Annotated in this window: 108 protein-coding genes, 1 tRNA gene and 1 pseudogene (1 of these 110 running past the window's edge); 53 read left to right on the top strand and 57 right to left on the bottom strand. The window is 70.4% G+C overall.

Going from position 1 to position 110773, the window contains the following annotated elements:
* The 4 genes from ACYQPG_RS16960 to ACYQPG_RS16945 all read right to left on the bottom strand — a co-directional run.
* On the bottom strand, positions 1 to 123 hold the 5' end (the start) of the coding sequence (locus tag ACYQPG_RS16960) for a hypothetical protein (protein ID WP_461231286.1). 141 nt of this gene lie to the left of the window's left edge; the window shows 123 of its 264 coding nt (coding positions 1–123); the start codon lies at positions 121 to 123; its stop codon lies off the left edge, out of view.
* Between the two features lie 185 nt (positions 124 to 308).
* Positions 309 to 1061 (bottom strand): hypothetical protein, encoded by a 753-nt coding sequence (locus ACYQPG_RS16955; protein ID WP_461231285.1) that lies wholly within the window; start codon positions 1059 to 1061, stop codon positions 309 to 311.
* A 481-nt stretch (positions 1062 to 1542) separates the two neighbouring features.
* Positions 1543 to 2277: a hypothetical protein gene (locus ACYQPG_RS16950; protein ID WP_461231284.1), complete on the bottom strand. Its 735-nt coding sequence runs from the start codon at positions 2275 to 2277 to the stop codon at positions 1543 to 1545.
* Positions 2278 to 2910: 633 nt separating this feature from the next.
* Positions 2911 to 3951: a hypothetical protein gene (locus tag ACYQPG_RS16945; RefSeq protein WP_461231283.1), complete on the bottom strand. Its 1041-nt coding sequence runs from the start codon at positions 3949 to 3951 to the stop codon at positions 2911 to 2913.
* Between the two features lie 776 nt (positions 3952 to 4727).
* Between ACYQPG_RS16945 and ACYQPG_RS16940 the strand changes: the two genes are divergently transcribed.
* The 3 genes from ACYQPG_RS16940 to ACYQPG_RS16930 all read left to right on the top strand — a co-directional run bounded on the left by ACYQPG_RS16940 (position 4728) and on the right by ACYQPG_RS16930 (position 6708).
* Positions 4728 to 5708, top strand: a complete 981-nt coding sequence (locus ACYQPG_RS16940) for an amidohydrolase family protein (RefSeq protein ID WP_147907824.1) — start codon at positions 4728 to 4730, stop codon at positions 5706 to 5708.
* A gap of 86 nt (positions 5709 to 5794) precedes the next feature.
* Positions 5795 to 6343, top strand: a complete 549-nt coding sequence (locus ACYQPG_RS16935) for a hypothetical protein (RefSeq protein WP_246692295.1) — start codon at positions 5795 to 5797, stop codon at positions 6341 to 6343.
* Positions 6344 to 6474: 131 nt separating this feature from the next.
* Positions 6475 to 6708, top strand: a complete 234-nt coding sequence (locus ACYQPG_RS16930; RefSeq protein WP_147939524.1) for a hypothetical protein — start codon at positions 6475 to 6477, stop codon at positions 6706 to 6708.
* Positions 6709 to 6717: 9 nt separating this feature from the next.
* Here the strand turns inward: ACYQPG_RS16930 and ACYQPG_RS16925 are convergent, their stop codons facing one another.
* Positions 6718 to 7191: a hypothetical protein gene (locus tag ACYQPG_RS16925; RefSeq protein ID WP_461231282.1), complete on the bottom strand. Its 474-nt coding sequence runs from the start codon at positions 7189 to 7191 to the stop codon at positions 6718 to 6720.
* Between the two features lie 223 nt (positions 7192 to 7414).
* On the opposite strand from ACYQPG_RS16925, the gene ACYQPG_RS16920 reads away from it, so the two are divergent.
* The 3 genes from ACYQPG_RS16920 (at position 7415) to ACYQPG_RS16910 (ending at position 9766) form a co-directional block, all read left to right on the top strand.
* A complete protein-coding gene (locus ACYQPG_RS16920; protein ID WP_147939526.1) occupies positions 7415 to 7651 on the top strand; it encodes a DUF4170 domain-containing protein in 237 nt (78 codons plus the stop codon).
* Between the two features lie 174 nt (positions 7652 to 7825).
* Positions 7826 to 8770, top strand: coding sequence for a ribose-phosphate pyrophosphokinase (locus ACYQPG_RS16915; RefSeq protein ID WP_147907828.1), 945 nt, complete (start codon positions 7826 to 7828; stop codon positions 8768 to 8770).
* Between the two features lie 111 nt (positions 8771 to 8881).
* On the top strand, positions 8882 to 9766 hold the full coding sequence (locus tag ACYQPG_RS16910; protein WP_419828415.1) for a hypothetical protein: 885 nt from the start codon (positions 8882 to 8884) through the stop codon (positions 9764 to 9766).
* A 19-nt stretch (positions 9767 to 9785) separates the two neighbouring features.
* Here ACYQPG_RS16910 and ACYQPG_RS16905 read toward each other — a convergent pair whose 3' ends face one another.
* Positions 9786 to 10061 carry a YiaA/YiaB family inner membrane protein gene (locus ACYQPG_RS16905; protein ID WP_007563059.1) on the bottom strand — a complete coding sequence of 92 codons (276 nt, stop codon included), beginning with the start codon at positions 10059 to 10061 and terminating at the stop codon, positions 9786 to 9788.
* 78 nt (positions 10062 to 10139) lie between these two features.
* Positions 10140 to 10814 (bottom strand): PspA/IM30 family protein, encoded by a 675-nt coding sequence (locus ACYQPG_RS16900; RefSeq protein ID WP_419828414.1) that lies wholly within the window; start codon positions 10812 to 10814, stop codon positions 10140 to 10142.
* A gap of 104 nt (positions 10815 to 10918) precedes the next feature.
* Between ACYQPG_RS16900 and ACYQPG_RS16895 the strand changes: the two genes are divergently transcribed.
* Positions 10919 to 11545, top strand: a complete 627-nt coding sequence (locus tag ACYQPG_RS16895; RefSeq protein ID WP_461231281.1) for a TetR/AcrR family transcriptional regulator — start codon at positions 10919 to 10921, stop codon at positions 11543 to 11545.
* A gap of 103 nt (positions 11546 to 11648) precedes the next feature.
* On the opposite strand, the gene ACYQPG_RS16890 is transcribed toward ACYQPG_RS16895, so the two are convergent.
* Positions 11649 to 12107 (bottom strand): methyl-accepting chemotaxis protein, encoded by a 459-nt coding sequence (locus tag ACYQPG_RS16890; RefSeq protein WP_419828412.1) that lies wholly within the window; start codon positions 12105 to 12107, stop codon positions 11649 to 11651.
* A gap of 268 nt (positions 12108 to 12375) precedes the next feature.
* Between ACYQPG_RS16890 and ACYQPG_RS16885 the strand changes: the two genes are divergently transcribed.
* Both ACYQPG_RS16885 and ACYQPG_RS16880 read left to right on the top strand, forming a co-directional pair.
* The gene (locus tag ACYQPG_RS16885; RefSeq protein ID WP_147939528.1) at positions 12376 to 13431 is read left to right on the top strand and encodes an ABC transporter substrate-binding protein; all 1056 of its coding nucleotides are present in this window, start codon (positions 12376 to 12378) and stop codon (positions 13429 to 13431) included.
* A gap of 444 nt (positions 13432 to 13875) precedes the next feature.
* Positions 13876 to 14577, top strand: coding sequence for a DUF1013 domain-containing protein (locus ACYQPG_RS16880; protein WP_147907832.1), 702 nt, complete (start codon positions 13876 to 13878; stop codon positions 14575 to 14577).
* A gap of 111 nt (positions 14578 to 14688) precedes the next feature.
* Here ACYQPG_RS16880 and ACYQPG_RS16875 read toward each other — a convergent pair whose 3' ends face one another.
* From ACYQPG_RS16875 to ACYQPG_RS16865, 3 genes are all read right to left on the bottom strand, one after another.
* Entirely contained in the window at positions 14689 to 16038 is a 1350-nt protein-coding gene (locus tag ACYQPG_RS16875; RefSeq protein WP_147907833.1) for an MFS transporter, read from the bottom strand.
* Between the two features lie 170 nt (positions 16039 to 16208).
* Positions 16209 to 17234, bottom strand: a complete 1026-nt coding sequence (locus ACYQPG_RS16870) for a histone deacetylase family protein (RefSeq protein ID WP_147907834.1) — start codon at positions 17232 to 17234, stop codon at positions 16209 to 16211.
* A gap of 179 nt (positions 17235 to 17413) precedes the next feature.
* Positions 17414 to 18592: an HD domain-containing phosphohydrolase gene (locus ACYQPG_RS16865; protein ID WP_246692723.1), complete on the bottom strand. Its 1179-nt coding sequence runs from the start codon at positions 18590 to 18592 to the stop codon at positions 17414 to 17416.
* Between the two features lie 573 nt (positions 18593 to 19165).
* Here ACYQPG_RS16865 and ACYQPG_RS16860 point away from each other — a divergent pair.
* The 4 genes from ACYQPG_RS16860 to ACYQPG_RS16845 all read left to right on the top strand — a co-directional run bounded on the left by ACYQPG_RS16860 (position 19166) and on the right by ACYQPG_RS16845 (position 23891).
* Positions 19166 to 20050: a LysR family transcriptional regulator gene (locus ACYQPG_RS16860; RefSeq protein WP_147907836.1), complete on the top strand. Its 885-nt coding sequence runs from the start codon at positions 19166 to 19168 to the stop codon at positions 20048 to 20050.
* Positions 20051 to 20184: 134 nt separating this feature from the next.
* The gene (locus ACYQPG_RS16855) at positions 20185 to 20529 is read left to right on the top strand and encodes a hypothetical protein (protein WP_419828411.1); all 345 of its coding nucleotides are present in this window, start codon (positions 20185 to 20187) and stop codon (positions 20527 to 20529) included.
* Positions 20530 to 20853: 324 nt separating this feature from the next.
* Positions 20854 to 22056, top strand: a complete 1203-nt coding sequence (locus ACYQPG_RS16850) for an FAD-dependent oxidoreductase (RefSeq protein ID WP_461231280.1) — start codon at positions 20854 to 20856, stop codon at positions 22054 to 22056.
* Between the two features lie 146 nt (positions 22057 to 22202).
* On the top strand, positions 22203 to 23891 hold the full coding sequence (locus ACYQPG_RS16845) for a thiamine pyrophosphate-binding protein (protein ID WP_147939532.1): 1689 nt from the start codon (positions 22203 to 22205) through the stop codon (positions 23889 to 23891).
* Between the two features lie 379 nt (positions 23892 to 24270).
* Here the strand turns inward: ACYQPG_RS16845 and ACYQPG_RS16840 are convergent, their stop codons facing one another.
* On the bottom strand, positions 24271 to 25653 hold the full coding sequence (locus ACYQPG_RS16840; protein WP_419828409.1) for an Nramp family divalent metal transporter: 1383 nt from the start codon (positions 25651 to 25653) through the stop codon (positions 24271 to 24273).
* 171 nt (positions 25654 to 25824) lie between these two features.
* On the opposite strand from ACYQPG_RS16840, the gene mntR reads away from it, so the two are divergent.
* Together mntR and ACYQPG_RS16830 are read left to right on the top strand one after the other, a co-directional pair.
* Complete coding sequence (gene mntR, locus ACYQPG_RS16835) at positions 25825 to 26304, top strand: manganese-binding transcriptional regulator MntR (protein WP_147907841.1); 480 nt, start codon at positions 25825 to 25827, stop codon at positions 26302 to 26304.
* A gap of 46 nt (positions 26305 to 26350) precedes the next feature.
* On the top strand, positions 26351 to 26860 hold the full coding sequence (locus tag ACYQPG_RS16830; RefSeq protein WP_419828408.1) for a hypothetical protein: 510 nt from the start codon (positions 26351 to 26353) through the stop codon (positions 26858 to 26860).
* Positions 26861 to 26940: 80 nt separating this feature from the next.
* Here ACYQPG_RS16830 and ACYQPG_RS16825 read toward each other — a convergent pair whose 3' ends face one another.
* On the bottom strand, positions 26941 to 28125 hold the full coding sequence (locus ACYQPG_RS16825; protein ID WP_461231279.1) for a zinc-binding metallopeptidase family protein: 1185 nt from the start codon (positions 28123 to 28125) through the stop codon (positions 26941 to 26943).
* Positions 28126 to 28350: 225 nt separating this feature from the next.
* Between ACYQPG_RS16825 and ACYQPG_RS16820 the strand changes: the two genes are divergently transcribed.
* From ACYQPG_RS16820 to ACYQPG_RS16810, 3 genes are read left to right on the top strand one after another with little or no spacing between them, the layout of a single operon-like run.
* Positions 28351 to 31644: a transglutaminase family protein gene (locus tag ACYQPG_RS16820; RefSeq protein WP_419828407.1), complete on the top strand. Its 3294-nt coding sequence runs from the start codon at positions 28351 to 28353 to the stop codon at positions 31642 to 31644.
* Positions 31645 to 31657: 13 nt separating this feature from the next.
* A complete protein-coding gene (locus tag ACYQPG_RS16815) occupies positions 31658 to 34207 on the top strand; it encodes a circularly permuted type 2 ATP-grasp protein (RefSeq protein WP_419828406.1) in 2550 nt (849 codons plus the stop codon).
* 55 nt (positions 34208 to 34262) lie between these two features.
* Positions 34263 to 35177 (top strand): transglutaminase family protein, encoded by a 915-nt coding sequence (locus ACYQPG_RS16810; RefSeq protein WP_147939534.1) that lies wholly within the window; start codon positions 34263 to 34265, stop codon positions 35175 to 35177.
* A 92-nt stretch (positions 35178 to 35269) separates the two neighbouring features.
* Here the strand turns inward: ACYQPG_RS16810 and ACYQPG_RS16805 are convergent, their stop codons facing one another.
* From ACYQPG_RS16805 to ACYQPG_RS16790, 4 genes are all read right to left on the bottom strand, one after another.
* Positions 35270 to 35881, bottom strand: coding sequence for a pyridoxamine 5'-phosphate oxidase family protein (locus ACYQPG_RS16805; RefSeq protein ID WP_419828548.1), 612 nt, complete (start codon positions 35879 to 35881; stop codon positions 35270 to 35272).
* A gap of 5 nt (positions 35882 to 35886) precedes the next feature.
* On the bottom strand, positions 35887 to 37590 hold the full coding sequence (locus tag ACYQPG_RS16800) for a lysine--tRNA ligase (protein ID WP_147907846.1): 1704 nt from the start codon (positions 37588 to 37590) through the stop codon (positions 35887 to 35889).
* Between the two features lie 388 nt (positions 37591 to 37978).
* Positions 37979 to 38197 (bottom strand): hypothetical protein, encoded by a 219-nt coding sequence (locus ACYQPG_RS16795; RefSeq protein ID WP_147907847.1) that lies wholly within the window; start codon positions 38195 to 38197, stop codon positions 37979 to 37981.
* A 67-nt stretch (positions 38198 to 38264) separates the two neighbouring features.
* Entirely contained in the window at positions 38265 to 39125 is an 861-nt protein-coding gene (locus tag ACYQPG_RS16790; protein ID WP_419828405.1) for a transporter substrate-binding domain-containing protein, read from the bottom strand.
* Positions 39126 to 39262: 137 nt separating this feature from the next.
* Between ACYQPG_RS16790 and ACYQPG_RS16785 the strand changes: the two genes are divergently transcribed.
* Positions 39263 to 41125 (top strand): glycosyltransferase family 2 protein, encoded by a 1863-nt coding sequence (locus tag ACYQPG_RS16785; RefSeq protein ID WP_419828404.1) that lies wholly within the window; start codon positions 39263 to 39265, stop codon positions 41123 to 41125.
* 124 nt (positions 41126 to 41249) lie between these two features.
* Positions 41250 to 41459: a cold-shock protein gene (locus ACYQPG_RS16780; protein ID WP_007563113.1), complete on the top strand. Its 210-nt coding sequence runs from the start codon at positions 41250 to 41252 to the stop codon at positions 41457 to 41459.
* Between the two features lie 162 nt (positions 41460 to 41621).
* On the opposite strand, the gene ACYQPG_RS16775 is transcribed toward ACYQPG_RS16780, so the two are convergent.
* Entirely contained in the window at positions 41622 to 42209 is a 588-nt protein-coding gene (locus ACYQPG_RS16775; protein WP_246692721.1) for a hypothetical protein, read from the bottom strand.
* A gap of 132 nt (positions 42210 to 42341) precedes the next feature.
* Here ACYQPG_RS16775 and ACYQPG_RS16770 point away from each other — a divergent pair, with 132 nt between their 5' ends.
* A complete protein-coding gene (locus tag ACYQPG_RS16770; protein ID WP_419828403.1) occupies positions 42342 to 42530 on the top strand; it encodes a hypothetical protein in 189 nt (62 codons plus the stop codon).
* 32 nt (positions 42531 to 42562) lie between these two features.
* Here the strand turns inward: ACYQPG_RS16770 and ACYQPG_RS16765 are convergent, their stop codons facing one another.
* On the bottom strand, positions 42563 to 42949 hold the full coding sequence (locus ACYQPG_RS16765) for a TIGR02300 family protein (RefSeq protein ID WP_147907853.1): 387 nt from the start codon (positions 42947 to 42949) through the stop codon (positions 42563 to 42565).
* 265 nt (positions 42950 to 43214) lie between these two features.
* Here ACYQPG_RS16765 and ACYQPG_RS16760 point away from each other — a divergent pair, with 265 nt between their 5' ends.
* The 3 genes from ACYQPG_RS16760 (at position 43215) to ACYQPG_RS16750 (ending at position 44091) form a co-directional block, all read left to right on the top strand.
* Positions 43215 to 43418 (top strand): hypothetical protein, encoded by a 204-nt coding sequence (locus ACYQPG_RS16760; protein WP_058192874.1) that lies wholly within the window; start codon positions 43215 to 43217, stop codon positions 43416 to 43418.
* Positions 43419 to 43612: 194 nt separating this feature from the next.
* Positions 43613 to 43849 carry a hypothetical protein gene (locus ACYQPG_RS16755; RefSeq protein ID WP_147907854.1) on the top strand — a complete coding sequence of 79 codons (237 nt, stop codon included), beginning with the start codon at positions 43613 to 43615 and terminating at the stop codon, positions 43847 to 43849.
* On the top strand, positions 43846 to 44091 hold the full coding sequence (locus tag ACYQPG_RS16750) for a hypothetical protein (RefSeq protein ID WP_419828402.1): 246 nt from the start codon (positions 43846 to 43848) through the stop codon (positions 44089 to 44091). The genes ACYQPG_RS16755 and ACYQPG_RS16750 overlap by 4 nt, the downstream gene beginning before the upstream one ends.
* Positions 44092 to 44134: 43 nt before the next feature.
* On the opposite strand, the gene ACYQPG_RS16745 is transcribed toward ACYQPG_RS16750, so the two are convergent.
* The 5 genes from ACYQPG_RS16745 to ACYQPG_RS16725 form a co-directional block, all read right to left on the bottom strand.
* The gene (locus ACYQPG_RS16745; protein WP_419828401.1) at positions 44135 to 45526 is read right to left on the bottom strand and encodes an L-serine ammonia-lyase; all 1392 of its coding nucleotides are present in this window, start codon (positions 45524 to 45526) and stop codon (positions 44135 to 44137) included.
* Positions 45527 to 45854: 328 nt separating this feature from the next.
* Complete coding sequence (locus tag ACYQPG_RS16740; RefSeq protein ID WP_147939538.1) at positions 45855 to 46064, bottom strand: hypothetical protein; 210 nt, start codon at positions 46062 to 46064, stop codon at positions 45855 to 45857.
* Between the two features lie 136 nt (positions 46065 to 46200).
* On the bottom strand, positions 46201 to 46470 hold the full coding sequence (locus ACYQPG_RS16735; protein ID WP_419828400.1) for a GCG_CRPN prefix-to-repeats domain-containing protein: 270 nt from the start codon (positions 46468 to 46470) through the stop codon (positions 46201 to 46203).
* Positions 46471 to 46609: 139 nt separating this feature from the next.
* Positions 46610 to 46819 carry a hypothetical protein gene (locus ACYQPG_RS16730; RefSeq protein WP_147939539.1) on the bottom strand — a complete coding sequence of 70 codons (210 nt, stop codon included), beginning with the start codon at positions 46817 to 46819 and terminating at the stop codon, positions 46610 to 46612.
* Complete coding sequence (locus tag ACYQPG_RS16725; RefSeq protein ID WP_419828399.1) at positions 46812 to 46997, bottom strand: hypothetical protein; 186 nt, start codon at positions 46995 to 46997, stop codon at positions 46812 to 46814. The genes ACYQPG_RS16730 and ACYQPG_RS16725 overlap by 8 nt, the downstream gene beginning before the upstream one ends.
* Positions 46998 to 47179: 182 nt before the next feature.
* Between ACYQPG_RS16725 and ACYQPG_RS16720 the strand changes: the two genes are divergently transcribed.
* Positions 47180 to 47686, top strand: a complete 507-nt coding sequence (locus tag ACYQPG_RS16720; RefSeq protein ID WP_147939541.1) for a hypothetical protein — start codon at positions 47180 to 47182, stop codon at positions 47684 to 47686.
* 114 nt (positions 47687 to 47800) lie between these two features.
* Here the strand turns inward: ACYQPG_RS16720 and ACYQPG_RS16715 are convergent, their stop codons facing one another.
* Positions 47801 to 48637: an outer membrane protein gene (locus tag ACYQPG_RS16715; RefSeq protein ID WP_419828398.1), complete on the bottom strand. Its 837-nt coding sequence runs from the start codon at positions 48635 to 48637 to the stop codon at positions 47801 to 47803.
* Positions 48638 to 49213: 576 nt separating this feature from the next.
* Between ACYQPG_RS16715 and ACYQPG_RS16710 the strand changes: the two genes are divergently transcribed.
* A complete protein-coding gene (locus ACYQPG_RS16710; protein ID WP_147910777.1) occupies positions 49214 to 49696 on the top strand; it encodes a DUF2721 domain-containing protein in 483 nt (160 codons plus the stop codon).
* Positions 49697 to 49789: 93 nt separating this feature from the next.
* Positions 49790 to 49990, top strand: a complete 201-nt coding sequence (locus ACYQPG_RS16705) for a hypothetical protein (RefSeq protein WP_147910776.1) — start codon at positions 49790 to 49792, stop codon at positions 49988 to 49990.
* A gap of 51 nt (positions 49991 to 50041) precedes the next feature.
* On the opposite strand, the gene ACYQPG_RS16700 is transcribed toward ACYQPG_RS16705, so the two are convergent.
* The 3 genes from ACYQPG_RS16700 to ACYQPG_RS16690 all read right to left on the bottom strand — a co-directional run bounded on the left by ACYQPG_RS16700 (position 50042) and on the right by ACYQPG_RS16690 (position 50964).
* Positions 50042 to 50242, bottom strand: coding sequence for a hypothetical protein (locus ACYQPG_RS16700; protein ID WP_147856358.1), 201 nt, complete (start codon positions 50240 to 50242; stop codon positions 50042 to 50044).
* 97 nt (positions 50243 to 50339) lie between these two features.
* Entirely contained in the window at positions 50340 to 50660 is a 321-nt protein-coding gene (locus ACYQPG_RS16695) for an energy transducer TonB (protein WP_187278435.1), read from the bottom strand.
* Positions 50661 to 50721: 61 nt separating this feature from the next.
* Positions 50722 to 50964 carry a hypothetical protein gene (locus ACYQPG_RS16690; RefSeq protein ID WP_147856356.1) on the bottom strand — a complete coding sequence of 81 codons (243 nt, stop codon included), beginning with the start codon at positions 50962 to 50964 and terminating at the stop codon, positions 50722 to 50724.
* A gap of 201 nt (positions 50965 to 51165) precedes the next feature.
* On the opposite strand from ACYQPG_RS16690, the gene ACYQPG_RS16685 reads away from it, so the two are divergent.
* The 6 genes and pseudogenes from ACYQPG_RS16685 to ACYQPG_RS16660 form a co-directional block, all read left to right on the top strand.
* Positions 51166 to 51999 carry an outer membrane protein gene (locus ACYQPG_RS16685; RefSeq protein ID WP_147910775.1) on the top strand — a complete coding sequence of 278 codons (834 nt, stop codon included), beginning with the start codon at positions 51166 to 51168 and terminating at the stop codon, positions 51997 to 51999.
* A 398-nt stretch (positions 52000 to 52397) separates the two neighbouring features.
* On the top strand, positions 52398 to 52577 hold the full coding sequence (locus tag ACYQPG_RS16680; protein WP_147910778.1) for a hypothetical protein: 180 nt from the start codon (positions 52398 to 52400) through the stop codon (positions 52575 to 52577).
* 437 nt (positions 52578 to 53014) lie between these two features.
* On the top strand, positions 53015 to 54058 hold the full coding sequence (locus ACYQPG_RS16675; RefSeq protein WP_147910774.1) for an AraC-like ligand-binding domain-containing protein: 1044 nt from the start codon (positions 53015 to 53017) through the stop codon (positions 54056 to 54058).
* 100 nt (positions 54059 to 54158) lie between these two features.
* Entirely contained in the window at positions 54159 to 54518 is a 360-nt protein-coding gene (locus tag ACYQPG_RS16670; RefSeq protein WP_461231277.1) for a hypothetical protein, read from the top strand.
* Between the two features lie 149 nt (positions 54519 to 54667).
* Positions 54668 to 56008 carry an efflux RND transporter periplasmic adaptor subunit gene (locus ACYQPG_RS16665; RefSeq protein WP_246692288.1) on the top strand — a complete coding sequence of 447 codons (1341 nt, stop codon included), beginning with the start codon at positions 54668 to 54670 and terminating at the stop codon, positions 56006 to 56008.
* Positions 56009 to 56018: 10 nt separating this feature from the next.
* Positions 56019 to 59237, top strand: a pseudogene (locus tag ACYQPG_RS16660) (efflux RND transporter permease subunit); the annotation flags it as partial.
* Here the strand turns inward: ACYQPG_RS16660 and ACYQPG_RS16655 are convergent.
* The 7 genes from ACYQPG_RS16655 to ACYQPG_RS16625 all read right to left on the bottom strand — a co-directional run bounded on the left by ACYQPG_RS16655 (position 59180) and on the right by ACYQPG_RS16625 (position 66575).
* Positions 59180 to 62425 carry an efflux RND transporter permease subunit gene (locus ACYQPG_RS16655; RefSeq protein WP_419828396.1) on the bottom strand — a complete coding sequence of 1082 codons (3246 nt, stop codon included), beginning with the start codon at positions 62423 to 62425 and terminating at the stop codon, positions 59180 to 59182. The pseudogene ACYQPG_RS16660 and the gene ACYQPG_RS16655 sit on opposite strands and share 58 nt — an antisense overlap.
* Complete coding sequence (locus ACYQPG_RS16650) at positions 62422 to 63846, bottom strand: efflux RND transporter periplasmic adaptor subunit (protein WP_419828395.1); 1425 nt, start codon at positions 63844 to 63846, stop codon at positions 62422 to 62424. The genes ACYQPG_RS16655 and ACYQPG_RS16650 overlap by 4 nt, the downstream gene beginning before the upstream one ends.
* Positions 63843 to 64262 (bottom strand): FixH family protein, encoded by a 420-nt coding sequence (locus tag ACYQPG_RS16645; protein ID WP_147941454.1) that lies wholly within the window; start codon positions 64260 to 64262, stop codon positions 63843 to 63845. Before ACYQPG_RS16645 ends, ACYQPG_RS16650 begins: the two co-directional genes overlap by 4 nt.
* Before the next feature lie 77 nt (positions 64263 to 64339).
* On the bottom strand, positions 64340 to 65038 hold the full coding sequence (locus tag ACYQPG_RS16640) for a hypothetical protein (RefSeq protein WP_461231276.1): 699 nt from the start codon (positions 65036 to 65038) through the stop codon (positions 64340 to 64342).
* Between the two features lie 47 nt (positions 65039 to 65085).
* Positions 65086 to 65520: a thiol-disulfide oxidoreductase DCC family protein gene (locus ACYQPG_RS16635; RefSeq protein ID WP_147909414.1), complete on the bottom strand. Its 435-nt coding sequence runs from the start codon at positions 65518 to 65520 to the stop codon at positions 65086 to 65088.
* A gap of 262 nt (positions 65521 to 65782) precedes the next feature.
* Positions 65783 to 65858: transfer RNA gene (locus ACYQPG_RS16630), tRNA-Ile, on the bottom strand.
* A gap of 39 nt (positions 65859 to 65897) precedes the next feature.
* The gene (locus tag ACYQPG_RS16625) at positions 65898 to 66575 is read right to left on the bottom strand and encodes a DNA-3-methyladenine glycosylase family protein (RefSeq protein WP_419828393.1); all 678 of its coding nucleotides are present in this window, start codon (positions 66573 to 66575) and stop codon (positions 65898 to 65900) included.
* A gap of 278 nt (positions 66576 to 66853) precedes the next feature.
* On the opposite strand from ACYQPG_RS16625, the gene ACYQPG_RS16620 reads away from it, so the two are divergent.
* The 3 genes from ACYQPG_RS16620 (at position 66854) to ACYQPG_RS16610 (ending at position 68149) form a co-directional block, all read left to right on the top strand.
* The gene (locus tag ACYQPG_RS16620; protein WP_419828392.1) at positions 66854 to 67411 is read left to right on the top strand and encodes a metallophosphoesterase; all 558 of its coding nucleotides are present in this window, start codon (positions 66854 to 66856) and stop codon (positions 67409 to 67411) included.
* Between the two features lie 98 nt (positions 67412 to 67509).
* Entirely contained in the window at positions 67510 to 67797 is a 288-nt protein-coding gene (locus tag ACYQPG_RS16615) for a hypothetical protein (protein ID WP_147941831.1), read from the top strand.
* A gap of 124 nt (positions 67798 to 67921) precedes the next feature.
* Positions 67922 to 68149 carry a hypothetical protein gene (locus ACYQPG_RS16610; RefSeq protein ID WP_147909418.1) on the top strand — a complete coding sequence of 76 codons (228 nt, stop codon included), beginning with the start codon at positions 67922 to 67924 and terminating at the stop codon, positions 68147 to 68149.
* A gap of 204 nt (positions 68150 to 68353) precedes the next feature.
* Here the strand turns inward: ACYQPG_RS16610 and ACYQPG_RS16605 are convergent, their stop codons facing one another.
* Entirely contained in the window at positions 68354 to 69115 is a 762-nt protein-coding gene (locus ACYQPG_RS16605) for a sigma-70 family RNA polymerase sigma factor (RefSeq protein WP_147909419.1), read from the bottom strand.
* A gap of 266 nt (positions 69116 to 69381) precedes the next feature.
* Here ACYQPG_RS16605 and ACYQPG_RS16600 point away from each other — a divergent pair, with 266 nt between their 5' ends.
* From ACYQPG_RS16600 to ACYQPG_RS16570, 7 genes are all read left to right on the top strand, one after another.
* A complete protein-coding gene (locus ACYQPG_RS16600) occupies positions 69382 to 70569 on the top strand; it encodes a YihY/virulence factor BrkB family protein (RefSeq protein WP_461231275.1) in 1188 nt (395 codons plus the stop codon).
* 311 nt (positions 70570 to 70880) lie between these two features.
* The gene (locus tag ACYQPG_RS16595) at positions 70881 to 71591 is read left to right on the top strand and encodes a Crp/Fnr family transcriptional regulator (RefSeq protein ID WP_147909421.1); all 711 of its coding nucleotides are present in this window, start codon (positions 70881 to 70883) and stop codon (positions 71589 to 71591) included.
* Between the two features lie 148 nt (positions 71592 to 71739).
* Positions 71740 to 72330 (top strand): acyltransferase, encoded by a 591-nt coding sequence (locus ACYQPG_RS16590; RefSeq protein WP_281408705.1) that lies wholly within the window; start codon positions 71740 to 71742, stop codon positions 72328 to 72330.
* A gap of 243 nt (positions 72331 to 72573) precedes the next feature.
* Complete coding sequence (gene larC, locus ACYQPG_RS16585; protein WP_419828391.1) at positions 72574 to 73881, top strand: nickel pincer cofactor biosynthesis protein LarC; 1308 nt, start codon at positions 72574 to 72576, stop codon at positions 73879 to 73881.
* Positions 73878 to 74693 (top strand): ATP-dependent sacrificial sulfur transferase LarE, encoded by an 816-nt coding sequence (larE, locus tag ACYQPG_RS16580; protein WP_419828390.1) that lies wholly within the window; start codon positions 73878 to 73880, stop codon positions 74691 to 74693. The genes larC and larE overlap by 4 nt, the downstream gene beginning before the upstream one ends.
* The gene (larB, locus tag ACYQPG_RS16575) at positions 74690 to 75370 is read left to right on the top strand and encodes a nickel pincer cofactor biosynthesis protein LarB (RefSeq protein WP_147909424.1); all 681 of its coding nucleotides are present in this window, start codon (positions 74690 to 74692) and stop codon (positions 75368 to 75370) included. The genes larE and larB overlap by 4 nt, the downstream gene beginning before the upstream one ends.
* A 55-nt stretch (positions 75371 to 75425) precedes the next feature.
* On the top strand, positions 75426 to 76550 hold the full coding sequence (locus tag ACYQPG_RS16570) for an aldo/keto reductase (protein WP_147941013.1): 1125 nt from the start codon (positions 75426 to 75428) through the stop codon (positions 76548 to 76550).
* Between the two features lie 31 nt (positions 76551 to 76581).
* Here the strand turns inward: ACYQPG_RS16570 and ACYQPG_RS16565 are convergent, their stop codons facing one another.
* Positions 76582 to 78855, bottom strand: a complete 2274-nt coding sequence (locus ACYQPG_RS16565) for a xanthine dehydrogenase family protein molybdopterin-binding subunit (RefSeq protein ID WP_419828389.1) — start codon at positions 78853 to 78855, stop codon at positions 76582 to 76584.
* 144 nt (positions 78856 to 78999) lie between these two features.
* The gene (locus ACYQPG_RS16560; protein ID WP_147909427.1) at positions 79000 to 79569 is read right to left on the bottom strand and encodes a PepSY domain-containing protein; all 570 of its coding nucleotides are present in this window, start codon (positions 79567 to 79569) and stop codon (positions 79000 to 79002) included.
* Between the two features lie 219 nt (positions 79570 to 79788).
* Here ACYQPG_RS16560 and ACYQPG_RS16555 point away from each other — a divergent pair, with 219 nt between their 5' ends.
* On the top strand, positions 79789 to 81027 hold the full coding sequence (locus ACYQPG_RS16555) for a pyridoxal-phosphate-dependent aminotransferase family protein (RefSeq protein WP_210248961.1): 1239 nt from the start codon (positions 79789 to 79791) through the stop codon (positions 81025 to 81027).
* 107 nt (positions 81028 to 81134) lie between these two features.
* On the top strand, positions 81135 to 81383 hold the full coding sequence (locus tag ACYQPG_RS16550) for a hypothetical protein (RefSeq protein ID WP_147856313.1): 249 nt from the start codon (positions 81135 to 81137) through the stop codon (positions 81381 to 81383).
* Positions 81384 to 81442: 59 nt separating this feature from the next.
* Here the strand turns inward: ACYQPG_RS16550 and ACYQPG_RS16545 are convergent, their stop codons facing one another.
* A complete protein-coding gene (locus tag ACYQPG_RS16545) occupies positions 81443 to 82207 on the bottom strand; it encodes a 3-hydroxyacyl-CoA dehydrogenase (protein WP_419828388.1) in 765 nt (254 codons plus the stop codon).
* A gap of 318 nt (positions 82208 to 82525) precedes the next feature.
* Here ACYQPG_RS16545 and ACYQPG_RS16540 point away from each other — a divergent pair, with 318 nt between their 5' ends.
* Positions 82526 to 83389 carry an SGNH/GDSL hydrolase family protein gene (locus ACYQPG_RS16540; RefSeq protein ID WP_461231274.1) on the top strand — a complete coding sequence of 288 codons (864 nt, stop codon included), beginning with the start codon at positions 82526 to 82528 and terminating at the stop codon, positions 83387 to 83389.
* A gap of 39 nt (positions 83390 to 83428) precedes the next feature.
* Here ACYQPG_RS16540 and ACYQPG_RS16535 read toward each other — a convergent pair whose 3' ends face one another.
* Entirely contained in the window at positions 83429 to 84340 is a 912-nt protein-coding gene (locus ACYQPG_RS16535) for a LysR family transcriptional regulator (protein WP_419828387.1), read from the bottom strand.
* 88 nt (positions 84341 to 84428) lie between these two features.
* Here ACYQPG_RS16535 and ACYQPG_RS16530 point away from each other — a divergent pair, with 88 nt between their 5' ends.
* Together ACYQPG_RS16530 and ACYQPG_RS16525 are read left to right on the top strand one after the other, a co-directional pair.
* On the top strand, positions 84429 to 85403 hold the full coding sequence (locus tag ACYQPG_RS16530; RefSeq protein WP_419828386.1) for a quinone oxidoreductase family protein: 975 nt from the start codon (positions 84429 to 84431) through the stop codon (positions 85401 to 85403).
* 197 nt (positions 85404 to 85600) lie between these two features.
* Entirely contained in the window at positions 85601 to 85996 is a 396-nt protein-coding gene (locus ACYQPG_RS16525; RefSeq protein ID WP_419828385.1) for a DUF3307 domain-containing protein, read from the top strand.
* A 99-nt stretch (positions 85997 to 86095) separates the two neighbouring features.
* Here ACYQPG_RS16525 and ACYQPG_RS16520 read toward each other — a convergent pair whose 3' ends face one another.
* Positions 86096 to 88348 carry a cyclic nucleotide-binding domain-containing protein gene (locus tag ACYQPG_RS16520; RefSeq protein ID WP_419828384.1) on the bottom strand — a complete coding sequence of 751 codons (2253 nt, stop codon included), beginning with the start codon at positions 88346 to 88348 and terminating at the stop codon, positions 86096 to 86098.
* A gap of 332 nt (positions 88349 to 88680) precedes the next feature.
* Between ACYQPG_RS16520 and ACYQPG_RS16515 the strand changes: the two genes are divergently transcribed.
* Positions 88681 to 90075 (top strand): hypothetical protein, encoded by a 1395-nt coding sequence (locus tag ACYQPG_RS16515; protein WP_419828383.1) that lies wholly within the window; start codon positions 88681 to 88683, stop codon positions 90073 to 90075.
* A gap of 85 nt (positions 90076 to 90160) precedes the next feature.
* On the opposite strand, the gene ACYQPG_RS16510 is transcribed toward ACYQPG_RS16515, so the two are convergent.
* From ACYQPG_RS16510 to ACYQPG_RS16450, 13 genes are all read right to left on the bottom strand, one after another.
* On the bottom strand, positions 90161 to 90292 hold the full coding sequence (locus ACYQPG_RS16510) for a hypothetical protein (RefSeq protein ID WP_419828382.1): 132 nt from the start codon (positions 90290 to 90292) through the stop codon (positions 90161 to 90163).
* 397 nt (positions 90293 to 90689) lie between these two features.
* A complete protein-coding gene (locus ACYQPG_RS16505; protein ID WP_419828381.1) occupies positions 90690 to 90959 on the bottom strand; it encodes a hypothetical protein in 270 nt (89 codons plus the stop codon).
* Positions 90960 to 91313: 354 nt separating this feature from the next.
* On the bottom strand, positions 91314 to 92489 hold the full coding sequence (gene ssuD / locus ACYQPG_RS16500; protein ID WP_147910688.1) for an FMNH2-dependent alkanesulfonate monooxygenase: 1176 nt from the start codon (positions 92487 to 92489) through the stop codon (positions 91314 to 91316).
* A 116-nt stretch (positions 92490 to 92605) separates the two neighbouring features.
* Complete coding sequence (locus tag ACYQPG_RS16495) at positions 92606 to 93463, bottom strand: ATP-binding cassette domain-containing protein (protein WP_419828380.1); 858 nt, start codon at positions 93461 to 93463, stop codon at positions 92606 to 92608.
* Entirely contained in the window at positions 93463 to 94245 is a 783-nt protein-coding gene (gene ssuC, locus ACYQPG_RS16490) for an aliphatic sulfonate ABC transporter permease SsuC (RefSeq protein ID WP_147910693.1), read from the bottom strand. The genes ACYQPG_RS16495 and ssuC overlap by 1 nt, the downstream gene beginning before the upstream one ends.
* The gene (locus ACYQPG_RS16485) at positions 94245 to 95246 is read right to left on the bottom strand and encodes a sulfonate ABC transporter substrate-binding protein (protein WP_419828379.1); all 1002 of its coding nucleotides are present in this window, start codon (positions 95244 to 95246) and stop codon (positions 94245 to 94247) included. The genes ssuC and ACYQPG_RS16485 overlap by 1 nt, the downstream gene beginning before the upstream one ends.
* A 6-nt stretch (positions 95247 to 95252) precedes the next feature.
* Positions 95253 to 96203, bottom strand: coding sequence for an aliphatic sulfonate ABC transporter substrate-binding protein (locus tag ACYQPG_RS16480; RefSeq protein ID WP_147910691.1), 951 nt, complete (start codon positions 96201 to 96203; stop codon positions 95253 to 95255).
* 8 nt (positions 96204 to 96211) lie between these two features.
* On the bottom strand, positions 96212 to 96790 hold the full coding sequence (gene msuE / locus ACYQPG_RS16475; protein ID WP_419828378.1) for an FMN reductase: 579 nt from the start codon (positions 96788 to 96790) through the stop codon (positions 96212 to 96214).
* 558 nt (positions 96791 to 97348) lie between these two features.
* Positions 97349 to 97549 carry a hypothetical protein gene (locus tag ACYQPG_RS16470; RefSeq protein WP_007557999.1) on the bottom strand — a complete coding sequence of 67 codons (201 nt, stop codon included), beginning with the start codon at positions 97547 to 97549 and terminating at the stop codon, positions 97349 to 97351.
* Positions 97550 to 97810: 261 nt separating this feature from the next.
* Positions 97811 to 99334 carry a carbohydrate porin gene (locus tag ACYQPG_RS16465; protein ID WP_147938711.1) on the bottom strand — a complete coding sequence of 508 codons (1524 nt, stop codon included), beginning with the start codon at positions 99332 to 99334 and terminating at the stop codon, positions 97811 to 97813.
* A 72-nt stretch (positions 99335 to 99406) separates the two neighbouring features.
* Entirely contained in the window at positions 99407 to 100342 is a 936-nt protein-coding gene (locus ACYQPG_RS16460; RefSeq protein WP_419828376.1) for a Gfo/Idh/MocA family protein, read from the bottom strand.
* Between the two features lies 1 nt (position 100343).
* A complete protein-coding gene (gene araD1, locus ACYQPG_RS16455) occupies positions 100344 to 101324 on the bottom strand; it encodes an AraD1 family protein (RefSeq protein ID WP_419828375.1) in 981 nt (326 codons plus the stop codon).
* 59 nt (positions 101325 to 101383) lie between these two features.
* Positions 101384 to 102973 carry an aldehyde dehydrogenase (NADP(+)) gene (locus tag ACYQPG_RS16450; protein ID WP_419828374.1) on the bottom strand — a complete coding sequence of 530 codons (1590 nt, stop codon included), beginning with the start codon at positions 102971 to 102973 and terminating at the stop codon, positions 101384 to 101386.
* A 164-nt stretch (positions 102974 to 103137) separates the two neighbouring features.
* On the opposite strand from ACYQPG_RS16450, the gene ACYQPG_RS16445 reads away from it, so the two are divergent.
* Positions 103138 to 103878 (top strand): FadR/GntR family transcriptional regulator, encoded by a 741-nt coding sequence (locus ACYQPG_RS16445; RefSeq protein WP_147907274.1) that lies wholly within the window; start codon positions 103138 to 103140, stop codon positions 103876 to 103878.
* A gap of 39 nt (positions 103879 to 103917) precedes the next feature.
* Here ACYQPG_RS16445 and ACYQPG_RS16440 read toward each other — a convergent pair whose 3' ends face one another.
* Together ACYQPG_RS16440 and ACYQPG_RS16435 are read right to left on the bottom strand one after the other, a co-directional pair.
* Positions 103918 to 105717 carry an IlvD/Edd family dehydratase gene (locus ACYQPG_RS16440; protein WP_461231273.1) on the bottom strand — a complete coding sequence of 600 codons (1800 nt, stop codon included), beginning with the start codon at positions 105715 to 105717 and terminating at the stop codon, positions 103918 to 103920.
* On the bottom strand, positions 105714 to 106868 hold the full coding sequence (locus ACYQPG_RS16435; RefSeq protein WP_419828373.1) for an aldose epimerase family protein: 1155 nt from the start codon (positions 106866 to 106868) through the stop codon (positions 105714 to 105716). The genes ACYQPG_RS16440 and ACYQPG_RS16435 overlap by 4 nt, the downstream gene beginning before the upstream one ends.
* 158 nt (positions 106869 to 107026) lie before the next feature.
* On the opposite strand from ACYQPG_RS16435, the gene ACYQPG_RS16430 reads away from it, so the two are divergent.
* Both ACYQPG_RS16430 and ACYQPG_RS16425 read left to right on the top strand, forming a co-directional pair.
* On the top strand, positions 107027 to 108343 hold the full coding sequence (locus tag ACYQPG_RS16430) for a sugar MFS transporter (RefSeq protein WP_419828372.1): 1317 nt from the start codon (positions 107027 to 107029) through the stop codon (positions 108341 to 108343).
* Between the two features lie 75 nt (positions 108344 to 108418).
* On the top strand, positions 108419 to 109282 hold the full coding sequence (locus ACYQPG_RS16425) for an SMP-30/gluconolactonase/LRE family protein (RefSeq protein ID WP_419828371.1): 864 nt from the start codon (positions 108419 to 108421) through the stop codon (positions 109280 to 109282).
* 179 nt (positions 109283 to 109461) lie between these two features.
* Here ACYQPG_RS16425 and ACYQPG_RS16420 read toward each other — a convergent pair whose 3' ends face one another.
* Complete coding sequence (locus tag ACYQPG_RS16420; RefSeq protein ID WP_306440292.1) at positions 109462 to 109689, bottom strand: DUF6894 family protein; 228 nt, start codon at positions 109687 to 109689, stop codon at positions 109462 to 109464.
* A 765-nt stretch (positions 109690 to 110454) separates the two neighbouring features.
* On the opposite strand from ACYQPG_RS16420, the gene ACYQPG_RS16415 reads away from it, so the two are divergent.
* Positions 110455 to 110679 carry a hypothetical protein gene (locus tag ACYQPG_RS16415; protein WP_147907269.1) on the top strand — a complete coding sequence of 75 codons (225 nt, stop codon included), beginning with the start codon at positions 110455 to 110457 and terminating at the stop codon, positions 110677 to 110679.
* Positions 110680 to 110773 lie beyond the last annotated feature (94 nt).

The following is a 110773-nucleotide window of genomic DNA, read 5'->3' as shown; positions in this document are numbered from 1 at the left end:
CGGACCGGTGCGGAGCCAATCCTTCTTGATTCGCCAGGCCCGGGTGTCGAACCCGGTCGGCCCCCGGGTATGTGAGCCAACCCGCAAAAAGGCCGTGCGGTTGATATTCTGCGGACCCTGCATCGCGGGAACAGAGGACGATTGACGCTCAGGGCGTCAATTACTGTGGGAAGGCCACCCGCCACTTCGTGAGCCAACTCCGACGGATTGATGCTTCAGCGGAGTGCGCAAACCCACTGCTACGCCGCAGCGGTCAGCGCCGGCCCATGGATGCCCCCTCCTCCGACGCCGCTTGCTCAGCCTCGAAATCAGCGCTGCCGCTTCTCCCAGGCCCGAAACGGCTTCAAAGCCTCATGCCGGATCGACCTTACAAGTTCGGTGCCCTCAAGGTTTCCAAACAGCAGCTGGTCGAGCAAGCGATCTTCAAAGGCGTAGCACAGGCGGGCGCGTTCACCAGTACGCAGGGGACGTTTCGATTGGCGGTACACCGGGCCAAGCACCTCGCCGGTTTCAGGATCGATCCGCTCGCCCCGCGAATAGACTCGGTACTCTTTCTGTGGACCCTTCAGCACATAGTACAGCTTGCCGCCGAGCGATGTTGGCGTGAGCTGCTTCACGTGGATGCAATTGCGATCTGGGATGAGAGCCGAGCGACTGCGCCGAATCTGCTTGACGGCATCGTTGATCGCCTTGCGGCTCGCCCCCCACGTCAGAACGTGTGCGTGCCAGGAAACGAAGTCGCCAATCTGTGGACCATCACAGCCGAAGTTCCGGTAGAGCGCCGCCTCGATCATACCAACGAAGGGGATGCCTCTCAGGGCTTGGCGGGTCAGCCCCTTCACCCGGCGACAATCGAAATCCTTCGCTTCAGCAAGGGCGACGGTGTGGTCAGCGATGGCGAGAGTGACGAGAGACACAGGACCAGCCTGAACGCCTACATGGGCGAGAACGCAAGGCACAACGGTATCCGCAAAGGCGATGCGCGACCAAGCATTGTTGGCGTAGAGCTCACGCTTCCGTCGTAGGTCTAATTCGCGCGTGATCGCACTGGGCAGGCGCACGTAACCCTTCTGGGGGCATTCGAGGTAGTTCTTCAGGAGTTTGGCTTGAACGGTATGAGCCTCAATGAAAGTAGCCCGATCGCGAATGGCAGGCAGAGTTTCAGCGCGGGTGGGTCGGCGAGGGGGTCGTTTTGGTGAAATCGTTGTCTGAGGCTTCAAAAGCGCTGTTGAGGGTAGTTGTTGGCTAGCTGCTGGCATGATGAAGCCTATCGATGGTGTGATGTGTACTTAAAGGATTAACGCAATCGCGTGGAGAAATTTGCAGCGACGGCCTGAAGAACAGGTTCGCGGTATCCGGCCGCCTGATGATCTGGTGATCTGAGGACGCGTGCTACTGCGTTCAGCTCGCCATGATCGACGCTCGCGAGCGTCAATCACGCTTGAGCGCCAAGGATCGATTCGGAGTGATCAGATGTTTCATAGCTCGCGGTGCGGGCGTGGCGGTCAGGGCCGCCACGCCTATTTTTTCCCGACCGGCCGATTAGTCTTCGGCTAGCCTTCTCGTCGCCTTTACGGCATGACCGGGTAAAACCTCCTTGATGCAGAGGTCGACGTAGTCCCCATCGAAAGCTCTCCGCCTAAGTCGGACCCACACATCTTCCTCCACCTCCACAGCCATTACGGCGGCAAAATCTTCGTCGTTTGTAGCTTGAGAGTTCAAGGATCGCTCGGACTTTGGCCACTTTGGCTTCTTACGGTTCGACGTTTGTTTCTCGTCTTGCACAGTTTGATTGGCAACTTCATCGCGCTTCAGCATATCGTCATCGGTCGAGGGTCCAGCCTGATCTTGGGAGTTGTCGTTATTTTCGGTCTCGATATCGGAGCTTGATGCTGTAGCCTCGTTTGTTTCGGCAGAGCGTGAGTGCTTCGCTACTGAGTACTTGTAGGCTTTCGTGAAACTGCCGTGACCAGCGATAAAGTCTTTGAACTCCCAGGGTTCAATTTTTTCGAGTAGGCAAGAGTCGACAACCCGACCGATCTTATAAGCCTCTCTTTTTCTTCTCCGGATCGTTGCTTTGCAAACATACTGACTGACCGTATTTGCAATATCGTTTAGGTCCAGCCGCCTTCCCGGATTGTTTGCCAAATTCTTGAAGAACGCTCGCTGACAGAACGTTTGATAGGCTGAATTGTCGCTGGTGTATTGCAGTGCGATACCAAGGATTTCTTCAGCGACGTCGATTTTATTCGTTTCATGGCTTTTCTCGCTAGCCAAGAATCGCTTCCGGGCCTTTTTGGCACGAGACAAGGGCGGCCGATTTGATCCTAGCTTTAACCCCTCATTCTTCTTGGGGAGGGGTGGCTGCTTTGCTGACTTTTTCATAGGTTCACCCATCTTTATATAATCGATCCAAATTTCGTCTCAGGAGTAGGAATTTTGTCTGCCTGCGCGGTGATGAGCTTGGTAGTGGCGCAAACGGTTGCCGCAGCTGCTATGGCCACAACTATAGTCGTTGCTACTGATATTCTTGATTGCCGTGCGGTAGAGGACGGCTCTGCAGCGCCGTTACCGGAGAACTCAGTTTCGCGTGAGCTGAGATGCGACTAGGGCGCGAAGATCTTCCACGCGCCAAACTGTTGTGCGCGGCCCGAGCTTGATCGGCACTGGAAACCGCCCTGCCGCTACACCGGCCCACCAAGTGGACTTGCCGATTGGAAGTGGGCCCCTGGGGGCCAGTATGTCCACTAGTCTCAAGAAGCCAGTGGCAGGAAATCCATCCGGCAGCAGATCTGATCGAGTTTTAGCAAGTGCTGTCACATCTAGTGCTCCTGTTGTCCGAGCGACTGAGGGGCTCGGTACGAGGAGAAAGGTAGGTGCTGCCACGCAGGTGCCTGGGGAGGTTACTTCTCAGATATCTTCTAACTCGCTGTCGTTAAAAGAGTTTTGTAGCTTCGTGTAGCCCTTCAAAATGCCGTTTGTCTCAATAGGGAGTGGAGGGGGGGATACTGGCACCGGTTCAAGGCCGGGCGGAAAATCCGGGAACGAGATCGCTGAGAGTGCACGAGGGTCAAGCTTGACGCGCAGAAGCTCAACTACGCTAAGGCACTTGCCTAGATGTATCCGAAGTCTCAACGGATCGCTCAGCAACTCGTCGATTTCTTCGTGAAAAACTGGACTCGAAGGGTCGATAAAGAATTCAACGCCCTGATGGTATCTCTCTACATAATAAAAAGGTGAAGCCGCGCCGTACGCGTGCCATTTTTTTCTAAAACTGGAAGGTGCATTGCGTGAATTATACCTAAATATCCTATTCTGTGAGGCAAAATGAGCTTTGCTTAGACTGGCATTCAGTCTCGGGTTATTTTCATTTGGTTGGTAAGAAAGGAAAAACCAGGCAATGTCAGCGGCTAAGTCCATGTCATTGTACGGATGCTCAGCGTTGTTATGAAGCTCAAAAATCGGCAATTCGAATGCTGAAACGCTACAGATCTTACTTAAAATATCGAGCCTGAGATGTTTTAGGACAAATTGAGAGCATTCATCTGGGAGCTCGCTTATTTTGTTGACCCTATAAGCTAAAATAAAGTATGTAACAACGCATACCATCATTGCATAATCGAAATTCTGCTGCACGGTTGGCCATCTGTGCCAAATCAGTATAGTGAAGGCTGCCTCGAGCTGTTCGAATTGATTGTGAGACTCGGTATTAGAAAGAACCGGAATAGATAAATTAATTTTTCGGCGCACGCTATCTTTGGCGCCTTGAATTTTCGATATGTCTAGGTGACTCCTCCAACGGTATATAGAAGATAATGGTGCTTTAATTTTATTGCTGGCCTCAATTGCCGACATTCCTAACGCTAGCGCTTGATTAAATTCGAATACCGCTTGATTTCGAGTTTCTGTCGATTTTCTTTCCAATTTACTATGGCGTTTTTTGGGGGACATTTGGACATGCGCCTTCGTATGGCTGGTGATTAGCCCACCGCCTCAGTCGTCAAGCGTCATTCTAGGTTCTGTCGTCGTATGAATCATCTAGCGTTATGTGCACTTTGTTCTTCCAATTTGAGGAGGGATGATGCTGAGCGACGCGTAATGGGTCGGTATGGAGCCGAGGTTTGAGGTTTGCCGGTCAAAGGCGAAGACGCCGCCGCAGGATCTGCCGCGCGCGCTCTCGGAGATCTTGTGGTGGCAATCAGAACAGCGCCAAGTGGTGCGCGAGCGCGCAAGAGCTGGGGCCGCGGTGATGGGCGACGCAGATCTTCATTCAGTGGTCGCGCGGCAAGGTAGCCGAAAGTTCGGCATCATCGTGAGTTTAGCACAGCGATCAGCATCGTCCGATACCATCCTCTACCGTCCGTTGGCAGCCACTTCCTCGTCATGGGTCGAAATGTGGGTAGTTAGTAAAGCGAGTTTGCTAAGGTATTGCGGTGAAAATGTTAATCCACTCGCTTAGGCGGACATCCGCTTCCGCCAAATCCGCTTCCGCGAAACTCCGCCGCCCACCGGCGCGCGGATCGGCAATCGTCCGCTGCGATCGCGGCCAGGGCCGCCGTCACCGTGGCTGCGCTCGACACTGCGCCCAAGCGCCTGCGCTCCCGTCCCTGTCGGCGGTCGTCGTGGGCTCTTTGACACCGGACCGGCTTGCGCGACTCGCGCCAGGGTGGTCCGATCCGGATGAGGCGCTCGCAGAAGTTCGCCCAAAAATCCGGAGGAGACCCGCCATGCTGTCACGCCGGCAAACGCTCGCCCTCGCCCTCGCCAACGGCCTCGCCCTGACCGACACGGCGGCCCGGGCCGCGGGACAGGCCACCGCGCCGACCGCCAGGAGCCCGGTCTCGTTCGAGGTCCCACCGGGGGCCTGCGACTGCCACGTCCACGTCATCCCCGATCCGGCCAGGTTCCCGTTCTGGGCGGGGCGCGGCTACACCCCGCCGGTCGATCCGCCCGAGAGCCTGCTCGCGCTCCAGCACGCGCTCAAGCTCGACCGGGTCGTGATCGTGACGCCCAGCGTCTACGGCACCGACAACGCCGCCACCCTCGACGGTCTGCGCCTGCTCGGCCCGAAGCGCGCCCGCGGCGTTGCGGTGATCGGGCCCGGGACCACCCCAGCCGAGCTCGACGCGCTGGCCCAAGCCGGCATCCGCGGGATCCGGGTCAACCTGGAGCAGGCCGGCGTGTTCGATCCGGCGGCCTCGGCCAAGGCTCTGGAGAGCGCCGTCCAGCAGATCGGGCAGCGGCCCTGGCACCTCCAGGTCTATGCCCGCCTGTCGGTGATCGGCCCGCTGAAGCCGCAGCTGGCCGCCCTGCCGGTGCCGGTGGTGTTCGACCACTTCGCCGGCGCGCAGGCGGCCCTCGGCCCCGACCAGCCGGGCTTCGGCGACGTGCTCGACCTCGTGCGCGGTGGAAAGGCCTGGGTGAAGCTGTCGGGCGCCTACCGCGCCTCGACCCGGGCGCCCGACTATCCCGACGTGGCCCCGCTGGCCCGGGCCCTCGTGGCGGCGAACCCGGAGCGGCTGGTCTGGGGCAGCGACTGGCCGCATCCGGACAGCACGCCCAAGCCCGGCCGCAAGCCCACGGACCTCGCGCCCGCGCAGGACATCGATGACGGGCGCCTGCTCGACCTGCTCGCCACCTGGGTGCCCGAGCGCGCCACCCGTGACAGGATCCTTGTCGAGAATCCAAAGCGGTTATACGACTTCTGAGCGAAATGCGCGGGGGCGGATGCGCCCGGACCGAGAACCCGGTCCCGGAATCGCCCAGCCGGCCGTGCGCCCTGGAGGAGACTGCGATGCAGGGCCTGGAGCATCGTCCCGAACGCTGGCTGCCGGCGTTCGGAACACGTCCCCGCGGACGCGGGGACCGTTGGTTCGGGCCGGGATCCGCCGTCCGGGATACGGCCGGAGAACGGGTCGGCCGACCGGCTGCGGCCGACCAAATCCTCGATTTCGCCTCCGGCCGCGCGCGGGGCCTGCTCGGCCTGCTGACGGCCCTGGCCGTCCTGGGCGCCGCCGCCATCGCGGCGCGGGGGCCCGGCACGGCCGTCGATCCCGATCTCGTGCGGGTGCTCCGCTTCATGGCATTGATGAAGGGTGGCTTCGCGCTGGCGGCCTTCGTGGGCTGCTTCTGGCGCCTCGCCCGGCCCGCCGGCCCATGGCGCACGCCGATCTACGTCGTCGGGCCGCCGCTCATGGCGGCGGGCGCGATCGGGCTCTGGTCGGTCCAGGGCCTCCCGCTCGCGGCGGGCCTGCATCTCGGGCTGCTCGCGGTGCTGGCCGCCGCCCTGACCGATCCCGCGTTCCTGCCCGACCTGTCGCGCCTCGGCCCGGGCCGCCGATGAGGCGCCGGTCCCCCAACCCGAATCGCCCCGTCCGGCTCGAAAACGGAACGGCGGATCCGCCGGCCCGTTTCCCCGGGGGCCCGCCCGACGCGCCGGGTTCTCCCGCGCTGGTCCGCACCGTCCCGCATGCCATGATCGACAAGGTCCTTCCGCTCCTCCCGCCGGGCGCCCAGGCGGCCCTGCGCAGGCTCGCCGCCCGGTGGCCGTCGCGCGCGGCCGACGTGCCCGCGATCCGGCTCGACCACGATCCGAGGCCCGGCCCGATGAAGCCGCTGCACCCGCCGGCCGCCATCAACGACAACCCTCTCCAGACTGTCCACGAGGCCGTCGAGCGGGACCTTCGCGCGAGCGGTCATCTGCGCTGAGGCGGCCGGTCAGCGCCCCGCCGGGCTCGCCGGAGCGGGGCGACCGGCCGCCCCCGCCTCCATCCAGTGGCAGGCCGTGGTCCCCGGCACGCCGGCGCACTCGTAGTTCCGCCCACCCAGGGACACCCGGTCGGCCAGGCCGGTGATGTCGGCGCGCGACATCAGGGTGCAGCCGAGATGGTCCGCCTTGGGGTCGGCCAGCACGGCCGCCGCCGCGGGGGCGCCGTCGTGCATCAGCATCCGGTAGTTCGCCAGGGACGGGCAGCCGATCAGATGTCCGCCCGCTGGCCCGGCATTCTTCCTGTCCGAGGCGGCCTTGTCGTGCCCAGTCCGATCTTGGCTCGCCCGATCTTGGCCAGTCCGATCTTGGCCAGTCCGATCCTGGCCCGCGCGAGCCGGCGCCTTGGCCGCCGGCTGTCCCAGCGCCGGCACGGCGCAGAGCCCGAGCGCGAGGGCGGCGACGCGGAGTAGCATGCGTGTCATGCCTCGCCCCTAGCATGGACGCGGGCCGGTTTCGTACCTGCCGCGTCGCCGCGCCCGGGTTCCGTCAGCAGCTCCCAGTGGAGGCCGGGTCGGGAACCGGCGATGGTGCCGTCCCGGGGCACGCCAGCTCCCGGTTGTGTGATGGGGCGGGGACGGACATTCGGGCTTGACCGGGCGGCTGCCATCTGCGAGCGCCGCGGGCGGGACATCGAGAGGAGAGGTCATGGCGACGGCGATCGATAACGATCAGAAGCTCCATCTGGTCTTCGGTGGTGAGTTGCAGGACCTCGACGGCGTCCGGTTCCGGGACATCAAGGGCCTCGACATCGTCGGCATCTTCCCGGACTACGCCACCGCGCAGGCCGCCTGGCGGGCCAAGGCACAGGCTACCGTCGACAGCGCGCAGACGCGCTACTTCGTAGTCCACCTGCACCGGCTGCTGGAGCCGCCGGTCGCCTGAGCCGGACTCCGGCACCGGCCGGTCCGGGCGCCCGCCTGTGCGGCGCGCCCGTGAAGGCATTGTGACACCTTCGGCCCGCTGCTAAGAGCCTCGCCCGTCATCAGATCCATCCGGCCCGGTGCGGGCCGGTTTTCGGAGCGCGGCGCGAAGCGCGGCCGCGATTGGGCGGACGTCATGAAATCCTCGATCAAGATCATCGCCGGCAACGCGAGCCGGCCCTTGGCCGAGGCGATCGCCGCCTATCTCGAATTGCCGCTGGCCAAGTGCATGGTCCGGCGCTTCGCCGACATGGAGATCTTCGTCGAGCTCCAGGAGAACGTGCGCGGCGAGGACGTGTTCATCGTCCAGTCGACCTCGTTCCCGGCCAACGACCACCTGATGGAGCTGCTGATCATGATCGACGCCGCGCGTCGGTCATCGGCCCGGCGCATCACGGCGGTGATCCCGTATTTCGGCTACGCCCGGCAGGACCGGCGCACCTCGGGCCGGACCCCGATCTCGGCCAAGCTGGTGGCGAACCTGATCACCGAGGCCGGGGCCGACCGCGTCCTGACCCTCGACCTGCACGCCGGCCAGATCCAAGGCTTCTTCGACATCCCCACCGACAACCTGTTCGCCGCCCCCGTGATGGTGCGCGACATCAAGGAGCGGCTGCCGAGCGCCGACCGCATGGTGGTCTCGCCGGATGTCGGCGGCGTCGTGCGCGCCCGGGCCATCGCCAAGCGGATCGACTGCCCGCTGGCCATCGTCGACAAGCGCCGGGAGCGCCCGGGCGAATCCGAGGTGATGAACATCATCGGCGAGGTCGAGGGCCGCTCCTGCATCCTGGTCGACGACATCGTCGATTCCGGCGGCACCCTGGTCAACGCCGCCGAGGCCCTGCTCAACGCCGGCGCCAAGGACGTGTCGGCCTACATCACGCACGGCGTGCTCTCCGGCGGCGCGGTCTCGCGCATCGCCGCCTCGCGGATGAAGGAGCTGGTGATCACCGATTCGATCCAGCCGACGCAGGCCGTGAAGCTCGCCCGCAACATCCGGGTGGCGACCATCGCGCCGCTGCTCGGCGAGGCGATCGGCCGGACCGCCACCGAGGCCAGCGTTTCGAGCCTGTTCGACTGACCGCGCGGGTTCTCCGCGGAGACGCGCGGCATTTCTTCGACGCGCCGCACAGCCGGCGCAGCATTCGTCGCAGTTCCGGCGCGGGATTTCGGCGCTACCTCCCGGCTGCGGATGCATCGCGATCCGGGAGGGCGGGCCCTGGGCCGGACGACACTCATCGGCATCCACGGGCTCGCCAACAAGCCGCCCCGGGATGAGAAGGCCGCGTGGTGGCGCGCGGCGATCCTGGAAGGCCTCGCCCGCAATCGCGGCGCCGCGCCGCCCGAGGTGCCGTTCGCCTTCGTGTACTGGGCGGACCTGCGCTACCCGCAGCCCCTGGCCGGCGACCGCAACCGCGAGCCCTACGATGCCGAACCCGGCACTGGCCCGTTCCCGTCCCCGGACCCCGAGCAGGCCGAGCCGACGCTCACCGACCGGATCTATCGCGGCCTCTCGTACCTGGAGGAGGCCACCGGGTTCACCCCGGTCGACGACCTGATCCTGGAATACCGCCTCGACGACCTCTGGGGCTATCACGCGGACGCGGCGTTCCGGGCCGCAGCCCGCGCGCGCCTGCACGAGGCCCTGACCGAGGCGGTCGACCGCGACGTGCTGATCGCCGCGCACTCGATGGGTGGGTTGATCGCCTACGACGTGCTCCGGGCCGCCGAGCGGGACGGGACTCCCCTGCCCCGCTGCACCCTGGTCACCCTCGGCTCGCCCCTGGGGCTCGCCGAGCTGAAGCTGAAGCTCGCGGACGAACACGGCGACCTGCGCGTGCCGGAGGCGGTCACTGCCTGGACCAACCTGATGGACCGCCAGGACATCGCCACGGTGGGCGACGACCTCGCCGAGACCTACCCGCCCAACGCCGCCGGAGTGCGGGTGCGGGACGTGCCGGTGATCAACGCCTACCGCAGGCCGGACGGCACCGAGAACCGGCACAAATCCTACGGCTACCTGCGGACCCCGGAATTCTCGGACGCCGTGGCGGCGTTCCTGGCCGCCTCGGCCTGAGACAGGGCGGTGACCGCCGTCACAGCCGGCCCGGCACCGCCTCGCGCAGCACCCGCTCGGCGGCGGCGTCCTCGATCTTGTTGATCAGCCGGCTCGCCTCGTGCTCGTCGCGCAGGGTCTTGGCGAGGGTGAAGGTCGTGCCGGTGAGGAAGAGCGCCGCCATGGCGAGGTAGCCCTTGATCCAGATATCGGCGGGCAGGAAGAAGATCCCGATCGCCAGCATGGCGGCGGCGGCGGTGAAGCTCACCAGCGTGAAGGTCTTCCAGGCGGCGGTGTGGGGCATCTGCGGCATCATCGGTCGTGCTCCTGTGGCTCGGGTGGTTGCTCGGGTGGTTCTTCGGGTGGTTCTTCGGGTGGCGAACGGAACGACGGGTCAGGCCTGGGCCTGGAGGCGGTCGAGCACCGTCCGCGGGTCGGTGCGGGGACGGCCGTAGCCGGCGGCGTCGAGGGCGGCCTCGATCCCGGACGCCGCCTCGGCCTCCAGGCCCGCCAGGGCCTCGGCGGCATCCGCTTCGGCGGCCTGGGCCTCGCGCAGGCGCTCCAGCGTCCGCTCGGCCTCACCGAGGGCGCCCGCCGACAAGGCCGTGACCCGGCGCCCCTGGATCCCCGCCCGCCGCAGCGCCTCGGTGGTCCGGGCGGTCTGAAGGCCGCGGTCGAGGTCCCGAAGCCGGTCGCCGCCCTGCCCGACCAGGCGCTTCAGCCGCTCGATCTCGGCGCCGAAGCGGGCGGCGGCGGCTTGCCGGTCGGAGCGCTCGTCCACCAGGGCGGCGATGTGGATTGCCGCCTCGCTGCCGAGATCCGCGCGTCCGTCGGCGAGCGCCCGGCGCGCTCCGTCCGACAGGGTCTCGATCCGGGCGTCGATCGCGTCCAGCGCGCGGGCCTCGGCGGCGTGGTAGGCCATGGCGACGGCGAGTTCGCGCCGGGCCGTCGCCACGGCTCCGGCCGCCTCCCGGATCTGCTGGCGCAGGATCGTCACCGCGTTTGCGTCGTGGATCGCCTGGGCGTTGTCGGCGATCACGCCGCGCATCAGGAGGGAGAGGGTCCTCATCACGGTTCACCTCGGGGAGCGGCGCACCGGACCCGGTCCGGAATTTGTTGAACGCCGTTCATGAAAGACATAAGCACAGCCCGACGGGCCCGGCAAGGCATTAAATGAACGACGTTCAGAGAAAACTGAGGGGCCGCCCGCGCAAGGGGCAGACCGACCGCCAGGCGGATCGTCAGGCGCTGATCGTGGCCGCGGTGGCGATCCTGGACGCGGGCGGACCGGGGGCACTCACCGCCCGTGCGGTCGCCGAGCGGGCCGGCACCGCGGTCGGCTCGGTCTACACGCAGTTCGACAGCCTGGAGCTGCTGCGGCTGGAGGCCAACGCCATCACGATGCGGCGCCTGCGGGACGCCCTGGCGGCGGCGCTTTCCGCCTGCCCGTCCCGGGAGACCGAAGCCCGGCTGCTGTGCCTGGCCGACGCCTACCTGGCGTTCGCGGCCGAGCACCATCCCGCCTGGGTGGCGATCTTCGAGCGGCGCACGGTGGCGGCGCCCGCCTCGGTCCAGGCCGACATCGCGGCCCTGTTCGGGGTCCTGGAGGGGGTGCTGCGCGATGGCGGCCAGCTCGCCGAGGTCGCGATTCCGGTGATGGCCCGGGCGCTCTGGTCGAGCGTCCACGGCATGACCTACCTGGCCGATCTCGGCGGCCTCGGGCCCCTCGGGGCGGCGGATGTCCGCCCGATGATCGACGCCCTGGTGCGGGCCGCGGTGCGGGGTTTTCCGTCCGCCTGAACCCGTCCGCGGTCAGGGTCTGGCTGGAACGGTCGGGTCTCCGCCCCGATACCCCGCGAAAGGCCGAGTCCTTCGGGAGCCCGATCGTCCGGTCTCCTGGCGCTCACCACCCCGCGCACAATCTCCTGGATCGCGGCGTTCTGCTCTTCCATGGCGGCCGCGACCCCGACCGCGATGCTGCGCATCTCCTCGATGGTCTGGCCGACCTCGCCGACCGCCGCCACGGCCTGACGGGTCTCGCCCTGGATCCGGGCGATCTGGGTCGCGATCTCGTCGGTGGCCCGGGCGGTCTGCCCGGCCAGCGCCTGCCCTCCGAGGCCACCACCGCGAAGCCGCGCCCGGCCTCGCCGGTGCGGGCCGCCTCGATGGTGGCATCGAGCGCCAGCAGGTTGGTTTGGCTGGCGATCGACGCGATCAGCCCGACCACGTCGCCGATCCGCTCGGTGCCGTCCGCGAGCGCCCGCGCGGTCGCCTCCCCCTGGCGGGTGGTCTCGGCCGCGCGTCCGACGACCTCCGAGGTGCGGTGCACCTGCCCGGCGATCTCCTGGACCGAGGCCGACATCTCCTCGGTGGCCGCCGCCGCGAGCCCCGGCTCAGGTCGCCCCTTGGGCCTCGAGGGCCCGGGTCAGGCGGTCGAGCGCTGCGGCGCGGCGGGCGGTCCCTTCGGCCCCCTCCGGAACGAAAATTTCACGCGGAGAGACGGTGCGACGTTACCATTACCGCGCCGTGAAGACCGCGCCGGGCCTTGCGCTTATCGGCATGAGGCTGTCCACTCGGCGCCAATAAAGCCCGGATCCGGACATGAAGCCGGCGGGACAGGGAGGACACACATGGTGCGTGCGTTGCGGGCGAGGACGATTCCGGGACTCTGCCGTCACCTCTTCCGGGGCGGCCACGTCGCCCTGCTGCTGGCCGGGCTGGCGCTCGCCGCCCCGCTCGCCGTCCCGGCCCAGGCCGACGACGCCAAGGTCCGGATCAGCCGGCAGCCCGGCTTCGTCTACCTGCCGGCGGTGCTGGCCGAGCGGCACAAGCTGATCGAGAAGCAGGCCAAGGCGGCCGGGCTCGGGGACGTCACGGTCGAGTGGGTGAACCTGACCAGCGGCGCAGCCGGCAACGACGCGCTGCTGTCGGGCAACATCGACATCGTCGACAGCGGCTCCACCAACATGCTGCTGCTGAACGACCGCACCCGCGGCGACGTGAAGGGGCTGTGCGGCGTCGGCAGCACGCCGATGCTGCTGCTCACCCGCAACCCGGACGTGAAGACGGTCGGCGACTTCTCCGGCAAGGACAAGATCGCCCTGCCCTCCGTGAAGGTCTCGTCCCAGGCGGTGCTGCTCCAGATCGCCGCCAAGAAGGCTTTCGGCCCCGATGGGGCGACCAAGCTCGATCCGCTCACCGTCCAGCTTGGCCATCCCGACGCGGTGGCGGCGCTGGCCAGCCCCCAGAACGAGGTCAACAGCCACTTCTCGCTGCCGCCGTTCCAGCAGCGCGAGCTCCAGGACCCGGCGATCCACGCGGTGCTCAACTCCTACGAGCTGGTCGGCGAGCCGGTGAGCAACGCGATCTTCTACGCCCGGACCGGCTGGTTCACCCGCAACCCCAAGCTCGCCGCCGCCATCGTGGCCGCCATCGACGAGGCGAATGCCGAGATCGCCAAGGACCCGCTCCAGGCCGCCAAGGACTACGTCGCCGCCACCAACGACAAGACGCCCCCCGAGACGCTGGTGGCGATCATGAAGGAGCCCGGCACCACCTTCTCCACCACCCCGTACGGGATCATGCTCCAGGCCCGGCACTTCTACGCGATGAAGACCATCAAGGCCGAGCCCAAGGATTGGAAGGACACGTTCTTCCCGATCGTGCACGGGCTGCCGGGGAAGTAGGGCGTCGGCCCGGACATTGTTGCCCGCTCCGGGCCGCGTTACGTTCGGGAGCGGGATTGGCGGCTACCGCCGATCCCTGGCATTCACCTGCTTGAGGTGTAGCCAAGCCCAGAGAGGAATGGCGAGGCGGAGCCGGAAGCTCCACCGCCATTCGCTTTTCTGGACCATGCCAGTACGATGACCATTCTCTGCACTCCCGGCCGCATCGGGCCGCGTGCGGCGTTCGCCGCTGGGTCGGTCAGGCTCACATCCGGTTTGTCGCCGGGGCTCGGGCTTCGGTTAATCGGCGCCCGGCGTCCCGAACTCGCGATTGCGCCCTTCCCCGGGCGGCCCTATAGTCGCTCATCCCCATTCGACAGCGTGAGACGGGACTTCCGGATCTGCATCCGGAGCCCGCGGCCCGGTGCCCGGCCCCCGTCCCGCCAGGCCGGAGCACGAGAGTACATGTCCCAGGGTCCGCTGATGCCGAAGGCGACCGCCGTCTGGCTGGTCGAGAACACCTCCCTGGCCTTCGAGCAGATCGCCGACTTCTGCAAGCTGCACCCGCTCGAGGTGAAGGGCATCGCCGACGGCGAGGTCGCGGCCGGCATCAAGGGGCTCGACCCGGTCTCCACCGGCCAGCTCACCCGCGACGAGATCGAGAAGGCCCAGAAGGCGCCTCACTACAAGCTCAAGCCGGCCGTCTCCAAGGTGAAGCTGCCGGAGGTGAAGCGCACCACCAAGGGCCCCCGCTACACCCCGCTGTCCCGCCGCCAGGACCGGCCCAACGCCATCCTGTGGCTGCTGCGCAACCACCCCGAGCTGAAGGATTCGCAGGTCATCCGCCTGGTCGGCACCACCAAGTCGACGATCCAGCAGATCCGCGAGCGCACCCACTGGAATTCCGGCTCGCTCCAGCCAATGGACCCGGTGACCCTGGGCCTGACCACCCAGATCAACCTCGACTTCGAGGTCCAGCGCGCGGCGGCCGACCGCCCGGCCGCGCTCGCGGCTGATTCCGGCGCCTCGCTGCTGCCCACCGAGGTCTCGACGGCCCCCGAAGCCGAGGACGCCGGCGAGCATGGCGGCCGCGAGGAGCGGATCGACGCCGATTCGGTCTTCGCCAAGCTCAAGGGCCGGCATCAGGGCGAGGACGACGAGGCGTAGGATCGGCGATCCGCGCCCCGCGCCCGCTGTGGGCGAGGGGCGCATCCGCGATGGGCGTCTCGGCAGGTGTGCCGACGTCCCTCCCCTTCTCCGGCGGGCAGGCCGAGGCCGTCAATCCGGGAGCGGCTTCCCGGTCGTCTCCGGCATGAACCACGGCACGATCAGCCCGATCGCGTAGACGCTCGACATGGTCAGGGCCGCGGCGGCCACGCCGCCCGACAGGGTGACGATCTGCCCGGCGATGATCGGGAAGATCCAGGCGATCAGTCGCGCACCGTTGAACACGGCGCTGGCTGCCGTCGCCCGCACTGCCGGGGTGAACAGTTCCACCAGGTAGATCGCCATCCACGAGAAGGCGAAGCCCAGGGTGAAGAACCCGTTCAGGAACGCGAGCCCCATGAAGGGCACCAGCCCGCCCGTCCAGAGATAGCAGGCGAGCGAGGTGACGATGCAGCCGGCATACGTGATCAGGAGGAAGGTGCGCCGCCCGACCGCATCCGCCACGAAGCCGGAGAGCAGGTAGGCGGTGATCGCCCCGACATTGTAGATGATGCCCATGCGCGGGCCCCACACGTTGGCGGGTTCGCCTGCGACCTTGGCCAGCCCCTCCGTGTAGGCCGGCAGCCAGGACGAGACCGCCCACCAGCCCACCGTCGTGGCGAACGACATCAGGGTGGCGAGCAGGACCCGCCGGCGGCTCTCGCGTTCCCGGAAGATCTCCGTCAGGGAGAACGGACGCCGTCCCCTGCGCTGCGTGCTCGCGGCGTCCTCGGCGGTGGCGGCCCAGCGCTGCTCACGAAGGGCCTGCATCCACTGCTCGGACTCCTCCAGGGCGCGCCGGAGGTACAGGCAGACGAAAGCCGGAAGCGCCCCCAGCGCGAACATGATCCGCCACGATTCCGGGCCGAGCGGTTCGAAGGCGGCGAGCAGCGCCCAGACGATCGCGGCGAGCACCGCACCGCCGCCGAAGCCCGATTGCAGGAAGCCGCAGCCCTTCGGCCGGGCCCGGTTCGGCCAAGTCTCGGCGACCAGGGCGATGCCGGTGGACCATTCGGAGCCGATGGCGAGACCGGTGATGAACCGCAGGATCGCGAGCTGAGCGAAGCTCCCGGCAAACGCCGTCAGCCCCGTGAACAGGGCGTATCCGAGGATGGACAGCATCATCATGCGCTTGCGGCCGATGTAGTCGGCCGCGATTCCGCCCATCAGCCCGCCGAGCCCCCAGCCCAGGAGGGTAATCCCGATCGCCGCCCCCACGTAGAAGGCCGGCGCCTGGGCCTGCTCGGGGGTGAGGAGCGATCCGAGGGCCGGGCGGAGCGCGTAGACCAGGGCGACCGCCTCGTAGCCGTCGAAGATCCAGCCGAGATAGCTGCCCCAGAGAATGCGCCAGTGCCGCCGGGTCAGGCCGGCGTGCCAGGGTGCGTTGGCCCCATCGGGTAGCCGGACATCGCCCCCACGCATCGCTCGCGCCCTCCCGGTGGGACCGCAACCGACGCGGCCCCCTCCCCGGCAGGTATACAGGTCGTCGCCGCCGCGTCGGCGCGTGCAGAGGCTTGGGTGACGCTATTCGTGTCGTGCTGCGCCATATTCGCACCACGCCGTGCAGTCTCCGGGCCGCGCCGAGGCCCGGCTCAGCGGGCCGCGTCGAAGGCGCCCAGGAAGGTCGTCAGGTTCTCCGGCAGGGCCGCGCAGAGGTAGCCGCCCTCCTGGACGATCGCGGTGGGTAGCCCGGCGCGTGCGATTCGCTGCGCCGCCGCGGCGAAGCCCGCTCCGGTCACCGTGAGGACGCCGATCGGGTCGTCCGCCGCGGCGTCGAGGCCCAGTGCCACCACGAGGCCCCGCGGCCGGAACGCCGCGATCGCCGCGAGCCCGGCCTCCACGGCGGCGAGCCAGGGCGCGTCGCCAGAGCCCGGCGGCAGCGGCAGGTTGCGGTTGAGGCCGGCGCCGGGCCCCGCCCCGGCCTCGTCGGCATATCCGGCAAAGAATGGGAAGTAGTCCGACGGGTCGGCGTGGACCGAAACGGTAAGCACGTCCCCGCGGGCATAAAAAATCCCCTGCGTGCCGTTGCCGTGGTGCACGTCGATGTCGAGGATCGCCACGGGGCCGCCCCCGGCCGCCCGCATCCGCTCCGCCGCGATCGCGCTGTTGTTGAGGAAGCAGAAGCCGCCGGCCGAATCCGCGTAGGCATGGTGGCCGGGCGGCCGGCACAGCGCGTAGGCGTGGCCGACCGCAAGGGCCGCGTCGGCGGCCGCGACGGCGCATTGCGCCGCGCCGTAGACCGCCGCCCAGGTTCCGGCCCGGATCGGCGTCGAGGTGTCGGCGGTGTAGAGCCCGGCGAGCCCGAGCAGGCCGGCGGGCGTCCGGTGCATCTGCGGGCGCGCGAAGCTGCCCGTGAGGATTTCGTCGGCCACCCCCGGGATCTCCGACCGGCGTGCCCAGGCCTCGGCCAGGAACGCGAGGTAGCCGGGATCGTGCACCGCCCGGATCGGGTCGAGGCCGTGATCGGCGGGCTCCGCGAGGGCGTGGCCGCCGTCCCGGGCCGCTTCGTGCAGGATCGCGTAGCGCGAGGCCTGCTCGGGATGCGGGATCGGCGTGCCCCGCCGCAAATACTGGTCGGGATCGTGCCGGGCGGAGGCGGCGGTGTGGAAGACGCGCATGGGGGCAGGTTAGGCGCAGCTTTGCGCCGCGTCACCCCGGCTCGGTCCGCGGTGCCGGCGGTGTCGCGCCCGGTGGGCCCGATGCACCAGGGCTCTGCGCACCAGGGCTCTGCCTTGGTCCCGCGAAAGGTCTCGCCCGTTCGAAGCCGGGATTTCCGGGGATCAGGACGTATGCGGCCTCATCCGTGGCGCCTGTAGGCGGGCTCGTCGGCGTCGGGGCTGTCGACGAGCCGGCCCGCCAGGACGGGCGTCTCGGCCGCGATCTCGCGGAGCAGGGTCGGCACCCGGGCCCAGGGCTCGGTGACGGCGTGGGCGTCCCGCCGGCCGGTGGCCCGCTCCTGACCGCCGGCCACGAGGACGTCCGGCCAGCGCGCGCAGAACGCCTTTACGCAGGCCGGGTCGAAATGGCGGCCGCTGTCGGCCCGGATGCAGGCCAGCGCCGCCTCGAACGGCATCGCCTCCTTGTAGGGGCGCTGCGTGGTCAGGGCGTCGAACACGTCCGCCACGGCGACGATCCGGGCCGCCAGGGGGATCGCGTCGCCCGCGAGCCCCTTCGGGTAGCCGCTGCCGTCCCACTTCTCGTGATGCGCCTCGGCGATCTCGGCGGCCAGCCGGATCAGCTCGGAGGAACTGCCGCCCAGGATGCGCTGGCCGATGGTCGCGTGCGTCTTGATCAGGGCGAACTCGTCCGGATCGAGCCGGCCGGGCTTCAGCAGGATGCCGTCCGGGATGGCGACCTTGCCGACATCGTGCAGCGGCGCGGCGAGGTACAGGTTGCGGCAGGCTTCCGCCGGCAGGCCGAGCGCCTCGGCCACGATCTGGCTGTAGCGGGCGACCCGCCAGGTGTGGTCGCCGGTGTCGTTGTCGCGATACTCCACGGCCAGCGACAGGCGGAAGATGATCTCCTCCTCGCGCTCGCGCATGTGCCGCAGGGCGGCCTCGACCTCGCCGTCGAGCCAGGCGGCCTGCTCGGCCAGCCGCCGCACCGCCTTGGCGAGGCGGATCAGGTTGCGCAGCCGCACGGTCTGCTCGACGCCACGCATGGACTTGTCGAGGAAGTCGGTCGCCCCGGCCTCGAGCGCGGCGAGCCGCACCGCGTCGGAGATGTCGCTGGTCACCATCGCGATCGGCACCTGCGCGTAGTGCGGGATGGTGCGCATGCGCTGGATGAACGCGATCCCGTCCATGGCCGGCATGTGGTAGTCGACCAGCACGATGTCGAAGGCGCGCATCTGCGCCTCCACGAGGGCGGCGGCCGGGTCGGCGTAGTCGGTCACGCTGACGTCTGGCTTGGCCTCCAGCATCTGGCGCAGGCGCAGGCGCATGGTTGCGCTGTCGTCAACCAGGAGCGCGTCCATCATGGCGTCTCGCCTCGCTCGGCGGTCCGGATGCAGGACGGGCGGGGCGTCGGCGCCGCGATCACGGCAGCCCGCGGGCGCCGGGAGCCGCGGGTCTCCGACGTCGGATCCGGAGGGCTGGAAGCGGTCATGATCCGATCCGGTGACGATCGCGGGTGACGGTGCCGTCCGCGATCGGGGAAGTCTCGGCGGTGATGCGATACATTTGGAATAGTGCACGTTAAAGGGGAGTAAATGATTTCGCCCTCGTGCTCTTGGATTATAACTTGATATGCGTCAGAAAATATCAGATTGAGGTTGGATTGACGCAGTATTTTATGGATCGAGAACATAATATTTCAGAATTAGTAGTGCGATTGCAAATGATATCGACCGATAAAAATGTCGATCCGGTGCCTGTGTTGATTCTGCGGTGTCCGATCCCCCGTTGCGCCGCTCCGGTTGCCGACGCGGCTTCGGGCGACGCGGCCTCCGGCGGTCGCTGACACGCGTGCCGGGCGACGCTACCGTCCCGCGCCGTCGCTGCGGGACCAAGGCGCCCGGTGGTGCCGCTGCTGAGAGGGGTCTTCGGCGATGATGCGGTTCGATCTCACCGATCTCGGCCTGTTCCGGCACGTGGTCGAGGCCGGCTCGATCACCCACGGGGCGGCGCGGGCGAACCTCGCCCTGGCGGCCGCCTCGACGCGGATCCGGATCATGGAGGATTCGCTGGGCGCCGCGCTCCTCACCCGAGGACGGCAGGGCGTCAGCCCGACCCCGGCGGGGCGCACGCTCCTGGCCCATGCAAGGGAGATCCTGGCCGGCGTCGAGCGCCTGCGCGAGGAGATGGCGGTGTTCTCCGGCGGCGCGGCCGGGCAGATCCGGGTGCTCGCCAACACCAACGCGCTGACCGAGTTCCTGCCCGACGCGCTCTCGGCCTTCCTGGCCGGCCATCCCGGGATCGGCGTCGAGATCGACGAGCGCACCTCCGAGGAGATCGTCGGGCTGGTGGCCGAGGGCGCGGCCGATCTCGGCATCCTGTCCGGCACGGTCGATACCGGCTCGCTCCAGACCTTCCCGTTCCGGGAGGACCGGTTCGTGCTGGTGGCGGCCCGGGACCATCCCCTGGCGGCGCGGGCCGACATCCCCTTCGTGGAGGTGCTCGGCCACGACCTGGTCGGCCTCGACCGGCGCAGCGCCATCAGCCGGTTCCTGGTCGCCCAGGCAGTGCGGGAGGGGCGGCCGATGCGTCTGCGGGTGCAGTTGCGCGGCTTCGATGCCGTCTGCCGTCTGGTCCAGGCCCGGGTCGGGCTCGCGGTGCTCCCCGAGAGCGCCGCCGCCCGGGCGGCTCAGGGCCTCGCCATCGCGGTGGTGCCGCTCTCCGATCCGTGGGCCCGCCGCGACCTGACCCTGTGCCTGCGCGACCTCGACGGCCTGCCGCCGTTCATGCGCGCCTTCGTGGCGCAGCTGCGGGGCTGAAGCGTCGTCCCGAGTCCATCGATCCTGATGTGATCGGCGAAATCGCGGTAGGTTGCGCGCCCGGTCTTCGAAGGCCGATTCTCCGATGTCCCGCACATCGGAGCGGTGCCGGGATCAGCGCAGCAGGAGGTACCGTGAACCGTTTGCTCTCCCGGGGCGGCATCGCCCTCCTTCTCGCCATGGGACTTCCGGGTGCGGTGGAACAGGCGCACGCCGCATCGTCCGCGATGAACAGGGTCGCGTTCGCGTGTCCCGCGGGGCGGACGCTCACGGTCGAGTTCGACACCGCCGACCTGAACGCGCCGGCCGTCGTTCACCCGCCCGCCGGCCCGTCGGTCACCTTGCCGGTCGAGCCGCACGCGGATGGGATCCAGTACGGAGACGCGAGCCATGAGCTGCGCGGCAAGGGGCGCACCGTCACCTGGACGGAGGCGGGCAAGCCCCCTCTCACCTGCACGGAAGTCCGCTCCGGCAAGTAGCGCCCGGCAAGGAACACCCGGCAAGTAGCACCTTGCAAGTAGCACCCGGCAAGGAACGCTCAGCAAGGAACGCTCAGCAAGTCAAAACCCAACCGGAGCGGGCGCCGCTATCGAGCCGAGGAAGATCCGGGCCCGGCGGTAGATCCGCTAAGATGCAGCAATTCAATCAGAAGATGAGCATGCCGCCGGAGCCTGCGCGGCAGCGTAAACGTATGTTTCCGGGGTCGCGAAAAATTACGTACGTGCTTTACAGGGTTCCCGATCGCTATCATTCATGCGTTTTGGCGCGTTCAGGTTCTGGCGCGGCCGCAGGACGACTTTCAGATGACAGCAATGGGCAGCGCGGTGGAAACCTGCGACGTGGCCGTGGTGGGGGCCGGGCTGGCCGGGAGTTGCCTCGCCGGGGCGCTCGCCCGCGCCGGGACCCGGGTCACGCTGATCGACGCTCAGGCCGAGCGCGGTGAGGCACGCCGCGACTTCCGGGCGGAGAAATTCGGGGCCGACCAGATGGCGCTGTTCGAGGGCCTCGGCTTCGGCCGGGCGCTCGCCGCCTGCACGACGGCGACCGAGGAGGTCGCGGTGGTGCGCTACGGCCGCCTCGCCTACCGGGAGGCCTCCCGCGAATGGGGCGCGCATTATCCGGTGCTGGTCGGGGCCGCCCGGGCCGCCCTGCCGGAGGGGCTGCTGACCCCCGGCCGGGTCGCCGATTTCGACCTCGGGCCGGATCGCCAGATGCTCTCCCTGAGCGACGGCCGCCGGATCGAGGCGCGCCTGGTCGTGCTCGCCACCGGGCTCGGGCAGGCGCTGCTGGCCAAGGCCGGCATCACCAAGCGGGCGCTGAGCCCGCGTCACTCGCTGGCGGTCGGCTTCGACATGGCGGCGCCCCGGGCTGCCTTCCCGTTCCCGGCCATGACCTACTTCTCCGAGGGGTTCGGCGGCCGCGACGCCTACCTGACCCTGTTCCCGATCGGGGACGTGATGCGGGCCAACCTGTTCTGCTACCGCGATCCCGGCGAGCCGTGGGTCGCGGTCCTGCGCCGGGACCCGGAGGCGGTCCTGCGGGCGATGATGCCCCGCCTCGCGCGGCACTGCCCGGACCTGTCGGTGTCCGGCCCCCTCGAAGTCCGGCCGATCGACCTCGCCCGGGCCGACGGGGTGGAGCGCGCCGGGCTGGTGCTGATCGGCGACGCCTTCCAGACCGCCTGCCCGATCCCGGGTACCGGGATCGGCAAGCTGCTGACCGATGCCGACCAGCTCGCGCGGGTCCACGTGCCGGCCTGGCTCGCCACCCCCGGCATGGGCCGGGACAAGATCGCCGGCTTCTACGCCGACCCGGTCAAGCAGGCCTGCGACGCCCGCAGCCTGCGCGCCAGCGTCTACGCCCGCGGCCTCGCCGTGGAGACGGGCGCGCTCTGGCGGGCCCGGCGCCTGCGCAACCGCGTCGCCCGCACGGCGATTCGCCTGGTCAAGGATGGGCCGCGGGCCGCCGCGGCCTTGGCACCCGGGTTGCTGCCGATGGGGCTGTAACGTTCGGCGTCGTCGGGGCACCACCCTGACAACCCGCCGAAGGGCTCGCCCTTTGGAAACCAGATCCCGCGCCGCAGGTCTTCGTCGCGGCGCGGCCATGGGGTAGCGTCGCGCTGATTCCGCCGGGGGGCGGAGGAGGTTTGCGCATGCCGATCGAGACCGTGGACGCCGCCGGGAGCCGGAGGGGCGCCGACCTGCTGCTGGATGTGCTGCGCTCGGAGGGCGTGCGCTACATCTTCGGCAATCCCGGCACCACCGAATTGCCGCTGATCGACGCGCTCACCGAGGCGCAGGACATCGGCTATATCCTGGCCCTGCAGGAGGCGACCGCGGTGGCGATGGCCGACGGCTACGCGCAGGGCGCGCGCCGACCCGCCTTCCTCAACTTGCACACCGCCGGCGGCCTCGGCCACGGCATGGGTGCGCTGTGGAACGCCCAGGTCAGCGGCACGCCGCTCGTGGTGACGGCCGGGCAGCAGGACCTGCGCCACGCCCTGTCCGACCCGCTGCTGATGGGCGACCTCGTCGCCATCGCCGACCCGGTGGTGAAGTGGGCGCGCGAGGTCACGAGCCCGGACCAGATCCCGGTGCTCCTGCGCCGGGCCTTCCACGATTGCGGCGCCGCCCCGTCCGGTCCGGTCTTCCTGTCCCTGCCGATGGACGTCATGGAGGCGATGACCACGACCCCGGCGGGCGAGACCTCGACCATCGACCAGCGGGCGGTGGCGGGCTCCCTCGATCGCCTGGCCGAGAAACTTGCCGCCATCGCGCCCGGCCGCCTGGCGCTGATCGCCGGCGACGAGATCGACGCCTCGGACGCCTCCGCCCAGATGGTGGCGCTCGCCGACCTGCTGGCCGCGCCGGTCTACGGCTCGTCCTGGCCGGCCCATATCCCGTTCCCCACCGCCCACCCGCTCTGGGCCGGCAACCTGCCGACCCGGGCCGACGCCATCGCCGACCTCCTCGGGCGCTACGACGCGGTCTTCGCGCTCGGCGGCAAGTCGCTGATCACCATCCTGTACTCGGAGGTCTCGGCGGTGCCGCCGGGGACGCAGGTGTTCCAGCTCTCCGCGGATGTCCGCGACCTCGGGCGCACCTACGCCACCAGCCTGTCCACGGTGGGCGACATCCAGGCCTCCCTGAACGCGCTGCTGCCGCTGCTGGCGCCGCGCGTGGCCGACCGGACCGGCGCCTTCGCGGAGTTGCGCGCGGCGGCGACGACGGCCCGGGCCGAGCGCCGGGCGCAACTCGCCGCCTCGGCGGACGCCGCCTTCGACGATCCGGTGATCGCCCCCCTGGTCGCCGCCCGCGAGGTGGCCCGGGCCGTGGGGGCGCAGACCACGATCATCGACGAGGCGCCCGCGACCCTGACCCACCTGCGCACGTTCCTGAACAGCAACTCCGTCCACCAATACGCCGCGATGCGCGGCGGCGTGCTCGGCTGGGGCATGCCGGCCGCGGTCGGTTTTTCCCTCGGCATCGACCGCGCCCCCGTGGTCTGCGTCGTGGGCGACGGGGCGGCCATGTACTCGCCCCAGGCACTCTGGACGGCCGCGCACGAAAAGCTGCCGGTCACCTTCGTGGTGATCAACAACGCCGAGTACAACATCCTGAAAAACTTCATGAAGGGGCAGGCGCACTACGCCTCGGTGCGCGCCAACCGCTTCATCGCCATGGATCTCACCGACCCGCGCGTCGACTACCTGGCGCTGGCCACCTCCATGGGGGTGCCGTCGCGGCGGGTGACCCGGGCCGCCGACATCGCCCCGGCGATCGAGGCCGGGATCCGGTCAGGGGGCGCCAACCTCGTGGAGGTGGTGGTCCGGGCGAGCTGACCGGGGGCGCCCGGGGGCATCGACCCCGAACACGGGCGGAGTCCGAGGGCCCGGCAGCCGATTGACGGCGCTTGCCGGGCCTCCAATGACTGTCTGGACCGACATGCGAGGTCCGGCATGCGCATGCCGGCCTTCGCCGGCCCCATCCTGCCGATCGATACCGCGATCGCGCGGCGCCCAACTTCACGTCCCCGATCCCAGGCGCGAGCACGATGCTCGGATCGCGGCGACCGACCTCGCTCACGACCTGATGATCGTCACCCGCAACAGCGCCGATTTCGCCGCGACCGGCGTGACGCTGCTCAACCCATGGCGTTAGGGCAGGCCCCTCCAACGGGATGGGCAAGTCTTGAGGGCAGGGCAAGGGGCCCGGTGGGCTCTACTCCAGCCCCGGGATCGGCACCCCGAAGGCGGCGGCCAGCAGCACCATGTTGAGGCCGAGCACCAGGGCCGCCCCGGCCATGGCGGCGGCCTGGGTCAGGGGGCCGTTGGCGAAGGCGCCCATCACGCTGCGGCGGCGGGTGAACACCACCAGAGCCACCATCGGCACCGGCAGGGCGAGCGACAGCACCACCTGGGACAGCACCAGGGCCCGGGTCGGGTCGACGCCGATCGCCACCACGACGAAGGCCGGAAGCATGGTCACCAGCCGCCGGACGATGAGCGGGATGTGCCAGCCGGTGAAGCCCTGCATCACCATCTGGCCGGCGAGCGTGCCCACCACCGAGGAGGAGATCCCGGAGGCCAGCAACGACACCAGGAAGGCAGCCCCGGCCGCCGGCCCGAGCAGGGGGGTCAGGGTGCGGTAGGCCTGGTCGATCTCGGCGACCTCGCTGTGGCCGGCATGGAAGGCGGCGGCCGCCATGATCACCATCGCCATGTTGACGAGGCCCGCCAGCAGCAGCGCCACCACCACCTCGCGGTTCGAGAAGCGCACGAGCAGGCGCCGGTCGGCGTCGTTGCGGGGGCTGCCCCGCCCCTGGGTCAGGCCCGAATGCAGGAACAGGGCGTGCGGCATCACGGTGGCGCCGATGATCCCGACCGCGATGGTCAGCGCCTGCGCGTCGGGGATCCGCGGGGTGACGAGACCCTTGGCGGCGTCGGCCCAGTCCACCGGGGCGATAGCGAGCTCGACCGCGTAGCAGAGGCCGATCGTGCCGACCATCACGCCGATCGCGATCTCCAGCGGCCTAAAACCCTCCTGCTCCAGCAGCAGGATCGCGTAGGTGACGATCGCGGTGACCGCCATGCCGGCCATCAGCGGCATGCCGGTGAGCAGCGACAGCCCGATCGCGCCGCCCAGGAACTCGGCGAGGTCGGTGGCCATGGCGGCGACCTCGCTGATGCCCCACAGGCCGAGCCGCACCGGCAACGGCGTCGCGTCGCGGCAATGCTCCGCGAGGTTCTTGCCCGTGACGATCCCGAGCTTGGCCGAGAGCGCCTGGAACAGCATCGCGGTGATGTTGGCGAGCAGCACCACCCAGAGCAGGCCGTAGCCGTAGCGGGCGCCGGCCTGGATGTTGGTCGCGAAGTTGCCGGGGTCCATGTAGGCGATCGACGCCGTCACGGCGGGGCCCACGAACAGCAGGAACCGGCCGCGGCCGCCCGGCCGCCCGTCGAGCGTGTCGCGGATCGCCTGCTCCGTGCGCCGGCTCATCCTGCCGAGCGCAGGGCCCGCCGGTGCCGGAGGTACCGTTCCTGTCGGCGTACGTCCCTCGGGCATCTGGCCCCCCGGGATCGTCGCCGCATCCGGCGTTGCCATGCCTCACCCTTCTCTCAAAAATATAGCTTGGGCTATATTCAAGGGATCGGCCGCGTGTTTCAAGGGGGCATTTAAGACAGGCCCGCAACCGCGTCGCGGGACTCCCCTCCCCGGGGCGGATTTTGCTAACAAGGGTCGGGCGGCGCCGGGGGGCGGCGAGAGGGAGAGCCGATGCAGGAACCGTCCGAGCCGCGTGCCTCCGAAACCCAGGGCCTGCCCGAGACCGCGCTGGTCGATCCCGAGCGGCACGTGGAGAGCTTCCGCCAGGCCCGCGAGGCCCGGCGCTCCGAACTCGTCGAGGATTACGTCGAACTGATCGACGACCTGATCGGTGACGGCGGCGAGGCGCGCCAGGTCGACATCGCCGCCCGCCTCGGCGTGGCCCAGCCGACCGTCGCCAAGATGCTCAAGCGGCTGTGCGAGGACGGCTTCGTCCAGCAGCGGCCCTATCGCGGCGTGTTCCTCACCGAGGCTGGCCGCCGGCTGGCCGCCCAGGCGCGCGAGCGCCACCGCATCGTCGAGCGCTTCCTGTGCACCCTCGGGGTCAGCCCCGAGACCGCCCGGCGGGATGCCGAGGGGATCGAGCACCACGTCAGCGCCGAGACCCTGGCGGCGTTCCGCGCCTTCGTGGAGGGGCGGGAGGAGATCTGATCGGCGACCGGGCGCATAGCGTGCGATGCGGGACGGCGTATCGTGTGTGTCGCTGCCGCCGGCCGGCGAACTCGGCCGCGTCCTGCGGGCGGTCTCGGGCGATGACGACGTGCCGGTGCCGGGCGGGCACGACAGGCACGTCGCGGCCGTCTATGCCGACGGCGAGGCCTTCGAGGTCGAGTTCACGGAGCCGTTCGACATGCCGGCGACGGTCGAGGCCGGCGGCGTGTGCCCGGTCGAGCGGGTGGTCGGTCGAGCGGGTGGTCGGGTGACCGATCCGGACGGTTGGCCGTCCCGCTTCCTCGCCGCCCTGGTCAAGGTCACCGCAGACCTGCTCAATCCGAGCCACCGGGACGGGGCCGCGAAGTGTCGCTTCCTCGCCGCATGCGGATTCACGCCGGGTGATCCGGACGCCCTGATCGATGCGCCGTTCGATCACGGCCGACGTCCGGATGTGCGCGGATTCCTATCGGGCCATCGAGCCGTCTTTCGAGGGCCCTCTCGCCGCCCGTCCCGGCGCGGATCCACAGGTCAGAACCGCCTGGCAGGTCGATGAGGCCGATTCGTCCCGGACGTGCCGGCTCATGACCCTGAAGCCGATTCCGCGCCCACGGCCCTGACAGGCCGCCGAACGCATCACACGGTCGGCGCCGCCACCTTCTGGCGCAACCCCAGGATCACCGCCCGCAGCATCTCGGCCCCGGCCTCGCCGGGATCCGGCAGGGTGCCGGAGCGGGAGGCGTAGATCCGCTCGTGCACGAAGGCGAGCTTGGCGATCACCGTGGGGGTCAGCTTGAACGGGTAGAGCGCCGGCTGGCCCATGCTGTGGGACAGGGAGTTGATCGCGTAGGTCAGCGGCAGCCACGCCTCGATCAGCCGGTCGAGGTCGTGGGTGTCGTAGGGGTCGAAATCGATCACCGTGGGTGCCGTCGTGGCGTTGCGCAGGCGCGGGCGCACGTGCAGCTCGAAGGTCGAGGCGGTCTCCACCGTGTCGACGATGTGCAGGTAATGCGCGAAGGTCTCGGCGAAATCCTCCCACGGATGGGCGGTGGCGTAGGCCGAGACGTAGGAATCCTCCCACTCGGTCGGGGCGCCGTGGGCGTAGTGGTCCTGCAGGGCCCGGACGTAGTTCAGGTTCTCGTCTCCGAACAACCCCCGGAAGGCGCCCATGGTCGGCCCGTTCATGACCAGCAGGTACCAGAAGTAATGCCCGATCTCGTGCCGGAAATGGCCGAGCAGGGTGCGGTAATGCTCCCCGAACAGGATCCGGCGCCGCTCGCGCTCGACGTCGTCGGCCTCGGCGATGTTCATGGTGATCAGGCCGTTGATGTGGCCCGTGAGCACCGGCGGCCCGTACGAGAAGCTCTCCGACGGATCGACCAGGAAATCGAAGGCCAGCCCGTCGGTGTACTGGGCCCGGGTCGCCAGCGGCAGTTCGAGGCGCAGCAGCGAGTAGAACAGCCGGCGCTTGGCCGCCTCGATCTGGCGCCAGCGGGCGAGGTTCCAGGATTGCGACAGGTCCGGCACCACTCGGTTGTGCCGGCAGGCGGTGCAGAAGATCTCGGATTCGTCCTCCGGCACCAGCCAGTTGCAGGCCCCCGACGAGGCGTTGCTGCAGTAGCGGTAGCGCCGTCCGGAACCCGCATAGGCGTGGAAGGTCTGGGCGCCGCCCATGGCCGGATGGGCGGAGAGGCCCATGGGCTCCAGGGCCGAGACCTCGTGCGCCGCGCAGACATAGCCCAGCCGGCGCGCGCAGCTCTCGCAGGCGGTCGCCTCGAAGGTGACCGGCTGGTCGCAGGCCTGGCACTGGAAGAGCTTCATCGCGTGGTCCCGGGCCGGCAACCGGCCCACTTTTCGATCAAATGAGCGCGACCGGCAAAGTTCCGGCCAAGGTCGGCGGCGCTCCGCGGACGCAGAGGGCACCGCACGAAAATTGCTTGTGACCCCGTCCTTGGCACATAACCGCGCGGTGGGCTCGGCGATCGACCCGCCGCGGCGCCCGGTGCCGGCTACGAGACCGCATTCGATCCTTCAGACGGAGCCATCGTGTCGATCAAAGCCGCCCTGCACCACGTCACGCATTACCGCTACGACCGGCCGATCAGCCTCGGTCCCCAGGTGGTGCGCCTGCGCCCGGCTCCGCACGCGCGCACCAAGGTGCCGGCCTACGCGCTGACGGTGACGCCCGCCAACCACTTCCTGAACTGGCAGCAGGATCCGAGCGGCAACTGGCTCGCCCGCCTGGTCTTCCCGGAGAAGACCGACGAGCTGAAGATCGAGGTCGACCTCACCGCCGAGATGGCGGTGATCAACCCGTTCGACTTCTTCGTGGAGGATTACGCGCAGGCTCGGACCTTCGCGTACGAGCCGGACCTGTCGGAGGAGCTGGCGCCCTACCTGATGCCCGTGGACGCGGACGGGCCTGAGATCGAGGCGCTGCTCGCGCGGCTCCCCGAGGAGCCCAGCACGGTGCTGTTCCTGGTGGCGCTCAACGGCCTGATCGCCCGCGAGATCGCCTACGGCGTGCGCCTGGAGCCGGGCGTGCAGACGCCGGCCGAGACGCTGCGGCTCAAGAGCGGTTCATGCCGCGATTCGGCCTGGCTGCTCGTGCAGGTGCTGCGCCGGATCGGGCTCGCGGCGCGCTTCGTCTCCGGCTACCTGATCCAGCTCGTGCCCGACACCACCGCGGTCGACGGTCCCGCCGGCGCGTCGGCGGACTTCACCGACCTGCACGCCTGGGCCGAGGTCTACCTGCCGGGCGCCGGCTGGATCGGCATGGACGCGACCTCCGGGCTGCTCACCGGCGAGGGCCACATCCCGCTCGCCGCGACCCCGCATTACCGCTCGGCGGCGCCGATCTCGGGTGCGGCCGAGCCGGCCAAGACCGAGTTCGGCTTCGAGATGCGGATCACCCGGGTCGCCGAGACGCCGCGGATCACCAAGCCGTATTCCGAGGCGGTCTGGTCGGCCATGGACGCGCTGGGTGAGCGGGTCGACGCCGACCTCGTGGCCCAGGACGTCCGCCTGACCATGGGCGGCGAGCCGACCTTCGTGTCGGTGGACGATTTCGAGGCGCCGGAATGGAACATCGCCGCGGTCGGCCCGACCAAGCGGCGGATGGCCGACACGCTGATCCGGCGCCTGCGCGACCGATTCGGCCCGGGCGGGCTGCTGCATTACGGCCAGGGCAAGTGGTACCCGGGCGAGAGCCTGCCGCGCTGGGCCTTCGCGCTCTACTGGCGCAAGGACGGCAACCCGATCTGGACCGACCCGGCCCTGATCGCCCCCGAGGTGGGCGAAGGGGCGGAAGGCCAAGATTCACACGGTACCGCCACCATCGCGCAGGCCAAGGCGCTGGCCGACGCGCTGGCCCGCCGGCTCGGGCTGTCCGACTACGTGTTCCCGACCTTCGAGGACGGCGAGCTCTGGGAGAAGAAGGCGGCGGACCTGCCGGTCAACGTCACGCCGGCCGCCGCCAAGTCCGGCTCCGTGGAGTTCGACGCCCGGATCCGGCGCGTCTACGCCCGCGGCCTCGGGGAGCCGGCGGGCTACGTCCTGCCGCTCGCGAGCCTGCCCACCGGCAAGGACGGCGATTCCGACCGGGTCTGGATCTCGGAGAAGTGGGTGTTCCGCCGGGGCCAGGCCTTCCTGGTGCCGGGTGATTCGCCCCTCGGCTTCCGCCTGCCCCTGTCGTCCCTGCCCTACGTGCCGCCCGAGCACTATCCCTACTACCAGCCGCAGGACCCGCTGGAGCCCCGCGGGCCGCTCCCCGACGATCCCAAGGCCGCGACGGTGGTCAACGGGGCCGGCATCACCGGCGTCGCGGTCCGCACCGCGCTGGCGATCGAGCCCCGGGACGGAATCGTGCGCGTGTTCATGCCGCCGACCCAGCGGGCCGACGAGTATCTCGAGCTCGCCGCCCACCTCGAGGCGGCTGCCGCCGAGCTGGCGCTGCCGATCCATGTCGAGGGCTACGAGCCGCCCCACGATGCGCGCATCGGCCTGATCAAGGTCACCCCCGATCCCGGCGTGATCGAGGTCAACGTCCACCCGGCCGCGTCCTGGCGCGAGGCGGTGGCGATCACCACCGACCTCTACGCCGAAGCCCGGCAGACCCGGCTCGGCGCGGAGAAATTCATGGTCGACGGGCGCCACACCGGCACCGGCGGCGGCAACCACGTGGTCATGGGCGGCGTCACGCCGGACGATTCGCCGTTCCTGCGCCGGCCCGACCTGCTCAAGAGCCTGGTGCTCTACTGGCAGCGCCACCCGGCGCTCTCGTACCTGTTCTCCGGCCTCTACATCGGCCCGACCAGCCAGGCCCCGCGCATGGACGAGGCCCGCCATGACGGGCTCTACGAGCTGGAGATCGCGCTGGCCCAGATCCCGGCCGCCGACGCGCCCAACATCCCGCGCTGGCTGGTCGACCGGGTGTTCCGCAACATCCTGGTGGACGTCACCGGCAACACCCACCGGGCCGAGATCTGCATCGACAAGCTGTACTCGCCGGACGGTCCGACCGGGCGTCTCGGCCTGCTGGAGTTCCGGGCCTTCGAGATGCCGCCGGACGCCCGCATGAGCCTCGCGCAGCAATTGCTGCTGCGGGCCCTGGTGGCGTGGCTGTGGCGCGAGCCGCAGACCGGGGGTTGTGTCCGCTGGGGCACGAACCTCCACGATCGCTTCATGCTGCCGCATTTCCTCTGGGCCGACTTCCTCGGGGTGCTGGAGGATCTGCGGGCGGCGGGCTACGCTTTCGACCCGGTCGCGTTCGAGGCGCAGGCCCAGTTCCGCTTCCCCGTCTTCGGCGTGGTGGAGCAGGGCGGGGTCCGAATGGAACTGCGCCAGGCGCTGGAGCCCTGGCACGTGATGGGCGAGGAAGGGACCAGCGGGGGCACCGTGCGCTTCGTCGACAGCTCGGTCGAGCGGCTTCAGGTCAAGGTCGAGGGGTTCGTGCCCGAGCGGCACGTCATCGCCTGCAACGGGCGCCGGCTGCCCATGACCGGCACCGGCCGTGGCGGCGAGGCCGTGGCGGGCCTGCGCTTCAAGGCGTGGCAGCCGGCCTCCTCGCTGCACCCCACGATCCCGGCCCACTCGCCGCTGACCTTCGACATCCTCGACGTCTGGAGCGGACGTTCGCTCGGCGGCTGCCGCTACCACGTCGCCCACCCGGGCGGACGGAACTACGAGACCCACCCGGTCAACGCCTACGAGGCGGAGGGGCGCCGCCTCGCCCGCTTCGAGCCCCTCGGTCACACGCCGGGCCGGGTCGAGATGCCCCGCGCGGAGACGAGCGCCGAGTTCCCGCTGACCCTCGACCTGCGCATGCCGGCCCCGACATGACCGGAGCCCGGTGATGGAGGCGGCGCTCGCGGCCGGCGCCGCCCGGACCGAGGCGGGCGAGAACGTGCGCGAGAGCCCGCGGGAGCGCGTCGCGCGCTGGACCGCGGGTTATCGGCCCGTCTCCGGCCGTCCCGACGAGTTCCTGGGCGGCGACGGCGCCCCCCGGGGGGCGTGGCCGCGCCTGCTCGACCATCTCGGGGCGCTCACCGAGCCGGAGATCCTGGCCCGCTTCGTCTCGGCGGAGCGGCACATCCGGGATGCCGGCATCTCGTTCCGGATCTCCGGCGACCAGCGCGAGCATCCCTGGCCGCTCGACTGCCTGCCCCTGGTGGTCGAGGCCGCCGAGTGGCGCGACCTCAGCGCCGGGATCGTCCAGCGCGCGGAGCTGATGGAGGCGATCCTTGCCGATTGCTACGGCGAGGGCCGCCTGGTCGCCGACGGGCTGCTGCCCGCCGCGATCGTGGCCGGGACGCCCGAATTCCTCCACCCCCTTCACGGGGTCGCACCCCCGGGGGGGCACTACCTGAAGCTCTACGCCGCCGATATCGGCCGGGGACCGGACGGGCGCTGGCAGGTCCTGGCCGACCGGACGCAGGCCCCCTCGGGCCTCGGCTGGGCGCTGGAGAACCGCATGGTCCTGGCCCGGACCTTCCCGGACTTCTTCCAGGACCTCCACGTCGAGCGCCTGCCGGCCTTCTTCCAGGCCTTCCGCGAGGGGCTGGCGCTCGGGGCCGAGCGCTCCGACCCGCGCATCTGCCTGCTGACCTCGGGGCCCTACAGCAGCACCTATGTCGAGCAGGCGGCGTTGGCCCGGTATCTCGGCCTGATGCTGGTCGAGGGCGACGACCTCGTCATGCGCGACGGCGCCCTGCACGTGCGCACCGTCTCGGGCCTGAAGCGGGCCGACGCCCTGTGGCGGCGGATCGATGCCGACTATCTCGATCCCCTCGAACTGAACCCGGCCTCGCGCCTGGGCGTGCCCGGAGTGATCGAGGCCCTGCGCAACGGCTCCCTGGTGATGGCCAACATGCCGGGCTCCGGGCTGGTCGAATCCGCGGCGCTCGCCCCGTATCTCGACGGCATCGCCCGCCGGCTGCTGGGCGCGCCGCTGCGGCTCGGGCATCCCCGGGCCTGGTGGTGCGGCGACCTCGAAGGCCTGGCCCACGCCCAGGCCAACCTCGACAGCCTGACCCTGCGCCCGGCCGCCACGCCCCAGCGCGGGGCCGGCCGCGACGCGATCCTGGCGCCCCAGGCCCTGGCGGCCGAGCGGGCCCGGGTGGTGGCGGCCCTGCGCGACCGGCCGTTCGACTACGTCGCCCAGGAGGCCGCGCCGCTCTCGACCATGCCGGGCTGGGAGCGTGGCGACAACGGCCTCTACCTGGTGCCCCGCCCCTTCGTGGTGCGCGTCTTCGCGGCCCGGACCCCCGCGGGCTGGCAGGTCATGCCGGGCGGCTTCTGCCGGGTCTCGGAGCGCGAGGACGTCGACCCGATCGAGATGCGGCTGGGCATCCGCTCGGCCGACCTGTGGGTGCTGTCCGAGAGCCCGGTCGAGGCGCCGCTGATCGGCTCCCACGCGGCCCCGCGGGTGCGCCGGGTCGGCGGCCACCTGCCGTCGCGTGCCGCCGACGGCCTGTTCTGGTTCGGCCGCTACCTCGAGCGCGCCGAAGCGGTGATCCGGCTGGTCCTGGCGCACCTGCGCAGCGTCGGCGACGCCGTCGGGGCCGACATCTCCGGGGCCCTCGACACGCCGGCCGCCCTGGCCCTGCGGGCGCTGCTCTACGAATGGGGCGCCACCGGCGCCACCGACCTGCCCACGGCCCGGCTCGCCCAGGAGGCGCTGACCGGGCGCGAGCGCTCCGGCTCGGCCCGCGCCCACATCGTCTCGGCCCGGCGCAACGCTGCCGCGCTCCGCGCCCGCCTCTCCGGCGAGGCCTGGCGGGTGCTGGCCGACCTGATCGAGATCGTGTCGCTGGACACCGAGCGGGCCTTCACCGAGTCGCAGCTCGCCGGGCGGGCCGAGCGGGCGCTGAGCCAGCTCGCCGCCCTGTCCGGGCTCACCCACGAGAACATGAGCCGGGCGGAGGGCTGGCACTTCGTCGAGCTCGGCCGGCGCGTCGAGCGGGCGGTCAACACCTGCACCTTCGCGCTGTCCTTCGCCAACGACGAGGCGACCCCGGGCTGCCTCGGGGTGATGCTGTCGCTCAGCGACTCGCAGATCAGCTACGGCCGGCGCTACATGCAGGGTGCGGCCCTCGACCCGGTCCGCGATATGGTGTTGCTCGACCCCTACAACCCGCGTTCCATCGCCTTCCAGGCCGAGGCGATCTCCCGGCACCTCGACGACCTGCCGGCACTGTCGGCCGACGGCATCCCGGAGCCGCATCGCCGCATCGCCTCCCGGATCCTGGCGGAACTGCGCAGCGGCGAGGCCGCCGATTTCGACGCCGTGCGCCTGACAGCCCTGGAGACCGACCTCGAACGCCTCGCCGACGGCATCGCGGTGCGCTACTTTCCGGCCGGGCCGAACGCGCTGCGCCCGGAAAAGCTGACAGGCCTGGCTTGATGATGTGCGCCCCTGAAGCCGCCTTGAGGACGGCCCGCGGCGCGCGGTCGTCGCGATGATCTACACGCTGCGCCACCGCACCACCTACCGCTACGGCAAGCCGGTGCGCTTCGCCCGCTGCGCCCTGCGGCTCAAGCCGCAGGACGGCGAGGGCCAGAGCGTGCTGGCGAGCGCCGTGACCATCGATCCGAGCCCCACCACCGCGGTGATGCGGCGCGACTATTTCGGGATCGAGGCCGTGGCGATCACGCTCGATACGCCCCACACCACCTTCAGCGTCGAGGCGCTGTCCACCGTGCGGGTCGAGCGCCGCGTCCCGCCGGAGCCCGAGGCCGGCCAGCCCTGGGAGCGGGTCCGCGACGCCGTGGTGGCCGGGTGCGACCTCCGCGGCCGGGCGCCGGTCCATTTCCTGTTCCCGAGCGGCCGGGTCCCCCTCGTCCCCGATGTCACCGACTACGCCCGCGCCAGCTTCGTGCCCGGCCGCAGCGCCTATGGGACGGCCTACGACCTGATGCTGCGCATCCGCGCCGACTTCCGGTTCGACGCTAAGGCCACGACTGTGCGCACGCCGCTCGCCGAATCCTTCGCGCTCCGGGCCGGGGTCTGCCAGGATTTCGCCCACGTGATGATCGCGGGCCTGCGCGGCATGGGGCTGCCGGCCGCCTATGTCAGCGGCTACCTGCGGACCGTGCCGCCGCCGGGCCGGCCGCGCCTGCGCGGCGCGGATGCGAGCCACGCCTGGGTGGCGGTCTGGTGCGGCGACGGCTGGCTCGGCCTCGACCCGACCAACGGCGTGGCGGTGCGGGACGACCACATCGTGGTGGCCCGAGGCCGCGACTACGGCGACGTGGCGCCGGTGGACGGCATCGTCAGCGGCTCGGGCAAGCAGCGCCTGAAGGTCGAGGTCGATGTGATCCCCGAGACCGAGACGCAGGATTTTTCTCAGCCGGGACTCGCCCTGGTGGGGTGATCGGAGGTGAGCGGCACGGGCCGATCCGGATGGACGGCATGCACCCGTAATGCACGCACTCTACAGGCGGATCCAGAAAATCGAACGCCGCGTCACCACATCGTCTTGGCGGCCCGTCCCGGCCATTCCGCGTCGTAGACCTGGCCTCCGACCTCCCCCGCGGTGAGCGCGGCCAGGATCGCCCCGGGGCTCGGCAGGGCCGCCGGATCGACCCGGGCGTCGGGCTCCCAAAGCCGGGCGCGGATGATCGCCCGGGCGCATTGGAAATACGCCGCCTCGACCGTGATCACGAGGGCCGTGCGCGGCGCGTGCCCGTCCACGCGGAACGAATCCAGGAGATCCGGGTCGGCCGAGATCACCGCCGTGCCGTTCACCCGGAAGGTTGTGCCCGAGCCCGGGATCAGGAACAGCAGCGCCACCCGGGGATCGCGCACGACGTTGCGCAGGGAATCGATCCGGTTGTTGCCGCGCCGGTCGGGCAGGATCAGCGTGCGCGGGCCGGCCACCCGCACGAAGCCCGGCCGGTCGCCCCGGGGGCTGCAATCGAGCCCCTCGGGACCGCTCGTCGCCAGCACTGCGAACGGCGCGGCGGCGATCAGCGCCGCGTAGTCCGGCGTGATCGCCGCCGTGACCTTGGCCACGGAGGCGGGCGCCAGGGACGGCGCGTAGATCGCCTCCAGCGCCGCGATGCTGTCGACGATCATCGCGCTCACGCGACGACGTCGGCGGGGCGGCCCACGAAGGCGGCGTGCTCCGCCACCAGGGCCCCCGAGAGGGCTGCTGCGATCAGCGCCCGGGTCTCCGCCACCCCGTAGAGGGCCACGAAGGAGCCGAAGCGCGGCCCCCGCGCCTCGCCGAACAGCACGTTGTACAGGCTCGTGAACCACGCCTGGGACACGCCCGGGCGCCCGTCCGGGCTCTTGGCCTTGCCGGACGTATCGGGGAAGTGGCGCCGCCCGACCTCGTAGACCGCCGCTTGCAGGGCTTCCGGATCGGTGGAGCCGGCATGCTGGCCGAGCGTCTCCGACAGGTCCTCGAGGGCCGTCCGCTCCTCCTGGCTCGGCTCGCGGTAGGTCTTGGCCGGGCGCACGAAGTCCGAGAAGTACGTGAGCGCGTGGACAACCAGCCGGTCGAGCCCCGGATGGGTCTCCGGCCCGGTCTGCGGCGCGTAGCGGCGGATGAACCCCCACAGCACCGCCGGATCCTCGGTGTTGGCCACCGCGGCGAGGTTCAGCAGCATCGCGAAGGTCAGGCTCGCGCCCTCGACCCGCTCCGGCTCGGGCGGATTCCCGGCATGCAGGTGCCAGACCGGGTTGCCGAGGCGCAGCTTCGCGTCCTGGCCGGCATAGCGGTCGAGGAAGCCGATATACTCGTCGACGTGCCGTGGGATCACGTCGAAGAACAGGCGCTTGGCCTCGCGGGGCTTGTTGTACATGAACAGGCCTAGGGATTCCGGCGTGCCGTACTTCAGCCAGTCGTCGATGGTCAGGCCGTTGCCCTTCGACTTCGAGATTTTCTGGCCCTTCTCGTCGAGGAACAGTTCGTAGTTGAACCCCTCCGGCGGCTCGCCGCCGAGCGCCCGGGCGATCTTGCCCGACAGCTTGACCGAATCGATCAGGTCCTTGCCGGCCATCTCGTAATCGACGCCGAGCGCGACCCAGCGCATCGCCCAGTCGGGCTTCCATTGCAGCTTGGCGTGGCCGCCGGTCACCGGGGTCTCGTAGCGCTCGCCCGTGGCGGGGTCGCGCCAGACCAGCGTGCCGGTCTCGACCCGCACCTCGTCGATCGGCACCTGCATGACGTGGCCGGTGACCGGGTGCAGGGGCAGGAACGGCGAGTAGGAGGCCGATCGTTCCGCGCGCAGCGACGGCAGCATGATCTCCATCACGGCGTCGTAGCGCTCAAGAACGCGCATCAAAGCCGCGTCGAACACGCCCGAGCGATAGCAATCCGTCGCCGAGCGGAACTCGTAAGCGAATCCGAAGGCGTCCAGGAAGCGGCGCAACTCGGCGTTGTTGTGCGCCCCGAAGCTGTCGTGGGTGCCGAACGGGTCCGGCACGCGGGTGAGCGGCTGGTTGAGATGCGCGGCCAGCATCTCGCGGTTGGGCACGTTGTCCGGGACCTTGCGCAGTCCGTCCATGTCGTCCGAGAAGGCGATCAGTCGGGTCGGCACCGCGTCCCGGGTCAGCACCCGGAAGGCGTGGCGGACCATGGAGGTACGGGCGACCTCCCCGAAGGTGCCGATATGCGGCAGTCCCGACGGCCCGTAGCCGGTCTCGAACACCACCTCGGTCGTGCCGGATTTCTCCAGCCGCGCGACGAGCTTGCGCGCCTCCTCGAAGGGCCAGGCGGCGGCGGTGGCGGCCGCCTCGATCAGGTCGGGGTCGAGGGTCAGGGCAGGTGCGGCGGGCATGATCTGGGGACTGAGATACGCTGGGATCGCGCACCCTAGAGCGGTTCGAGCCCCAGCGGAACGCCTGCCGGCGCAATCCGGCGTCCCGGCGGCGTTCGGGGCGCGTGTGGGTTCTTAGGACTGCGGCTGGCGCCCGGCATGCCGGCTGCCGAGGATGACGATCTCATCTGTCGCGACGTGATACGTGATCGCGTAGGGGTATGGACGTACCTGGAGACGTCGGACACCGGGCCGGGCCGTCACGGAGCCTGCAAAGGGTGTCGCAGGAGAAGGTCCATGGCCGCCCGAAGCCGCCGTCGTACCTTGCGCGCGCCCTGCGGGTTCTTCTGGTCAAGGTAGGCCAGAGCCTTGCCGGGTTGCGATGCCGCGGTCTGGGTGAGGCGCAGCCTCACAGGCCATGTCTGTCCCAGATGGCGCGTACCTCCGATTCCGTCGCGAGGTCGCCACCCGCCGCTGCCGCCTCGGATGCGTCGAGTTCCGCCTTCTCCTCCGGGGTGAATTGGTCGAGCGGTGCGTCCTCGCCGACGAAGGCCAGCATCAGGCGGGCGATCTCGTCCTGCACCTCCGGGGCGAGGGTTTGAGCCTGCGCTACCGCCTTATCCGTCATGCCTCGGTCCTTTCGGCGAACCCGTTGCCGGGCAGGGTCACCGATGCGCTGCCGCGACGGAAGCCTCTCAGAACGGGCTCACCGGGAAGAACCGCAGGTATAGCTCGGTGTACTTTCCGTCGTCCCAGACCCGCTGGAGCGCGTCGTCCAGCGCCCGGGAGAGGGCGGCGTCCTCCGGGCGGGTGATCAGCCCGATGCCCTCGCCGAAATAGCGGTTCTCCAGGTAGTCGCCGCCGATCAGGGCGCAGCAAGCCTCCGCCTCCTGGCCGCCGACATAGAGGGCGAGGTTGAGGCCGTCGGCGAACAGGTAGTCGATCTCGCCGCGCTTGAGCGCGCCCTCGGCGGCCGCGAGGTCGAGGAACTCCTTCGGGACGGCTTTGGGGAAGAACGCCTTGAGGTAGGCCGCGTGCGCACTGCCGCCCATCACTCCGACGCTGCGTCCGGCGAGCGCCGCCGCCGAGGGGACTGGCAGGCCCTTGTCGGCCCGCGCGGCGAAGCGCGCCGGCCAGCGGAAATACGGGCGCGTCGCCAGGAATTTCTCACGCACGGGCGCGGTCAGCGGGATGGCGGCCGCGATCACGTCGCCCTGGCGGCTGTCCAGGGCGTCCAGCAGGGTGTCGAAGCGCCGCGCCTGCACCGTGCAGGTGATCGTCAGTTTCTCGCACACCGCCCGGGCGAGCTCGACCACGAAGCCGGTCGGGTTGCCGTCCGGGCCTGCGAAGTGCAGCGGCGGGAACTCGTCGTCGGTCAGGAATCGAACGGCGCGGCCGGTCTGGGGCGCCTCGATCCGCTCGCCGCGGCTGCGCGGATTCCAGAAATCCGGGACCGTCACGGAGGGCGTCGCCTCCTGCGGCGCGGCGGTCGCCGCCGCACGGGCGGGCCGCGATCCGCCCCACGCCAGGGCCGCGAGCGCAGCCAAGGCGAGCATGGCGAAAGCGAGCGCGGATCGCGCTCCGCCCGCCCTTGACGGCGGAAATGCGGCGATGCTCCTTTCGGAGGACGGGAACGGGGTCTGGCTCACGCCCCTCCCCTACCACGTCCTGGGGCTGCCGGGGGAGCGTCGGCATGTCGGTGCAGCGCCTGCCCACGGCCTCGATCGCCCCGACGATGTCCCTGCCGCCGGAGATCGCGTTCCTGCGCGCCGAGGGGATCGATGCCCGCCTCCTGACCCGGGCGGCCCGGGACGCCGCCGCCGCCGGGACCGATGCGGCGACCGCGCTGCTGAATTCCGGGCTGATGGAGGAGACGGCCTATTACCGCGCCCTGGCCCGGCGCCTCGGCGCCCCGTTCCTCGGCGGTCCGATCCCGTTCGGCCTGGGGTTGCGCTTCCCCGACAGCCTGGTCGCCGGGCTCGCGCCCCTGGCCCTCGGGTCCGTCGCCGCCTGCGTGCTGGCGCCCCGTGGCCGGCTGATCGCCGAGCTTCTCGACGGGCCGCGCCGCGTCGCGATGCCGGCGATCACCAGCCCGACGCACCTGCGCGAGGCGGTGTTCGCCGCGATTCCGGGGGCGGTGGCGGATCACGCGGCGCAGGATCTGCGGCGGCACGCGCCCGAACGGTCCGTGCCGTCCGAGCCCGCGAGCCGGTGGCTGCTGCTCCTCGTGCTCGTGCTGATCGCGGGGTTCTGCCTGTTCTCGGTGCTGCCGCCGCCCATCGCCCGCGCCGTGACGCTGACCGGGCAGGCCCTGTTCCTGGCGATGACGACGGTCCGGCTCGCCGCGGCGATCATCGCGGCGCCGGTGGCGGCCGAGGCCGTTGACCTGCTCGTCGACGCCGACCTGCCGGTCTACACGGTGCTCGTCGCCCTCCACCGCGAGGCGGCGGTGGTGCCCGACCTGATTCGGGGACTCGCCGCCCTCGACTATCCGGCGGCGAAGCTCGACATCAAGCTGCTGATCGAGGCGGACGATGCCGAGACCGCGGCGGCCCTGGCGCCGATCGCCCTGCCGGCCCGGTTCGAGGTGATCACGGTGCCGCCGGGGGCACCCCGCACCAAGCCGCGGGCGCTCAATGCCGCCCTGCCGCTCGCCCGCGGCGCCCTGCTCACGGTCTACGACGCCGAGGACGTGCCCGATCCCGGGCAGCTGAGGCTGGCCGCGACGCTGTTCGCGCGCCTGCCCGAGAGGACCGCCTGCCTGCAGGGCCGCCTCGTGATCGACAATGCCGGCGATTCCCGTCTGGCCCGGGCCTTCGCGCTCGAATACGCGGGCCTGTTCGACGTGCTGAACCCGGCGCTCGCGCGCCTCGACGTGCCGGTCCCCCTCGGGGGCACATCGATGCACCTACGCACACGGGTGCTGCGGTCGCTGCACGGCTGGGACCCCTGGAACGTCACCGAGGATGCCGACCTCGGGATGCGGCTCGCCCTGGCGGGTTACGCGGTCGGCGACCTGCCGAGCGCCACGATCGAGGAGGCGCCGGCCCGGCTGGGCCCCTGGCTGGCCCAGCGCACCCGCTGGCTGAAGGGCCTGATGCAGACCAGCCTCGCCCACGGTCGCCGCCCGCTGGACAATGCCCGCCGCCTCGGGACCCTGGAGGCGCTCTGCGCGGCGGCGCTGGTACCCGGCACGGTGGCCTCGGCGCTCGCCTATCCCGTCTGCCTCGCCTACGCCGCCTGGCGTTACCTGGTCGCGGAGATCCCGGCCGCGCCGTCCTTTCCGGACAACCTCGTGGCCGGGATCGCCATGACGCTGTTCGGCGTGGGGTTCGCCGCCATGGTGCTGCCGACCCTGATCGGCTGCGCCCGGCGCGGCTGGGGCGACCTGGCGCAGTCGGCCCCCTGGATGCCGCTCTATTTCCTGCTCGTCAGCCTGGCTGCCTGGCTCGCCCTGATCGAGCTGGTCCGCGCGCCGGTGCGCTGGAATAAGACGCCGCACGGCCTGTCGCGTACCTCGCGCAGCGGCCGGTTGCGGCGGCGGGCGGCGCCGTGACGGGCGGTTTTCGATGGCCCGCCCGTCACGCGCGTGCGGAACTTTGGGAACAGTCGGCCGAGGCGGCTCGTTCGGCCCCTGCGGCACGTCGCTTTGGCGAGCCGGAGACGACTAGGACAACTCTATGGCTACCGGTACCGTGAAGTGGTTCAACGAGACCAAGGGCTACGGCTTCATCCAGCCCGATGATGGCGGCAAGGACGTTTTCGTCCACATCTCGGCTGTCGAGCGCGCAGGGATGCGCAACCTGATCGAGGGACAGAAGATCTCCTACGACGTCGAGGCCGATCGGCGCAGCGGCAAGGAGAGCGCGGCCAACCTCAAGGCCGACTGAGCTTTCCCGATCCGGGACCGAAGCGCGCGCGTCCGCTTGCGCTTTGGCTAACCGGAGCCGGCTATCACCGGTCCTGCGAGCCGCGTTGCGTATCGGCTCGCGCCGGTGAGATCCACGACCTCCCCGCTGCCCGGTGATCGGATCTGGGCGCGGGGGGGCGTGTCACGTCTCGTCCTCGGACGAATGGGCGACCGCCGGACCCCGGTAGAGCAAGGTCGCGTGCCGGTCATGCGCCTTCCACACCGGCAACGAACCCTCCCGAACGAACATCGCGAAGGCCTCGACCGCCTCCCAGCGCTCGAACGCGTCCGCGCCGTCCAGGGCACGACCCACGATACAGGCGCCCTCCGGGGCGTCCGCGCCAGGTCGCTTGCCAGGAGACGCGCCGGGATTGCGACGCTCGAGCGCGAAGACGACGCCTGCGCGATCCGGCCTCAGCGCATCCGGCAGGGCCGCGATCCGGCGCCAGAGGCAGTGCCATTGCACGCAGGCCTCGGGACGCTCGGGGTAGATCCCGCAGTCCCGGCCGGAATTGTGCCGGCACAGGATTCCCGCCGGTTTGGCCAGGGCCTTGATCTCCAGGATGCGGCAGCAGGCCGTGCATGATCCGCAGGACCGGCCGGGAACGAGCGCTCCCGTGGCGTGCGGGACCGTCAAGCGCGGGGTGCCGTGGCCGGAATTGCCATCGCTGTCGATCCTGTCGGGGGCGGGTGCCGCAGGCACGGCCGCCCGGGCTGCGACATCGCGCATCGTGCCGGATATCGGACCCGGCACGATGCGCGAGCGCCTCGATCCGCATCGTCTTCTTCCGAAAGGCGGGGACCTCCTTTCGGAACGTCGCTTACGTGTCGGACTCACCGCCCGCGGTGCAGGACCTTGCCGATGCCCGGCACGGCCACGCTCCGGGACCTGGTGACCGACGAGCGCATCGCGATCGAGGCGGGCGGCCGTGCGGTCGACGCCTATTTCGCGGAGCCCGCGACGCGGACGCAAGCCTCGGGGCCGGATCACGTCCCGGATCTGGCCGCGGCCGACATGGTGCACGCCTTCGCGCCGGCCACGACGCGATGACGCCCCGACGGCGTCATCGCGTTCGGACGATCCTACTCGTCGTCGTCGTCGTTGACCTCGACGAGGTCGGAGGTGTTGTCGTCGTCCTCGTCGACCACGAGGGTGTCGTCCTCGACCGTCTCGCCGTCGTCCTCGATGTCCAGGGCGTCGTCGCCCTCGGTATCGGTGTCCTTGTCGGCCTCCTCGGCCTCGACCTCATCGAGGGACACGAGCTCGGGGCCCTCGGCCTCGTCCTCCTCTTCGACCGGCGCCTCCTTGCGGGCGACGACCGGCGCGGCCGTCCGGCCGAACGAGGTCGCGACCGCGGTCGGGACGACTTCGCCCGAGTAGGGGGAGACGACGGGATCCTTGTTGAGGTCGTAGAACTTCTTCCCCGTCGTCGGGCAGATCCGCTTTGTACCAAGGTCCGGACGCGCCACTGCAACTCTCCTTAAGAACGTGATCGATGCCGGATCGCCGGCGTGGTTTCAGGGTGTGTAGCACAGGACGGCGCCCGGTGACCCGCCTCGACCGAGACGGATCCCACGGGGCCGCCGCCGGGGCGGTGCCCGGCTCGACGCGCCCGCCCGGATGCCCGGGCCCGCGGTGCCGTACCGGTCCGTTGCCCCCAGCCCATGACAGATTGCGCCGCGGAATGCCCGCAGGTGACTGGCATCCGCGCGGCAAGGCTGGCATAGGGCACTTATGTCAGACGTACCACACCCCTACTCCATCGAGGTCTCCCCCATCGCCAAGCCGGAGGGCCATTTCCAATGGGCCATCCGCCGGAGCGGCAAGCTGATCGAGCGATCCGATCGTCCGCACCGCAGCGAGGCGAAGGCGTTCGAGAGCGCCATGGAGGCCATCGAGCGCGCCATGAAGCCGGGCGCCGACGGCGGCCGTCGCTAAAAACGCATGATTCCGGGCGGTGGCACCTCACGATCCCTGATCTGAGGCGCGCCGCACTGATTCGGTGACGATGCCGGCAGCCCGCTTTGCGGCGGGCTGCCGGCGCACCTGCGTTCGCCTGCCTTGCAGGGCGTGGCCGGGTGGTGTGTGGGCGACGGCCGGAGAACCAACGGCGGTCCCGCTCGTTATCGAACATGCCGCAGCGGAAAGACCAGCCTGACTGCACCTGCGCGACCCTGCGGGAACGCCTCGCGTTCAACATCCTGTTGGACGAGTTCGCGATCGCCGCGTTGTCGGACGCGCTCGTGCTGCTGAACGCCACCGATGACGATCCGGGCGTCACCCAGATCGAGCACACGATCCGGACCCATCGCATCGCGATCCTGAAGCAGCGCGTCATCCTCGGCGCGGCGGGCATCGAACTCGAATGACGTCCGCACCGCTCTTCGTCGTGCGGGCGAGGAAACCCCACGGGACCGCGACGTACAATTGCCCGACGCCGGAATGGGCGCTCAAGAAGCTGGGCGATTTTCGGGCCGCCGGTCACGACAGCATCAGCATCACCGGGCCGGACGGGCAGCCGCTGGACGAGGCGGACCTGCGCGCGCTGGTCGAGGGCCGAGACGGCCCGGTGCGCAGCGCCGGCCGTGTCACCGCCGATCTCAAATCCTGAGCGCCGCCTGACGCGGGTGCCGCTTGTTTAGGGATTGGCCCGGTCAGCATTCCGGCAGGTTCACCGCGAGCCCGGCCAGGCTCGTCTCCTTGTATTTCGCGCTCATCTCCTCGCCGGTCTGCCGCATCGCCGCGATGCAATTGTCCAGCGGCATGAAATGCGAGCCGTCGCCGCGGAGCGCCAACGAGGCTGCCGCCACCGCCTTGGTGGCACCGATCCCGTTGCGCTCGATGCAGGGCACCTGCACCAGGCCGGCCACCGGGTCGCAGGTCATCCCCAAGTGATGCTCCAGGGCGATCTCGGCGGCATTCTCGACCTGGGCGGGCGTCCCGCCGAGCACGGCGCAGAGGCCGGCCGCCGCCATGGCGCTGGCCGAGCCGACCTCCCCCTGGCAGCCGGCCTCCGCCCCGGAGATCGAAGCGTTGTGCTTGATCAGCCCGCCGATGGCCGCGGCGGTCAGGAGGAACTCCGGGATCCGGCCCGGATCCGCGCCGATGCAATGGTCGATGTAGTACCGAATCACCGCCGGAACGACGCCGGCGGCACCGTTGGTCGGCGCGGTCACGACTTGTCCTCCGGCGGCGTTCTCCTCGTTGACCGCCATGGCGTAGACGCTCAGCCAGTCCGCCATGACGTGGGGTTGGGCGGTATTCGAGCCGTGCTCGCGGTCGAGCTGGTCCCGGATCCGCTTGGCACGGCGCTTGACCCGCAGGCCGCCGGGCAATTCGCCCTCGCGGGCGAGGCCCCGCTCGACGCAGGCATTCATGGCCTGCCAGATCCGGGTGAGGCCCGCATCGACCTCCGTGTCGGAGCGGCCGACGGCCTCGTTCGCACGTTTCATCGCGGCCACCGACAGGCCGCTGTCGCGGGCCATGCGCAGCATCGCGGCCGAGGTCTCGAACGGGTACGGCCACAGCCGCAGGTCCGCGGCCGCGGTGGGGGGCGGCACATCGGCCGCGCGCTGGGCCGCGGTGATGACGAAGCCGCCGCCGATCGAGTAGTAGGTCTCGGAGACGAGCGGCGCGTCCGCCGCGTCGAGGGCGGTGATCACCAGGCCGTTCGCGTGACCGGGCAGCGGCGGTCCGTAATCGAAGATGATCGCCGTCGCCGGATCGAAGGCGAGGACCGGCAGGCCCGCCGGAGCAAGGCGCTTCTCGACGCGCAGTGCCTCGAGCGCGCGTTCGGCGTCGTCCATGGGGATATCGGCCGGCCGGAAACCGAGGAGACCGAGCGCGACGGCGCGGTCGGTGGCGTGTCCCCGCCCGGTGAACGCCAGCGAGCCGTGCAGTGTCGCCCGGAGGGCGGCCGCCCCTGCGTGCGAATCATGCCGGCGCAGCAGGTCCAAGAAGTCGGCCGCAGCCGTCATCGGCCCCATCGTGTGGGACGAGGAGGGGCCGAGGCCCGGTTTGAACACGTCGAACACGCTCAGAAACATCGGTTTGCCTGTCCCGGCCGCGGGGCCCTGTCATGGCCTGCGACGCCTTTTCCCCGAAAGCCGGCTCCACGCCGGAGGCGCAACTGCCCGGTCATGCCTGGCCTGCCCACCGGCTCCGAATGGAAGAAACGCGCCAAGCCGCGATAACGGCCCGGATCCCGACCGGGGCGCCCTCGGGATGCGTTTCTATGCGTTCCTTGCGCCAGACCGGCGTCGCTCCGTTCGGCTGCCTCGGAGGGAGGCCGAAGGGTCGGGGCAGGACCGGACACGAGCCTCCGCGGGCGACGGTTGCCGGTCCGCGCGGTCCCTGGGCCGCTTGCGTGACGTGCTACAACGCCTTTTCGGTGCCGTCCTCGACCGCGGCGGGGGCTGGTTCCGGCGCCCTGCATTCCGTCCCGCGCTCGGCCGCGTCCCGGCCTTCGGCGGCCGGGGCCGCCTGCGGATAGCCGTTCGCGCCGAGCCGTTTCCGGCCGGCGCGCGCGCTCGCCTTCCGGTCCTCCGGAGAGGGTTGGGCGCTGCCGCTCTGATCCCGGGCCATGACAAACTCCTGACCTCAGGTCCAACCGCCGAGGCGGCCCGGGGTTCGGTGCCGGCGCCGCTGCGCTTTTTCGACGGCCGGAAATAAATCCCGGTCACGGTGCGGCCGGGGCGTCGAGCCCCGGCGCGCGGCAGCTTCAGTAGCGGCAGACGCGCCGCGGGCCGAAGGGCGTCGGGCGGAAGAAGCAGCGGGGACCGTAGAAGCGCGGCCGGCGGTACATCGGGCGGCAGCGGCCGTAGGGCCCGGGGGCGAAACCGGGGCCGCACCCGTAGGCGATCGCTGTGATCGGGGCGGTGCCGGTGATGGCGTCGGCGGCCATCGGTGCCAGCGGCGCGGCGCCTGCGGACGCCAAGCCGAGACCGCCGGCCACGGCTGCAACCGCCGCGAGCATCTTCACGTGCATCATGATCAGACCCTCTGTGCAAACCTGCCCCGGGTCCGCCCGGCGCAGGCTGAGGGTGAGATCGTCCCTGCGGCCTGAATGCCGGCTGACCCCCGCTTTGACCGCCCGGAAACATGAATGAGTCCGCGGGTCCGGGGCCGGCTTAACGGCCGCTGGGCTTGTCGCGCTCCGCTCCAAGGCTGGTGCCACCCCGGGCTGCCTCCTCCGCCTCGGTGCCGGCTCGATCCATCGGGCCGTCCTGGGGTTTGACCGTGCCGGTGGCCGTATCGAGCGGGGCGTTGGCCAGTCCCTCGCTCTTCGGCTTGCCGTGGGGCATCCGCTGCGCCTGCGTGTCGGCGGGCACGTCAGCCATGCTGGGATCCTTTCGCGTCGGGCGAGCTGGCCTTCGGGCCCTCGTCCGGGGCTGCCCGGTCGGGGCTGGCGGCAGCCGGAGGGGCGGGCTGATGTCTGGCGGTCGCCCGCGCCCGGCGGTGGGCGTCATACTCGGTCTCGGCGAGGTCTTGCGTGTCGGCCGTCGGTCCGTCGGGCATGCGAGACTCCCTTTCGGAGGCAACCGCCCGAGACGCCTCCGGTATCCGGCCGTCTCGCCCGGGGCCGCCGGGATGTCGACGCGGCGCGCCCGACGTTCGGTCGCAGCGTGCCGGATGCGCATGCAGGAACACCGCGACAGCCGTGGTGTTGACGGCCAAATCTACAATCGCGAGGCGCAGCGATGTCAGGAACCGCCAAGAAGACAGATCCGAAGCTGTGGGAGACGGTCAAGCACGCGGTCACCGAATCCGACAAGGGCGGCAAGCCCGGTCAATGGTCGGCCCGCAAGGCTCAGATGGCGACCGCGGAATACAAGAAGGAAGGCGGCGGCTACGCCGGCAAGAAGGCGTCCGACAACCACCTCACGCAGTGGACCGAGGAGGAATGGGGCACGAAGTCCGGCGCCGAGAGCGGCGAGACCGGTGAGCGCTACCTGCCCAGGAAGGCCCGCGAGAGCCTGACCGATGCGGAATATGCGGCCAGCACCGCCAAGAAGCGCGCGGACACGCGCAAGGGTAAGCAGTTCTCGAAGCAGCCCAAGGCCGCGGCCGAGAAGGCGGCGGCGGCGCGCAAGGGCGGCCGCGAAGGCACCACGAAGGCGGAGCTGATGCGCAAGGCCAGGGCGCAGAACGTCTCCGGCCGCTCGCGGATGTCGAAGGCCGAACTGGAGCACGCCGTCCAAGCCTGACCGGGACCGCACAGATGAAGACGTCCCGGGATGTGATCCCGGGACGCTTCTCGACCAAGCGGCCAGTCTGATCGGGCTGGGGATGCTTAGGTCAAGGGGTTTCGGCGGCGCTGCTCAGTACGAGCCGAACTTGTAGTTCAGGCCGGCGCGGACGACGGCGAACTCGTCGTCGCGGCGACCGATGGCGCTGTAGGCCACCGGGACGAGGTTGGCGGCGTTGACGACCAGGGCACCCTGGTTGCGGTTGCCGCGCTCCAGGTTGACGTACAGGCCTTCGACCTTGAGCGTCACGGCGCTCGAACGGAAGAAGTTCAGGAACGAGTCGGTGGGGAGCGCGTACTCGATGCCGCCGCCGACGGCGTAGCCGGTGCGGAAGCTGTCGTTGCCGGCGTAGCCGCCGAACGAGCGGTCGGCGCTGCCCGAGCCGTAGGCGAAGCCGCCGGTGCCGTACACGAGGGTGCGGTCGAAGGCGTAGCCGAGGCGGCCGCGCACGGTGCCGAAATAGTCGAGGCTCGACAGGCCGCGCGGGTCGGTGACGTAGTAACCCGGGGCGACGGCGCCGTTCACGAAGGCGTTGTTCCGGCTACGGCCGAAGTCGAGGTACTGGGCGTCGGCCTCGATGCCGACGACCACGCCCGAGCCCGGGGTGAACTGATAGTTGTAGCCGACCTGGGCGCCGCCCGAGAAGCCGTCCTGGCTGCGGTCGCGGAAGGTGGCGGTGGTGCCGACGGCGGCGTAGGGGGCCGGGATGCCGAAGACCGAATTGTTGGAGCGGCTGCTGGCGTCGAAGGCGTAGCCGGCGTTGATACCGAAGTAGGCGCCGGTCCAGGTGAACACGGGCACCGGGGTGAAGATCGGCGGCGGGGCGGCGCGGCGCGGCAGGTCGGCGGCCGAGGCAGCGCCGGTCAGGAGGGCCGTGGCGGCGCTCGCGAGAAGAAGCTTCTTGATCATCGGGTCCTCTGTCTCCCGTTCGGCGGGATGTGTGCCCGGCAACAGAGACGGCAGGTCGGGGAAACGCGATAGTGCAGCGCTGCAACAGCGCCTCCAGGGTCCCGGACCGGTGGTTGGGTCCGTGCGATTGAGCACATCCCGCGCCCAAGATTGCCACTTGAGCCCGAAGATTTGTATCTCGAAGTTTCCGGCAGCAAAAAACCCCGCCGCACGAGGCAGACGGGGCTTTAGTTTGCTCGAGAACATTCCCAGGACCAACCAGGAAGCTTCGTGCTCACTTAGATCGGAGTGGCCGGCGCCTCGCAAGCCCGTCCGGGACTATTGATGGGTGTTAAGATTAATTAACGCCCCCTGCCGCCTGTGCGGGGGCTGTAAACCCTCGGTGAATAACCGCCATCCCGCGAACAGTCTGCGTGGCGCGGGCATGCCCCGGCCCCGCGGCGTGGTCCGCGGGTTGCGCTCGGACGCCATCCTGTGGTGACGCTCCCGGCATGCTGAACCCGAGATCATCCGCCGTCGCGCGGGGCGGCGCCAGAGACCGGGCGGTTGCGCCACGTCCGCGAGCGTAGCGCGCCCATGTTCGGCTTCTCCTTGAGCTCCACCGAGCCCGACAGCATCGCCCACATCATCCAGGTCGCCCTGGCGCCGGCTTTCCTCCTGTCGGCGCTCGCGACCCTGCTGAACGTGTTCTCCGCCCGTCTCGGCCGAATCTCCGACAAGGTCGATGCCCTCTCGGGACAGATCGCCAAGGCGACCGACATGGAGGCCGCGCGCCTGTCCCGCAGGCTGACCTTCCTGCGGCGGCGCTCCTTCGTGCTCGATGTCGCCGTGGTCCTCGCCTCGCTCGGCGCTTGCCTGATCGGGATGGCGGTGCTGACGCTGTTCGTCGGAGCGATGCGCGATGCGGCGACCGCCTCGATCCTGTTCGCCTGCTTCGGTGCGGCACTGGTCTGCACGGTCGCTGCGATCGGGGCGTTCATGACCGAGATCCTGATGGCGGGTCACGGCGTGCGCGACGAAGTCGAGCACCAGCAGGACAAGGTCCCGGCCCAATCGTGACCGGCTCGTCTTTCGCATTGCACGGCAAAGGAACTTCGTCTTAATCTCGAGGGTGCCTGATTCTACGCGTCCGCTTCGTCCGAGTGTTCCGCCATGAGCGTCGCGATCCTTGTTGCCCTCATCGCCGGTGCTTTGTGCCTCGGAATGCTGTCGTCCATCCTGCCGTCCGGGCGGCGGGACGAGGACGAGGAACTGGCCTGCGAGAACGACTACTTCGACATCGGCGGACCGGTCATCGACCTGAAGCCGTTGATCCCGCTGATCGAGGCGCCGGCCCTCGAAGCGAAGCGATAGGCCCGGATCGCCGGGAGGGCCGCCGAAAGGCCGGCGGCCCCGCATGTGAGGTCAGGCGGATTCGCCGTCCGAATCGTCCGCGTCCAGGATGGTCTCCAGGTCGCCCACCAGGGCGTCGAGCTGGTCGGCGGTGGCCTTCAGCTTCAGCTTGGTGCCGTCCTCGGCCTCGACCGCGATTTCGATATGGTCCCCGACCTGGGCGGCCAGGGCCTGCTTGATGGTGTAGGTGGTCACGTCAGCGGTGTCGGCCATGCCTGTCTCCGTGTTGGCTGCGGGCAACGCGGATCCTCGAGCCTTGGTGCTGCGGCAGAAGCTCGCGTTGATGGCGCCGCGCGGAGCGGGGCCAACGCTAGCCGCGGGTTCGGCGATGCGTCGGCACCTGCCCAACATCCGCCGCATGCCCATCCGCCACCCGAGGGGGCGGCGGCAGCAGCAGCGGCGGCCGGGGCCGCTCGACGATCACCGCCTCCAATACCACCGGTCGGGCGGGCTTGGTCAGGGCGAGCGGCTTGCCGGGTCTCGACGCCAGGGTGCCGGCGGCCCAGAGCGCCAGGCACGACAGGCCGACCAGCACGCCCGTCCAGGACGGTTCCGACCGGACCATCAGGGAGGCGGCGCCCGTGAGGGCGGAAGCGGCCGCGAGCAGCCGGGGCGTGGGATCACCGGACATCACCGCGCCAGCCTCACTGAGGCGGGCTGACGGCCGGTGAAAGGAATCACTCGAATGCGAGTCAATCCGCCAGGCTGGAGGGCGTCTGCCAGGCGGTGCCGGGATGCTCGCGGATGTCGCCGGCCCGGGACCCGGTATCGGCGTCGCTGGTCCAGTCGCTGGGCTCGGTGAGGCCGGCGATCTCCGCTTCCGGGTAGGCCGCCGCCAGGAACAGGCGCGCCTCGCCCTCGGCCTCCGCCCGCACCGTCACGAGGGGCTTGTCTCCGTCCGCGTCGCGAATCTGAGCGATGAACAGCTTCGTCATGGGGCCTCCGCGTGGGGCGACGCACCGTCGTTCCCGAGAGCGTCCGGCGCCAACGGGCCGGTGGCAGGATGGTTCAGGTCGGCGGCCCGATGGCGCCAAAATTCCCTTCCGCGGCACCTGTGGCCGTGGCGATACAGCTTGAGTGTGGAAAACCGGGTAATTTCCCGCTCGATAGGAACATTCGCTGGGGAAAGACCAGTTATGAAGACGCTTCTGGCCTCGTTGGCCGCCTTTACTGCCCTGACCGCCGCCGCCTCGGCCGCCGACCTGCCGCGCCGCGCCGCCCCGCCGCCGATCTTCACCCCGGTGCCCGTGTTCACCTGGACCGGCGCCTACTTCGGTATCAACGCCGGCTACGCCTTCGACGCCAGCAGCAACAGCACCTCCAGCTTCGGCATCCCGGCCGCGTTCGCCACCGGCGTCGCCACGGCGAACTTCAGCCAGCGGAACCAGGAAGGCTTCTCCGGCGGTGGCCAGGTCGGCTACAACTACCAGTTCACCCCGGGTTCGGGCGTGGTCATCGGCGTCGAGGCCGACGCCCAGTACCTCGATTTCGGCCGTGGCCGGAACAACGCCTTCGTGACCGGTGGCGGGCTGCGTCCGGGCTTCTACGTGACCGACCCGCGCGGCCTGTCGAGCCTCGACTTCTTCGGCACCGTGCGCGGCCGCCTCGGCTACGCCTTCGACCGGGTCCTGGTGTACGGCACCGGCGGCTTCGCCTACGGCTCGGGCAGCGCTGACCGTTCGTTCGGCGGCTTCGCCGGCAACGACAGCTTCCGCACCGGCTGGACCGTCGGCGGCGGCATGGAATACGCCCTCCCGGTCGACTCGTTCCTGAACTTCTTCCGCTCGTCGGCCGTGACGCTCAAGGTCGAAGGCCTGTACGTCAACCTCGACCGCAACACCCGCAACCAGGGTGCGTTCGTGATCAACGCCGCCAACAACGTCCCGGCCTTCTACAGCGCCATCGGCCGCCGCGACGACGAGTTCGCCGTCGTCCGCGCCGGCCTGAACTACAAGTTCGGCTCGTACTAGGACCAACGCCGCCCGGCCGATCAGGCCGGGCGGACATTGTGCCGGCAAACGCCTCGGGTGCTTCCGCGCCCGGGGCGTTTGTCGTTGAACATGGCCAGGACGGCACGGAACGGGGTTTTCGGGCCTGGACGACGGACGGCCCCGTCTTCAGCCCGTGGCACGGGCTGGCGGCGCTCCGACCGCTCGGCTCGATCATGCGGGCGCGCCGGGCAGTCTACCCGGCCTCGGCGGGATTCCGTGCTGCGCAGAACGGCTGCCCGCTCCGCAAGCCCGTCAGAGCCGCCGCGCTGCGGGTCCGTGCCCTGCGGCGGGGGGCGGGGGCCTGGAACAGCCCCGGCGCCGTCACCGTTGTCCAGGTCATGCCGGCCCCGGCCGGTCCTTCGGGATGTGAGCGTTTCATGACCAGCCGTACCCTTCAGTCCACGCTTCTCGCCCTCGCCCTCGTCGCGGGCAGCGCCGGGATGGCGGCCGCCCAGAGCACGCCCAACGGCAACACCTCGACCTCCGGCTCGCCGGCCGGCAGCAACAGCACCGGGAACGGGGCCACGGGCAGCGGTGCGGCGCCCAGCGGAAAGTGACCCGGCCTCGACCCTGAGCGCCATGTAATCGGTCGATCCCGGAGCCCCGTGCTCCGACGACCGTGCCGCCTTCAACCCCGCAGCCCGACCGGGTCCGCGGGGTTTTTCGTGCGCCGGCCCCAGAGGAGCGGAGCGCGCCTAGCGTGACACGCCGCGAGACCATCCGCCTGCGGAAGCGAGCGAGCGCCCGTCGGCTCCCGATAGAGATCGGCCCGAATTCGGAATCCGTGACACGAAGGCTCGCTTGTCTTGCGCGATGGACTGAGGTTCGATCCCTTAGATGCCGGCGTTCTCGAGGATTATATTCTACGTCGTGGTATCGCCGCATAAATCCGGTATCCCAATCGTCGAAGCTTGACCTTTCATCTGCAAACCAGCACCTGACATCAGCACGTGGCCGGCTGCGCACGCGCATGTCGGGATGAACGACTCAGGCGATGCGGTCGAAATCAGTCCTGGAGATGGGCGGAGACGGACCTGGTCTGCTTCAAGCCGCGGCCTGGCGTGAGGCCGTGGCGCCGTTCTGGGAGTTCGCCATCCGGCCGGAGGATGTCGCCGACTTCCGCGGGCAGTCGCAGGTCCGGCACCTGGGCAACGCCATCCTGTGCCGGGCGGGGGCCTCCGGTTTGCGGTTCGAGCGCTCGCGCGCCCTGGTCGCCCGGATGGGCGTCGATCACATCCTGGCGCATGTCCGCGTCTCCGGCCGCTCCCGGATCGAGATCGACGGCAGCGAATACGATTGCGGGCCCGGCGATATCTGCCTGTTCGACCTGTCCCGGCCCCTGGCGGCCCGCTCCACGGATTACCGCGCCCTGACGCTGGTCCTGCCGCGGCCGCTGTTCGGCGCGGGGGCGGTCGATCTCGACACGCTGCACGGGACGGTCCTGCACGGCACGACGCCGTTCGGCAAGTTGCTCGCAGACCATCTCCGCTCGCTCAGCGCCCATGCCGACGGGTTCTCGGAACGCGAGGCCCGGGCGGCCGCGGAAGCGACCGCGACGCTGCTCGGCGCTGCCGTGCCGCGCCTGTCCGGAGGCGAGCGGACCGACCGGGCGCCGGAGCGCGCACCGATCCTCCTCGTCATCCGGCGGGTGATCGAGGCCGAGTTGGCCAACCCGGGCCTGACCGCCGAGGCGCTCTGCGGGCGGTTCGGCGTCTCGCGCAGCACGCTCTACCGCCTGTTCGCCCCGATGGGCGGCGTGGCCGGCTACATCCGCCAGCGCCGGCTCGACCGCGCCTACCGGGACCTCGCCCGCCCCGGGGACGGCCGCTTCGCGCGGATCTCGGAGGTCGCCTACCGGTGGCATTTCGAGAACCCCGCGCATTTCACGCAGGCCTTCCGGGACGCGTTCGGTTGCGCCCCCCGGGACGTCCGCGCCCAGACCCGCGCCCAGATCCAAGCCGGCGCGCCGCCCGCCCCGCTCCCGGCGCGCCAGGGCTGGGCCGACTTCTACGACTGGATCCTCCGGCTGTCGGCGTGAGCCGCCTCGCCCCGCTCCTTCGGGTCGCGGGACGGCCGAACGGTACCTCGATCGCGCCGGCCCTTGTGCGCCCGGGGCCGGATCGCCCATAACGGCCCCGATGAAGTCTCGGATTCGGCACGGGCGCTCGGGGCGCGGCTGGTGGGCGATCGCCGCCCGCATGCTCGCGCTCGTCTTGACCCTCTGCCTGGCCGGACCGGGCGTCGGCCTCGCGGCGGACCTGGCGTTCCATGCCGGCGGCCATCACGACCGCGTCGACGGGCCATCGCTCGCGGAGGCCGGCACCAGCGTCGATCCCGGCGTGACCGAGCACCTCCATTGCGGCTGCCACCAGGTCGCGCGCCTGGAGACCGGAGCCCTGGCGCCGCCGGTGGTTCCCGTCCGTCCGGTCGCGGTCCGGATCTCCGGCGCCCTCCCCTCGGTCGTGCCCGACCGCCTGCCCCGGCCCCCCCGCGCCTGAGCCGACGCCGCCGGTCTCGGCGCGCGTCCTGGCCGGCCTGCCCGCGCGGGCGTCCGGCTCGCCCTCACGCGTCATCTGAACGGGATTCCCCGGACGCCGCCGAGCGGCGCGCCGCGGTCCCGGCCGAGCAGGCCTCCATGCGTCTCCGTATGTCCGTTCTCCTCCTCTCCGCTCTCCTCCTGGCCGCCGGCATCGTCGTCGGGGCCGCGGTTCCGGGCGTGTCCGGCTTCGTCCGGGACAGCCTCGGGGCGGTCGGCCTGCCCCGAGCCACCGGCCATCCCGGCTCCGAGCCCGCCGGGCACGATCACGATCATGGCCCGACGCGGGCCGCCGCGCCGGAAGGGCGAGAATTCCAGAACCAGGCGCACCAGAGTGAAGGGCATCCGGACCACGAGCACGCCGAGGCGGGCGTGATCCGGATGCGGCCCGAACAGGTCGCGGCGCAGGGCATCGCGGTCGCGCCGGTCACCGGCGGCACGCTGGCCCGCCACCTCCTCGTCCCCGGCACCATCACCCCCGATACCGACCGGATCGCCCGGGTTCCCGCCCGGGTGGTCGGGACCGTCGCGGAGATGCGCAAGCGCCTGGGCGACGCCGTCCAGAAGGACGAGGTCGTGGCCGTGCTCGACAGCCGGGAGGTCGCCGACGCCAAGAGCGAGTACCTGACCGCCCTGGTCCAGGTCGAACTCCAGACGATCAACTTCGAGCGCCAGCAGAAGCTGCTGGCCTCGCGCTCGGCCTCGGAATCGGCGTTCCAGAGCGCCCGTGCGGCGTTCCTCGAGACCCGGCTGCGGGCCGACCTGGCGCGCCAGAAGCTGTCGGCGCTGGGGCTCGACGCCACCGCGGTCGCGGCCGCGCAGAAGCGCGACGAGGCGACCCCGACGCTCTCGACTCTGCGCCGCTACGAGCTGCGCGCGCCGTTCGCCGGTCGCGTGGTCGAGCGGAAGGTCGATGTCGGCTCGGCGGTCGGCAAGGAGGGCGACCCGGCCGAGATCTACCTGGTGGCCGACCTCTCCACCGTCTGGATCGAATTGTCGGTGCCGACCCTCGACCTCGCCCGGGTGCAGGAGGGCGCCCGCGTCACCGTCACCCCGGGCCGGGAGGGCGGCGGCCGCCACCAGGAGGGCCGGGTGATCTTCGTGAGCCCGTTCCTCAACCCGGAGACCCGCTCGGCCCGGGTCGTGGTCGCCTTGCCCAACGCCGACTTGGCCTGGCGCCCCGGTACCTTCGTCACCGCCGAGATCGAGATCGACCGGGATCCCGTGCCGGTCCGGGTGCCCAAGGCGGCGCTCCAGACCGTGGCGGGTGCGCGTGTGGTCTTCGTCCGCACGCCGGAGGGCTTCGCGATGCGCTCGGTCGAGCTCGGGCGCTCCGACGACGAATCCTACGCGGTCACCGCGGGCCTCGCAGCCGGCACCGAGATCGCGGTCGGCAACACCTTCCTGCTGAAAGCCGAGCTCGGCAAGGCCGAAGCCGGCCACGACGATTGAGGCGCCGGACATGCTCAGCCGCATCCTCGACGTCGCGATCCGCCAGCGCTGGCTGGTCCTGCTCCTCGTGCTGCTGGCGGCCGGCTTCGGCGCCACGGCGCTGACCAGGCTGCCGATCGACGCGGTGCCCGACATCACCAACAACCAGGTGCAGATCAACACCCTGGCGCCGTCGCTGTCGCCGGTCGATATCGAGCGTCAGGTGACCTATCCGGTCGAGACCGCGCTCGCCGGCATCAAGGGGCTCGACCACACCCGCTCGCTCTCGCGCAACGGCTTCTCGCAGGTCACCGCGGTCTTCGACGAGCGGCTCGACATCTACTTCGCCCGCCAGCAGATCGCCGAGCGCCTGTCGCAGGTGAAGGGCGACCTGCCGCCCGGCGCCGAGCCGCATATGGGCCCGATCTCCACAGGGCTGGGCGAGATCACCATGTGGTCGGTCCAGTACGCCAAGCCCGGCGGCCGGACGGTCGCCCCCGCGGGCCGGCCGGGCTGGCAACCGGACGGGAGCTACCTGACTCCGGAGGGCCAGAGTCTCGCCACCGAGCTGGAGCGGAACGCCTACCTGCGCACCGTGCAGGACTGGATCATCCGGCCCCAGATCCGCACCGTGCCGGGGGTGGCCGGGGTCGATGGCATCGGCGGCTACGAGAAGCAGTACCACGTCCAGCCGGACCCGACGAAGCTGACCGCTCTCGACCTGTCCTTCGGCGACGTCGTCCGGGCGCTCGAGGCCAACAACGCCAACCAGGGCGCCCGCTACCTCGAGGATAACGGTGAGGGCTACGTCGTGCGCGCCGCGGGCCGGCTGGAGAGCATGGAGGCGATCGCCGACGTGGTGGTGGCCACGCGGGGTGGCGTGCCGGTGCGGGTCCGGGACGTGGCAGCCCTGCGGTTCGGGCGCGAATTGCGCACCGGCTCGGGCAGCATGGACGGCCGGGAGGCCGTGATCGGCACCGCCCTGATGCGGATCGGCGAGAACAGCCGCACGGTCGCGGCCGCGGTCGAGGCCCGCATGGCTCAGATCCGGCGGACGCTGCCGCCCGGGATCGTGGTGCGGACGGTGCTCGACCGGACGGTCCTGGTCGAGGCCACGATCCGCACGGTGGCCCGGAACCTCGCCGAGGGCGCGGCCCTGGTGATCGCGGTCCTGTTCCTGCTGCTCGGCAACATCCGGGCGGCCCTGGTCACGGCCCTGGTGATCCCGGTCGCCATGCTGATGACGGTGACCGGCATGGTCGAGGCCAGAATCTCGGCCAACCTGATGAGCCTCGGCGCCCTGGATTTCGGCCTGATCGTCGATGGCGCGGTGATCATCACCGAGAACGCGCTGCGCCACCTCGCCGAGCGCCAGCAGGCGCTGGGCCGCGGACTCACCCTGGAGGAGCGCCTGCAGACGGTCCGGGCCTCGGCCGAGGAGATGATCCGGCCGTCGCTGTACGGGCAGGCGATCATCATCCTGGTCTACGGGCCGCTCCTGACCTTCACGGGGGTCGAGGGCAAGATGTTCGAGCCGATGGCGCTGACCGTGATCCTCGCGCTGGCCTGCGCGTTCGTCTTGTCGCTGACCTTCGTGCCGGCCATGATCGCCATCGTGATCACCGGCCGGGTCACCGAGGCCGACAACCCGCTGATCCGGGGCCTGAAGGCGGCCTACCGGCCGCTGCTCGCCGCGGCGATCCGGGCGCCGGCGCCGTTCCTGGGGGCGGCCCTGCTGCTGCTGGCCGGGGCCGGCCTGCTGGCGGCCCGGCTCGGCACCGAGTTCATCCCGCTCCTTGACGAGAAGAGCATCGCGCTCAACGCCAGCCGGATCCCCTCGACCTCCCTGACCCAGTCGCAGGCGATGCAGCTCAAGGTCGAGGAGGTCGTGGCTGGCTTCCCGCAGGTGGCCACCGTGTTCTCGAAGACCGGCACCGCCGAGATCGCCTCCGACCCGATGCCGCCGAGCGCCTCGGACACCTTCGTGATCCTGAAGCCGCAGGCGGAGTGGCCCGATCCCACGCTCACCAAGGCGGCCCTGCAGGCGCAGATCGAGGCGGCCGTGGGCGAACTCGCCGGCAACATCTACGAGTTCTCCCAGCCGATCCAGCTGCGCTTCAACGAGCTGCTGGCCGGGACCCGGGGCGACCTCGCCGTCAAGGTGTTCGGCGACGCGTTCGAGCCGATGCTCAAGACCGCCAACCAGATCGCCGCGATCCTGCGTGGCATCGACGGGGCCGACGACGTGAAGGTCGAGCAGATCGCCGGCCTGCCGGTCTTCGAGATCGGGATCGACCGGACCGAGGCGGCGCGGCTGGGCCTCAGCACCGGAGCGATCCAGGAGGTGATCGGCGCCGCGATCGGCGGCCGGGAGGCCGGTTCCGTGTTCGAGGGCGACCGGCGCGTCCCGATCGTGGTGCGCCTGACCGACGCCGTCCGGGAGGACCGCGAGGCCCTGGAGAACCTGCCCGTCCCCCTCCCCCCGGGACCGAACGGCAAGGTCGCCTCCGTGCTGCTGCGGCAGGTCGCCAGCTTCTCGGTGACCGAGGGGCCGAACCAGATCTCGCGGGAGAACGGCCAGCGGCGTGTCGTCGTCACCGCCAACGTGCGCGGCCGGGACATCGGTTCGCTGGTAGACGAAGCGCAGGCGAAGGTCGCCGAGCAGGTCGCGCTGCCGGCCGGCTCCTACGTGACCTGGGGTGGCCAGTTCGAGAACCTCGCCTCGGCCCGGCGGCGCCTGACCCTGGTGGTGCCGGTCTGCTTCGGCCTGATCTTCCTGCTGCTGACCTCGGCGCTCGGCAGCGCGCGCGACGCGCTCCTGGTGTTCTCCGCGGTGCCGCTGGCGCTCACCGGCGGGATCGCGGCCCTGTGGCTGCGGGGCATGCCGCTGTCGGTGCCGGCCGCGGTCGGGTTCATCGCGCTCTCGGGTGTCGCGGTGCTGAACGGCCTGGTGATGCTGAGCTTCATCAAGCAGCTCGTCGCCGAGGGCCGGCCCCTGCGGGCGGCGATCCTGGAGGGGGCCGTGACCCGCCTGCGGCCCGTGGCGATGACCGCCCTGGTCGCGTCCCTGGGCTTCGTCCCGATGGCGCTCGCCGCCGGAACGGGCGCCGAGGTGCAGCGGCCGCTCGCCACCGTGGTGATCGGCGGCCTGATCAGCGCGACCCTGCTGACCCTGGTGGTCCTGCCGGCCCTCTACGCGCGCTTCGGGAGGGCCGAGCGGGCCGCGGCCCCGGCCGAGCCCGGCAGGTCGGACTCAGCTTGTAGGCCGGACTCAGCTTGTAGGCCGGACTCAGCTTGTAGGCCGGACTCAGCTTGTAGGTCGGACTCGGCCGGCAGGCCCCTGCCCTTGACCAGGCCGTAGACCGCCGGGATCACGATCAGGGTCAGGAGCGTCGAGGAGGCCATGCCGCCGATCATCGGCACGGCGATCCGCTGCATCACCTCGGAGCCCGCGCCGGTGCTCCACAGGATCGGCAGGAGGCCGGCCATGATCGCCACGACGGTCATCATCTTCGGGCGGAGCCGCTCCACCGCCCCGACCATGATGGCCGCGCGCAGGTCCGCGCGGGTGAGGGGCCGCCCGGCGCGGGCCGCCTCCGCGCGCCGCTCGGCGAGCGCCTGGTCGAGATAGACCAGCATCAGGATCCCGGTCTCGGCGGCGACGCCGGCCAGCGCGATGAAGCCCACCGCCACGGCGACCGACAGGTGGAACCCCATCGCCCACATCAGCCAGACGCCGCCGACCAGCGCGAAGGGCAGCGACAGCAGCACGATCAGCGTCTCGGTCACCCGGCGGAACACGAGGTAGAGCAGCAGCACGATCACCAGCAGGGTCGCCGGGACGACGATCCGCAGCCGGGCCTCGGCCCGCTCCAGGGCCTCGAACTGGCCGCTCCACTGGAGCGTCACGCCCTCGGGCAGCGGTACCGCGCGCGCCACCACGTCCCGCGCCTCCGCGACGTAGCCGCCGAGGTCGCGCCCGGCGATGTCGACGTAGAGGTAGAGCGCGGGCCGCCCGTTCTCGCTCCGGATCGACGTCGGCCCGCGTACGAGCTGGATCGTCGCGACCGCCCCCAGCGGCACGGTCCCCCCGCCCGGGAGCGCCACCTGGACGTCATCGGCGATCGCCTGCGGGTCGGACCGCAGGGCCCGCGGGTAGCGCACGCTGACGCCGTAGCGCTCGCGCCCCTCAACGGTTGTGGTGACGGTCGCGGCGCCGAGCGCGGTGGCAACGACGTCCTGGACGTCGCCGACGGTAAGCCCGTAGCGGCCGAGCGCCTCCCGATCGGGGGTGATGTCGAGGAAGGTGCCGCCCACCACCCGCTCGGCATAGGCGCTCGCGGTGCCCGGGACCGTGCGGATTGCCGCCTCGACCGTCCGGGCGACCGGTTCCAGGGCGGCGAGGTCCGGGCCGAACAGCTTGACGCCCACGGGGGTGCGGATGCCGGTGGCCAGCATGTCGATCCGGGCCCGGATCGGCTGGGTCCAGGCGTTGGACACGCCGGGAAACTGCAGGGCCTTGTCCATCTCGGCCCGCAGGCTCGCCAGCGTCACCCCGGGCCGCCACGCCTCCGGGGCCTTGAGCCGGATGATCGTCTCGAACATCTCCAGCGGCGCCGGGTCGGTCGCGGTGCCGGCGCGTCCCGCCTTGCCGTAGACCGAGGCGACCTCCGGGAACGTCTTGATGATCCGGTCCTGGGTCGCCAGCAGCTCGGCCGCCTTGGTGATGGAGAGGCCCGGCAGGGTCGTGGGCATGTAGAGCAGCGTGCCCTCGTTGAGCTCGGGCATGAATTCCGAGCCGAGCTGGCGCGCCGGCCAGATCGTGGCGGCCAGCATCCCGAGCGCCAGGACGAGCGTCAGGATCCGCGCCCGCAGCACCGCGGCGATCAGCGGCCGGTAAACCCCGATCAGCAGCCGATTCACCGGGTTGCGGTGCTCCGGGACGATCCGGCCGCGCACGAACAGGATCATCAGCGCCGGCACCAGGGTCACCGACAGCAGCGCCGCCGCCGCCATCGCGAAGGTCTTGGTGACGGCGAGCGGCCCGAACAGCCGGCCCTCCTGGCTCTCCAGGCTGAAGATCGGCAGGAACGAGACGGTGATCACCAGGAGCGACAGGAACAGCGACGGCCCGACCTCGGCGGCGGCCCCGACCAGGATCTCGGTGCGCGGCCGGCCCGGCGGCGCGCGCTCCAGGTGCTTGTGGGCGTTCTCGATCATCACGATGGCGGCGTCGATCATCGCCCCGACCGCGATGGCGATGCCGCCCAGGCTCATGATGTCGGCGCCGAGCCCGAGCGCCCGCATCGCCGCGAACGCCATCAGGATCCCCACCGGCAGCATCAGGATCGCCACCAGCGCGCTGCGCAGGTGCAGCAGGAACACGACGCAGACCAGCGCGACGATCGCGCATTCCTCGACCAGGGTGTGGGTCAGCGTCGCGATCGCGGCGTCGATGAGTTGCGACCGGTCGTAGACCGGCACGATCTCGGTGCCCGACGGCAGGCTCCTGGCGATCTCGTCGAGGCGATCCTTGACGCTCGCGATGACGGCGCGGGCGTTGGCGGCGAAGCGCTGCACCACGATGCCGCCCGCGACCTCGCCGGCCCCGTCGAGTTCGGCGATCCCGCGCCGCTCGTCGGGCCCGATCTCGACCCGGGCGACGTCGCGCACCCGCACCGGCGTGCCGTTGTCGGTCTTGAGCACGACGGCGCCGATGTCTGCGGTGCCCTTGAGGTAGCCCCGGCCGCGCACCACCACCTCGAACTCGGACAGCTCGACCGTGCGGCCGCCGACATCGGCGTTGCTCGCCCGGATGGCCTCGCGCAGGCGGTTCAGGCTGATGCCCCGCGCCCGCAGGCGGTTCGGGTCGACCACCACGGTGTACTGCTTGACGAAGCCGCCCACCGGGGCGACCTCCGCCACCCCCTCCCCGCGCGAGGCCGCGAACCGGACCACCCAATCCTGCAGGGAGCGCAGCTCGGCGAGCGTTCGCTGCCGGGCCAGGATCACGTATTGGTAGACCCAGCCGATCCCGGTGGCGTCGGGCCCGAGCGTCGGGATCACCCCGGCGGGCAGGCGGCCGCCGGCGCCGTTGAGGATCTCGAGCACCCGCGAGCGCGCCCAATACGGGTCGGTGCCGTCTGCGGAGATGACGGTGACGAACGAGACCCCGAACATCGAGACCCCGCGCACGACCTTGGCGCGCGGCACGGTCAGCATCGCGGTGGTCAGCGGGTAGGTGACTTGGTCCTCGACCACCTGCGGCGCCTGGCCCGGATACTCGGTGTAGACGATGGTCTGCACGTCCGAGAGATCCGGGATCGCGTCCAGCGGCAGGGTGCGCAGGGCCTGGACTCCCGCCGCTACCGCGAAGACGGTGCCGATCAGCACGAGCACGAGGTTGCGCGCCGACCAGGCGATCAGCCGGGCGATCATCGCCCGGCCTCCCCGTCGGCCGGCGGGGCGGCGAGGCTTGCCAGCGCCGCCTTCAGGTTGCTCTCGGCGTCGATCAGAAAATTCGCCGCGGTGACGACCCGCTCACCGGCCCGGAGGCCCGCGCGGATCTCGACGTAGCCCTCGCCGCGCTGCCCGATCTCGACCGCGCGGGGCGCGAACCGCCCCTCCCCGGCCTCGATCAGCACCGCCTGGCGCGCGCCGGTCTCGATCACGGCCCCCTCGGGCACCGCCACCACCGGCTCGGTGGAGCCCGTGGCGATCTCCACATCGGCGTACATGTCGGGCAGGAGCAGCCCGTCCGGGTTCGGCAGCGCGATGCGGATGCGGGTCGCGCGGGTCTCGCGGTTCACCTGCGGGTAGATCATCCCGACCTGGCCGGTGGCAGTCCGGCCGGGCACCCGCACGGTCGCGGCCTGGCCCACGCGGATGCCGGCGAGATCGCGCTCCGGCACGTCGGCCAGCACCCAGACCTGCGACAGGTCGGCGATCCGGAACAGGGTGTCGCCGGCCGCGGCCTTCATGCCCTCCACGGCCCGGCGCTCCAGGACCAGCCCGTCCCGGGGCGAGGCCCAGGTGATCGCCCGCGGCACCGTCCGGGTGCGCTCCATCTCGGCGATCACGGCCTCGGAGACGTTCAGGTTGCGGATGCGGCGCCGGGCGCCGTCGAAGCCCGGATTGGCGATGAGCTGCGCGGCGGCGGCGTTGATCTCCGGCGCGTAGACCGAGACCAGATTCTGCCCCTTCCGGACCCGGTCGCCGGTGGTGACGTCCTCGACATGGTCGACATAGGCGTCCGCGCGAGTCGCCACCACGGTGACCCGGCGCTCGTCGAGCGCCACCGTGCCCGGCACCCGCACCGGCCGGGACACGACCCGGCGCTCGACCACGGCGCTGCGCACGCCGGTGCGCTGGATCCGGCCCGGCGAGACCGTGACGGTGTCCGGGTCCGGGTCGCCGCCGGCGTAGACCGGGATGTAGTCCATCCCCATCGAATCCTTCTTGGGTATCGGCGAGGTGTCGGGCAGGCCCATCGGGTTGCGGTAGTAGCGCACCGTCCGGCCGGGATCTTTTTTTGGCCCGTCGCCCTCCCCCGGCCCGGCCCGACCCGGAACGTCCTCCGTGGCGGGCCGGTCGAATCGGAGATCCTCGCTGGCCTGGACGGCCCGGAACAGGCGCCCGTCCTCGGTCATCATCGGCGACAGGGAATAGACCGGCTTGCCGTCCGGATCCTGGTAATAGACCACCGGCCCGGTGGCGGCGGACGGCTCGGCGGCGAAGCCCGCCCAGGCCCGCGCGAACAGCGGGATCGGATCGGGGCCGCCCATGCGTCCCGCCCCATAGCCGGCGCCCCCCGCCGCCAGGGCGGCGACGGTTCCGGCCAGCCAAACCGGGCGGCTCACGGCACGGCCTGGAAGACGAGCTTGTCGCTGACGGTGCCGGCCTCGCCCTGGACCTTCGCGCCCAGCGACAGCCGCCAGCCCCCCGCCATGGTGAGCTTGGTCCTGAAACGGTAGAGGCCCGGCTCCGTGGACGGGAGCTGCGCGAGGGTCGAGGTCATCTCGTCCATGCTGTCCGGGGCCATGTCGATGCGCTTGGCGAAGATCACCGCGTCGGTGACCGGCTGGCCGCTGCGCGTGTCGACCAGGCGGACCGTCAGGACCGCCTCGCCGACCTTGGCCTCCCGGGTGACGAGTTCGAACCGGTAATCCGCCGGCGCGGCGCGGGCCGGAGCGCACAGGGCAGTGCCGACGAGCGCGGCCGTGCAGGCGCGCGCCAAGGATCGGGCAACGGATTGGGCAACGGATTGGAAGGTCACACAGAATCTCCTGAACACGATGGCCGGCCGCACGGGCGTGCAGCCTCACGCGGGCGTCATGGCCCGCGGCATCGGGTTCAGGCTCGGGGCGGCTCGGGCGGCGGCGTTCCGGTCACGCTGGCGAACCGTGCCGCCTTCCGGGCGAACAGAGGCGCTCCGGTGGCGAACGGCACCGGCAGGCCGACCCCGGACGGCGGCAAGGAGGCGAGGCCGGCGAGGCACAGGGCCATCAGCGGGCAGCCCTTGAGACAGCCCGTGGACCCGTCCCCGTCCCCGGGCTGCTGGTCCGGCGGCGTCGCGGCCTCGGGCGGGCAGCAGGGCATGGCGTCCATGGCGGCGCCCGCCATGTTGTCCTTCTGCGCCAAGTCCTTCTGCGCCAAGTCCTTCTGCGCCAAGTCCTTCTGCGCCAAGTCCTTCTGCGCCAAGTCCTTCTGCGCCAAGTCCTTCTGCGCCAAGTCCTTCTGCGCCAAGTCCTTCTGCGCCAAGTCCTTCTGCGCCAAGTCCTTCTGCGCCAAGTCCTTCTGCGCCAAGTCCTTCTGCGCCAAGTCCTTCTGCGCCAAGTCCTTCTGCGCCAAGTCCTTCTGCGCCAAGTCCTTCTGCGCCAAGTCCTTCTGCGCCATCGCGTGGCCGTGCTCATGCGGCGCGGCCCGCTCCGCTCGGGCCATCGTCGGCGCATGCATGCCGGCGACCGCCGCAGGGGCGGCGACCGGAAGCAGGGCGAGGCTGAGAACCGCCAGGAGCGGAAGCAGCCGCCGAAGGGCCAGCCAGAGGATCACGGTGTCAGGATGCCAGCTTTCTGGGCGAGGCGGAAGCGCCTCATCGTTCACCGGCGATCCGATGCCGGTTCGCGCGGGTCGCGCGCGCAGTCTGAGCGTCCTCGGCGGGTGATCAGCCGCGCCAGCCGCGGCCGCAGGGGCAGGGACAACCGGTAGGCCGCCTCCGCGACGGGCAGGATGGGCCGCAGCCCGAAGACGCGCAGCTCGACGAGGCGGCCGAGCCAGCGCCAGTTCGGCAGGACGCGCCACAGCCGCGCGAACGCCGCCGCCCCCGACACGAGCCGGCCGTCCGCGCCGCGCACGTGGAAGCGCCGCAGGGCGTCGCCCCGGTCGAGATCCGGCCCCAGGCCGGCCGCCGGCGCATCGCGCCCGACATCGACGAAGGCGATCCGCTCGGCCCCGCGGCAGTCGCGGTAATGGCCGATCTCGGCCCGGCAGAGCGGGCAGCCGCCATCGTAGTAGACGGTCAGGTCGGAGCTCATCGGATCAGCGCTCATGGTTTGCCGGGCGACACCTCACCCCGTGCCCGCAGCGAGAGAGGTGGGCCGGCAGCGATCGGGTTTCGGTGCAGGCCCTGATCCAACGCCGGAGCACTCCGATCGCCCCGCGGGCGGACGTTGTCTCAGGGTCGCAGATGGTCCGGCCCGTGCCTTGGAAACCGTGCCGATGCCGGGCGAGGCTGACACAGCCGGTTGCGCGAGGGGGCCGAAAAGGCTGTCGGGCCGCAAGGTTCTGCGGGACGGATGGTGGGCCCGGCAGGACTCGAACCTGCAACCAGACCGTTATGAGCGGTCGGCTCTAACCATTGAGCTACAGGCCCTGCGCCCACTCGAACGGATAGCCGATCGGGGGGCGCCCGTCACCCGGATTTCGTCGGAGCGCGGGGGCGCCGGGGGCGGGGCGCGGGCAGACTTGCAGTCGGACTTGCTGGCTCCACCGGGGTGGTGTCCTTGATCCGCCACAGGGTGCGGGCCAGAATCGAGCGGTACGGCGCGAAAGCGGCCGCAACGGCGCGCGTGTCGGTGCTGTCGGTGAGCCGGCGCAGGCAGCCCACCGCCGCCACGTCGCCCTCGGGCCAGATGTCCGGGTCGTGGAAGTGGAAGATCCCGACCATGTCGGCGGTCCAGGGGCCGACGCCCCGGATGCCGCACAGGATCGCGGCGCGCTCGGTGTGCGGCAGTCCAGCGAGTTCGGGGCCGAGCAGGCCCGCCGCCTCGGCGGCGACGATCGCCTGAAGGGCGCGGACCTTGTTGCCCGAGATCCCGCAGCCCCGGAGCAGCGCCGGGTCTCCGGCCTCGAACAGCCCGCGCGGGCTCGACCCCGCCGCCGTCGCGGCGGCCTCGACCCGCGACCAGATCGCCGCCGCGGTACGGGTCGAGAGCTGCTGGTTCACGACCTCGACGAACAGACGGTCGGCCACGCAGGCGTGCGGCGGCGGGTCGATCCGGAGCGGGCCGGCCTGCCGGATGGCGGCCTCCAGGCGTGGATGCGCCCGGGCGGCGTCCAGCAGGTGCGCGTAGGCGGTGGGGTCGAGCATCGCGGCGAAGATTAGAGTGCGCGCCACCGAAGTGGAGACCGGTTCGGCGCAAGCGAGCGCGTTGAGATAAGGATTGAGAGCCGGTCCCGATTGCAACGCGATCTGGAGCGGCGCTTAGGGACCGGCCGCCGATGCGGCGATCGGTGCGATCCCCCCGGTGGCGGGCACGATGCCGCGCGCGCCTTGCTGGGCGCCCGCCCCGATCCACTTCGGAGCGGCGTCGGACGCGAAGGCGGGCATGATGGACGGCGCCCTCGGATGCGGTGACAGCTCACGGTATGGCGCTCTTCTTCACCGCGGACACGCATTTCGGCGATCCGCACATCCTCCGCCACCGCCGGGCGCGGTACGACAGCGTCACGGCGCATGACGCGGCCCTGGTCGCAGCCTGGAACGCCGTGGTCGGCCCCGACGACGCGGTCTGGCATCTTGGCGATTTCGCCGCGGGGGCGAGCCGGGAGCATTGCGCGGCGATGTTCGCCCAGCTCAACGGCACCAAGCGGCTGATCCGGGGCAACCACGATTCCAACCGCGTGCTCGATCTGCCCTGGGCGGACCCGCCCGTGGACAGCGCCCGGATCTCGGCCCTGGATTCCCAGGGCCGGCAGCACCGCCTGTTCCTGTCGCACTACGCGCACCGGGCCTGGCCGGGCCTGTGGCGGGAGACCCGCCACCTCTATGGGCACAGCCACGGCTGGCTGCCCGATACCAGCCGCTCCTGCGATGTCGGCGTCGATGCCTGGGACGACACCCCGGTCGGCCTCGACGCCATCCTGGCGCGCCAGGACGCGGCCGAGCTGGTGCCGGAGGAGATCGCCCGGCACGGGCTGCGCTGACCTCCGCGGAGGGCACCGCGATCTCAATTCCGGGCCGCGTCGTTTCGTGTGGCCGCCCTATGTGCCGGAGCGGATCGCGATCGCCACGGGAGGCCGCTATGACCGAACCCCTTGCTCCGCCCGCCTGGACGGCCGCCGCCGCGCGAGCCGCCGCCGATCTCGGGCTCGGGAGCAGTTTTGCCGAGCTGGATGCAGAATCCTGGGCGCGGCTGCGCGCCCGCGCCGCCGAGATCCTGACCGCGCAGGGCAGCCCCCCGCCGCCGGATTGGGAGCGCGCGCTGGCCCGGGCCCTGGACCGGGCCGATCCGGATGTCCTCGCTCATGACGAGGCCGACGCCGTGCTGGCCGAGCAGGGCGAAGTGTTCGCCCCGGAGGACGACGCTTGAAGCCTCGTCCCGAACCGTAGCCGCCGGCGTTCGGACGAAGACGATGCGCCGGAATCGCGTGCCGCCCGGGACTTCGTGACGGCGTGTGGTTGCCGTCGCGCCGGTCGAGGCCGATGTAGGTGGAATGCCACGTCCCGATCACCAGCACGCCGCCCCGCGATCCGCCCCCACAGCCCTGAGGGTCTTCCCGGTCTCAAGCGAGGCCCCGGTCCTCGATGCGCAAACGCGGACGCGCCTGGGGCGCCAGCTGCGCGCGCTCTATGACCCGGTGATCGATGAGGTGCTGGATCCGAGGCTGGCGGAGCTGCTGCAGCAGCTCGACGCCGATCGCGCGGACGAGACCGGACGCTGAGGGGATCCGGGATGGGGCTCCCGTCGATGGATCGGGGGGATGTCACACCGACGGGAGCTGAGCCGGGACGACGAATCGACCCAACCCGTCCTATGTCGCCCAGGAACGACCCCGGGCGCCTTCACCTAAGTCAAATTTTCTGTCGAATACAGAGGGTGATGTGACGAAGATGGGTATTCGTCGGTGGAGAGCGTGGCTGCGGCGTCAGGCCGACGTCCCGGTCACCGACAGCATCACCCCGTCGTTGCCGATCTCGGCACCGGTGTAGCCCAGCATGCGGGCGAGCTGCTCGCGGGCACGCCACACCCGGCTCTTCACGGTGCCGATCTGACACTGCATGACGGCTGCGGCTTCCTCGTAGCTGAGGTTCTCGATCGCCACGAGGACCAGTGCCTCGCGCATCACCGGGGCGAGCCGGTCGAGGGCGGCGCGCACGTCCTGCAGGTCGAGATGGCCGCCCTGCTCCGGCACACTGGTCAACCGCTCAGCGTAGCTGCCGTCGGTGTCCGCGACCTCGCGACCCTGCTTGCGGTGCTGGCTGTAGAACACGTTGCGCAGGATCGTGAAAAGCCAAGCCTCCAGGTTGGACCCGGGGGTGAAGCCGGCTCGTCCGCGCCAGCCCCGCAGCAGCGTGTCCTGCACGAGGTCATCGGCCGCGGCGGGGTCTCGGGTCAACGAGACGGCGAAGCGGTGTAGGGCCGGCACCACCTTCAGCAGGCCGGCGCGGAAGTCGGCCTCCCGTTCGACCTCCCCCGAGACCGGCTCTGAGGCCTGGTCCTTGGCGAGCGCGGCGTCCAGGCGCGCCAACAGGTCGGCAAAGCGATCCGAGGCGGCCGCCGGAGTCGGGCCGACCGCGTCGTAGGTCAGGCCGAGCAGCGTCCCGAGGTGGATGCGGATCGCGTCCGGCAGGCCATGCCGGATGTCGCGGGCCGGATCGGGCAGGGTGTGGCCTTCGGTGTCTGGCATCAGGTCCGGGCATCGACGGCGGGCCTATCGCGCCCGTCGCATTCGCTTGTGGCGCGCCCACGCGGCTCTCGCGCCAACATGGGTTTAGACCGTGTTGCCGCGACACTGAGACGAACCAATACAAGCAAGCGTGACGGGCCGAGGTGTCGGGGCCGAAGACGAACGGACCCGCGAACCGGCGGGCTCGCAACGGCGTTCCCTGTCGGATCCGTCTCCTTCCGGAGGCCGACCGGACTTGGTTCCTGAACCCGTAGCGAGGCGTGTCGATGGCTTCCCCCGATCCCGATCGCACCGTGCCCCGCGACACCGGGGGGCACGCCTCGACGGTCTGGACCCTGGCGCTGGCCACCGCGCTCGTCGGCCTGGTTGCGTTCCCGCGGCGGTCTGCCGCCCCGGTTCCTGCCTCCGCCCCGGCCGGCGCGGAGCCGGGCCGCCGGTCCGCCTTCGCGGGCTCCTCGGAACCCGCGCCCGCGCACGAGGGCGGCGAGGCCCGGGCGGTCGCGAGCCGCCAGGCCGATCGCGGGCGGGGCGCCAGCCATCCGGCCGAAATTCCCGCCAAGGGCTGGAAGGACATCGCGCTGCGCACCTACCGGGACATCGGCGAGAACCGCCTGTCGCTGATCGCGGCCGGCGTCACCTTCTTCACCCTGCTGGCGATCTTCCCGGCCGTCGCCGCGCTGGTCTCCTGCTACGGCCTCGTGGCCGACGCCTCGACCATCAACGACCAACTCGCCAGCCTTCAGGGCGTCCTGCCCCAGGGCGCCCTTGAGATCATCGGCGACCAAGTCAAGCGTCTGAACGAGAAGGGCAACACCGCGCTGGGCCTGAGCCTGGTCGTCAGCATCGTCCTGTCGGTCTGGAGCGCCAACGGCGGCGTGAAGCACGTCTTCGACGCCCTCAACATCGTCTACAACGAGCGCGAGAAGCGCAATTTCGTCCTGCTCAACGTCGTCTCCCTCGGCTTCACCGCGGGGGCGCTGGCGTTCCTGATCCTGGCTCTGGCCGCGGTCGTGGTGCTGCCGGTGGTGCTGACCTATGTCGGGCTCGGGACCGATGCCTGGTGGCTGACCCTGCTGCGCTGGCCGGCGCTGCTCGTGGCAGTCCTGCTCGGGCTCGCCCTGCTCTACCGCTACGGTCCGAGCCGGGACGCGCCGCGCTGGCGCTGGGTCACCCCCGGGGGCGCCGCGGCGGCCCTGCTGTGGCTCGTCGCGTCGCTGCTGTTCTCCTGGTACGTCGCCCATTTCGGCAGCTACAACAAGACCTACGGCTCCCTCGGCGCGGCCATCGGCTTCATGACCTGGATCTGGATCTCGACCATGATCGTGCTCGCCGGTGCCCAGCTGAACGCCGAGATCGAGCATCAGACCGCCGAGGACACCACCGTGGGTGAGCCGCAGCCCCTGGGCACGCGACGCGCCCAGATGGCCGATTCCGTGGGAGCCGCCGCCGCGTGACGGGGCGGCCAAAGGGCTCAGCGGTGGTTAACACAGGTTAGCGCGGGCACGCCCGGTCGCGGCATAAGCCGTCGCCTGCAACCAGACTTCGACGCTCGGGCCGCAATATACCTGTGACAACAGTCGTCTTCGTGCGGTGGGCATCCATCGGCAGCGTCGTCGCGTGGTTTGGGGCGCGCCGCGACTGCTCGGATCCCTCTTTCCACGCCCGCCCACCCGCCGCGTGCCGGCCGCGGGCGGGACGATCCAGCTACGGATGGACGGACGGTTCGGAACCGCATCGGCATTGCGGCCGCTGACCGGAGGCCGCCGTGAACAACCCGTTCGTGCGGAAGATGGAGCGGCACGTCCGGCTCGGGCCCGAGGACCGCGCCGCCCTCGACGGCCTCGCCCGACAGCATATCCGCCCCGTCGCGCCGCGTCAGGACATCGTCGGGCAGCACGAAGACCCGCACCACACCCACCTGATCCTCGACGGCTGGGCCTGCCGCTACAAGCAGTTTCCGGACGGTCGGCGAGCGATCGTCTCGCTGCTCCTGCCGGGCGACCTGTGCGACCCCTCCCCGGCCCGCTGGCCTCGCCTTGACCACGCCATCGGGGCGATCACGCCGGTCACGGTCGCCCGGATCGCGCCGGACCAGATCGGCGAGGCGATCCGGACCCGGCCGGCGGTGGAGGAGTGCCTGTGGCGCGAGATGCGCGACACCACGGCGCTCCAGCGCGAGTGGATCGCCAGCGTCGGGCGCCGTTCGGCGATCGAGCGCCTCGCGCACCTGTTCTGCGAGCTGTACCTGCGGCTCGCCCGGGTCGGCCTCGCCGAGGGAAACACGATCCCGATGCCGATCACCCAACCCGACCTCGCCGACGCCCTCGGCCAGACCAGCGTGCATATCAACCGTACCCTGAAGGCGCTGCGCACCGGCGGCCTCATCGCTCTGCGGGGCCGGCGCCTGACGATCCACGACCTTGACGGGTTGATGGAGCGCGGCCTGTTCGACCCAGCCTACCTGCATCTGGCCTGAGACACCTGGCATGAGACCGGCGTACCGGCCCGGACCCCCGCCGGCGGCTGTAACATGCGCTCGGACGCGGCGGCTGCCGGGATCCGCGCCTGAGCCATGGCGGGATACGCTTGCTCAAAGATTGATTTTCAGGATAGTATTTAACCAAATGCCGTCAATCGGCGGATATATATGGGCGATTGAATTGAGTGTGCTCTACTTATTGCGGTTATATAGTTATTTTATACTAATCGTATATAACCGGATTCCGAATTTCTACGGGCTCAACGGCGCGCGGCGAGCGCTGTTGCGCAATATTGGCGTCCGAATCGGAGCAAAATCACATATTTCCAGTCCCATCATTTTTGAACAAAGTCTCAACGACGAGGCTATAAGAGGTCTTACGATTGGGTATCAAACATTCATCAATTCCGATGTCCGATTTGCCTGCCGGAGCGCGCGGATCGAGATCGGTAATCGATGCATGGTCGGTTCCAGGGTAAGCTTCGAAACATCGACGCATGATCTCGTCATCGACGCGTTCCACGATAGAACAAGCATAACGCGTCAGACATTCCACAAAGACATCATCGTGCATGACGGTGTCTGGATCGGAGCCGGGGCAATCATTTTGTGCGGCGTTACGATCGGAGAACAATCTATAGTTGCGGCTGGATCTGTCGTGACCAAGGATGTCGAGGCGGGAGTCTTGGTCGGTGGCGTGCCCGCGAAGACGATAAGGCGGCTGGTCCCGAACTGAGATGGATCGTCAGGCCTCAGCGGCCCGGTTCTACAGGACGCGTCGGCCGGAGCTCACCCTCGGTGGGCCCCTCCAACCGCTCCGCGGCGCGTAATCCGGAGCCGCCGCGCTGACGGACGACGGCTCCGCCCGGACCGACGGCGATACGCCGCGTCGCCGCGATGGGTCCGCGTCCCTTGCCTTCGGCCGGCGGCGGCCGATCTGAACCGCATCAGGCAACCGGTTCGAGCCGACCGACAGACCATGCACATCCATCTCGACGCACTCGGCGGCGTCGCCGGCGACATGTTCGCCGCCGCGTTGCTGGATGCTTTTCCCGAGCATCTCGAGGGCGTGCGCGCCAGCGTGCGGGCCGTCGATCCGCGCATCGCCTGCACCACGTCGCAGCACAACGACGGCATCCTGCGGGGCCTGCGCTTCGCGGTCTCGGCCCCCGAGGCTGAGATGCCTGCGCCGCATCGGCACGGCGGCCACTCGGCCCATCCGGACCGCCACGATCACCATGCCACGCACGATCACGCCCACGACCCGACGCACGGGCACGCGGACCACCTGCCGCATCACGGCCACCGGCCCTGGTCCGAGATCCGCGGGGATCTCGACCGGGCGAACCTTGCGCCGGCCGTCCGGGCGCATGCGCTGGCGATCTTCGGGCACCTCGCCGAGGCCGAAGCCCGGGTCCACGGCATCGCGGTCGACGCGGTGGCGTTCCACGAGGTCGGCGCCTTCGATTCGATCGCCGACATCGTCGCCGCCGCCCACCTGATCGCCGCCCTCGAGGTGCGCAACTGGAGCGTCTCGGCCCTGCCGCTGGGCTCGGGCCGGGTCCGGACCCAGCACGGCCCCCTGCCGGTGCCGGCCCCCGCCACCACGCTCCTGCTCGAAGGCTTTCCGACCCTCGACGATGGGATCCCGGGGGAGCGCGTGACCCCCACCGGCGCGGCGATCCTGCGCCATCTCTGCGGTGAGGCGCCCGGGCGCGGCCGGCCCGCCGGCACGCTCGGGCCCAGCGGGATCGGTTTCGGCACGAGGGTCCTGCCGGGCCTGAGCAATTGCCTGCGCGCCCTCGTGCTGGAGGAGGCGCCCGCCGCTCATCCCGGCCGGGACGACCTGGTGGTGATCGCGTTCGAGATCGACGACCAGTCGGGGGAGGATTTGGCAATGGGCCTCGACCGCCTGCGCGCGGAGCCCGGCATGCGCGACGTCGTGCAGATGCCGGTGCTGGGCAAGAAGGGCCGGATGATGGCCCATATCCAGGCCCTGGTGCAGCCCGAGAACCTGGAGGCGGCGATCGCGGCCTGCTTCCGCGAGACCACCACGATCGGGCTGCGCCACCACCGGGTCGCGCGCGCGGTGCTCGGCCGGGAGGCCGTCACGGTCGCGCCGGAGGGCCGGCCGGTGCGGGTGAAGGTGGTCGACCGGCCGGGCGGGCGCACCGCCAAGGCCGAGGCCGACGATACGCTGGGCCAGGGAGACCACACTGCCCGGGCGCACGTGCGCCGCGAGGCCGAGCGCCTCGCCCTGCGAGAGACCACGAAGGAGGAGCGGTGACGCGCGCGCATCTCGAAGCCGTGCTGGCGGGGCTCGGTCCCGTCGCGGTGGCGGTGAGCGGCGGGGTCGACAGCCTGACGCTGGCCACCCTCGCCCACCGGCTGGCACCGGCCGCGACCCTCGTGGTCCACGCGGTCTCCCCGGCCGTGCCCGGGGAGGCGACCGCGCGGGTCCGGGCCGAGGCCGCCCGAGAGGGCTGGGACCTGCGGGTGATCGAGGCCGGCGAGTTCGCCGACCCGGCCTACCGGGCCAATCCCGTGAACCGCTGCTTCTTCTGCAAGACCAATCTGTACGGCGCGGTCCGGCACGTCACCGACCGGCAGATCCTGTCGGGTGCCAATCGCGACGACCTCGGCGAGTACCGACCCGGCCTCGACGCCGCCCGGGAGCATGCGGTGCGCCACCCCTATGTCGAGGCCGGGTTCGACAAGGCGGCCGTGCGGGCGCTGGCCCGCGACCTCGGTCTCGGCGCGGTGGCCGAGTTGCCGGCCGCGCCTTGCCTGTCGAGCCGGGTCGAGACCGGCATCCCGATCGAGCCGGAGACCTTGGCCTTCATCCACGCGGTCGAGCGTCTGGTCGGCGGCGCCCTCGATGCCGGGGCGGGCCCCAAGCGGGCGGTTCGCTGCCGGGTGCGCGCCGAGGGCGTGGTCGTGGAGCTCGACCCCGGCAGCCTCGCCGCCCTCGACGCGGAGCGCCGCGCCGCCCTGGGATCCGGCATCCGGAAGATCGCGCCGCCGCGCCTCTCAGGCGCCGTCCGGTTCGCACCCTACCGGGTCGGCAGCGCCTTCCTGACCGGAGCATTCCCCGCATGAGCGTGGCGGACGAATTCACCCTCGACTTCGCCCGGCCCGAGCGGATCGGCCTGGAGGAGGCCATCTTCTGCGCCGGCAAGAGCCCCGAGCAGATCGACGCGATCCTGGCGGCCGCACGCGAGCGGGGTGCCTCGCTGCTCCTGACCCGGCTCGACCCGGAGAAGTTCTCCCGGCTCGGGCACGCGGCGCGGCTCGATTACTGTCCGGTCTCGCGCACGGCGGTGTTCGGGCAGGGCCCGCCGGTTGCCGGTCCGGCCCGGGTGGCCGTGGTCGCGGCCGGCACCTCGGACGTCCCGGTCGCCCGGGAAGCCTTACGGACGCTCGGCTATGCCGGACGATCCGCGACGCTGTTCGCCGATGTCGGTGTCGCCGGCCTGTGGCGGCTGACCACGCGTCTGGAGGAGATCCGGGCGCATCCGGTGGTGATCGTCGCGGCCGGCATGGATGCGGCGCTGCCGAGCGTGGTCGGCGGCCTCGTCGCCGGGGCGGTGATCGCGGTCCCGACCTCCGTGGGCTACGGCGTCGCCGCAGGGGGGCGCACAGCCCTGGACGCGGTGCTGGCGAGCTGCGCCCCCGGGATCGTGGTGGTCAATATCGACAACGGCTACGGGGCCGCCTGCGCGGCCCTGCGCCTGCTCAACGCGGCGAGCCGCCTCGCCCAGGAGGCCGAACGATGATGTCCCGCCACCCGTTACCGTCCGAACCAGACACCTTCCCGAACGGAGATATCCGATGGAACGCCGCAGCTTCATCCAGGGCGCCGTGCTCGGCGCGGGGCTTACGGGCACCGGTCTCGCCGGCGCCGGCAGCGCGGGTGCGGCCGTGAGCGTCCCGCCGCTGCCGAACACCCGGCCGCAGGACCCGGCCGACCTGCCGCTGGTCACCGATCCCGGCGAACTCCGGGGCGAGATGCTCTACCGCCCGTTCGGGCGGACGTCCGAAAAGATCTCCGCGATCGGGATGGGCGGGTTCCACCTCGGCAAGAGCGCGGTGACGGATGCCGAGGCGACGCGGCTGATCCACGAAGGCGTCGATCGCGGCATCACCTTCATGGACAATTGCTGGGACTACAACGACGGCCGCTCCGAACTGCGCATGGGCGCGGCCCTGGCCGAGGGCGGCTACCGCGACAAGGTCTTCCTGATGTCCAAGATGGACGGGCGGACCAAGGAGGAGGCGCTCAAGCAGATCGACCAGTCGCTCCTGCGCCTGCGCACCGACCGGATCGACCTCGTCCAGCACCACGAGATCCTGCGCTACGACGATCCCGACCGCGTCTTCGCCGAAGGCGGGGCCATGGAGGGATTCCTGGAGGCCAAGAAGCAGGGCAAGCTGCGCTACATCGGCTTCACCGGCCACAAGGACCCGCGCATCCACCTGCAGATGCTGGCGGTGGCGCAGGAGCGCGGCTTCCACTTCGATTCCTGCCAGATGCCGCTCAACGTGATGGATGCGCATTTCCGCTCGTTCGGCCATCTCGTGCTGCCGCACCTCGTGGCCGAGGGCATCGCGCCGCTCGCCATGAAGACCTTCGGCGACGGGGTGATCCTGAAGGCCGACGCGCCGATCAAGCCGCTGGAATACCTGCACTTCTCGCTGAACCTGCCGGTCTCGGTGGTGATCACCGGCATCCAGAACCAGCGCGACCTCGATCAGGCGTTCGAGGCGGTGAAGACGTTCAAGCCGATGGACAAGGCCACGGTGGCCGAACTGCTGTCGCGCTCCAAGCCCTACGCGCTGGAGGGCAAGTACGAGCTGTTCAAGACGAGCGCGACCTTCGACGGCACCGCCAAGAACGCCGCCTGGCTGGGCGAGGACGTGCAGAGCGTGAAGAAGCTGGCGCCGACGATGGAGTAGCCGCTCCCCGAGGGACACGCCGTGCGTCGCCTTACGCCACATCCTCCAGTCGGATCGGCAGCTTGCGGATCCGGCGCCCGGTGGCGTGGTGGACGGCGTTGGCGATGGCTGCGTTGACCCCGATGATGCCGAGTTCGCCAAGCCCCTTCAGCCCGAGGGCGTCGACCTGATCGTCGGGGTCCGGCACCAGCACCGCCTCGACCGCCGGGGCGTCGGCCGAGGTCGGGACGAGGTACTCGGCGAGATCCGGGTTGCGATAGGCGGCGCCGTCCAGAACCGTCTCCTCCAGGAGCGCCGAGCCGAGGCCCCAGATCATCCCGCCCATGAGCTGGCTCCGGGCGGTCAGCGGGTTGAGGATCCGTCCCGCCGCGAAGGCGCCGGTGAGGCGGGGCACCCGGATCTCGCCGGTCTCGGCGTGGACGTGGACCTCCGCGAACTGCGCGCCGAAACCCCAGGACACGGCGTGCCCGCCCCCGCCGAGGGTCAGCCCGATATGACCCTGCCGCAGGGCCGCCAGCGCCTTCTCCCGGTCGGCGCCCGCGGGTACGAACGCGGCGAGCGTCTCGACGCCCTCGGGGCCGACCGCCTCGGCCAGCGCGATTCCGCTCCCGTCCGGGGCCGCGAGCCGCCCGCTCGCGAGGCGCAAGGTGCCCGGATCCCGGCCGGCTAGGCGACCGCCCTGCCCCGTCGCGGCCTGCGCCAGGGCCTCGCGGATCTGACCGCAGCCGAGCGCGAGGGCGTTCATCAGGCTGGTCGTCGTGCTCGATCCGCCGGAGATGCCGGCCGCCGGCAGCGCCGTGTCGCCGAGCCGGACCGCGACCCGCTCCACCGGAATGCCGAGGCCCTCGGCCGCGCCCATGGCGAGCAGCGTGGTGATGCCGTTGCCGATCTCGTGATGCGCGCAGGCGACTTCCGCGCTGCCGTCCGGAGCGAGCCGCACCCGCAGGGTCGCGGCGGCGATCTTCACCGGCCGCACCGAGGCCGCGCAGCCCAGGCCCACCCGCCAGGGGCCGTCGCGCATTGCCCCGGGGCGCGGATCCCGGCGCGACCAGCCGAAGGCCCGCGCCCCGGCATCGAAGCAGGCCATCAGCGGCCGCGTCGAGAACGGCTTGCCGGAGACGGGATCCACCGCGGTGTCGTTGATCCGACGCAGGGCGATCGGATCCATTCCGAGGGCCACCGCCACCTCGTCGACGGCGCTTTCCAGGGCGAACAGGAACGGCACCTCCGGGGGCGCCCGCATCGGCCCGGGGGTGTTGCGGTCGACCCGCACGGCCCGCTCCTCGGTCCGGATGTTCGGGCAGGCGTAGAGGCCCGCGGTCACCTCGGCCCCCTCCATGACGAACGGATCGAACCGCGAGGTCACGGTCTCGGCCTCGTGCACCAGGGCGGTGAACCGCCCTGTCCGGTCGGCGCCGAGCCGGATGGCATGGCGCGATTCCGGCCGGTAATTGGCGATGGTGAAGCATTGCCGCCGGGTCGGCACCAGCGACACCGGCCGGCCGATGCGGCGGGCCGCCAGGGCGACCAGGGCCGTGTGCTGCGACAGCGCGAACTTCGAGCCGAAATGGCCGCCGATCAGCCCCGACACCACCCGCACCTGTGCGGGATCGAGGCCGAGCTGCGCGGCGAGCCCGTGCTGCACGGCGCCGACGTAGCGGGTCGGCTCGTGCACCGTGAGGCGGTCGCCGTCCCAGGCCGCCCGGGTGGTGAACAGCTCGATCGGGTTGTGGTGCTGGATCGGGGTCTCGTAGCGCGCCTCGACCCGGATCGCGGCCTCCCGCATCCCGGCCTCGGCGTCGCCCCGGGCGATGTCGGCGTGCTGGGCCTTGAGGTCCGCGAGCCGGACCGTCTCGGCCCCGGGGGCGTCGAAGCCGCCGGAGGCCGGCTCCTCCGCGTAGGAGACCCGAACCGCGCCGGCCGCCTCCTCGGCCGCCTCCTGGGTCTCGGCCACTACCAACGCGACGATCTGGCCGGCATACGCCACCGCATCGGAGTCGAGGGGCCGGTGCGAACTGTTGGCGTAGCCGCCGGCCATCAGGTGCTTCACCGGCGCCACCGCCCCGGCAAACGTTTGGTGGGTGAAGATCGCCAGCACCCCCGGCACCCGCTCGGCTGCGGCGAGATCGAACCCGATGATCCGACCCCGGGCGATGGTGCTGGTGACCAGGGCGGCGTGGGCGGTCGCCTCCGGGCCGGGCCGGTCGGAAGCGTAGAGCGCCCGGCCGGTGACCTTGTCGGCCCCCTCGACCCGGGTATGGGCCTTTCCGAGGATTTTTCGGGAGTCTTGCGTGCCTGATTCCATGTTCGCGCTCCCGGTCCGCAGTCTCACCCGGGAGCAATCGCCGAAGCGGCCGCCCGGCTCCGCGACCGGGCGGCGGGGCGACACCGTGCAGCGGCGGGGCGGTCTTGGAGCGGCCCCGCCGCTTCGGATGGCACCCCTACGGGATCAGTCGACCACCTTGCCGTCCGGGCCGACCTTCACCGTCTGCTCCTTGTCGGCGCCAGCCACCTTGATCTCGTACTGGACCGTCGAGCCGTCCTTCTCGACCTCGGCCTCGTAGGCCTTGCCGCCGCCGGCCTTCTGCTCGGCGATGGAGAGCGCGTCCTTCAACGGGGTCTTGGCGTTCTGGAAGTCGGCGGGCTTCAGCCGGGTGAAGTAGCGCTCGATCGGCTGGTTCTCGGTCTTGTACAGGGCGCCGGTATCGGCGTTGATGCCGTATTCCACCAGCTTGCCGCTCGGGTAGACGACCTTGATGGCGTAGTGCGCCGGGTTCTTGCTGTCGGCCTTCTCGAAATCGGCGTCGATGGCGCGGCCGCCCTTCTCGTCGCCCTGCGCCTGGGCGGTCGTCAGGGCCTGGGCGAGGCCGACCTTGGCGACCTTGGCGACTTGCCACTCCTTCATGCTGCTGTCGGTCTGGGTCGCCGGCTGAGCCGGCGCGGGCGTTGCGGTCTGGGCCAGCGCGAAGCTCGTCGAGAGCGCGAGCAGGCCGGCCGCGGTGGCGAGGCGGTTGATCATGGCGTGTTTCCCTTTGCGGGTTCTGTCTCGGGACCGTGAAACGCCGCGGCCCGGATGGGGTTTCCGGCCCTGAGGAAAAACGCTTGGCTTGATCGAAGCGCCGCGGGTCCCTAGCACCACTCTCGACCGCTGCAGGGTCGGAGGCGACAGGGCGGAGGCGGCTGGCCGAAGGATTGCGTCGGCCCGCCCGGAATGCGCGACAGCGAAGGAAGCCAGCCCGTGCTTGAGCAGATCGGCGAGATCGACCCGCCCCAGCGGCTCCTGATGGGGCCGGGCCCCGTCAATGCCCATCCGCGCGTACTGCGCGCCATGTCGGCCGACCTGCTCGGGCAGTTCGACCCCGAGATGACCGCCTACATGAACGAGGTGATGGCGCTCTATCGCCCGGTCTTCGGCACCGAGAACCGCTGGACCTTCCTGGTCGACGGCACGGCGCGGGCCGGGATCGAGGCCGCCCTGGTGAGCCTGGTCGCCCCCGGCGAGCGGGTGCTGGTGGTCAATTTCGGCCGGTTCGGCCTGCTGCTCACCGAGATCCTGGAGCGGGTCGGCGCCGTGGTCGAGACCGTGGATGCGCCCTGGGGCGAGGTCGTGCCCCTGGAGGCGATCGCCGCCGCGGTTGAGCGCTTCGGCCCGAAGGTCGTGGCGACTGTGCATGGCGACACCTCGACCACCATGGCCCAGCCCCTCGACGGGCTCGGCGACCTCTGCCGCCGGGCCGGCGCCCTCTCGTACGTCGACGCCACCGCGACCATCGGGGGCATGGAGATCGCCGCCGACCGTTGGGGCATCGACGTGGTGACCGGCGGCCTGCAGAAATGCCTCGGCGGCCCGTCGGGCTCGTCGCCCATCACCGTCTCGCCGGCGGCGGCCGAGCGGATCTTCTCCCGGCGCCACGTCGAGCACGGCATCCGCCGGGACGACATCGACGACGGCTTAGGCGTGCGGATCGGCTCGAACTACTTCGACCTCGCCATGATCATGGATTACTGGTCCGAGAAGCGCCTCAACCACCACACCGAGGCGACCACCATGCTGTACGGCGCGCGCGAATGCGCCCGGGTCCTGCTCGGCGAGGGTCTGGCGGCCTGCTATCGCCGGCACGCGGCCGCCGGTCGCGCGGTCGCGGCCGGCATCCGGGCGATGGGGCTCACCGTGTTCGGCGACGACCGGTACCGGATGACCAACGTCACCGCGCTGTACATCCCGGACGGGATCGACGGCGAGGCGGTGCGGCGCCGGATGCGGGAGGATTTCGAGATCGAGATCGGCACCGCCTTCGGGCCCCTGGCCGGCAAGGTCTGGCGGATCGGCGCGATGGGCTACAACGCCCGCAAGCACAAGGTGCTGATCACCCTGGGTGCCCTGGAGGCTGTCCTGCGGGCGGAAGGCTTCACCGTTCCGCCGGGCGCCGGCGTCGCGGCGGCCCTGGCCGCCTGGAACGAGAGCCCGGCCGCCTGATCGCGGCGCGTCCCGGGATCGACCCGGCGGGCCGCGGGAGCGTATGGCTGGCCCGAGGCGTCGCCCGCCATCCGGACGGTGCGGTGCCTCGACACCGGGAGCACCTCATGAACGCGAACGAGCCGGAACCGCTGGACGACTTCACCCGCGTGCACGCGAAGCTCTCCGCGCTGGAGATCGTCCTGGGCGTCCTGATCGGGCGCCTGTCCGAGGAGAACCCGGAGATCCGCGAGGACGTGAAGCGCGACGTCGCCGCGATCCTGTCCGACATGCCGATCGAGGGGCCGAGCGAGGAACTGATCGTCACCGAGGTGCGCCGGGCCGCCGAACTCCTGACCAGCGTCTCGATCGGTTAGAGTCGCGCTCCGGATGGGGGTTGCCGGCGTCCGGGATGAGGCGATGCGCCCGTGTCCTCTCAGCGGGGCGGCATCCGCAGCGCCCCGTCCAGGCGGATCGTCTCGCCGTTGAGCATCGGGTTCTCGCAGATGTGCCGGACGAGGTCGGCATATTCCGACGGGCGGCCGAGCCGGGGCGGGAACGGCACGCTCTGGCCGAGGGCGTCCTGCACCTCCTGCGGCATCCCCGCCATCATGGGCGTCTCGAAGATCCCCGGCGCGATGGTGACGACCCGGATGCCATGCCGGGCCAACTCCCGGGCGATCGGCAGGGTCATCGCGACGACGCCGCCCTTCGAGGCCGCATAGGCCGCCTGTCCGATCTGGCCGTCGAACGCCGCGACCGAGGCGGTGTTGACGATGACGCCGCGGGCGCCTTCCGCGTCGGGCGCCTCCTGGGCGATCGCCGCGGAGGCCAGCCGGATCATGTTGAATGTGCCGACCAGGTTGACCGTCACCGCCCGGGCGAAGCTGTCCAGCCGGTGCGGGCCTTCGCGGCCGACCACCTTCTCGCCCGGTGCGATCCCGGCGCAGTTGATGAGCCCGTGCAGGTGCCCGAACGCGTCCAGCGCCGCCTGGACCGCCGCCTGCCCGTCCGCCTCGCTGGTGACGTCGGTGGCCGCGAAGCGCGCCCGCGCGCCTAGCTCCGCCGCCACCCCGGCCCCGGCCTCCCGGGCGATGTCCGCCACCACGACGCTGGCGCCGGCCGCGACGAGGCTGCGCGCCACGGCGGCGCCGAGCCCTGAGCCGGCACCGGTGACGATGTAGACGCGATCCTTGATCATCCTGGCTCCCCCGGGTGTGTCGGAGGCCCGGCGTAGCGCGGGATCGTGAAGTCCGGAAGGCCGGCCCGACGACGTCGCCCCGGACCAGCTTCACCATTGACGTGTGAATAATTCCCACATATTTAGATGAAGGTCATCGGGTGTCAGAGCGCGGTTCTCTACTCTGTTTTTGCGCGCATGATCGAAAGTAACGAAGTGTTTCTGCGGCCTTAAGACGAAAAATTTGGCCGAAGACTAGGTCTCGATACGATCCAATATGTCCCCCGTGCCCAGGCCCTCCCGCGGGCGGCCGATCCCTCATGCCTGCTCAGGACCACCATGCACGCGCCACGGATCGGGACACGGATCGAGTCATGGATCGAGACCTCCGCCCGGCAGTGGCGGCACGGGCGAATCGTCCGCAATCGTCTGGCCGAGCGCGGCCCGGCCCTGCAGGCGGCACTCCGCAAAGCCACTCCCGAGAGCGTGCTGCTGGTCGGGAACTCGCATGCCGAGTTCCTCGGGAATCCGGATTTCGGTGGCCGGCCCAGCATCAATCTCGGCCTCGGCGGCAGCACCGCGGCCGATTGCGCGACGTACCTCGCGGGCCTCCGGGCCCCGGCCCGCTGCGCGGCCGCAATCCTGATCATCGGCACCAATGACATCATGCGCTGGCGGCATCCGGAGCGGGTGGGTACGGAGCGCCGGTTCGAGGCTGCGGTCCGGCGCATCCTGCGGGTTCTGGACGCCTGGGCGGCCCAGGTCTTCGTCGCGTCCGTCCCGCCGATCGGCGCCTGGACGGCCGGCCGGGACCCCGCCGCAGTCGCAGCCTTCTCGGACCGCCTCGAAGGCCTCTGCCGGGCCGGCGGCCACAGCTTCTTCGACCCGTTCGCGGGCTTGCGCGACGGCGGTCCGGGATGCGCCGGGACGGGTCTCGCCTGCACGGGTCTCGCCTGCACGGGTCTCGCCTGCACGGGTCTTGCCTGCACGGGTCTTGCCTGCACGGGTCTTGCCTGCACGGGTCTCGCCCGCACGGGCCTCGACCCGGACGGCGTACACCTGGCGGACTACACCCGGCTGGCCGCCGAGGTGATCCGCCTGGTCGCGCTCGACCCGGCCCCGCCCGCGCCCCGGAAGCGCGCCGCGGTCCCGGCGGGCAGCCTGCGCGGGCTCCACGCCGCGGCCTGGGGCCTGCGCCCATGACGCTGCGCGCCAATCCTCGACCCGATCACCCCCGCTCGGCTACGGCGAGACCGCGTTCTCAGGCGCGGCGGCGCGACCCGGATCCGCCGGTGCGGCAATCGGGCATCCCAGGCCGATCACCCGAGCCAGAAAATCCAGCGCCGCGCGGATCACGGGCGAGCGCGTGAGGTCGGGATAGATCGCAAGCCAGACATCCCGGTTCGGCGGTTCCGGCTGGGCCGGCAGGCGGGCCAGGACCCCGTCGGCATCGCCCAGGAAACGGGGCAGGACGACGGCGCCCAGGCCGGCCCGGGCCGCCTCCTGCTGGCCGAACAGGTCGCTGGCCTGGAATACGATCGGACGGCTCCCCAGCAGGGTCCGCAGCCAGATCTGCTGGGGAACGTGGTCCAGCGCGGAATCGTAGCCGATGAAGGTCCAATCCGCCGGCGGCCGCGCGGCCTGGTCCGGGCTTGCGTAGAGGGCGAACCGCATCACCCCGATGCGGCGGATCAGGAGATCCGGGTCGTCGGGGCGGGTCAGACGCACGGCGATCTCCGCCTCTCCGCGGTCGAGGGCGGCGGTCCGGGCGGCACCGGACAGGACCAGGGTGATGCCGGGATGCGCCCGGTGGAAACGCGCGACCTGCGGGGCGATGAGGCGGGCTGCCACGGCCGGCGGAGCGCTGATCCGGACCGTGGCGACCGGTGCCGCCGCGTAGCCAAGGGCGCGGCGCTCGATCGCCTGTACGGTTCGGACGATCTCCGCCGCCAGGGCCGCGATGGCGGTCCCCTCCGGCGTCAGCGCGACCCGGCGCGGCAGGCGCTCCACCAGCCGCAGCGCCAGGGCGTCCTCCAGGGACGCGACCCGCCGGCCGATCGTCGCGTGATCGACCCCGAGGTCCCGCGCCGCAGCCGAGAGCGAGCCGGTCCGGGCGAGCACCGCGAAGTGGTGGAGATCCTGCCAATCGATCATCGGTGAAGTTTCGCACGAGGCCCGTGAAGAGACACCGAATTCTCCCACAGACTAAAACGCGGTTCTCTGTCGGGACAGGAGGTTGATCATGACGACAGTGATGACGATGACCCGGCCCGGCGCGCCGGATGTCCTGACGGCGGCCGAGATCGACATCGGTGAACCCGGTGCAGGCGAAGTCCGCATCCGGCAATCCGTGATCGGCGTGAACTTCGTCGACATCTACTTCCGGACCGGCCTCTATCCGGTCGCCGCCTATCCGGCGGTGCTCGGTTTCGAGGCGGCCGGGACGGTGGAGGCCGTCGGCCCGGGGGTCGTGTCGGCGAGCCCTGGCGACCGGGTCGCCTATCACGGCGCCCCGATGGGCGCCTATGCCGAGGCGCGTATCCTACCGGCGGAACGCCTCGTGCTGCTGCCCGCCACCCTCCCCGACCGTCTGATGGGCGGCACGATGCTGCGCGGCCTGACCGCCCACATGCTGCTGCACAAGGTCCGGGCGGTCGGGCCCGGCGACTGGATCCTGGTCCACGCCGCCGCGGGCGGGCTCGGCCAGATCGTCACCCGCTGGGCGAAGCGCCTCGGCGCGCATGTCATCGGCACGGTCGGTTCCGAGGGCAAGCGCGCGCCGGCCCTGGAGGCCGGTGCGGACGCGGTGCTCCTGCACGGCGCGGATAACTGGGCCGAGCGGGCGCGGTCCCTGGCGGATGGGCAGGGCGTGCATCTGGCGATCGACGGCATCGGCGGCGGCATGCTGGCACGGACCTTCGCGGCGGTCCGGCCGTTCGGGACCGTGGCGAGCCTCGGCCAGCCGGCCGGGCCGATCCCGCCTGTCCGCGTCGAGACGCTGGGAGGCGGGCGGTCGGTCGCGTTGATGCGACCGAGCATGATGGCCTACGCCAACGATCCGGACCTGTATCGCCGCGGCGCCGCGGACCTGATCGCCGCCCTGGAGGTCGGCCTGATCAACCCGATCGGAGCCGCCTACGACCTCCGGGACGCCGCCCGCGCGCATGCCGACCTGGAGGGCGGCCGGACCACGGGCAGCGTCATCCTTACGGTTTAGGGCCTTCCGCCCCGCTTCGACCGAGGGCTGCGGATCCGTCGGAAACCCGGTTTTCCGCGTGTCGATCGACAGCCCGCGTGCGGCGTCGCGCTGCCCGAATCGCGGGACGGGTGTATGGGGAGGTGCACGATTCGACGCTCGGAGCGGATCGCCCCGCGCGGTCGCGACAGGGGCGCGCCAGGAGTGACAGGGCCGGAATGCCGTCCGTCGACACGCCCGTTCCTGTGGGCACCTTCGCGCTCCTGCTCGTCGCCTTCGCGGTGAAGCACCTCGCGGCGGATTTCCTGCTTCAGACCAACTGGATGGCCCATGGCAAGGACCGGGCCTCGGCTTGGGCCTGGCCGCTCTGCGCCCATACCGGCCTGCACGGTTTCGGGACGCTGCTGATCGCCCTGGCGGTCGAGCCGGGCCTGTGGTGGCTGGCGCTCGCGGATTTCGCTATCCACACGGGGATCGACCGGGGCAAGGCGTTGATCGGTCAGCGGACCCGCTTCCCGGCTTCGGACGCGCGGTTCTGGTGGCTGATCGGGGTCGATCAGTTCCTCCACCAGGTCACCCATATCGGTCTCGCCGCCGTGTTGGCCGCGGCCTAGCGCATCGTGCCGGATATCGGCACCGGCACGATGCGCGAGGTCTTCGCTTCGCATCGTCCCGAAAGGCGGCGGCCACCTTTCGGGACGATGCTCCAATCCTCAGGTCAGCTCGGCCTCGAGCAGCAGGTTGGTGTCGGCGACCTTGCCGGCGAGCTCCAGGATCAGGAAGCGCTGGAGCGCGAGGGCGAGGTCGGGGCGCTCGCGCTCCATCCGAGACAGCGCGGCCCGGTCGACGCCGATCACCCGGCAGGGGCTCTCGGCGAGGGCGGTGGCGGTGCGCCGCCCGCCCTTCACCAGTCCGATCTCGCCGATCACCGTGCCGGCCGTCGTGGTGCGCAGGCGGAGGTTGGGCCGGCCGGACACCTCCATCTCGATGGACACGACGCCCTGCTCGAGGAAGTACAGGGTGTCGGCCGCCTCGCCCTGGCGGAGCAGCGCCTCGCCGGCCGCCAGGGTGCGGACGCTGAGATACGGCGCGAAATCGGCCTGCGCGAGACTGCAACCGAGACGGTCGGCCATGTGCTCGGCAAAGAGCGCGACGGCCCCCTCCCCGGCTGAGCCGGTCTCGGTGAGCAGCAGCGTCTCGGCCTCGCGCAGGGCCTCGTCCAGGGTGTGGCGCGTCCGCAGCCGCGGCCCGGCGAGACCGCCGCGCTCGATCTGCCTGAGCGCCGCGGCCCCCAGATGGACCAGCAGCACGTCGAAGCCGCGCTGCTCGGCGAGCTGCCCGATCTTGCGGAACGCGATCAAGGCCGAGCTGTCGAGCCCGACGCAATCGCGGAAGTCCAGGATCAGGGTGCGCAGGGTGCCGGGCTCCGCGGCGGCCCGGCGATAGATCGTCTGGGCGTTGAGGAAGAACAGGTAGCCCTGCAGGGCGTAGATCCGCGTCCGGTCCCCGGATTCGCGCAGCAGCTCGGCGGTGTCGGGCGCGCGGATGATGCTGCTGCGCCGCTCCGAGCCGGACAGCGACCGGCGCACTGCCGGGATCTGGCCGTACTGGACCGCGAAGATCAGGATCGCCAGCACGACGCCGACCAAAAAGCCCGTGGTGGCGCCGAACAGGGCGGTCGCCGCACACACCGCCAGGGCGATGCCGGTCTCCCACACCGGGAAGGTCCGGCAGGCCAGCGCGAGGTTGACCAGCAGCCCGAGGCCGATGGCGATCAGGGCGCCGCCGGCCAGCGGGCGGGGCAGCAGCGCCAGCGGGCTCGCGCCGAACACCAGCAGCGCCGCCATCACGGCGAGCGTGAGCCACCAGCCGAGCCAGTGGCTGCCGCCGATATTGTGCAGCAGCAGCGTCGAGGTCCGGCCGAAGCCCATGGCGGGGCTGCCGAACAGGCTGCCGACCAGGTTGGCCGCCCCCGACGCGACGAACATCCGGTCGATGTTGAGATCGCGCCGCATCTCCAATTCGACGCTGATGACGTAGAGGATCTGGATGATGATCGCGACGACGATCTCGGTGGCGATCCGGGGCAGGATCGGCAGGAGCAGGGCGGGGTCGAGGGCCTGGAGCGCCATCGCGGCCGGGGCCTGCAGCATCGATCCCGTCGGCAGCGCCTCGATCAGCCATCCGGCCGCCTGCGCGGCGGCCGTGTCGATGCCCTGCACGGCAAGGCCGAGATGCACGCCGACGAGGCTGACCAGGATGACCGTCGGGTAGGTGCCCCAATGCCTGATGCGCCGGGGCAGGTAGAAGGCGCAGAAGCCGATGACAAAGGTCAAGACGATGCGTCCGAGCACCCCGGGATCGAGGAGGCTCGGGTCGAGGGCCGCCGGCTCGAGCAGGTTCAGCATCGCCGCGGCGGGATCGTCGAGATGCGCGCCGATCTGCAGGCCGCTCTTCAGGAACAGCAGGCCGACGCCGCCGAGGAAGCCGGTCAGGACCGGGTAGGGCAGGAGCTGCGCCAGGAGCGAGGCGCGCAGCGTGCCGAGCAGGGCGAAGACGAGGCCGGTGGCGAAGGTCGAGACGCCGCAGGCGACCAGCACGATCCGGCCGACCGTGGCGGGATCGGTGATGCCGCTGTCGCGGAGTTCCCCGGCCACCGCGGCGGCGATCGCCGCCTGCACGATCGCGGCCGCCCCGATGAAGGACAGCGACACCACCACGGTTCGCCGCAGCGCGACGAAGACGAGGCTGCCCAGCACGTAGGCCGCCAGCATCGCCGACATCCCGGCGACGCGGCTCTCCGCGAGCGGGCCGGAAAAGATCAGCTGCGAGAAGCTGATCAGGTCGAGCAGCAGGACCATGGTGGCGACTGCGGCGGCCGCGATCGTGCGCGCCGTGCGCACCAGCGCCTCGCGTCCCTCGGTCGGCCGCCCACTGCCGGCGGAGGCCATATCGGTGGTTGTCATCGGTACGGTTTCCGCATTCCGAAGATGTGTTCCCGGCCGGAGCAGCAGATCCCCGGCCGCCGCATGCACAGGCAGCGCGGACGTGCGGGAATCAGGCTTGGCCGCAGCTTTCTAACCCGATGGCAGCCCGGGGCTTAAATTATCGTACCGGCAGCAAGGGGCGGGCGACGGTGTTGTTCAAGTTTCAACCGAATCCGCTGCGGCTCGAACCCTGCGGGAATGCGGTTTCGGCTGGGCATCCGGAGCTATCCCTCTGCCGGGCCTGGCGATTCGGGAGGCGGATTCCTCTCCCCGGCGTCATGCTCTAAGCCGGCTCCAACCAGGAACCGCCGATGCCCGCCTCGACCCGCCTGCCCCGTCCCGTGCGCGCCGCGCTCCTGCTTGCCGGCCTCGTGGGGGCCGCGCAGGCCGAGGATGCGCCGTCGATCGCCTGGCCCGAGCCCGGCGGCCGGGCGACGATCAGCCGGGCCTTCAACGGATCCCCGATCACGGTCGGGGTCTCGTCCCGCACCGGCGGCGCGATCGACAGCCTGACCTGGGGCGGCACGCAGTTCATTAACGCCCACGATCACGGCCGCGAACTGCAATCGGCCTCGTCCTACGACGGCTACGGCGAGTGCCTGAACCCCACCGAGGCCGGCAGCGACTCCGATGGTACGGGTCCGCGCAGCACGACCCTGCTGACGGAGCTGAAACGCGGACCGGACACGCTCCAGACGCGATCGCAGATGGCCTACTGGATCGAGCCGGGCCGCGTCACCGGCAGCTGCCCGAAGGGACCCGGCCCCCATGCCGGACCCCGGTCCGACGACGTCCTGGCCAAGACCGTCACCCTGGGCGCCGCGGGCGTGGCCAACGCCATCGCGTACCGCGCCACCTACATCACCGCGCAACCCCACGAATCAGCGACCTTCGAGGCGGCGACCGCCTACATGCCGCCGGACTTCACGGCCTTCTGGAACCTCGACTCGGCGACCGGCCAGTCCGTGCCGCTCTCGGCCGGGCCGGGCGAGCAGGGCGTGCCGGTGATCCTGGCCACCCCCGACGGCTCCCGGGCGATGGGCGTCTACAGCCCCGCCCTCCCCCAGGCGACCGTTCCGAATGCCGGTTACGGCCGGTTCAACTTCGCGACCCTGCCGGGCCCGGGCAACGCCACCGTGAAGTGGAACTGCGTCTTCCGGGAGAACAACGTCCCCGCGGGGGCGCACAGCTACACCTGCTACGTGGTGGTCGGCACCCTGCAGGACGTCCGCGCGGGCCTCGTCGCCCTGCGGGCGGCCCTGACCGGCGGGCAGGCGGCTCCCCTCCCCGCCAACAACCCGGCCCCGGCACCCCGGGCAGCCGCTGCTCCGCCGGCGGCGCGGGCGCCGGGCGTGGCGCTCTATGTCGGGACGCAGCCGGGCTGCAATGCCGGCGAAGTGACGATCGACCCCGGTTACAAGGGGTGCACCACGGCCCCGATCGGCGCGACCCTGACGCAGCCATCCTCGGCCGCCGACGCGCCGGTCTACGCCGGCACCACGGCCGGGCTCGATGCCGGCCTGGTCACCAACAACCCGCGCCATCTCGACGCCGGCACGCGGCCGATCGGATACCTGGCGGCCACCGGTGCGAGCGGGACGCCGCTCTATGTCGGGCTGCAGGGCGGCTGCAACGCAGGCGTGGTCTCCACAAACCCGGCCCATCTCAATTGCCGCGGCGCCCCGCTGGGGATCGCCGTGCGGTGAGGCCGGCCGAACGCGCCGCCCCGGATTCGGGACGGTGCTGGGGTATCGTCCTGAAGGCGAACCCGCGCCTGTCGGGACGCGGTGCTCAGCCCTTCTTGATCAGCGGCACCGGCTCGGCCGGCGGCTTGGTCGCGCAGGCGGCGACGCTGGCAGCCAGCACGGCCAGGACCAGAACGCGCGTGAGAGGATTCTTTGCGAAACAACGTGCAGTGGACACGAGGCAATCTCCGATTTGCGGCATGGCGGAGGCTAATGCCGCGCTCGGCTTCGGAAAGTGCAGGAATGTCACGCCTGCGATGTTTCGCGATATTTTGTAATACCTAAAAAGTAAAACTCAAGCAGTATAACGGATAAGTAAAACGCGTTTCACTTATCGTAGGCGTATGAACTGCTTTATTGTGAGCTGATCTGAAATAAACGCTGCATATGTCTCGGTTTTCATCACACGCTGCGGGCACCGCAGCGCGCTCAAAAAACGTCCCCCGCACCGGAATCACCAGAGGAGCGCAGTGACCCGGGCCAGCACGACACGGCCAACCGCCGCGCCGCGCTGTGTTGCTTCGCGACGCGCGCGATGACGGGATGGCTACCGGACAGGCGCCGCGGCGTCGATCTCAGCGCACCTCGCTGACGCGCTTGGTCGCCTTCTTCTCCTGCTTGTAGGCGGTGATCGCCGCCGAGCAGCCGGGCGACAGGTTCTTCATGTTCGCCTTGAAGCAGGCCTCGACCTCCGGGCCGCCGGGCGCGTAGGCGCTGCAATAATCCATGTAGTCGCCGGTGCAGTGCTGCTTGAGCGCCTCGCGGGCCGGGGATTGCTCGGCCAGCGCCGCGGCCGGGCCGAGGCAGAGACCGAGGGCCAGGAGGACCGCCTTGGTCGAAGTCATGGATGTCCTTGTCGCTGTGCGATGATCGCGCGATCGAGCCGCGCGGTGATAGCCGCGGCACCTGAGCGTCAAGGATGGCGTGACTTTGGCGCGGATGTGCCGAACCTGCGCCATCCCCCGTTCTTTCCATCGTCATTGTGCGACGATGTCGGGGAAAATCCTGTCTTCTGAAGGTGATGGGCCCTCTTCCGGTGCCGGCACGGCCATGCGGCAGGGCGTCGCCGGGCCTGCCGGGCTGCGCGTCCCGAACGCTGCCGGAGGGCGATAGGCCCTCCGGAAACCCTGATGTCTAGCCCGCCATCCGGCCGATGGCGCGGGCATCCCGGGTGCGGCGAGCCGGGCCGGAATACCGTCTCAGTGCGCGCCGACCCGGCGGGCGGGCACGAGGTCGTTGGCGATGATCTCGCCGAACGGTCCGTCGTTGCGGGCATTGCCCGCCGGCCGGCCCGTGGTGGCGCGCAGCGGCAGCTTCGGGAAGACCAGCTCGGCGAAGCGGTAGGCCTCCTCAAGATGCGGGTAGCCCGAGAGGATGAAGCGGTCGATCCCGAGATCGATGTATTCCTTCATCCGGTCGGCGACCTGATCGGCCGAGCCGACCAGCGCCGTTCCGGCGCCGCCGCGCACCAGCCCGACCCCGGCCCAGAGGTTGGGCGAGACCACGAGCTTTTCGCGGGAGCCGCCGTGGAGCGCCATCATGCGGCTCTGGCCGACCGAATCCTGCCGCTTGAGGGTCTCCTGCGCCTTGGCGATGGTGGCGTCGTCGAGCTTCGAGATCAGCTTCTCCGCGGCGTCCCAGGCCTCGGCCTCGGTCTCCCGGGCAATCACGTGCAGGCGGATGCCGTAGGAGAATTCCTTGCCCTTGGCCTCCGCGGCCTGCCGGGCGGCGGCGATCTTCTCCGCGACCTGGGCCGGGGGCTCGCCCCAGGTGAGGTACACGTCGCAATGCTCGGCCGCGACCTCCATGCCGGCGGGGGAGGAGCCGCCGAAATAGAGCGGTGGGTAGGGCTTCTGCACGGGCGGGAAGATCACTCGTCCGTTCTCGGTGCGCAGGTGCTGGCCCTGGAAGGTCACGGTCTCGCCCGAGAGCAGGCCGCGCCAGATCGTCAGGAACTCGTCGGTGACGGCGTAGCGCGCGTCGTGGGACAGGAACACGCCGTCGCCGGCCAGCTCCACCGGATCGCCGCCGGTGACGACGTTGATCAGGAGGCGCCCGTCCGAGATCCGGTCGAGGGTCGCGGTCATGCGGGCGGCCGCGGACGGCTCCATCAGGCCCGGCCGCACCGCCACCAGGAAGCGCAGACGCTTGGTCAGCGGCGCCAGCGCCGAGGCGATGATCCAGGAATCCTCGCAGGAGCGTCCGGTGGGCAGCAGCACGCCGTAATAGCCGAGTTCGTCGGCGCCCTGGGCGATCTGCCGGAGGTAGCTGATCGAGACGTCGCGAGCCCCTTCCTGGGCGCCGAGATAGCGCCCGTCGCCGTGGGTCGGCAGGAACCAGAGGACGTCGGCGCGCCCGTCATTCGTCGCGGTCATCGGGGTCTCCATTGCGGCTATGGGCCGGATGCGGAAAAGCCGGATCCGACTTTTCGCATCCGGCGATCACCAAGAGCTAGGGCAGGCCGCCGATTCAAGGAAACGGCGACCCGGCGTCAGACGTTCGGCTCGGCGCCGAGCAGATGATCGAGAATACGCCCTTCGAGACGCGCCAGATCCGGATCCCCACGCCGACGCGGGCGCGGCACGTCGACCCGCAGGTCGAGGGCGATGCGGCCGGCCTCGACCACCAGGATGCGGTCGGCCAGCGCCACCGCCTCGGAGACGTCGTGGGTGACCAGCAGGGCGGTGAAGCCCTGGGCCAGCCAGATCCGCTCGATTAGGTCCTGCATGCCGATGCGGGTGAGCGCGTCGAGGGCGCCGAGCGGCTCGTCCAGGGCCAGCAGGCCCGGCCGGCCGACCAGTGCCCGGGCCAGCGCGACGCGCTGGCGCTGGCCGCCCGACAGGGTCGCGGGCCAGTGCCCCGCCTTCTCGGCGAGGCCGACCTCGGCCAGGGCCGCGAGCGCCTTGTCCCGGCGCTCGGTCCGGGAGCCCTGGCCCGACAGGCCGACCGTGACGTTGTCGACCACGCGGGCCCAGGGCAGCAGCCGCGGCTCCTGGAACATGATGCGCTTGGGCGGATCGCTCCGGCGCGGGCCGGTCTCGGGGCCCTCCAGCACGATCCGGCCGCCCGTTGGCGCCTCGAGCCCCAGGATCAGGCGCAGCAGGGTGCTCTTGCCGCAGCCGGAGCGCCCGACCACGGCGGTGAACCCGCCGGCCGGCAGGTAGAGGTCGAGCCCCTCGATGACGGCATGGCCGTCGAAACTCTTTCGGAGATCGCGGGCGGTTACGGCGATGCCGCGGCCGGCGGCCGGCGCCTGCTGATGGGGCGGCGGCAGCGAGCCCGCGTCGGCGCTCCGGGTCTCGGGGACGGGATCGGCCGGAGCCTCTCGGCGAAGGGCGTCGAGCAGCATCAGGCGCTCCTGTAGGCGGGGTTCCAGGCGAGGCAGGCACGCTCGAGCTGGCGCGTCAGCGCGTCCGCGAGCTTGCCCAGGGCGGCGTAGATCAGGATCGCCAGCACCACGACGTCGACCAGCATGAACTCACGCGCCTGCATGGCCATGTAGCCGAGCCCCGAGGAGGCGGAGATCGTCTCGGCGACGATCAACGTCAACCACATGATGCCGAGCGCGTAGCGCAGGCCGACGAAGATCGACGGCAGGGCGCCGGGTAGCACCACCTTGGTGAACAGCTCCGTGCGCGACATGCCGTAGACGCGGCCCATCTCCACCAGCGCCGGGTCCACCGAGCGGATCCCGTGCAGGGTGTTGGCGTAGATCGGGAAGAACACGCCGAGCGCCACCAGGAACAGCTTGGCCTCCTCGCCGATGCCGAACCACAGGATCACCAGCGGGATCAGCGACAGGTGGGGCACGTTGCGCACCATCTGGACGGAGGTGTCGGTCAGCTGCTCCGACACGCGGGAGAGGCCGTTGGCCAACCCGAGGGCGAAGCCGATGCCGCCGCCCACAACGAAGCCCGAGAGGGCCCGCAGGGTGCTGACCCAAAGGTTGGTCCAGAGTTCGCCGGTGCGCCCGGCCTCCCAGCCGGCCCGGACCACGTCCAGGGGGGCCGGCATGAACCGGTTCGAGACGAGGCCGGCCGACACCGCAGCCTGCCAGCCCAGCAGGATCGCGATCGGCAGGAGCCACGGCAGCGCCGTGTCGCGCAGGCGTGCGAGGGGGGTGGGGCGCATCATCGGCTCTCCGCCCGGCGTTCGGGCTGTGTCCAGACCGCGTCGGCCACGCGGATCGGCTTCGGCAGCAGGCCGAGGCCGTGGAAGGCGTCCGCCACCCGCTGCTGGTCGGCGATCGCCGCGGCGTCCAGGGGGGCGGCCCCGTAGGATTGGCGTTCGAGGGCGATCTTGAGGACCGGCGCCGGGATGCCGACGGAGGGCGCGAGTGCCGCCGCCACGGTCTCGGCGTGGCCCGCCGCCCAGGTGTCGATCGCCCCGATCGCCGTCAGCACGGCCGCGATGATCTCCGGGTTGGCTTCCGTGAAGCCGCGACGCGAGAGATAGAACTCGCGGTTGGGTGCGATCCCCCGCCCGTCCGCTAGCACGCGGGCGCCGGTGGCGCGCTCGGCGGCGGCGAGATAGGGATCCCAGATCGCCCAGGCATCCACGGCGCCGCGCACGAAGGCGGCGTTGGCGTCCGCTGGCGCCAGGAAGGCGAACTTCACCGCGTCGTAGGGCAGGCCGGCCTGCTCCAGCGCCCGCACCACCAGGAAGTGAACGTTCGAGCCCTTGTTGAGCGCCAGCGTCCGGCCACGCAGGTCGGCGACGCTGCGCACCGGGCTGTCCCTGGGCACGAGGATCGCCTCGCCCCGCGGGGCCGGCGGCTCGGTCGCCACGTAGCGCAAGTCGGGGCTTGCCGCCTGCGCGAAGATCGGCGGCGCCTCGCCGGCCGTGCCGAAATCGATCGCCCCGGCATTCAGGGCCTCCATCAGGGGCGGGCCGGACGGGAATTCCGACCACGTCACCGCGTAGCCCAGCGGCTTCAGCGCCGTCTCGAGGGTGCCGCGGGCCTTCAGCAGCACGAGCGACCCGTATTTCTGGTAGCCGACCCGGACGGTGCCGCCTGCGGCCCGGGCAGGCCGCAGGACGCCGGCCGCCGCCAGGCCGAGGCCCACGGACAGGAGCTTTCGGCGGTGCGGGGCAAGCCCGGATCCGGCCATGCGGAAGGTTCGGTCGGTCATGAGATCTCAGCCGTTGCGGGCGGGCGGTGTCCAGACCGCGTCGGTGATGCGGATCGGTTGGGGAATCAGCTTGAGGGCGTGGAAACGGTCGGCGACGGCCTGCTGCTCGGCAGTGACGCGCGCCGTCATCGGGCCGATCACGTAATCGTTGCGATCCACCGCCCGGCGGGTGGCCGGCAGCGGCACGCCAGTGCCCTGCGACAGGAGCGCCGCGACCGCGCCGCGGTTCTCCCGGCACCAGGCGGCGACCTCGCTCAGCGCGTCGATCGCCGCGACCAGCACCGGGCCGTGTGCTTCCGCAAAGGCACGGCTCGCCAGGAAGAAATTGTTCTGTGGCGTGATCTCGGTGGCGAAGGCCAGCACGCGCACGCCCTCCCCCGCCTCGGCGATGGCGAGATAAGGATCCCAGATCACCCAGGCGTCGACGCTGCCGCGGGCGAAGGCTGCCGCCGCGTCGGCTGGTGCCAGCAGCACCGGCTCGATATCGGCGTAGCTGAGACCCGCTTTCTCCAGAGCCGCCACCGTAAGGTTGTGTGCGCTCGTTGCCTTGCCGAAGGCGACGCGCCTTCCCTTGAGATCGGCGAGGCTCCGCAAGGTCGAACCCTTGGGCAGCAGGATCCCGGCCCCGGAGCCGCCGGCTTCCTGGGCGGCTACGTAGACGAGGCTGGAGCGCGCCGCCTGGGCGAAGATTGGCGGTGCGTCGCCGGTTTGGCCGAAATCGATCCCGTCGAGGGACAGAGCCTCGACCAAGGGCGGCCCGAGCGAGAACTCCACCCAGCGCACCGTATGACCCAGGGCCGCAAGGCGTCGCTCGATGATCCCCTGCTGCTTGGCCACCACCAGGATGCCGTTCTTCTGGTAGCCGATGCGCAGCACGCCGGGCTCGGCCGCCCGCGCGCCGCGCAGGGCCGGGACGGCCGCAAGGGATGCGGCCAGGAAGGTGCGTCGGTCGAGCATCGCGCGGCTCATTCGGCGGCGGCGAGTTCGGCCGGGCCGGTCGCCGCCGCAGCCCGGTGCAGCAGAAGGGCGGCGAGCTGGGCGCCAGCCTCGGCGGCGCGGGCCCGCACGCCAGCCTCGGTCAGGACACCGTCGCTGAAATCCGCATCGGACGCGTAGACCGCAGTCGGGATCTGCAGCGCGCCGAAGAAGCCGAAGAGTGGCCGGAAAGCGTGCTCGACCACCAGGGCGTGGCGCGTCCCGCCACCTGTGGCCACGATGGCCACAGGCTTGCCGGCCAGCGCGGTCGGATCGACCAGGTCGAACAGGTGCTTGAACAGGCCGGTATAGGCACCTTTGTAGACCGGCGAGCCGACGACGAGCCCATCAGCCTCCTCGATCGCATCGAGCACGCGGCGGGCCGGCAGCGGCAGCTGGTCGCGCGTCCAGGCCGCTCCCAACCCGGAGCCAGCATCGACGAAGTCGAAGATCCGCCCGTCGAAGGCTGCCTGGGCGCAGGCCTCGTGCAGCACGGCGTCGACCAGCGTGCGGGTCTTGGACGGACGCTGAACATTCGCGCTCAGCCCGACGAGTCTCGGTCGTGTCATTGCAGTAGCCTTGCGATAAGACCGGGCCGCCCTGCGCGATGGCGAATGGCGGCGGCGCAACCGGATGTCCGAATAGAGCAGTAGAATTGCTGACTGCGCCGCGCGACGTCAATGAAACGGGTTTTCTAATTCATCTGGAATAGAAAAACGTTCTGCTCGGAAACGGCGGTTCGGAGCGCGGTTTCATCTCGCGATCCGGGTGCGGTACTGGCCGTCCCCCCGCTCGGCAGGGAAAAAATTTGAATTTGGCGCGCAATCAGTCTCGCCGTTCTGACGGATGGAGAGGAAAAGCGTTCGGATCGACGTATCGGGAGAAGGACCGTCTTGCGGGGATGATTGTGTCGCCGGGCGGCGGCCACAACCCTTCGCAAGGGCATCGGTTCGTACAATTCGGGCCGGCCGGGTGAAGCCGCGTGGATACACAGGCTCCGAAACAGGCGTCCCGGTTCGGATCCGGGGGCGAACGAAAAAGGGCCAGCCGTGGCGGCTGACCCTGCATCGTTCGACGATCCTCATGCGTCGCGCGCGTCGCCGGTTGGGCGGTGCGCGCGCTCGGGATTACTCCGCTGCGGTCATCTCGGCGGTGAAGTGACCGCACCAGTCGTTGGTGGCCACGACCGGCCACAGGCCCTTGGACTCGGGTGCGGGCTGGCTCACCGGCGGGTTGAAGCGGCACAGGCCGGCATCGCCCTGGGCGCTCGCACCGTTGCCCTTGTGCTCATCGAAGAACTTGCAGCTCTCGCAGTTCGCGCTGGCCATGTCTCGATTCTCCCGTGTCGGTTCGGCTGCCTGCCGTTCTCTCTTGCGAATTAGAACAGCTACAATCTGCCGGTCAACCGATCGCCGGACGGGCGGTTCCCGCGAGGGCCGCAGCTTTCTGAATTCATGGAAGCCTCAGCGTCGGCCGCAGGACGACCCGGCCGCTGAAATGCGATCGGCGCGCGCGGAGATTCCGCGCGCGCCGATTCTGGCGATTCTTCCGCCCGCGCACCCACCAAGGTGGGCGCGCGGGACGTGCAGTCAGAGGCTTCCCGGGCCCTTGGCCAAGCCGCCCAGCGTGAACAGGTCGACCGAGAGCTTCGCGCCGATGACGAAGGCATTGGGGATCGGCTTCGGGCGGAGCGGGAAGCGGGTCTGGTCCGGGCCGATCACGTATTGCAGGTTCGGCATCAGCCGGACCGCCGGGGTGAGCTGGATCCCGTAGCTGAGTTCCAGGATGGTCTGCAGGGTGTCGACGTTGCGGCTGCTGAGCCCGTACGAGGCCCGCGCGGCCCGGATGTTGGCCGTGCCCAGGGGCGACAGCTTCTCCATGGCGAACACGAACCCGAGCGTGTCGTAGGGCCGGCCCGGGAAGGTGCCGGTCAGCACGGCGCCGCCCTCAAGGAAGAAGTCCTGGAACTGCCGTCCGCCGGTGCCGCCGAGCGCGACCCCGAACACCGACAGGCCCTGGACGCCGTTCGGGTCCGGACGCCAGACCATCTGGTCGAAGCGGGCATAGACCGCCGACCGGCCGAACCGGGTCAGCGGATCGAGATCGCTGAAGGCCCGAAGCCGTCCGCGCACGTCGTAGACCGGATCCTTGTAGTCGGACTGATCGAAGACCACGCCGATGCTGTAGTTGCGCGGCAGTGGATCGTTGCCGAAGTTGGTCGAGTAGCCGGCCTCCACCGGGATCAGGACGCCGGTGGCGCCCCGGGTCGACCAGTCGATGCCGTTCTGGTTGGCCTGCTGATCGCGGGGATTCACCTCGTAGACGCCGGCATGGATGAACACTTTATCGGTGACCCAGGCCTTGGCATGGGCGCCCCAGGTGGCGATCGGCCAATACGTGAAGTTCGTCAGCTTGAAGATGGATTTCGGCGCGCCGCAGGTTGCGTTATTCTGGAAGTTGCAATACAACGGAGAACCGAGGAAGTTTGGATTGGCTAGAAGACGGCCAACCTCGATATCGAGACGGTTGTCGAACAGCTTCTGCTCGTAGGAGATCGACGAGAGGTGTGCCGTCTGGCCGCCACCGTAGATTTCCTGCACGCTTCCGTCGAAGCCGATACGATCCTGCGCGAGGCTGCGCCCGTGGCGCTGCGTCACGATCGTATGGAACGAGCCGCCGTCGATCCCGGCGAGTCGGCTGAGGTCCGCGTCAAGGCCGAACACGACCTGGCCGGCATAGGCCGATCCCTGGCGGATGCCGCCGGACGGGTTCGCGGCGAACTCGCCTGTATAGTTCAGGACCATGCTGATCCCGTGGCCGAGATAGAGGGTCCCCGGCGGCAGGCCAGGCGGTGTCGCGCTGCTGCCCTGCACGTCGATCGAGGCCGCCGCGCTGCTCGGGCCGGCCGCACTCCGTGACTCGCGGATCGTCCGACGCCGCGCGCGATTCGCCCGGTACTTGGCCTTGGCCGACGGAGTTGCCCTCGGGCCAGGATTGACCAGGGACGGCCCCCCGTCCGGGGCGTCTGCCATTTGAGCTTCAGCTGAGCTGATGCCCGCAGAGAATGTGGTGGCGCAAAGTGCGAGCGCCGCCCATCGCGTGTGCTTTCCCATGAGATAACTCCCCCTAAGACGCGCGGCCCTGATTGGCTCTGTCGCGTTGGTGTTCCGCCGGGATTCCTCCGGTCAGTCCGTGAAGGTCTCCACGGAGCGGCGCTCGCCGCGCAGGAATGCGTCGGCGACGTGGATCAGCGGGTTCAGGTCGACGTCGCTCGTGCCGGATCGGACGAGGGCGGCGAATCGGTCGTAGAGGCCGCGATACTCGGCCTCCGGTGGCAGCGGCTGCGGACTGCCGTCGATCGTGAGGACGCCGCCGCCCTGAGACAGCACCAGCAGGCCGTCCTCGGTGTCGACGCGGATGTCCCAGGTCTGCGGGCCGGTCTGGCGCCAGTCGAACACCGCCTGGATCGGGGTGCCGGCGGCGTCGGTGAAGTGCAGGTCGGCAGCGATCGGCGCCTGCCGGTTCTCCGGGACCGAGAGGGTCGCGCCGGTGAGGAAGAAGGGCGGCAGGATGTGGGTCGCGATCGACAGGGCGTTGATGCCCGGATCGAATACGCCCATGCCGCCGGCTTGCCAGATCCAGGCCTGGTTCGGATGCCAGTGCCGGACATCCTCCATCCAGGCGATCGCCACCGACCGGATCCGGCGGCCGGACAGCCATTGGCGCGCGGGCTCGACCCCGGGGGCGTAGCGGGAGTGCCAGCTGGCGAACAGGGTGACGCCCCGCGACCGCGCGGCCTCGACCAGGATCCCGACCTCCGCGAGCGTCGCCCCCGGGGGCTTTTCCAGGAACACGTGCCGGCCGGCCTCGATCGCCGCAAGGGCGGCCGCGAACCGGACCTGCGGCGGCTGGCAGAGGGCGACCGCGTCGAGGTCGCCATCTGCCGCCAGCATCTCCGCGAGCGTGCGGTAGTTCGGCACCCCCTCGAAGCGGCCTTCGCGGCTCGCCACGGCCGACAGGGTGTAGTCCGGCGAGGCGCCGATGACCGGCAGATGCTGGTCGCGGGCGATCTTGCCGACGCCGACCAGACCGATGCGGATGGTCCCGTTCGAAGCCGACATCTCAGAGGACCTTCACGGACAGATCGCGGGCGGGCGCGACCGCCAGGGGGTTGCGCAGCGGCAGGGTGAACGGGGCGGCTTCGATCTCGAACACGTCCCCGGGCCGCGCCGTGACGCCGTCGCTGAACGACAGGGTCGCGGTGCCGAAGAAGTGGACGTGCAGGTCGCCGGGGCGGAGGAACGGCGCGTATTTGAAGTGGTGCCGCTCCAGGTTCTCGATTGAGTGGGACATGTTCGCCTCACCCGAGAGAAACGGCTTCTCCCACAGCACGGCGCCGTCGCGCAGGATACGGCTGGAGCCGCGCACGTCCGCGGGCAGCGCCCCCAGCCACAGCTCCGGGCCGAGCGCCGCCGGACGGAGCTTCGAGTGGGCGAGCCACAGGTAGTTGCCGCGCTCGGTGACGTGATCGGAGAACTCGTTCGCCAGCGCGAAGCCGAGGCGCACGGGCGTGCCGTCCGCGTCGATCAGGTAGATGCCGGCGATCTCGGGCTCCTCGCCCCCGTCGAGGGCGAAGGCCGGCGACACGAGCGGCTCGCCGGTGCCGACGATCGCGGCGCCATCGCCCTTGTAGAACCACTCGGGCTGGACCCCGGCCTCGCCCGGGGCGGGCTTGCCGCCTTCGACGCCCATCCGGAACATCCGCATCGAATCGGTCGGGGCCGGATCCGCCGCGGCGGCCCGGTGCATCTTGTCCCGGCCCTCCGCCGAGCCGAGATGCGTCAGCCCGGTGCCGCTCAGGAGCAGGTGCGCGGGGTCCGTGTGGTCGATCGGCGGCAGCAGCCGCACGGCGTCGAGATCCACCGCGTCGCCGAACCCGAGTCGGGTCGCCGACTCGACCAGGCTGTCCCCCGCCGCGAGCGCGCGCCGGGCCAGCTCCAGGACGCTGTCCACGCCGACCACGGACCGCGCCTGGCCGTCCTGCAGCACCGCCACACCCCGTCGCCCGTCCGAGGCGCGGAATTGTAGGAGTGATTGCCCCATCTCGTGCTCTCCCAAGGCCAGTCTTGACCGCGCCGGCTCGAAATCGAAGTGTGCCGCTGTCAGCGCTCGAAGGCCGAGCTGATGGTGCCGTCGACCCTCCGGGTCAGATGCCAGGGATTGTCCGGACGCAGGGGCTGCGGCAGCAGCGCGTCGGGCAGGTCCTGGTAGCAGACCGGTCGCAGGAAGCGCTCGATGGCCAGGGTGCCGACCGAGGTGGTCCGCCCGTCGGAGGTGGCCGGGAACGGGCCGCCATGGACCATCGCGGGGGCGACCTCGACCCCGGTGGGCCAGCCGTTCGCCAGGATGCGGCCGACCTTGCGGGCCAGCGCCGGGACCAGGCCGGCGGCGATGTGCTCGTCCGCGCGATCGAGATGCAGCGTCGCGGTGAGCTGGCCCGGCAGCGCGGCGATGATGCGATGGACCTCTTCGAGATCCGCGGCCGCCACCAGGATCGCCGCGGGGCCGAACATCTCGTCGGCAAGGCTGGGATCCGTCAGGAACCGCGCCCCGTCGGTGCGCAGCAGGGCGGCGGGTGCGCCGCCCGGCCCGGCGCTCGCGCCGCGCGCCGCCACCGTGACCCCTGGGCGGCCCGCCATCTCGGCGACGCCGTGCTCGAAGCGAGCGCGGATGTCGGCGGTCAGCATCGCGTGCGGCGCGCTCTCGCGAATCGCTGTCGCGGCGGCCTCCGCGAAGGCCTCCAGGTCGGAGCCCGCGATCCCGATCAGGAGGCCCGGATTGGTGCAGAACTGCCCGGCCCCCATGGTCACCGACTGGACGAAGCCGGCCGCCAGGGCCGCGCCCCGTGCCCGCAGGGCGCCGGGCAGCAGCAGGACCGGGTTGACCGCGCTCATCTCGGCATAGACCGGGATCGGCTCGGGGCGTCCCGCCGCCACCCGCATCAGGGCGAGCCCGCCGCCACGCGAACCGGTGAAGCCGACCGCCTTGATGCGCGCATCGGCGACCAGCGCCGTCCCCAGGGCGTTCGAGGGCCCCGGCAGATAGGAGAACACGCCCGGATGCAGGTCGCTGGCGGCCACTGCCGCACGCACCGCACGGGCGACCAGCTCGCCGGTTCCGGGATGGGCCGGATGGCCCTTGACCACCACCGGGCAGCCGGCCGCCAGGGCCGAGGCCGTGTCGCCCCCGGCCACAGAGAACGCGAGCGGGAAGTTGCTGGCGCCGAACACCGCCACCGGTCCCAGGGCGACGTGACGGCGGCGCAGGTCGGGCCGCGGCAAGGGCAGGCGCTTCGGCTGGGCCGGATCGATCGTGGCCTGGACCCAGTCGCCCGCGCGGACGACATTCGCGAACAGGCGCAGCTGGCCGATGGTGCGGGCACGCTCGCCCTCGAGCCGCGCCCGCGGCAGACCGGTCTCGGCCATGGCCCGCGCGATCAGGGCTTCGCCGAGATCGCCCACGGCCTCGGCCACGGCGTCCAGGAAGCCGGCACGCACCGCGGGGGTCGATTCGGAAAAGCTCGGGAACGCCGCATCCGCCAGCGCGCAGGCTGCCTCGACCTCGGCCGTGCCGGCGGCCGAAAAGGCGGGCTCCAGAGCCGCGCCGCTTGCAGCGTCGGCAGCCCGGAACGTATCGGTGGTGGTCGCATCCTCGGCGCCGATCAGGATCGTGCCGCGAAGTTCCGCGTTCATCGTCAGCTCTTTACTCATACAAATAACTTAGAGCAGTTGTGCAGTGGCTGCAAGTGTCGCAGCACTATGGTGCTTGTGGGTGCGGGCGCTTGCACTCCTACAACTTCCGGGTACGATCACGGCGATCCTGCCCCGTCCTGGCGGCTTCGGACTGGAGGTGGCAGTTGAGGGGGGATCCAGGCTACGAGGACATCAAGCTGCCGCTGGCCTCGGGCTCGCGCAGGATCCACGGTTCGGTGGCGCGCGATCTGGGCATCGCGATCCTGGCCGGCCGGTACGCACCCGGGGACGTGCTGCCCGGCGAGATCGAGTTCTCGGAGCAGCTGAAGGTCTCGCGCACCGCCTATCGCGAGGCGATTCGCATCCTGAGCGCCAAGGGGCTGGTGGAGAGCCGGCCGCGCACCGGTACCCGCGTGACCCAGCGCAGCCGCTGGAACCTCCTCGACCCGGACATCCTTGCCTGGGCGTTCGAGGCCGAGCCGAGCGAAACGTTCATCCGGGACCTGTTCGAGCTGCGCATGATCGTCGAGCCGGCGGCGGCGGCCCTGGCAGCCGAGCGGCGTTCAGCCCTCGACATCTCCCGGATGGGGCACGCCCTGGAGGAGATGGGACGCTACGGCCTCGCCACCGAGCTCGGGCGGGCCGCCGACCAGGCGTTCCACAACACGATCTTGGAGGCGGCCCGCAACGGACCCTTGATGGCGCTGTCGAGTTCGATAGCCGCTGCAGTAACTTGGACGACGATCTTCAAGCAGCGTCGCAGCGCCCTGCCCCGGGACCCCATGCCGGATCACCGGATCCTGTACGAGGCGATCGTGGCCGGCGACGTCGAGGCGGCGCGGGCGGCGATGACCGAACTGGTCCGCCTCGCCCTGACCGACACCGAGCTGTCCCTGACGGCGTGAACCCCGCGGCCGCCGTCGCGGCGGCCGCGGGGTTCCGTGTCAGTGGTTGTCGCGCGGCAGGCCGCTGGTCTGGGCGATGCGCTGGAAGTGCTCGGCCCCCTCCAGGATCGCGCCGGTGTGCATCTGCCCCACGGCGGCCCGCTGGATTGCCTGCCACGGGGTCTGGGATGCCGGATACGCGTATCCCCCGGCATCCTCCAGGGCCTTGCGCCGCCGCTCGATCTCGTCGGCGTCGAGCAGCATGTCGGCGGTGCCGCGCTTCAGGTCGATCCGCACCCGGTCGCCGGTGCGCAGCAGGGCGAGCCCGCCGCCGACCGCCGCCTCGGGCGAGGCGTTGAGGATCGAGGGCGAAGCCGAGGTGCCGGATTGGCGCCCGTCGCCGAGGCAGGGCAGCGCGTGCACCCCCGAGCGGATCAGGTAGGCGGGCGGGCGCATGTTCACCACCTCGGCGGCGCCCGGATAACCGACCGGGCCGGCGCCCCGCATGATGAGGATGCTGTTGTCGTCGATCGCCAGAGCCGGGTCGTCGATGCGGTGGTGGTAATCCTCCGGTCCGTCGAACACGACGGCGCGGCCCTCGAAGGCCTCCGGATCGTCGGGGTTCGAGAGGTAGCGGTCCCGGAACTCATCGCCGATCACGCTGGTCTTCATGATCGCCGCGTCGAACAGGTTGCCGCGCAGAACCAGGAAGCCGGCGGCCTCCTTCAGCGGCCGGTCGATCGGGCGGATCACGTCCTCGTCCTCGATCACCGCGCCGCGGCAATTGTCGCCGATGGTGCGCCCGTTCACCGTCAGGGCATCCTCATAAAGCAGCCCGCGCTGCATCAGCTGCGCGGCCACCGCCGGGAGACCGCCCGCACGGTAGTAATCCTCGCCGAGATACTCGCCGGCCGGCTGCAGGTTGACCAGGAGCGGCACCTCGAGGCCGTGGGTCTGCCAGTCGGCGATGTCGAGCTCGACGCCGGCGTGGCGGGCGAGCGCGGCCAGGTGGATCGGGGCGTTGGTCGAGCCGCCGATCGCCGAATTGAGCACGATCGCGTTGAGGAAGGCCTCCCGGGTCAGGATGTCGGTCGGCTTGAGGTCCTCGGCGACCATCTCGACCACGCGCTTGCCCGTGAGGTAGGCGACCTCCTGCCGGTCCCGGTAGGGCGCCGGGATCGCCGCGGAGCCCGGCAGCATCATGCCGAGCGCCTCCGCGAGCGCGTTCATCGTCGTCGCCGTGCCCATGGTGTTGCAGTAGCCCGTGGAGGGCGCGGACGAGGTCACCAGCTTGATGAAGCCGTCGTGGTCGATCTCGCCCGCCGCCAGCATCTGGCGCGCGCGCCACACGATCGTGCCCGAGCCGGTGCGCTGGCCCTTGTACCATCCGTTGAGCATCGGGCCCACCGACAGGGCGATGGCGGGGATGTTCACGGTGGCGGCCGCCATCAGGCAGGCCGGCGTGGTCTTGTCGCAGCCCGTGGTCAGCACGACCCCGTCGAGGGGGTAGCCGTACAAGAGCTCGACCAGCCCGAGATAGGCGAGGTTGCGGTCGAGGCCGGCGGTGGGCCGCTTGCCGGTCTCCTGGATCGGATGGACCGGGAATTCGAGCGCGATGCCACCGGCCTCGCGGATGCCCTCACGCACGCGCTCCGCCAGGACGAGATGGTGCCGGTTGCACGGCGACAGGTCGGAGCCGGTCTGGGCGATGCCGATGATCGGCTTGCCCGAGCGCAACTCGTCGAGGCTCAGGCCGAAGTTCAGGTAGCGCTCCAGGTAGAGCGCGGTCATGTCGATGTTGTCGGGGTTGTCGAACCACGCGCGCGAGCGCAGGGGCCGTGTGTTCGGGCGATCGGTCATTTCTTATGGGTCCGGTGTGCGGAACTGGTTGAGAAGCGATAGGTGATCACGTTCCGGTAGGTCGAACCCGGATCGAGGCGGGCCGAGCCGAAGGCCGGTTGGTTCGGGGTGTCGGGAAAGAGTTCGGGCTCGAGCGCCAGGGCGTCCGACTGCCGGTAGGCCAGGCCGGACTTGCCCACCGCGGTCGCGTCGAGGAAGTTGCCCGTGTAGAATTGGACGCCCGGCTGGTTGCTGGCGACGTCCAGAACCCGGCCGGATTCGGGGTCCTCGACCCGGGCCACGAGATGCGGCTCGGTCGTGGGGGCGTCGGTCACGACCCAGTTGTGGTCGTAGCCGCGCCCACGGAGGATCTGGATGTCGCGTCCGTCGCGGATGCGATCGCCGATCACCGTCGGCGTGCGGAAGTCGAACGGCGTACCCGCTACCGGGACATGCGCGCCCGTGGGGATCAGCGTCGCGTCCACGGGCGTGTAGCGCTCGGCCGGGATCGTCAGGACGTTGCCTAGGATCGAGCGGCCGGACCCCTCCCCGGCGAGGTTGAAGAAGCTGTGGTTGGTCAGGTTGACGATCGTCGGCTTGTCGGTGGTGGCCTGGTAGGTCACGGACAGCGTGTCGGTGTCGTCGAGCGCGTAGGTTGCGGTGACGGTGAGCGTACCGGGATAGCCTTCCTCGCCGTCCGGGCTGACGTAGCGCAGGCTGACCGACGGCGCTGCCCCGCCCTTGACCTCGGTGATGGTCCAGAGCTGCTTGTTGAACCCGGCCGTGCCGCCGTGGAGGGCGTTGGGCCCGTTATTGGTCGCCAGCGCGTAGGTCCGGCCGTCGAGGGTGAAACGGCCTCCGCGGATCCGGTTGGCGTAGCGCCCGACGCTCGCTCCGAAATAGTTGGGCTTGGCCAGGTAGCTGGTGAGATCGTTGTAGCCGAGGACGATGTCGGCGGACTTTCCGGCGCGGTCCGGGACTTCGAGGGTCCGCAGCAGGGCACCCCACGAGATCACGCGGGCGGTGACGCCCCTGCCGTTGGTCAGTGTCACCTCTTCGACCGTCCGGCCGTCCGGCAGGGTGCCGAACACTGTCCGGACCGGCTCGGCAGCCTGGGCCGCCACAGGGAGCGCCGCGCAAGCGCCCAGCGCCACAGCCCCGACTCCACGCATGTGATCTCCCCGCAAGATGCCCGCCTCCCGCTTGCCGATCGTACGCCGGCGCTCCACGCGTGCCGCGGTTGACGTCTTAAACTCCGCTATATACTCATACAAATTAATTTCACAACATGGGGCCACGGCAAAGCGGCTCCCGGGAGAGGAAACGTTTGATGGCAGGACCGATCGCGAGCATCGGAGCGCCCGCGGCGGGAACGGCGTCGGCCGACCGCGGCAGCTACCGCCCGGCCCTCTCGCTGCTCGCGAGCCTCTTCTTCATGTGGGGCTTCATTACGGTCATCAACAACACCCTGCTACCTCATCTCAGGAGCGTCTTCGACCTCGATTACACGCAGACCACGCTGATCGAGTCGGTGTGGTTCATCGCGTATTTCGTGGCCTCGATCCCGGCCGCGAAGCTGATCGCGCGCATCGGCTACCAGCGTGCCCTGGTGGTGGGACTTTGCATCATGGCGCTGGGCACGCTGGGCATGGTCCTGGCCTCCCATCAGGTCTCGTATGCGATCACGCTCACCGCCCTGTTCGTCATCGCGAGCGGCATCACCCTGCTCCAGGTCGCGGCCAATCCCTACGTGGCGGTGGTCGGGCCGCCGGAGACCGCCCCGGCGCGCCTCAACCTCGTCCAGGCCTTCAACTCGCTCGGCACGACCCTGGCGCCGCTCTTCGGCGGTTACCTGATCCTCGGACGCTCGGCCTCGGGCAACCTCGCCGCCGGCACCACCCTGACCGCGGCCGAGCGGCTGGCCGACGCACAGTCGGTGCAACTCCCCTACCTGATCGTGGCGGCGATCCTCGTCGTGCTCGCCATGGTGATCGCGCGCTTTCCGCTGCCCGCCATGGGCGGCGGCGCAGGCGACTCCGCGAAGCGGGCCGCCAAGGCCGAACGCGCCGGCCTCTCGCTCTGGCGCCACCGCAACCTCGTGTTCGGCGTGCCGGCGATCTTCATCTACCTGATCGCCGAGATCGGGGTGTCGAACCTGTTCATCAACTTCGTCTCGCAGCCCGAGATCGGCGACCTCACGCACACGCAGGCCTCGCATTACCTCTTCCTGCTCTGGGGTGGGATGATGATCGGCCGCTTCCTCGGCAGCTACCTGATGCAGGTGCGGTCCGCCGAGACCATCCTGGCCGGAGCCGCCCTGGCGGCCTTCACCGTGATGCTGGTGGCGACCTTTGCGACGGGGTCGCTGGCGATGTGGGCGCTGATCTCCGTGGGGCTGTTCCACGCGGTCATGTTCCCGACGATCTTCACCCTCGGCATCCGCGGCCTCGGCCCGCTGACCGAGGAGGGGGCGGGCCTGCTGATCATGGCGATCGCAGGGGGCTCCCTGGTGGTGGTGCAGGGCTGGGCCGCCGACCGGTTCGGCCTGCAGCACTCCTTCCTCATCACGGCCGCCTGCGAGTTCTACGTCCTGTTCTTCGCGCTTTGGGGCAGCCGGCCGGGCCTGGGCACCTCCGACCGCGCCTGAGATATCGGTCACCACCGACGGTGCAGCGTAACGCGGTGGGCTGCGGTCCTCCGCCGGACTCGAGAAGGCGATCCCATGGAGGCACAGGTCCGCATCGTCACCCGCCCCGAGCGCGACCGGCTCGGCGAAGGACCCGTCTGGGTGCCGGAGCGGGGGCGGCTGTTCTGGGTGGACATCGAGGCGCCGGCCCTGCGCTGGCTCGACCTCGCCAGCGACGAGACGGGCACGCGCCCGTTTCCCGAGCCGATCGGCTGGATCATCCCCCGCGCCGGCCGGCGCGACTTCGTGATCGGCCTGAAGAGCGGATTTGCGCTGTTCGACCTGGAGGCCGACCACGTCACGCCGATCGGCAATCCGGAGCCGGACTGTCCGGACAACCGCCTGAACGACGCCAAGGTCGACTCGGCCGGCCGGATCTGGGCCGGGAGCATGCACCAGCCTGAGACAGCGGTCTCGGGCGCCCTGCACCGGCTCGACCCGGACCTGACCTGGCGTCGGATGGACGGTGCCTACGGCGTCGCCAACGGCCCGACCTTCAGCCGTGACGGCCGGATCCTCTATCACAGCGACAGCGCAGCCCGGACCGTCTTCGCCTTCGACCTCGCCGCCGACGGGACCTTGACGGGGAAGCGGGAATTCCTGCGCTTCCCCGAGGCCTGGGGCTGGCCCGACGGGATGACCACGGATGCGGACGGCTGCATCTGGATCGCCCACTGGGGGGCTGGCCGGATCAGCCGACTGGATCCGGAGGGGTGCCTCCTGCGGGCCATCGCGCTTCCGGCCACGAACATCACGAGTTGCGCCTTCGCGGGACCCGGGCTCGACCGGCTGTTCGTCACGTCGGCGTCGCGGGGCGTCGAGCACGAGCCGTCCGCAGGCGCGCTGTTCGAACTCGATGTTGGCGTAACCGGCCTGCCGCCCCGGGCGTTCGGGGGCTGACCGCCCGATCCCTCGGCCGGGCGAAAGCGATCGACGGGTCGCTAAATCGTGTGGCTCCTTCCCCCGGATGGGGGATGCGGCGCCGGGGTGGCGCGTCTACGGTCCGGCATTCTCCGAGACGAGACCACCTCCAAACCCGCCCGGCCCGTGCCGCGGCGGGTTCTTTGATTGCGGCAGCCTCACGCACGGATCGGTAGGCGGCCGACCACCGAGCCCGACGCATCCCGTACGACGAGGGTCCAGGACGCGCCGGACGCGCCGGTGCCGATGGATCCCGCCATCTCTCCGATCACGCTGCGCGCCTCGTCCAGGGCCTCCTCCAGGCTCTCGGCCTCGACGCCCACCTCGTCCCGGATCCGCTCCCGGTCGTTCTCGACATCGAAGTAGAAGCGCTCGGGCACCGACATCCCCCTGCTCAAACCCTGTGGCGGACGCCAGGACTATCTCGACGTCGTTTAATGGGCCACCGTGACCAACGCCGGCTGCGATAAACCTTAATCTGTCTAAAACGTGAATCGGACCGGTTTACCACAATGCGTCCGGTATTTGAGCGCATCGATCTACTATAGAGCTGAGAGATAGCCCGCCCACCCACACCGGTGGCTCGAAGCGGCGGGGCTTCTGATCTTGGGGCTTAGCCATGTCGACCGCCGATGAGCCGCCTGCCGTGAAGGGAACGGGCGACGGCTCAAACAGGAAAGAGAGGGTGCGGGTGCATATCCGAAGCGTTCTCTCAAAGATCAGTGCTTCATCAATACCCAAGGATTAGACGCGCTGATGGCGGCTTGACCATACGCCCTTGGGTGATGGGTGCAGCGACGGCCTCCGCGCACGACCGCCTTTTTACGTAGCAACGCCCTTCGAAATGGCGGGTTTCTGAAACCTCCAGCCCCGTAGCGCCGTAACCGACCCATGGCGGAAAACACCCCCCTTCGCGCCCATATCCGCGCGGTACTGCTCAGGCTGGTGCGGACGTTGACGGATCGGACCGGTCCGCGCGGACCGACGCCGACCTAGAGCGCGCGCCGCCGACGTGGATACCGGTTCGGCGCAAGCGAGCGCGTCGCATAGGCTCACCGTCCGCGCGCGATCGTCGCGACGGCATCGCCGCTCCGGGGCGTTAACCCTTCGTCAACCATGCGCCGACAGAGTTCCGGACGGAGGGCTCAGCCATGGTTCGACGCCGGGATTTCGATGCACTGAGCGAGGCGCAGATCGCCGCGCGGCGCACGCAGAAGCGCTGGGTCGAGCCCAAGGCGCAGTTCCGTCCCGCTGCCCCGCAGGCGGTGACCGATTTGCTCGACACGATCCAGCACGTGGCCGAGGCGGCCACCGGCGAGCGCAGCTTCCTGCACCTGCGCCCCGTGGCCGGCGGCGGCCGCAGCCGCGAGCATTAACGTCGCGCACCTCTCAAGTCCGGGCCGGCCGATGGGCTGGCGAGCGCCAGCCGGTTCTGCAACAAGGCCGAGATGAGCCGGCGTACAGCCTTCG

Source organism: Methylobacterium sp. CM6246, assembly GCF_054818005.1.
This window is presented reverse-complemented; position numbering and strand designations above follow the sequence as displayed.

Coding starts and splice junctions, on each gene's coding strand:
- ACYQPG_RS16420 (WP_306440292.1), bottom strand. CDS start 109,689: ATGTCGGTGCCCGAGCGCTTCTACTTCGATGTCGAGAACGACCGGGAG.
- ACYQPG_RS16825 (WP_461231279.1), bottom strand. CDS start 28,125: ATGAAGCTCTTCCAGTGCCAGGCCTGCGACCAGCCGGTCACCTTCGAG.
- ACYQPG_RS16945 (WP_461231283.1), bottom strand. CDS start 3,951: ATGTCCCCCAAAAAACGCCATAGTAAATTGGAAAGAAAATCGACAGAA.
- ACYQPG_RS16745 (WP_419828401.1), bottom strand. CDS start 45,526: ATGTTTCTGAGCGTGTTCGACGTGTTCAAACCGGGCCTCGGCCCCTCC.
- ACYQPG_RS16715 (WP_419828398.1), bottom strand. CDS start 48,637: ATGATCAAGAAGCTTCTTCTCGCGAGCGCCGCCACGGCCCTCCTGACC.
- ACYQPG_RS16680 (WP_147910778.1), top strand. CDS start 52,398: ATGACCAGCCGTACCCTTCAGTCCACGCTTCTCGCCCTCGCCCTCGTC.
- ACYQPG_RS16895 (WP_461231281.1), top strand. CDS start 10,919: ATGAACGACGTTCAGAGAAAACTGAGGGGCCGCCCGCGCAAGGGGCAG.
- ACYQPG_RS16465 (WP_147938711.1), bottom strand. CDS start 99,334: ATGGGAAAGCACACGCGATGGGCGGCGCTCGCACTTTGCGCCACCACA.
- ACYQPG_RS16780 (WP_007563113.1), top strand. CDS start 41,250: ATGGCTACCGGTACCGTGAAGTGGTTCAACGAGACCAAGGGCTACGGC.
- ACYQPG_RS16720 (WP_147939541.1), top strand. CDS start 47,180: ATGTCAGGAACCGCCAAGAAGACAGATCCGAAGCTGTGGGAGACGGTC.
- msuE (WP_419828378.1), bottom strand. CDS start 96,790: ATGACACGACCGAGACTCGTCGGGCTGAGCGCGAATGTTCAGCGTCCG.
- ACYQPG_RS16625 (WP_419828393.1), bottom strand. CDS start 66,575: ATGCTCGACCCCACCGCCTACGCGCACCTGCTGGACGCCGCCCGGGCG.
- ACYQPG_RS16540 (WP_461231274.1), top strand. CDS start 82,526: ATGCACGCGCCACGGATCGGGACACGGATCGAGTCATGGATCGAGACC.
- ACYQPG_RS16550 (WP_147856313.1), top strand. CDS start 81,135: ATGAACGCGAACGAGCCGGAACCGCTGGACGACTTCACCCGCGTGCAC.
- ACYQPG_RS16690 (WP_147856356.1), bottom strand. CDS start 50,964: ATGACGAAGCTGTTCATCGCTCAGATTCGCGACGCGGACGGAGACAAG.
- ACYQPG_RS16905 (WP_007563059.1), bottom strand. CDS start 10,061: ATGATGCCGCAGATGCCCCACACCGCCGCCTGGAAGACCTTCACGCTG.
- larB (WP_147909424.1), top strand. CDS start 74,690: ATGAGCGTGGCGGACGAATTCACCCTCGACTTCGCCCGGCCCGAGCGG.
- ACYQPG_RS16735 (WP_419828400.1), bottom strand. CDS start 46,470: ATGATGCACGTGAAGATGCTCGCGGCGGTTGCAGCCGTGGCCGGCGGT.
- ACYQPG_RS16655 (WP_419828396.1), bottom strand. CDS start 62,425: ATGATCGCCCGGCTGATCGCCTGGTCGGCGCGCAACCTCGTGCTCGTG.
- araD1 (WP_419828375.1), bottom strand. CDS start 101,324: ATGGGGCAATCACTCCTACAATTCCGCGCCTCGGACGGGCGACGGGGT.
- ACYQPG_RS16425 (WP_419828371.1), top strand. CDS start 108,419: ATGGAGGCACAGGTCCGCATCGTCACCCGCCCCGAGCGCGACCGGCTC.
- ACYQPG_RS16810 (WP_147939534.1), top strand. CDS start 34,263: ATGATCTACACGCTGCGCCACCGCACCACCTACCGCTACGGCAAGCCG.
- ACYQPG_RS16815 (WP_419828406.1), top strand. CDS start 31,658: ATGGAGGCGGCGCTCGCGGCCGGCGCCGCCCGGACCGAGGCGGGCGAG.
- ACYQPG_RS16860 (WP_147907836.1), top strand. CDS start 19,166: ATGATGCGGTTCGATCTCACCGATCTCGGCCTGTTCCGGCACGTGGTC.
- ACYQPG_RS16850 (WP_461231280.1), top strand. CDS start 20,854: ATGACAGCAATGGGCAGCGCGGTGGAAACCTGCGACGTGGCCGTGGTG.
- ACYQPG_RS16800 (WP_147907846.1), bottom strand. CDS start 37,590: ATGCCCGCCGCACCTGCCCTGACCCTCGACCCCGACCTGATCGAGGCG.
- ACYQPG_RS16755 (WP_147907854.1), top strand. CDS start 43,613: ATGCCGCAGCGGAAAGACCAGCCTGACTGCACCTGCGCGACCCTGCGG.
- ACYQPG_RS16700 (WP_147856358.1), bottom strand. CDS start 50,242: ATGGCCGACACCGCTGACGTGACCACCTACACCATCAAGCAGGCCCTG.
- ACYQPG_RS16695 (WP_187278435.1), bottom strand. CDS start 50,660: ATGTCCGGTGATCCCACGCCCCGGCTGCTCGCGGCCGCTTCCGCCCTC.
- ACYQPG_RS16870 (WP_147907834.1), bottom strand. CDS start 17,234: ATGCGCGTCTTCCACACCGCCGCCTCCGCCCGGCACGATCCCGACCAG.
- ssuC (WP_147910693.1), bottom strand. CDS start 94,245: ATGCGCCCCACCCCCCTCGCACGCCTGCGCGACACGGCGCTGCCGTGG.
- ACYQPG_RS16505 (WP_419828381.1), bottom strand. CDS start 90,959: ATGACTTCGACCAAGGCGGTCCTCCTGGCCCTCGGTCTCTGCCTCGGC.
- ACYQPG_RS16590 (WP_281408705.1), top strand. CDS start 71,740: ATGCCGTCAATCGGCGGATATATATGGGCGATTGAATTGAGTGTGCTC.
- ACYQPG_RS16770 (WP_419828403.1), top strand. CDS start 42,342: ATGCCCGGCACGGCCACGCTCCGGGACCTGGTGACCGACGAGCGCATC.
- ACYQPG_RS16520 (WP_419828384.1), bottom strand. CDS start 88,348: ATGACAACCACCGATATGGCCTCCGCCGGCAGTGGGCGGCCGACCGAG.
- ACYQPG_RS16705 (WP_147910776.1), top strand. CDS start 49,790: ATGAGCGTCGCGATCCTTGTTGCCCTCATCGCCGGTGCTTTGTGCCTC.
- ACYQPG_RS16760 (WP_058192874.1), top strand. CDS start 43,215: ATGTCAGACGTACCACACCCCTACTCCATCGAGGTCTCCCCCATCGCC.
- ACYQPG_RS16935 (WP_246692295.1), top strand. CDS start 5,795: ATGCAGGGCCTGGAGCATCGTCCCGAACGCTGGCTGCCGGCGTTCGGA.
- ACYQPG_RS16740 (WP_147939538.1), bottom strand. CDS start 46,064: ATGGCCCGGGATCAGAGCGGCAGCGCCCAACCCTCTCCGGAGGACCGG.
- ACYQPG_RS16545 (WP_419828388.1), bottom strand. CDS start 82,207: ATGATCAAGGATCGCGTCTACATCGTCACCGGTGCCGGCTCAGGGCTC.
- ACYQPG_RS16775 (WP_246692721.1), bottom strand. CDS start 42,209: ATGCGCGATGTCGCAGCCCGGGCGGCCGTGCCTGCGGCACCCGCCCCC.
- ACYQPG_RS16875 (WP_147907833.1), bottom strand. CDS start 16,038: ATGCGTGGGGGCGATGTCCGGCTACCCGATGGGGCCAACGCACCCTGG.
- ACYQPG_RS16450 (WP_419828374.1), bottom strand. CDS start 102,973: ATGAACGCGGAACTTCGCGGCACGATCCTGATCGGCGCCGAGGATGCG.
- ACYQPG_RS16900 (WP_419828414.1), bottom strand. CDS start 10,814: ATGAGGACCCTCTCCCTCCTGATGCGCGGCGTGATCGCCGACAACGCC.
- ACYQPG_RS16435 (WP_419828373.1), bottom strand. CDS start 106,868: ATGCGTGGAGTCGGGGCTGTGGCGCTGGGCGCTTGCGCGGCGCTCCCT.
- ACYQPG_RS16750 (WP_419828402.1), top strand. CDS start 43,846: ATGACGTCCGCACCGCTCTTCGTCGTGCGGGCGAGGAAACCCCACGGG.
- ACYQPG_RS16795 (WP_147907847.1), bottom strand. CDS start 38,197: ATGACGGATAAGGCGGTAGCGCAGGCTCAAACCCTCGCCCCGGAGGTG.
- ACYQPG_RS16920 (WP_147939526.1), top strand. CDS start 7,415: ATGGCGACGGCGATCGATAACGATCAGAAGCTCCATCTGGTCTTCGGT.
- ACYQPG_RS16840 (WP_419828409.1), bottom strand. CDS start 25,653: ATGGCAACGCCGGATGCGGCGACGATCCCGGGGGGCCAGATGCCCGAG.
- ACYQPG_RS16635 (WP_147909414.1), bottom strand. CDS start 65,520: ATGAGCTCCGACCTGACCGTCTACTACGATGGCGGCTGCCCGCTCTGC.
- ACYQPG_RS16470 (WP_007557999.1), bottom strand. CDS start 97,549: ATGGCCAGCGCGAACTGCGAGAGCTGCAAGTTCTTCGATGAGCACAAG.
- ACYQPG_RS16940 (WP_147907824.1), top strand. CDS start 4,728: ATGCTGTCACGCCGGCAAACGCTCGCCCTCGCCCTCGCCAACGGCCTC.
- ACYQPG_RS16485 (WP_419828379.1), bottom strand. CDS start 95,246: ATGACCGACCGAACCTTCCGCATGGCCGGATCCGGGCTTGCCCCGCAC.
- ACYQPG_RS16790 (WP_419828405.1), bottom strand. CDS start 39,125: ATGCTCGCCTTGGCTGCGCTCGCGGCCCTGGCGTGGGGCGGATCGCGG.
- ACYQPG_RS16560 (WP_147909427.1), bottom strand. CDS start 79,569: ATGATCAACCGCCTCGCCACCGCGGCCGGCCTGCTCGCGCTCTCGACG.
- ACYQPG_RS16565 (WP_419828389.1), bottom strand. CDS start 78,855: ATGGAATCAGGCACGCAAGACTCCCGAAAAATCCTCGGAAAGGCCCAT.
- ACYQPG_RS16865 (WP_246692723.1), bottom strand. CDS start 18,592: ATGGACGCGCTCCTGGTTGACGACAGCGCAACCATGCGCCTGCGCCTG.
- ACYQPG_RS16600 (WP_461231275.1), top strand. CDS start 69,382: ATGGCTTCCCCCGATCCCGATCGCACCGTGCCCCGCGACACCGGGGGG.
- ACYQPG_RS16525 (WP_419828385.1), top strand. CDS start 85,601: ATGCCGTCCGTCGACACGCCCGTTCCTGTGGGCACCTTCGCGCTCCTG.
- ACYQPG_RS16495 (WP_419828380.1), bottom strand. CDS start 93,463: ATGCTGCTCGACGCCCTTCGCCGAGAGGCTCCGGCCGATCCCGTCCCC.
- ACYQPG_RS16785 (WP_419828404.1), top strand. CDS start 39,263: ATGTCGGTGCAGCGCCTGCCCACGGCCTCGATCGCCCCGACGATGTCC.
- ACYQPG_RS16805 (WP_419828548.1), bottom strand. CDS start 35,881: ATGATCGTCGACAGCATCGCGGCGCTGGAGGCGATCTACGCGCCGTCC.
- mntR (WP_147907841.1), top strand. CDS start 25,825: ATGCAGGAACCGTCCGAGCCGCGTGCCTCCGAAACCCAGGGCCTGCCC.
- ACYQPG_RS16910 (WP_419828415.1), top strand. CDS start 8,882: ATGCATCGCGATCCGGGAGGGCGGGCCCTGGGCCGGACGACACTCATC.
- ACYQPG_RS16890 (WP_419828412.1), bottom strand. CDS start 12,107: ATGTCGGCCTCGGTCCAGGAGATCGCCGGGCAGGTGCACCGCACCTCG.
- ACYQPG_RS16685 (WP_147910775.1), top strand. CDS start 51,166: ATGAAGACGCTTCTGGCCTCGTTGGCCGCCTTTACTGCCCTGACCGCC.
- ACYQPG_RS16530 (WP_419828386.1), top strand. CDS start 84,429: ATGACGACAGTGATGACGATGACCCGGCCCGGCGCGCCGGATGTCCTG.
- ACYQPG_RS16665 (WP_246692288.1), top strand. CDS start 54,668: ATGTCCGTTCTCCTCCTCTCCGCTCTCCTCCTGGCCGCCGGCATCGTC.
- ACYQPG_RS16880 (WP_147907832.1), top strand. CDS start 13,876: ATGTCCCAGGGTCCGCTGATGCCGAAGGCGACCGCCGTCTGGCTGGTC.
- ACYQPG_RS16480 (WP_147910691.1), bottom strand. CDS start 96,203: ATGCTCGACCGACGCACCTTCCTGGCCGCATCCCTTGCGGCCGTCCCG.
- ACYQPG_RS16925 (WP_461231282.1), bottom strand. CDS start 7,191: ATGACACGCATGCTACTCCGCGTCGCCGCCCTCGCGCTCGGGCTCTGC.
- ACYQPG_RS16845 (WP_147939532.1), top strand. CDS start 22,203: ATGCCGATCGAGACCGTGGACGCCGCCGGGAGCCGGAGGGGCGCCGAC.
- ACYQPG_RS16915 (WP_147907828.1), top strand. CDS start 7,826: ATGAAATCCTCGATCAAGATCATCGCCGGCAACGCGAGCCGGCCCTTG.
- ACYQPG_RS16675 (WP_147910774.1), top strand. CDS start 53,015: ATGCGGTCGAAATCAGTCCTGGAGATGGGCGGAGACGGACCTGGTCTG.
- ACYQPG_RS16415 (WP_147907269.1), top strand. CDS start 110,455: ATGGTTCGACGCCGGGATTTCGATGCACTGAGCGAGGCGCAGATCGCC.
- larC (WP_419828391.1), top strand. CDS start 72,574: ATGCACATCCATCTCGACGCACTCGGCGGCGTCGCCGGCGACATGTTC.
- ACYQPG_RS16710 (WP_147910777.1), top strand. CDS start 49,214: ATGTTCGGCTTCTCCTTGAGCTCCACCGAGCCCGACAGCATCGCCCAC.
- ACYQPG_RS16930 (WP_147939524.1), top strand. CDS start 6,475: ATGATCGACAAGGTCCTTCCGCTCCTCCCGCCGGGCGCCCAGGCGGCC.
- ACYQPG_RS16515 (WP_419828383.1), top strand. CDS start 88,681: ATGCCCGCCTCGACCCGCCTGCCCCGTCCCGTGCGCGCCGCGCTCCTG.
- ACYQPG_RS16615 (WP_147941831.1), top strand. CDS start 67,510: ATGACCGAACCCCTTGCTCCGCCCGCCTGGACGGCCGCCGCCGCGCGA.
- ACYQPG_RS16885 (WP_147939528.1), top strand. CDS start 12,376: ATGGTGCGTGCGTTGCGGGCGAGGACGATTCCGGGACTCTGCCGTCAC.
- ACYQPG_RS16535 (WP_419828387.1), bottom strand. CDS start 84,340: ATGATCGATTGGCAGGATCTCCACCACTTCGCGGTGCTCGCCCGGACC.
- ACYQPG_RS16430 (WP_419828372.1), top strand. CDS start 107,027: ATGGCAGGACCGATCGCGAGCATCGGAGCGCCCGCGGCGGGAACGGCG.
- ACYQPG_RS16610 (WP_147909418.1), top strand. CDS start 67,922: ATGCCACGTCCCGATCACCAGCACGCCGCCCCGCGATCCGCCCCCACA.
- ACYQPG_RS16605 (WP_147909419.1), bottom strand. CDS start 69,115: ATGCCAGACACCGAAGGCCACACCCTGCCCGATCCGGCCCGCGACATC.
- ACYQPG_RS16440 (WP_461231273.1), bottom strand. CDS start 105,717: ATGACCGATCGCCCGAACACACGGCCCCTGCGCTCGCGCGCGTGGTTC.
- ACYQPG_RS16670 (WP_461231277.1), top strand. CDS start 54,159: ATGAAGTCTCGGATTCGGCACGGGCGCTCGGGGCGCGGCTGGTGGGCG.
- ACYQPG_RS16725 (WP_419828399.1), bottom strand. CDS start 46,997: ATGCCCGACGGACCGACGGCCGACACGCAAGACCTCGCCGAGACCGAG.
- ACYQPG_RS16460 (WP_419828376.1), bottom strand. CDS start 100,342: ATGTCGGCTTCGAACGGGACCATCCGCATCGGTCTGGTCGGCGTCGGC.
- ACYQPG_RS16620 (WP_419828392.1), top strand. CDS start 66,854: ATGGCGCTCTTCTTCACCGCGGACACGCATTTCGGCGATCCGCACATC.
- ACYQPG_RS16570 (WP_147941013.1), top strand. CDS start 75,426: ATGGAACGCCGCAGCTTCATCCAGGGCGCCGTGCTCGGCGCGGGGCTT.
- ssuD (WP_147910688.1), bottom strand. CDS start 92,489: ATGACCGCGACGAATGACGGGCGCGCCGACGTCCTCTGGTTCCTGCCG.
- ACYQPG_RS16730 (WP_147939539.1), bottom strand. CDS start 46,819: ATGGCTGACGTGCCCGCCGACACGCAGGCGCAGCGGATGCCCCACGGC.